Annotated in this window: 111 protein-coding genes (1 of these 111 cut by a window edge); 30 read left to right on the plus strand and 81 right to left on the minus strand. The window is 60.9% G+C overall.

What is annotated here, in order from left to right; genetic code table 11:
- Positions 1–74: 74 nt before the first annotated feature.
- Positions 75–2156, minus strand: a complete 2082-nt coding sequence (locus tag IB264_RS25205) for a ComEC/Rec2 family competence protein (protein WP_375154986.1) — start codon at positions 2154–2156, stop codon at positions 75–77.
- 344 nt (positions 2157–2500) lie between these two features.
- Here IB264_RS25205 and gltA point away from each other — a divergent pair, with 344 nt between their 5' ends.
- Positions 2501–3790 (plus strand): citrate synthase, encoded by a 1290-nt coding sequence (gene gltA / locus IB264_RS25210; RefSeq protein WP_025426831.1) that lies wholly within the window; start codon positions 2501–2503, stop codon positions 3788–3790.
- A gap of 35 nt (positions 3791–3825) precedes the next feature.
- Here the strand turns inward: gltA and lpxB are convergent, their stop codons facing one another.
- The 14 genes from lpxB to IB264_RS25280 all read right to left on the minus strand — a co-directional run bounded on the left by lpxB (position 3826) and on the right by IB264_RS25280 (position 18124).
- The gene (gene lpxB, locus IB264_RS25215) at positions 3826–5010 is read right to left on the minus strand and encodes a lipid-A-disaccharide synthase (RefSeq protein WP_057205058.1); all 1185 of its coding nucleotides are present in this window, start codon (positions 5008–5010) and stop codon (positions 3826–3828) included.
- Entirely contained in the window at positions 5007–5894 is an 888-nt protein-coding gene (locus IB264_RS25220) for an LpxI family protein (RefSeq protein WP_025426829.1), read from the minus strand. The genes lpxB and IB264_RS25220 overlap by 4 nt, the downstream gene beginning before the upstream one ends.
- A 5-nt stretch (positions 5895–5899) precedes the next feature.
- Positions 5900–6709, minus strand: a complete 810-nt coding sequence (lpxA, locus tag IB264_RS25225) for an acyl-ACP--UDP-N-acetylglucosamine O-acyltransferase (RefSeq protein WP_025426828.1) — start codon at positions 6707–6709, stop codon at positions 5900–5902.
- Between the two features lie 2 nt (positions 6710–6711).
- The gene (fabZ, locus tag IB264_RS25230) at positions 6712–7176 is read right to left on the minus strand and encodes a 3-hydroxyacyl-ACP dehydratase FabZ (protein WP_025426827.1); all 465 of its coding nucleotides are present in this window, start codon (positions 7174–7176) and stop codon (positions 6712–6714) included.
- Positions 7169–8233, minus strand: coding sequence for a UDP-3-O-(3-hydroxymyristoyl)glucosamine N-acyltransferase (gene lpxD, locus IB264_RS25235; protein ID WP_025426826.1), 1065 nt, complete (start codon positions 8231–8233; stop codon positions 7169–7171). The genes fabZ and lpxD overlap by 8 nt, the downstream gene beginning before the upstream one ends.
- Positions 8234–8281: 48 nt before the next feature.
- Positions 8282–10615 (minus strand): outer membrane protein assembly factor BamA, encoded by a 2334-nt coding sequence (gene bamA / locus IB264_RS25240; protein WP_025426825.1) that lies wholly within the window; start codon positions 10613–10615, stop codon positions 8282–8284.
- A 250-nt stretch (positions 10616–10865) separates the two neighbouring features.
- Positions 10866–11999 (minus strand): RIP metalloprotease RseP, encoded by a 1134-nt coding sequence (rseP, locus tag IB264_RS25245; RefSeq protein ID WP_025426824.1) that lies wholly within the window; start codon positions 11997–11999, stop codon positions 10866–10868.
- A gap of 27 nt (positions 12000–12026) precedes the next feature.
- Complete coding sequence (locus tag IB264_RS25250; RefSeq protein ID WP_025426823.1) at positions 12027–12860, minus strand: phosphatidate cytidylyltransferase; 834 nt, start codon at positions 12858–12860, stop codon at positions 12027–12029.
- Positions 12861–13604, minus strand: coding sequence for an isoprenyl transferase (locus IB264_RS25255; RefSeq protein ID WP_025426822.1), 744 nt, complete (start codon positions 13602–13604; stop codon positions 12861–12863). It abuts the gene before it with no gap.
- Positions 13605–13641: 37 nt separating this feature from the next.
- The gene (gene frr, locus IB264_RS25260; protein ID WP_025426821.1) at positions 13642–14202 is read right to left on the minus strand and encodes a ribosome recycling factor; all 561 of its coding nucleotides are present in this window, start codon (positions 14200–14202) and stop codon (positions 13642–13644) included.
- Positions 14203–14254: 52 nt separating this feature from the next.
- The gene (gene pyrH / locus IB264_RS25265) at positions 14255–14977 is read right to left on the minus strand and encodes a UMP kinase (RefSeq protein WP_025426820.1); all 723 of its coding nucleotides are present in this window, start codon (positions 14975–14977) and stop codon (positions 14255–14257) included.
- Between the two features lie 191 nt (positions 14978–15168).
- Positions 15169–16092 (minus strand): translation elongation factor Ts, encoded by a 924-nt coding sequence (gene tsf, locus IB264_RS25270; protein WP_025426819.1) that lies wholly within the window; start codon positions 16090–16092, stop codon positions 15169–15171.
- Positions 16093–16348: 256 nt separating this feature from the next.
- A complete protein-coding gene (gene rpsB, locus IB264_RS25275) occupies positions 16349–17116 on the minus strand; it encodes a 30S ribosomal protein S2 (RefSeq protein WP_038576045.1) in 768 nt (255 codons plus the stop codon).
- Between the two features lie 180 nt (positions 17117–17296).
- Positions 17297–18124: a cell envelope integrity EipB family protein gene (locus IB264_RS25280; RefSeq protein WP_025426817.1), complete on the minus strand. Its 828-nt coding sequence runs from the start codon at positions 18122–18124 to the stop codon at positions 17297–17299.
- Between the two features lie 144 nt (positions 18125–18268).
- On the opposite strand from IB264_RS25280, the gene IB264_RS25285 reads away from it, so the two are divergent.
- Genes IB264_RS25285 through IB264_RS25300 form a run of 4 tightly spaced genes read left to right on the plus strand, consistent with a single transcriptional unit; the run spans position 18269 to position 21130 of the window.
- Positions 18269–18736, plus strand: coding sequence for a RidA family protein (locus tag IB264_RS25285; protein ID WP_025426816.1), 468 nt, complete (start codon positions 18269–18271; stop codon positions 18734–18736).
- 13 nt (positions 18737–18749) lie between these two features.
- On the plus strand, positions 18750–19475 hold the full coding sequence (locus IB264_RS25290; RefSeq protein ID WP_057205061.1) for a glycerophosphodiester phosphodiesterase: 726 nt from the start codon (positions 18750–18752) through the stop codon (positions 19473–19475).
- 4 nt (positions 19476–19479) lie between these two features.
- Entirely contained in the window at positions 19480–20667 is a 1188-nt protein-coding gene (locus tag IB264_RS25295) for a GNAT family N-acetyltransferase (RefSeq protein ID WP_025426814.1), read from the plus strand.
- Positions 20668–20710: 43 nt separating this feature from the next.
- Positions 20711–21130 (plus strand): HIT family protein, encoded by a 420-nt coding sequence (locus IB264_RS25300; protein WP_025426813.1) that lies wholly within the window; start codon positions 20711–20713, stop codon positions 21128–21130.
- 156 nt (positions 21131–21286) lie between these two features.
- Here IB264_RS25300 and IB264_RS25305 read toward each other — a convergent pair whose 3' ends face one another.
- From IB264_RS25305 to IB264_RS25345, 9 genes are all read right to left on the minus strand, one after another.
- Positions 21287–21631: an AzlD domain-containing protein gene (locus IB264_RS25305; protein ID WP_038576042.1), complete on the minus strand. Its 345-nt coding sequence runs from the start codon at positions 21629–21631 to the stop codon at positions 21287–21289.
- Entirely contained in the window at positions 21628–22365 is a 738-nt protein-coding gene (locus IB264_RS25310) for an AzlC family ABC transporter permease (RefSeq protein WP_025426811.1), read from the minus strand. Before IB264_RS25310 ends, IB264_RS25305 begins: the two co-directional genes overlap by 4 nt.
- An 83-nt stretch (positions 22366–22448) precedes the next feature.
- Positions 22449–24968, minus strand: coding sequence for an ATP-dependent Clp protease ATP-binding subunit ClpA (gene clpA / locus IB264_RS25315; protein ID WP_025426810.1), 2520 nt, complete (start codon positions 24966–24968; stop codon positions 22449–22451).
- A gap of 9 nt (positions 24969–24977) precedes the next feature.
- Complete coding sequence (clpS, locus tag IB264_RS25320) at positions 24978–25331, minus strand: ATP-dependent Clp protease adapter ClpS (RefSeq protein WP_025426809.1); 354 nt, start codon at positions 25329–25331, stop codon at positions 24978–24980.
- A 241-nt stretch (positions 25332–25572) separates the two neighbouring features.
- A complete protein-coding gene (locus tag IB264_RS25325; RefSeq protein ID WP_025426808.1) occupies positions 25573–25926 on the minus strand; it encodes a phasin family protein in 354 nt (117 codons plus the stop codon).
- The gene (locus tag IB264_RS25330; protein ID WP_128090394.1) at positions 25910–26128 is read right to left on the minus strand and encodes a hypothetical protein; all 219 of its coding nucleotides are present in this window, start codon (positions 26126–26128) and stop codon (positions 25910–25912) included. The genes IB264_RS25325 and IB264_RS25330 overlap by 17 nt, the downstream gene beginning before the upstream one ends.
- A 32-nt stretch (positions 26129–26160) precedes the next feature.
- Positions 26161–26364 (minus strand): DUF3126 family protein, encoded by a 204-nt coding sequence (locus IB264_RS25335; protein ID WP_003535016.1) that lies wholly within the window; start codon positions 26362–26364, stop codon positions 26161–26163.
- 100 nt (positions 26365–26464) lie between these two features.
- Entirely contained in the window at positions 26465–27292 is an 828-nt protein-coding gene (gene cysE / locus IB264_RS25340) for a serine O-acetyltransferase (protein WP_025426807.1), read from the minus strand.
- 100 nt (positions 27293–27392) lie between these two features.
- Positions 27393–28178 (minus strand): alpha/beta fold hydrolase, encoded by a 786-nt coding sequence (locus IB264_RS25345; RefSeq protein WP_025426806.1) that lies wholly within the window; start codon positions 28176–28178, stop codon positions 27393–27395.
- A 179-nt stretch (positions 28179–28357) separates the two neighbouring features.
- Here IB264_RS25345 and IB264_RS25350 point away from each other — a divergent pair, with 179 nt between their 5' ends.
- Together IB264_RS25350 and IB264_RS25355 are read left to right on the plus strand one after the other, a co-directional pair.
- A complete protein-coding gene (locus tag IB264_RS25350) occupies positions 28358–28603 on the plus strand; it encodes a zinc-finger domain-containing protein (protein ID WP_025426805.1) in 246 nt (81 codons plus the stop codon).
- An 11-nt stretch (positions 28604–28614) separates the two neighbouring features.
- Complete coding sequence (locus IB264_RS25355) at positions 28615–29781, plus strand: FAD-dependent monooxygenase (RefSeq protein ID WP_025426804.1); 1167 nt, start codon at positions 28615–28617, stop codon at positions 29779–29781.
- Between the two features lie 6 nt (positions 29782–29787).
- Here IB264_RS25355 and IB264_RS25360 read toward each other — a convergent pair whose 3' ends face one another.
- Positions 29788–30978, minus strand: coding sequence for a cystathionine beta-lyase (locus IB264_RS25360; protein WP_025426803.1), 1191 nt, complete (start codon positions 30976–30978; stop codon positions 29788–29790).
- Positions 30979–31318: 340 nt separating this feature from the next.
- Between IB264_RS25360 and IB264_RS25365 the strand changes: the two genes are divergently transcribed.
- The 4 genes from IB264_RS25365 to IB264_RS25380 all read left to right on the plus strand — a co-directional run bounded on the left by IB264_RS25365 (position 31319) and on the right by IB264_RS25380 (position 35584).
- Positions 31319–32344, plus strand: a complete 1026-nt coding sequence (locus IB264_RS25365; RefSeq protein ID WP_025426802.1) for an amino acid ABC transporter substrate-binding protein — start codon at positions 31319–31321, stop codon at positions 32342–32344.
- Between the two features lie 93 nt (positions 32345–32437).
- Positions 32438–33631, plus strand: coding sequence for an amino acid ABC transporter permease (locus IB264_RS25370; protein ID WP_025426801.1), 1194 nt, complete (start codon positions 32438–32440; stop codon positions 33629–33631).
- A gap of 4 nt (positions 33632–33635) precedes the next feature.
- Positions 33636–34793: an amino acid ABC transporter permease gene (locus IB264_RS25375; RefSeq protein ID WP_025426800.1), complete on the plus strand. Its 1158-nt coding sequence runs from the start codon at positions 33636–33638 to the stop codon at positions 34791–34793.
- 14 nt (positions 34794–34807) lie between these two features.
- Positions 34808–35584 (plus strand): amino acid ABC transporter ATP-binding protein, encoded by a 777-nt coding sequence (locus IB264_RS25380; protein ID WP_025426799.1) that lies wholly within the window; start codon positions 34808–34810, stop codon positions 35582–35584.
- Between the two features lie 77 nt (positions 35585–35661).
- On the opposite strand, the gene IB264_RS25385 is transcribed toward IB264_RS25380, so the two are convergent.
- Genes IB264_RS25385 through IB264_RS25405 form a run of 5 tightly spaced genes read right to left on the minus strand, consistent with a single transcriptional unit; the run spans position 35662 to position 44169 of the window.
- Positions 35662–37182, minus strand: coding sequence for a caspase family protein (locus IB264_RS25385; protein ID WP_025426798.1), 1521 nt, complete (start codon positions 37180–37182; stop codon positions 35662–35664).
- The gene (locus IB264_RS25390) at positions 37179–38732 is read right to left on the minus strand and encodes a caspase family protein (RefSeq protein WP_025426797.1); all 1554 of its coding nucleotides are present in this window, start codon (positions 38730–38732) and stop codon (positions 37179–37181) included. Before IB264_RS25390 ends, IB264_RS25385 begins: the two co-directional genes overlap by 4 nt.
- A 3-nt stretch (positions 38733–38735) precedes the next feature.
- Positions 38736–39626: an OmpA family protein gene (locus tag IB264_RS25395; RefSeq protein ID WP_158407844.1), complete on the minus strand. Its 891-nt coding sequence runs from the start codon at positions 39624–39626 to the stop codon at positions 38736–38738.
- 22 nt (positions 39627–39648) lie between these two features.
- Positions 39649–42876 carry a c-type cytochrome gene (locus IB264_RS25400; protein WP_025426795.1) on the minus strand — a complete coding sequence of 1076 codons (3228 nt, stop codon included), beginning with the start codon at positions 42874–42876 and terminating at the stop codon, positions 39649–39651.
- 39 nt (positions 42877–42915) lie between these two features.
- Positions 42916–44169, minus strand: coding sequence for a ferric reductase-like transmembrane domain-containing protein (locus tag IB264_RS25405; RefSeq protein WP_025426794.1), 1254 nt, complete (start codon positions 44167–44169; stop codon positions 42916–42918).
- Between the two features lie 260 nt (positions 44170–44429).
- On the opposite strand from IB264_RS25405, the gene IB264_RS25410 reads away from it, so the two are divergent.
- On the plus strand, positions 44430–45047 hold the full coding sequence (locus IB264_RS25410) for a GntR family transcriptional regulator (protein WP_025426793.1): 618 nt from the start codon (positions 44430–44432) through the stop codon (positions 45045–45047).
- A gap of 4 nt (positions 45048–45051) precedes the next feature.
- Here IB264_RS25410 and IB264_RS25415 read toward each other — a convergent pair whose 3' ends face one another.
- The 6 genes from IB264_RS25415 to cysG form a co-directional block, all read right to left on the minus strand.
- Positions 45052–46554 (minus strand): acetyl-CoA hydrolase/transferase family protein, encoded by a 1503-nt coding sequence (locus tag IB264_RS25415; protein ID WP_025426792.1) that lies wholly within the window; start codon positions 46552–46554, stop codon positions 45052–45054.
- Positions 46555–46829: 275 nt separating this feature from the next.
- Entirely contained in the window at positions 46830–47642 is an 813-nt protein-coding gene (locus IB264_RS25420) for a ferredoxin--NADP reductase (protein WP_025426791.1), read from the minus strand.
- Between the two features lie 147 nt (positions 47643–47789).
- Positions 47790–48290, minus strand: a complete 501-nt coding sequence (locus IB264_RS25425) for a DUF934 domain-containing protein (protein WP_025426790.1) — start codon at positions 48288–48290, stop codon at positions 47790–47792.
- Positions 48291–48306: 16 nt separating this feature from the next.
- Positions 48307–49980: a nitrite/sulfite reductase gene (locus IB264_RS25430; protein WP_025426789.1), complete on the minus strand. Its 1674-nt coding sequence runs from the start codon at positions 49978–49980 to the stop codon at positions 48307–48309.
- 14 nt (positions 49981–49994) lie between these two features.
- A complete protein-coding gene (locus IB264_RS25435; RefSeq protein ID WP_025426788.1) occupies positions 49995–50309 on the minus strand; it encodes a DUF2849 domain-containing protein in 315 nt (104 codons plus the stop codon).
- Positions 50310–50319: 10 nt separating this feature from the next.
- The gene (gene cysG, locus IB264_RS25440) at positions 50320–51777 is read right to left on the minus strand and encodes a siroheme synthase CysG (RefSeq protein WP_025426787.1); all 1458 of its coding nucleotides are present in this window, start codon (positions 51775–51777) and stop codon (positions 50320–50322) included.
- A 231-nt stretch (positions 51778–52008) separates the two neighbouring features.
- On the opposite strand from cysG, the gene IB264_RS25445 reads away from it, so the two are divergent.
- Complete coding sequence (locus tag IB264_RS25445; RefSeq protein WP_025426786.1) at positions 52009–52596, plus strand: nucleoside deaminase; 588 nt, start codon at positions 52009–52011, stop codon at positions 52594–52596.
- A 4-nt stretch (positions 52597–52600) separates the two neighbouring features.
- The gene (gene mazG / locus IB264_RS25450; RefSeq protein WP_025426785.1) at positions 52601–53434 is read left to right on the plus strand and encodes a nucleoside triphosphate pyrophosphohydrolase; all 834 of its coding nucleotides are present in this window, start codon (positions 52601–52603) and stop codon (positions 53432–53434) included.
- Between the two features lie 26 nt (positions 53435–53460).
- On the opposite strand, the gene hflX is transcribed toward mazG, so the two are convergent.
- The 9 genes from hflX to dusB form a co-directional block, all read right to left on the minus strand.
- Positions 53461–54786 (minus strand): GTPase HflX, encoded by a 1326-nt coding sequence (gene hflX / locus IB264_RS25455; RefSeq protein ID WP_025426784.1) that lies wholly within the window; start codon positions 54784–54786, stop codon positions 53461–53463.
- A 78-nt stretch (positions 54787–54864) separates the two neighbouring features.
- Positions 54865–55107: an RNA chaperone Hfq gene (hfq, locus tag IB264_RS25460; protein ID WP_003535434.1), complete on the minus strand. Its 243-nt coding sequence runs from the start codon at positions 55105–55107 to the stop codon at positions 54865–54867.
- A 110-nt stretch (positions 55108–55217) separates the two neighbouring features.
- Entirely contained in the window at positions 55218–56081 is an 864-nt protein-coding gene (locus IB264_RS25465) for a D-amino-acid transaminase (protein WP_025426783.1), read from the minus strand.
- 15 nt (positions 56082–56096) lie between these two features.
- Positions 56097–57473, minus strand: coding sequence for a Trk system potassium transporter TrkA (gene trkA / locus IB264_RS25470; RefSeq protein WP_025426782.1), 1377 nt, complete (start codon positions 57471–57473; stop codon positions 56097–56099).
- A 52-nt stretch (positions 57474–57525) separates the two neighbouring features.
- Positions 57526–58890 (minus strand): two-component system response regulator NtrX, encoded by a 1365-nt coding sequence (gene ntrX, locus IB264_RS25475; RefSeq protein ID WP_025426781.1) that lies wholly within the window; start codon positions 58888–58890, stop codon positions 57526–57528.
- Positions 58880–61150: a PAS domain-containing sensor histidine kinase gene (locus IB264_RS25480; protein ID WP_025426780.1), complete on the minus strand. Its 2271-nt coding sequence runs from the start codon at positions 61148–61150 to the stop codon at positions 58880–58882. Before IB264_RS25480 ends, ntrX begins: the two co-directional genes overlap by 11 nt.
- A 212-nt stretch (positions 61151–61362) precedes the next feature.
- Positions 61363–62817, minus strand: coding sequence for a nitrogen regulation protein NR(I) (ntrC, locus tag IB264_RS25485; protein ID WP_025426779.1), 1455 nt, complete (start codon positions 62815–62817; stop codon positions 61363–61365).
- The gene (locus IB264_RS25490; RefSeq protein WP_025426778.1) at positions 62814–63968 is read right to left on the minus strand and encodes a nitrogen regulation protein NR(II); all 1155 of its coding nucleotides are present in this window, start codon (positions 63966–63968) and stop codon (positions 62814–62816) included. Before IB264_RS25490 ends, ntrC begins: the two co-directional genes overlap by 4 nt.
- Complete coding sequence (gene dusB / locus IB264_RS25495; RefSeq protein ID WP_025426777.1) at positions 63965–64993, minus strand: tRNA dihydrouridine synthase DusB; 1029 nt, start codon at positions 64991–64993, stop codon at positions 63965–63967. The genes IB264_RS25490 and dusB overlap by 4 nt, the downstream gene beginning before the upstream one ends.
- 149 nt (positions 64994–65142) lie before the next feature.
- Between dusB and IB264_RS25500 the strand changes: the two genes are divergently transcribed.
- Together IB264_RS25500 and IB264_RS25505 are read left to right on the plus strand one after the other, a co-directional pair.
- Positions 65143–66366, plus strand: a complete 1224-nt coding sequence (locus IB264_RS25500) for a bifunctional 2-C-methyl-D-erythritol 4-phosphate cytidylyltransferase/2-C-methyl-D-erythritol 2,4-cyclodiphosphate synthase (protein WP_107027692.1) — start codon at positions 65143–65145, stop codon at positions 66364–66366.
- Positions 66353–66850 carry a CinA family protein gene (locus IB264_RS25505; RefSeq protein WP_025426775.1) on the plus strand — a complete coding sequence of 166 codons (498 nt, stop codon included), beginning with the start codon at positions 66353–66355 and terminating at the stop codon, positions 66848–66850. The genes IB264_RS25500 and IB264_RS25505 overlap by 14 nt, the downstream gene beginning before the upstream one ends.
- On the opposite strand, the gene IB264_RS25510 is transcribed toward IB264_RS25505, so the two are convergent.
- From IB264_RS25510 to IB264_RS25575, 14 genes are all read right to left on the minus strand, one after another.
- Positions 66838–67287 (minus strand): type II toxin-antitoxin system RatA family toxin, encoded by a 450-nt coding sequence (locus IB264_RS25510; RefSeq protein ID WP_025426774.1) that lies wholly within the window; start codon positions 67285–67287, stop codon positions 66838–66840. The two genes, IB264_RS25505 and IB264_RS25510, sit on opposite strands and share 13 nt — an antisense overlap.
- A gap of 9 nt (positions 67288–67296) precedes the next feature.
- Positions 67297–67887 (minus strand): ATPase AAA, encoded by a 591-nt coding sequence (locus tag IB264_RS25515; RefSeq protein WP_025426773.1) that lies wholly within the window; start codon positions 67885–67887, stop codon positions 67297–67299.
- A gap of 316 nt (positions 67888–68203) precedes the next feature.
- Entirely contained in the window at positions 68204–69175 is a 972-nt protein-coding gene (gene lipA, locus IB264_RS25520) for a lipoyl synthase (protein WP_025426772.1), read from the minus strand.
- A gap of 134 nt (positions 69176–69309) precedes the next feature.
- Positions 69310–69561 carry a GlsB/YeaQ/YmgE family stress response membrane protein gene (locus IB264_RS25525; RefSeq protein WP_025426771.1) on the minus strand — a complete coding sequence of 84 codons (252 nt, stop codon included), beginning with the start codon at positions 69559–69561 and terminating at the stop codon, positions 69310–69312.
- A 78-nt stretch (positions 69562–69639) separates the two neighbouring features.
- Positions 69640–71085: a dihydrolipoyl dehydrogenase gene (gene lpdA / locus IB264_RS25530; protein WP_025426770.1), complete on the minus strand. Its 1446-nt coding sequence runs from the start codon at positions 71083–71085 to the stop codon at positions 69640–69642.
- A gap of 18 nt (positions 71086–71103) precedes the next feature.
- Complete coding sequence (locus IB264_RS25535) at positions 71104–71685, minus strand: GNAT family N-acetyltransferase (protein WP_025426769.1); 582 nt, start codon at positions 71683–71685, stop codon at positions 71104–71106.
- A gap of 1 nt (position 71686) precedes the next feature.
- Positions 71687–72328 (minus strand): SGNH/GDSL hydrolase family protein, encoded by a 642-nt coding sequence (locus tag IB264_RS25540; protein WP_025426768.1) that lies wholly within the window; start codon positions 72326–72328, stop codon positions 71687–71689.
- A gap of 67 nt (positions 72329–72395) precedes the next feature.
- The gene (locus IB264_RS25545; protein ID WP_025426767.1) at positions 72396–73736 is read right to left on the minus strand and encodes a pyruvate dehydrogenase complex dihydrolipoamide acetyltransferase; all 1341 of its coding nucleotides are present in this window, start codon (positions 73734–73736) and stop codon (positions 72396–72398) included.
- Between the two features lie 15 nt (positions 73737–73751).
- A complete protein-coding gene (locus IB264_RS25550) occupies positions 73752–75125 on the minus strand; it encodes a pyruvate dehydrogenase complex E1 component subunit beta (RefSeq protein WP_025426766.1) in 1374 nt (457 codons plus the stop codon).
- 17 nt (positions 75126–75142) lie between these two features.
- The gene (gene pdhA, locus IB264_RS25555) at positions 75143–76189 is read right to left on the minus strand and encodes a pyruvate dehydrogenase (acetyl-transferring) E1 component subunit alpha (protein WP_025426765.1); all 1047 of its coding nucleotides are present in this window, start codon (positions 76187–76189) and stop codon (positions 75143–75145) included.
- 136 nt (positions 76190–76325) lie between these two features.
- Positions 76326–76646 carry a septum formation initiator family protein gene (locus tag IB264_RS25560; RefSeq protein WP_025426764.1) on the minus strand — a complete coding sequence of 107 codons (321 nt, stop codon included), beginning with the start codon at positions 76644–76646 and terminating at the stop codon, positions 76326–76328.
- 143 nt (positions 76647–76789) lie between these two features.
- Complete coding sequence (gene eno, locus IB264_RS25565; RefSeq protein WP_025426763.1) at positions 76790–78064, minus strand: phosphopyruvate hydratase; 1275 nt, start codon at positions 78062–78064, stop codon at positions 76790–76792.
- Positions 78065–78193: 129 nt separating this feature from the next.
- A complete protein-coding gene (gene kdsA, locus IB264_RS25570; protein ID WP_025426762.1) occupies positions 78194–79036 on the minus strand; it encodes a 3-deoxy-8-phosphooctulonate synthase in 843 nt (280 codons plus the stop codon).
- On the minus strand, positions 79036–79926 hold the full coding sequence (locus tag IB264_RS25575) for a VOC family protein (RefSeq protein ID WP_025426761.1): 891 nt from the start codon (positions 79924–79926) through the stop codon (positions 79036–79038). Before IB264_RS25575 ends, kdsA begins: the two co-directional genes overlap by 1 nt.
- 990 nt (positions 79927–80916) lie before the next feature.
- Here IB264_RS25575 and IB264_RS25580 point away from each other — a divergent pair.
- The 5 genes from IB264_RS25580 (at position 80917) to IB264_RS25600 (ending at position 85025) form a co-directional block, all read left to right on the plus strand.
- Positions 80917–81564 (plus strand): lysophospholipid acyltransferase family protein, encoded by a 648-nt coding sequence (locus tag IB264_RS25580; RefSeq protein WP_207207487.1) that lies wholly within the window; start codon positions 80917–80919, stop codon positions 81562–81564.
- Positions 81561–82511, plus strand: coding sequence for a phosphatidate cytidylyltransferase (locus tag IB264_RS25585; RefSeq protein ID WP_025426759.1), 951 nt, complete (start codon positions 81561–81563; stop codon positions 82509–82511). Before IB264_RS25580 ends, IB264_RS25585 begins: the two co-directional genes overlap by 4 nt.
- On the plus strand, positions 82508–82894 hold the full coding sequence (locus tag IB264_RS25590; RefSeq protein WP_025426758.1) for a hypothetical protein: 387 nt from the start codon (positions 82508–82510) through the stop codon (positions 82892–82894). The genes IB264_RS25585 and IB264_RS25590 overlap by 4 nt, the downstream gene beginning before the upstream one ends.
- 3 nt (positions 82895–82897) lie before the next feature.
- Positions 82898–83551: a CDP-alcohol phosphatidyltransferase family protein gene (locus tag IB264_RS25595; protein ID WP_025426757.1), complete on the plus strand. Its 654-nt coding sequence runs from the start codon at positions 82898–82900 to the stop codon at positions 83549–83551.
- Positions 83552–83831: 280 nt separating this feature from the next.
- A complete protein-coding gene (locus IB264_RS25600; RefSeq protein WP_063963221.1) occupies positions 83832–85025 on the plus strand; it encodes a DUF418 domain-containing protein in 1194 nt (397 codons plus the stop codon).
- A 141-nt stretch (positions 85026–85166) separates the two neighbouring features.
- Here the strand turns inward: IB264_RS25600 and IB264_RS25605 are convergent, their stop codons facing one another.
- From IB264_RS25605 to IB264_RS25625, 5 genes are all read right to left on the minus strand, one after another.
- Positions 85167–86795, minus strand: a complete 1629-nt coding sequence (locus IB264_RS25605) for a CTP synthase (protein ID WP_025426755.1) — start codon at positions 86793–86795, stop codon at positions 85167–85169.
- A 149-nt stretch (positions 86796–86944) separates the two neighbouring features.
- On the minus strand, positions 86945–87415 hold the full coding sequence (gene secG / locus IB264_RS25610) for a preprotein translocase subunit SecG (RefSeq protein WP_025426754.1): 471 nt from the start codon (positions 87413–87415) through the stop codon (positions 86945–86947).
- Between the two features lie 134 nt (positions 87416–87549).
- Positions 87550–88320: a triose-phosphate isomerase gene (gene tpiA / locus IB264_RS25615; RefSeq protein WP_025426753.1), complete on the minus strand. Its 771-nt coding sequence runs from the start codon at positions 88318–88320 to the stop codon at positions 87550–87552.
- A gap of 225 nt (positions 88321–88545) precedes the next feature.
- Positions 88546–89028, minus strand: a complete 483-nt coding sequence (locus tag IB264_RS25620; protein ID WP_025426752.1) for a GNAT family N-acetyltransferase — start codon at positions 89026–89028, stop codon at positions 88546–88548.
- Between the two features lie 59 nt (positions 89029–89087).
- Positions 89088–89579 (minus strand): N-acetyltransferase, encoded by a 492-nt coding sequence (locus IB264_RS25625; protein WP_025426751.1) that lies wholly within the window; start codon positions 89577–89579, stop codon positions 89088–89090.
- Positions 89580–89734: 155 nt separating this feature from the next.
- On the opposite strand from IB264_RS25625, the gene IB264_RS25630 reads away from it, so the two are divergent.
- The gene (locus IB264_RS25630; protein WP_025426750.1) at positions 89735–90346 is read left to right on the plus strand and encodes a TetR family transcriptional regulator C-terminal domain-containing protein; all 612 of its coding nucleotides are present in this window, start codon (positions 89735–89737) and stop codon (positions 90344–90346) included.
- 271 nt (positions 90347–90617) lie between these two features.
- Here IB264_RS25630 and IB264_RS25635 read toward each other — a convergent pair whose 3' ends face one another.
- Positions 90618–90998: a hypothetical protein gene (locus tag IB264_RS25635; protein WP_025426749.1), complete on the minus strand. Its 381-nt coding sequence runs from the start codon at positions 90996–90998 to the stop codon at positions 90618–90620.
- A gap of 264 nt (positions 90999–91262) precedes the next feature.
- Here IB264_RS25635 and IB264_RS25640 point away from each other — a divergent pair, with 264 nt between their 5' ends.
- Positions 91263–91877 carry a cytochrome b gene (locus tag IB264_RS25640; RefSeq protein WP_025426748.1) on the plus strand — a complete coding sequence of 205 codons (615 nt, stop codon included), beginning with the start codon at positions 91263–91265 and terminating at the stop codon, positions 91875–91877.
- A gap of 3 nt (positions 91878–91880) precedes the next feature.
- Positions 91881–92483, plus strand: a complete 603-nt coding sequence (locus tag IB264_RS25645; protein ID WP_025426747.1) for a YceI family protein — start codon at positions 91881–91883, stop codon at positions 92481–92483.
- Positions 92484–92517: 34 nt separating this feature from the next.
- On the opposite strand, the gene IB264_RS25650 is transcribed toward IB264_RS25645, so the two are convergent.
- The 6 genes from IB264_RS25650 to IB264_RS25675 form a co-directional block, all read right to left on the minus strand.
- Complete coding sequence (locus tag IB264_RS25650; protein WP_373688495.1) at positions 92518–93972, minus strand: aspartate aminotransferase family protein; 1455 nt, start codon at positions 93970–93972, stop codon at positions 92518–92520.
- Between the two features lie 11 nt (positions 93973–93983).
- Positions 93984–94994 carry an NAD(P)-dependent oxidoreductase gene (locus IB264_RS25655; RefSeq protein ID WP_025426745.1) on the minus strand — a complete coding sequence of 337 codons (1011 nt, stop codon included), beginning with the start codon at positions 94992–94994 and terminating at the stop codon, positions 93984–93986.
- Positions 94991–95431, minus strand: a complete 441-nt coding sequence (locus IB264_RS25660; RefSeq protein WP_025426744.1) for a transporter — start codon at positions 95429–95431, stop codon at positions 94991–94993. Before IB264_RS25660 ends, IB264_RS25655 begins: the two co-directional genes overlap by 4 nt.
- A gap of 93 nt (positions 95432–95524) precedes the next feature.
- On the minus strand, positions 95525–96847 hold the full coding sequence (locus IB264_RS25665; RefSeq protein WP_025426743.1) for an FAD-binding oxidoreductase: 1323 nt from the start codon (positions 96845–96847) through the stop codon (positions 95525–95527).
- Complete coding sequence (locus IB264_RS25670) at positions 96844–98286, minus strand: UbiA family prenyltransferase (RefSeq protein ID WP_025426742.1); 1443 nt, start codon at positions 98284–98286, stop codon at positions 96844–96846. Before IB264_RS25670 ends, IB264_RS25665 begins: the two co-directional genes overlap by 4 nt.
- A 129-nt stretch (positions 98287–98415) precedes the next feature.
- Positions 98416–99348, minus strand: a complete 933-nt coding sequence (locus IB264_RS25675) for an alpha/beta hydrolase (protein WP_051509160.1) — start codon at positions 99346–99348, stop codon at positions 98416–98418.
- Positions 99349–99558: 210 nt separating this feature from the next.
- Here IB264_RS25675 and parE point away from each other — a divergent pair, with 210 nt between their 5' ends.
- Positions 99559–101622: a DNA topoisomerase IV subunit B gene (gene parE / locus IB264_RS25680; RefSeq protein ID WP_025426740.1), complete on the plus strand. Its 2064-nt coding sequence runs from the start codon at positions 99559–99561 to the stop codon at positions 101620–101622.
- A gap of 127 nt (positions 101623–101749) precedes the next feature.
- On the opposite strand, the gene IB264_RS25685 is transcribed toward parE, so the two are convergent.
- Positions 101750–102232 (minus strand): GNAT family N-acetyltransferase, encoded by a 483-nt coding sequence (locus IB264_RS25685; RefSeq protein WP_025426739.1) that lies wholly within the window; start codon positions 102230–102232, stop codon positions 101750–101752.
- 227 nt (positions 102233–102459) lie between these two features.
- Here IB264_RS25685 and IB264_RS25690 point away from each other — a divergent pair, with 227 nt between their 5' ends.
- Positions 102460–102876 (plus strand): hypothetical protein, encoded by a 417-nt coding sequence (locus tag IB264_RS25690; RefSeq protein WP_025426738.1) that lies wholly within the window; start codon positions 102460–102462, stop codon positions 102874–102876.
- Positions 102877–102962: 86 nt separating this feature from the next.
- Here the strand turns inward: IB264_RS25690 and IB264_RS25695 are convergent, their stop codons facing one another.
- Positions 102963–104102, minus strand: coding sequence for a DUF2336 domain-containing protein (locus tag IB264_RS25695; RefSeq protein WP_025426737.1), 1140 nt, complete (start codon positions 104100–104102; stop codon positions 102963–102965).
- A 73-nt stretch (positions 104103–104175) separates the two neighbouring features.
- On the opposite strand from IB264_RS25695, the gene IB264_RS25700 reads away from it, so the two are divergent.
- Positions 104176–104880 (plus strand): aldolase/citrate lyase family protein, encoded by a 705-nt coding sequence (locus IB264_RS25700; protein WP_025426736.1) that lies wholly within the window; start codon positions 104176–104178, stop codon positions 104878–104880.
- A gap of 23 nt (positions 104881–104903) precedes the next feature.
- On the opposite strand, the gene IB264_RS25705 is transcribed toward IB264_RS25700, so the two are convergent.
- Both IB264_RS25705 and IB264_RS25710 read right to left on the minus strand, forming a co-directional pair.
- Positions 104904–105506, minus strand: a complete 603-nt coding sequence (locus tag IB264_RS25705; RefSeq protein WP_025426735.1) for a flavin reductase family protein — start codon at positions 105504–105506, stop codon at positions 104904–104906.
- The gene (locus tag IB264_RS25710; RefSeq protein WP_025426734.1) at positions 105506–106090 is read right to left on the minus strand and encodes a nitroreductase; all 585 of its coding nucleotides are present in this window, start codon (positions 106088–106090) and stop codon (positions 105506–105508) included. The genes IB264_RS25705 and IB264_RS25710 overlap by 1 nt, the downstream gene beginning before the upstream one ends.
- Before the next feature lie 99 nt (positions 106091–106189).
- Here IB264_RS25710 and IB264_RS25715 point away from each other — a divergent pair, with 99 nt between their 5' ends.
- Complete coding sequence (locus tag IB264_RS25715) at positions 106190–107194, plus strand: hypothetical protein (protein WP_025426733.1); 1005 nt, start codon at positions 106190–106192, stop codon at positions 107192–107194.
- Positions 107195–107241: 47 nt separating this feature from the next.
- Here IB264_RS25715 and IB264_RS25720 read toward each other — a convergent pair whose 3' ends face one another.
- The 6 genes from IB264_RS25720 to IB264_RS25745 all read right to left on the minus strand — a co-directional run bounded on the left by IB264_RS25720 (position 107242) and on the right by IB264_RS25745 (position 112285).
- Positions 107242–108081, minus strand: coding sequence for a lysophospholipid acyltransferase family protein (locus IB264_RS25720; RefSeq protein WP_025426732.1), 840 nt, complete (start codon positions 108079–108081; stop codon positions 107242–107244).
- A gap of 183 nt (positions 108082–108264) precedes the next feature.
- Positions 108265–110247: a threonine--tRNA ligase gene (gene thrS, locus IB264_RS25725; protein ID WP_025426731.1), complete on the minus strand. Its 1983-nt coding sequence runs from the start codon at positions 110245–110247 to the stop codon at positions 108265–108267.
- Between the two features lie 216 nt (positions 110248–110463).
- On the minus strand, positions 110464–111018 hold the full coding sequence (locus IB264_RS25730) for a DUF1697 domain-containing protein (protein ID WP_025426730.1): 555 nt from the start codon (positions 111016–111018) through the stop codon (positions 110464–110466).
- A gap of 17 nt (positions 111019–111035) precedes the next feature.
- A complete protein-coding gene (locus IB264_RS25735) occupies positions 111036–111464 on the minus strand; it encodes a DUF2267 domain-containing protein (RefSeq protein WP_025426729.1) in 429 nt (142 codons plus the stop codon).
- Positions 111461–111835, minus strand: coding sequence for a membrane protein insertion efficiency factor YidD (gene yidD, locus IB264_RS25740; protein WP_025426728.1), 375 nt, complete (start codon positions 111833–111835; stop codon positions 111461–111463). The genes IB264_RS25735 and yidD overlap by 4 nt, the downstream gene beginning before the upstream one ends.
- A gap of 3 nt (positions 111836–111838) precedes the next feature.
- The gene (locus IB264_RS25745) at positions 111839–112285 is read right to left on the minus strand and encodes an iron-sulfur cluster assembly scaffold protein (RefSeq protein ID WP_025426727.1); all 447 of its coding nucleotides are present in this window, start codon (positions 112283–112285) and stop codon (positions 111839–111841) included.
- 343 nt (positions 112286–112628) lie between these two features.
- Here IB264_RS25745 and folE point away from each other — a divergent pair, with 343 nt between their 5' ends.
- Both folE and hisI read left to right on the plus strand, forming a co-directional pair.
- Positions 112629–113246 carry a GTP cyclohydrolase I FolE gene (gene folE / locus IB264_RS25750; RefSeq protein WP_025426726.1) on the plus strand — a complete coding sequence of 206 codons (618 nt, stop codon included), beginning with the start codon at positions 112629–112631 and terminating at the stop codon, positions 113244–113246.
- Between the two features lie 23 nt (positions 113247–113269).
- A protein-coding gene (gene hisI, locus IB264_RS25755; protein ID WP_025426725.1) for a phosphoribosyl-AMP cyclohydrolase crosses the window boundary here: on the plus strand, positions 113270–113542 show its 5' portion. The gene runs 180 nt beyond the window's last position; only the first 273 of its 453 coding nucleotides appear in the window; it begins with the start codon at positions 113270–113272; its stop codon lies beyond the right edge, outside the window.

Raw genomic sequence — 113542 nt, forward strand, 5'->3', positions numbered from 1 at the left:
CAAAATGAACGCCTTTTGGGCGTCCGAAAAATTAGATGCTTTCATCACTTCCGCTCCTGTTCCCAGCCGGGAATCTAGCGCGGAAAACTCCAATCAAAAACGGTCCAGTTTTTGGGGATCAGAGCACTCGTTTGCGCCTTCGCGGGCCGTAGCTTCGCCTCGGGATAAAGACCATCAGCGACCGCCCCTTGCGCGGGCATCGGAGCGACGTGGGCGTCGACCGCCAATGCCCGCTGCCATTGAGAGAAAAGGAAGTCGGAGGGACGATCCCGGTTCGTCGCAATGGCGGCGTCGGTGACCAATCCGACGAGGCGCCCATCTTCCGATACCACGATCGCCGGCAATTGCCTGTCTTCGAACGCGAGGCACACGAGTCCGGAAAACAGCAGCACGGCTCCGAGCCCTGCCAGCCAAGTTCGCAACACACACAGAATAACGCCGCCGGCAGCGATAAGAACGAATGCCAGCGGCCCGACGCGGCCGGTCAGAAACTCGCCGTCGAGCGACGTGACGAAGCGGGCGATCACCAGCATACCGTCAAGGCCCCAAGCCATGACGGCGAGCGGGTACTGCTCGAGACCGAAAGGCGTCAACACCATGGCGAAGAGGCCGAACGGCATGATCACAATGCTGATCAGTGGCGCTGCGAGAATATTGGCGAGCAACCCATAGGCCGGCAGTCGCTGGAAATAGGCGGCAGAGTAAACCGCGGTTGCAAGTCCGCCGATCAATGAGGTCGCAACCACGCCGATAACGAAACCCGTGACGAGCCGCCTGCCCCACCAACGCCCGGCGACTGCCGGCTCTTCTGCTTCCGCACGCTCGCGCCAGCGCGCATAGCCAGCAACCAACGCCAGCGTGGCGGCGAACGACATCTGGAAGCCCGGCCCCGCAACGGCAGATGGCGTGATCACGATGATGACAATCGCAGCCAGCGCGATATTTCTCAGGCTGATCGACATGCGGTCGAAGAAGACCGCAACCAGCATGTTCGAAATCATGATCCAGGCGCGGACGGCGGATACGGCTCCACCGGAAATCAAGATGTAAAGGAAGACCATTGCCAGAGCGCCCGCAGCGGCAACCTTCTTGATCGCCACGCGCTGCGCCAACCCGGGAACCGCACTCAAGACGGTACGCGCTCCGATTAGAAACGTACCTGCCGCAAGCACCATGTTGAGACCGGAGATCGCCAAAACGTGCGCCAAGCCCGCCTGTCGCAGCATCTCGACGGTGTCGCGACCAATCGCCCTTTCTTCCGCCGTCACCAGGGCTGCAGCGAGCGCACCAGTGTCGCCACCGACTGCCGTGCGGATCCGCTCGCCGACCGTTTCGCGTAGCGCGGCCAGATACTCCGCCATCCGCATCCAAAACGAGCGGTCCGCCACCGTCGCAGCACCGTCGGCTATCGGGCTAAGTGGCGCACCATAGAAGTAACCGACGGCGCCGATCTGCCGGAAAAAAGAATCGAATGCGAAGTCGTTGAGGCCTGGCAACGCAGGGCCGGAAGGCGGCGAAAGACGCGCCCTGCCCTCGATCGCTGCCCCGATCGCCAACGGCGCGTGCGGGCTGCGCGACAGCACCATGGCCTTCAACGGCGCACGGCGCAACGTCGGCTTCGTGGTTTGCTCGATGACAATTCCGTAGCGCCAGTGGTCCCGATCATTCTTCTCGCGCGAAAATACCTTGCCGCGCAGGTTCGTCGTTACCGGTCCATCGAGAACGATCGTGTCGATGCGCGATGCCTCGATCGCCGCAAGCATCATTCCCGCCGTGAACAGCCCCGCTGCGATCCTCGGCGCACGCAGGGCGCGCACACGGAGGTTGCACAGCAAGGCGGCTATTCCGAAAACGCAAAGCAGCAGTGCAAGTTTGATGAGTCCGAGGTCATAGGGCAGCGAGAGCCACGTCAGCACGCCGGCGGCTAACAGGACGGGGACAAGCACCAATCCGTGGCCGAAGGCCGATTCTTCTTCGACCGCTTCGCGCCAGTGTGCGGCAATCGCCTCTGGTCGGAGGCGTGCGTGCGCGAGCGCGGCGCAAGATTTGACAAGGCGAAAAACGAGGTTGCCGCGTGCATTCGCAGGCGTTGCAGACATGCTCCCGATCGAAACCGAAGCGGGTGGTGCCGGAGCGACACGATCTGCGTCCTGCATCAAAGACCGGACTTCGATCTCGCTCATCGTACGGTACCACTCCCCTAAGACGGTAGAGGTCGATCATGCAACCAACATCACCCAACCGCAACCTGAACGTCATCTGCCGAAAAAAGCGGCAAACCTATATGGAATGGTACCGCATCATTATCCTGACAGTTATTGATCCGGTTGGACATATTGCTCTAACGTGCGATTATTGCGTCGCCATATGCACATTTTCGCATCGCACAATTTGCCTTTCGTACAGCTTGGCAGCCGAAAATAAATCATATAGCAAATTCGCAACGTTCATTTTCGTGGCATGGTCTCTGTGCCACGTTGCCATAAGACGGAGGGTCCCCATGACAGAAAAAAGCGCGGTCGTAACATTCGATGGAAAGTCGGCGGAGCTACCAGTGCGATCGGGGTCCATCGGTCCTGATGTGGTCGATATCGGCTCGCTCTACAAGCAGACCAAGATGTTCACCTACGACCCGGGCTTTACGTCGACGGCGTCGTGCGAATCCAAGATCACCTATATCGACGGTGACGAAGGCGTGCTCCTGCACCGCGGCTACCCGATCGAACAGCTCGCAGAACATGGCGACTTCCTCGAAGTCTGCTATCTCCTGCTTTACGGCGAACTGCCGACGAAGGCGCAGAAGGCTGACTTCGACTACCGCGTCACACACCACACCATGGTGCATGAGCAGATGTCGCGCTTCTTCACCGGCTTCCGTCGCGATGCCCACCCGATGGCCGTCATGTGCGGTTGCGTCGGCGCCCTGTCGGCCTTCTATCACGACTCGACCGACATCACCGATCCGCACCAGCGCATGGTCGCTTCGCTGCGCATGATCGCCAAGATGCCGACGATCGCCGCGATGGCCTACAAGTACCATATCGGCCAGCCGTTCGTTTATCCGAAGAACGATCTAGACTACGCCTCGAACTTCCTGCGCATGTGCTTTGCCGTGCCTTGCGAGGAATATGTAGTGAACCCGGTGTTGTCGCGCGCCATGGATCGCATCTTCATCCTGCATGCCGACCACGAGCAGAATGCTTCGACCTCGACCGTGCGCCTTGCCGGTTCGTCAGGTGCCAATCCCTTTGCCTGCATCGCCGCTGGCATCGCCTGCCTCTGGGGCCCGGCCCACGGCGGCGCGAACGAAGCTGCGCTCAACATGCTGGCCGAAATCGGCACGGCTGACCGCATTCCGGAATACATCGCCAAGGCCAAGGACAAGAATGATCCGTTCCGCCTGATGGGCTTCGGCCACCGCGTCTACAAGAACTACGATCCGCGCGCCAAGATCATGCAGAAGACCACGCATGAAGTGCTTGCAGAACTCGGCCACAAGGACGATCCCCTCCTCGAAGTGGCGATGGAACTCGAACGTATCGCGCTCACCGACGAGTACTTCGTCGAGAAGAAGCTCTACCCGAACATCGACTTCTACTCCGGCATCACGCTGAAGGCGCTGGGCTTCCCCACCACCATGTTCACCGTGCTGTTCGCGCTTGCGCGCACCGTCGGCTGGATCGCCCAGTGGAACGAAATGATCGAAGATCCGGAACAGCGCATCGGCCGCCCGCGCCAGCTCTATGTCGGCGCTCCGCAGCGTGACTACGTGCCGGTCTCCAAGCGTTAACGCCAAACGGAAATCAGGAAATGAGAAAAGCCCGGTCAGAGATGACCGGGCTTTCGATTTTGCAGATAGGAGAGGACGATCTCGGCGCCCAATTCGCCCGGCGGTCTGCTTGTCGCCATGCGCTGCTGTACCAGCGCGTAGCCGTCGAGCATCGACGCGCGCTGGGCCGTCGGCCCGGACAGCCGCTCGACCCAGCGGGTCAAGGCGCCCGGACGAATGCTCTGGTTGAAATACTCCGGCACGATCGGGAAATCGGCGATGAGATTGGGAAGCGCCCCGCTCCAGATGCGGATGCGGTTGTGCAGCAACCGCACAAGCCAGTCGGCATCATAGGTAGAAACGACGGGAACGCCGGCTAGCGCAAGCTCTAGGATGACCGTTCCCGACGCGGCGATTGCCGCATCCGCCTTGTCGAAGGCAGCCCATTTCTCGGTGGCTCCCACCAATATTTCCGGCTGAACCGTCCAACCGGCCGTGATCTCGCGCACCAGTTTTTCCTGGCGCGGAACCGTCGGCAACAGCAAGCGGACGCCGGAATGCCGGCGAGCGAGTTCCTCGGTCATCTGCCTGAAGATCGGTAGCAGCCGCTTGATTTCGCTTGAACGCGATCCCGGCAGAAGCAGGCAGGTGGAAACCGCGCTACCATTGACGTCGTTCAGTCTTTCGCGTCGGCTGGCGCGGACGGCAAGCACATTGGCATCCGAGGCAAGCCGATGGCCGATATAGGTCGTCGGCGGCCCCTCAAGCTTGCGCATGGTCTCGGGCTCGAACGGCAGCACCGCCAGAACATGATCGACATAGCTGCGCATGCGCGGCGCGCGTTCCGGCTTCCAGGCCCATACGCTCGGGCAGACATAGTTGATGACAGGCAGATCCGGCAGCGCGTCGCGAACGCGACGCGCGACACGATGGGTGAAATCCGGACTATCGATGATCAGCAAGGCATCGGGGCGCGCAGCAATAATGGCATTCGCCGTCTGGCGGATGCGCAGAATCAACTTTGGCAGACGCGCGAGCACTTGCGAGAAGCCCATGATCGAAAGTTCGGAATAATCGAACAGCGATTCCAGGCCTTCGCCCTCAAGACCGTCGCCGCCAACGCCGACAAGCTCGACATCACGCCCGCATTGTGCACGCAGTGCCCGCACCAGATCTGCGCCAAGAAGATCGCCCGATACCTCGCCGGCAATGACCGCCAGCTTGTAGCCTTGTCCGCTCATGCTTTTCCCCGGTGACCGCTCCGCTCGACACCAATGACAAACAGCCCCGCGCGGTTGGCAGCTTCGATCACCTCCGCGCGCTCGAGCACCAGGGCGCGACCGGCCTCGACAGCAATTCCGGCAAGCCCGGCCGCGACAGCGCCAGCGACGGTCGATGGTCCGATCGATGGCAGATCCGCACGCAAGTCCTGCCCCGGCTTACAAAGCTTGACCAGAACGCCACGCCGACGCGCCGAGACGCGTCCTTCCGTCTTGAGTGTCGCCACCCGCTCGAGCATCGCATCGGTGCCCTCGGCGCCCTCCAGGGCAACCACGCGACCACCGACAGCGATGGCGCCCTGCCCCACGTCGAGTTCGCCAAGCGCGTTGGCGGCAGCGATGCCGGCCTCAACGTCGCGTCTGTCATCGTCCGATGGGGCGATAGCGCCAATCGGCCCTGGATCCGCCAGAAGGTTCGGAACCACCTCATGCACGCCGATCACGTGGGCGCCGCTTGCTTCGATGAGTTGCATCGCCATGCGCAAGACAGCGTCATCGCCGCCAGACACCAGCGTCTTCAAAACGCTCGGTATTCTGGCAAGCGTTTTCAGCGTCGGGCGAATGTCGCGCCATTCCGGTCTACGACGGACCCAGCCCGAAAGCACAACGCGGTCGATGCGTTGTTCTTTGAATGTGCGGCTGATGCCGGAGAAATCGCCGATGGCGAGCACGGAGTGATCGAAACCGACCCAATCGCTCTCTTCCGCTTCGCGCGAGAGCGCGATCACAAATGGATCTTCTCCACGGGCACGAACGGCCTCGGCCACATGATGCGGCAGCGCTCCGCCGCCGGCGATGATCGCGAGCCGGCCGCCAGTTGCTGCGCGGCTCGCCGTGGCCGACATCACGGTCAGGCCTTGCCGCGACTTGGTGAAGACAGTGCCCTGTCGCTTTCGGCTGCGATGAAATCGAGGATTTCGACAACAGGCGCACAGTCGGCATAATCAGCGCGAATGGCGGCGGCATTGGCGCGAACTGATTCTGGGCCCTCGAAGATCTGCTTGTAGGCGCGGCGAACCACGTGGATCGTTGCACGCTCAATGCCCGCCCGGGTCATGCCCACAACGTTCAGCCCGCTCAGGACACCGGGATTGCCGTTGAGCATGCCATAGGGAATGACGTCGTAGCTTACGGCGGAGAGGCCGCCGATGAACGCCTGACGACCGATGCGCGTGAATTGGTGCACGGCACAGCCGCCGCCAAGGATAGCGCGGTCCTCGATCGTCACATGGCCGGCCAACAACACGTTGTTCGACATGATGATGTTGCTGCCGAGGCGGCAATCATGCGCCACATGCGAATAGGCGAGGAACAGATTGTTATTGCCGACGATCGTCGCACCGCCATATTCGACGGTTCCCGCATTCATCGTGACACCTTCGCGGATCGTGCAGTTGTCGCCGATCTGCAAAATGGTGTCGACAGTGCTGTGATGCACGCTTTGCGAATCTCCGCCAATGACGGCATTCGGGAAAATCTTGGTGCCCTTGCCGACCGTCGTGCGGCCGGCGACAACGACGTGGCTCATCAGTTCCATGTCGTCTCCGAGAACGACTTTCGGCCCGATGTAGCAAAACGGGCCGATTTTGACGTTCTCACCGATGACCGCGCCATCTTCGATGATCGAGGACGGGTGGATCTTCGCTGTTGATGCAATCATGTTTAAGCGTCTTCCGTGCTGACTATCATCGCGCCGATATCAGCTTCCGCGACAAGTTGCCCGTCAACTTTTGCGTCACAATGAAACTTCCAGATATTGCCGCGCTGTTTCTGCTTCACGACATGAAACTCAACACGATCACCCGGAACAACCGGCTTGCGGAAGCGCGCATTGTCGATGGTCATGAAGTAGACGAGGTTGGTACCCGAAGCAGTCTTGCGCGCGCAGATCGCGCCCGCCGTCTGCGCCATGCCCTCGATCAGCAGGACGCCCGGCATGATCGGCTTCTCCGGAAAATGGCCGGTAAAGTGCGGCTCATTTGCCGAGACGTTCTTGATGCCGATCGCCGAATTGTCGCCGTCGATCTCGATGATCCGGTCGACGAGCAGGAAGGGATAACGATGCGGAAGAAGCTTCAGGATCTCCTGAATATCAGCCGTACCCAGAACCGTTGCCGCCTCACTCATTCGTGCCATCCTTCTTTTTCTGTCTGTCACTTGCGCGCAAGGCCATTTCGGCGACATCGCGCAGGAAATCGCGCATGGGGCGCGCTGGAATACCGCCATAGCGTTCGCCCGCAGGGACGTCGCTTGCAACGCCGCTCATGGCAGCGATCTGAACGCCGTCACCCACAGTGATGTGGCCGTTGACGCCGCTACCGCCGCCGATCATCACGCCGTCACCAATCCTGGTGCTGCCGGCGATGCCGACCTGACTGACGATGCCGCAATAACGGCCGATGCGGACGTTGTGGCCGATCTGTACAAGGTTGTCGATCTTCGTGCCTTCGCCGATGACGGTGTCGTCCATGGTGCCACGATCGATCGTCGTGTTCGCGCCGATCTCGACATGATCCTGAATGATCACACGTCCGACCTGAACGATCTTGATCATTCCACCCTTGGGGCCCGGCGCGTAGCCGAACCCATCCTGGCCGATCCGGGCACCTGGGTGAATGATGACACTGTTGCCGACAAGAGCGCAGAGAACGCTTGCGCCCGCCGCGATCGTGCAGTCTCGGCCAATGCGAACGCCCGGCCCTATGACGACACCTGCGGCAATTCTCGTTCCGCTACCAATTTCGGCGCCGGCCCCAACGACTGCCATCGGCTCGATCTCCACGCCCTCTTCAAGGCGTGCCGTCGGGTCAACGAAGGCGGCCGGCGACACACCGGCAAGGCTGGTATTGCGCGCCGGGCGCATGGCAGCCTCGTGCAAGAGTGTACCTGCCAGCGCGAAGGCCGTATGCGGCCGCGCAGTCAAGAGAACGGGAATGTGAGACGGTACGAGTGGGGCGATCGTCTTGTCGCAGATAATCGCGGAAGCCTGGCAGCTTTCCAGCTCAGCACGGTACTTGCGCGAAAGCATGTAACAGACGTCACCGGGCTTTGCCCGATTGACAGGTGCTACCGAGTGGATAGCGCGATCTGCCACCGCGCCATCCGTCAGATCCGCCCCAATTTGGTTCGCCAGGTCACCCAGACGAATCCCTTGATGGGGCGGAAAAAACCAATTCTGTTCCATGGACACTCCAGAACGATCTACTTTTGGCAGTTCTGGACTGCTTCTTTATCAGAACGACGAGGAAATACCGAACTTCAGATTCTGAACCCGGTCGAAATCTTCCTTCGCGATCGGCCAAGCGTAGTCGACACGCAGCGGACCGAACGGCGACGCCCAGATCAGGCCGAGACCGACCGATGCACGCAGCGAGGAGTCGTTACCCAGTACCGTTTCACTGGGCAGCGTAGCGACCTTATTGCTGTAGAGCGTACCTGCATCGGCGAAGATTGCGCCGCGGAAGCCGCTGTCACGCGGGATGCCAGGCAGCGGAAACGTTGCTTCGGCCGACGCCGTGAAATAGGTGGTGCCACCAAGCGCATCGCCTGTTGCCTGATCACGCGGGCCGACCCCGTTGCGCTCGAAGCCACGAATATCGTTGCTGCCCAGTTGGAACTGGTCAAAGACCTGAAGATCGCTACCGGTCTCGAAGATATGACCCGCACCGCCGGCAAGCGAAGCAATAATATCCGCCTCATCGTTCACCGTGTAATACCACTTGGCCTTACCGGTGATCTTGTAGAAATCAGAGTCGCCACCGAGGCCGGCGAACTCCTGCGTAAACGTCGCCAGAATGCCATCGTGCGGCAGTTGCGCATCATCGAGCGTGTTGTAAGTGATCGATTGCGATACCGACGAACGGACCCAGTTTCCGCCTTCAACCGCTCGGACGTAAGGCGAAGACAGATCTGCAATATTACCGCTATAGTCAAACGTCGTGAAGTTATACCGCAGCGTGGTCGACAGGTTCTCTGTGATCGGCGCCGCTATGCGCAGGCTGAAACCCTGGTCTTCATAGCTGTAGTCTTCGTCGTCGAAGTCGTTTTCGTTCTTGAAGACGTCGAAGCCGGCAGCCAGACGATAGCCAAGGAAATACGGCTCGGTGAACGAAACGTTGTAGGTCCGACTCTCTTCGCCGCGACCTGCCGCGACGCGAATGTACTGACCGCGACCCAGGAAGTTCTTTTCCTCGATCGAGGCTTCGACGAGGAAGCCGCCACCGCTGCCAGCGGAGTAGCCGGCACCGATACCGAACGAACCGGTCGACTGATCCTGTACGTCAACGATAACCACGACGCGGTCTGCCGCACTGCCAGGTGCCGTCGAGATATTGACGGTCGAGAAGTAACCGAGAGCCTCAAGGCGACGCTTGGCGCGCGCAACCATTTCCTGATTGAAGGCATCGCCTTCACCCATATCGAACTCGCGGCGAATGACGTAGTCGCGAGTTCGGGTGTTGCCGCGAATTTCGATACGCTCGACGTAGGCGCGCTCGCCCTGATCGACGAGATAGTCGACGGCAATCGTATGATTGCTGAGGTCGCGGTTACCGCGCGGCGTCACGCGGGCAAACGGGTAGCCAGCCGAAGCGACGCGCCTCGAGATCTCGCTCATCGTTTCCTGAATGTCCCTGGCCTTGTAGACCGAGCCTTCGCGGCTAAGCACGACGCCCTTCAGCGATTCGGCATCCACACCTTCAACCGTCGATTCGACAGTCACTGCACCAAAGTCGTAGCGCGGACCTTCTTCAACGGTGATCGTCACGGTGTATTCGTTGGTCGCCTCATTAAGAGAAGACTCGGACGAAACGACCTGGAAGTCGGCATAACCGCGGTTGTAGTAGAACTGACGCAGCAACTCTTCGTCAGCGCGCAGCTTGTCCGGGTTGTAGACGTCCTTGCGGGTCAGGAACGAGAAGATACCTGATTCCTTCGTCGCAATGATGGATTGCAGACGACCATCGCTATAGGCTTCGTTGCCGACAAAATTGATCTGCGCAATCTTGGTGCGCTCGCCTTCGTTGATGACGAAAGCAAGATTGACGCGACCTTCAGCGATCGGGACGACCTGGGTCGTCACAGTGACATCACTGCGACCGATCGCAGCATAGGCGTCCTTGATCGACTGGATATCCGTTTCGACCGTCGCCTGGCTGTAGGGTCCGAGCGGCTGCGTGCGGACGGCGAGCTGAAGTTTGTCGTCCTTGATCTTGCGGTTGCCGTTGAAGACGACCTGGTTGACCAGTTGGTTCTCGCTGACGGTGACGACAAGCGTGCCGCCAGCGACATTGATGCTGACATCGGAGAAATAGCCTGTCGCGTAAAGGCGCTTCACGGAAGCATCGATATCGGCGTTGCTGAAGCTCTTGCCAGGGACAATCGTGATGTTCGCACGAACCGTTTCAGCGCTGACGCGCGTGGCTCCGCGGACTTCAACACGACTAATGGTCGCGGCCTCTGCGACGGAAGCGCCTGCGAGCAATCCAACACCAGCGCCAGAAACCACCATACTCGTGGACAGCGCAAACGCCGACACCGCGTTCAAAAACCTTGAACCAGCTTTCATGTTCAAATCTTACCTTTTCCCAACGTCGCGCGGCAATTTCGTGCCGACTCCGGTCACGGTTGCCGTTTTACCCGCTTTTCCCATACAAGCAAGTCAGCTCGTTAATTTCTGTTTACTTCAATTCGAACCGTGGCTTAACGGCCACTACAGATTCGAGTTATCGTAAACAAATCCTTGCTGGACAAGCCATTGAAATCCAATCGTTCACAGTATCGGTCGTCGTCCGCCTCAGATGCTCGCCGGCCGAACGCTAGCCGAAGAACATCGAAATGTCGTTCCAGGTCGCAAAAACCATGAGCATCAGCACCATGGCAAAGCCGATCCGATAAGCGACGTCCTGCGCAGCAGCTCCAACCGGCTTTCCGCGCAAGGCCTCAACCGCATAGAACATCAGGTGGCCGCCATCAAGCACCGGAACCGGCATGAGGTTAAGCAATCCTATGGAAACTGACAGGACGGCTGCAAGCTGCAGCACGGCAGCCACACCCAGTGTCGCCATTTGGCCCGAGGCCTGAGCGACACGGATCGGACCACCAAGCTGATCCGCCTTCATACGTCCCGTAACGAGGTTCGCCAGATAGTCGAACGTGCCGGTGACAATGTGCCAGCTCTGAAGCGCCCCCTGCCCTATGGCTTCGATCGGACCGTAAGTCACCAGTCGGAAATTGCCCGCATCCTGATCGGTGACGATACCGATGATTCCGACCTCCATCTTGTTGCCGAACTGGTCCGATATCTCGGTTCGCTCAGGCACCATCGGAAGATCCAGGAATGAACCGTCCCGCTGGATCCGGATCTTGATTTCCAGTTCAGGTCGCACGCTGACATAGCGGCGAACGTCGTCGAAGGTCGCGACCGGCGTTCCGTCGATGGCGATCAACCTATCGCGCGGAAGAATGCCTGCCTTGGCGGCAGCACTGTTCTCTTTCACCTGGGCAACGACCGGGTCCGCAACCGAACGCCCATAAACGGCGAAGAGAACGGCAAAAATGGCGATGGCAAGGATGAAGTTGGCGATCGGACCGGCCGCAACGGTCGCGGCACGCTTCCACAGCTTGGCGCCCAGGAAGGTTCGTGACCGTTCCTCAGGCGAGATCGCCTCCAGCCGCTTGTAATCGGGCGTACTGGCCGCATCCTCGTCGCCATAGAACTTGACGTAGCCGCCCAGCGGTATTGCACAGAACTTCCACCTCGTGCCGTGTTTATCGGTCCACCCGAGCAGTTCCGGCCCGAAGCCGACCGAAAAAGCCAGGATACGAATGCCCGACCACCGGCCGACGAGGTAGTGTCCCATTTCATGCACGAAGACCAAAAGGGTCAGCACCAACAGGAAGGGTACGATGTAGCCGGTCACGAATTGCAGGCCAACAAGCAGATATGTCATGAACTTTCCTTAAGCCTGCCACCAGCATCACAGGCCGAGCAAGACCGAACCAAAGGCGATCTGACGCCCATCGCTGAGGACATACTGTATCAGCACCAGGACCAGCGTAGCGATGCAGGCAAAGACCAATCCGTCGACCCGATCCATGACCCCGCCATGCCCAGGAATGAGATGGCTCGAATCCTTGACGCCGAATCGGCGCTTTATGAAGGATTCGAAGAGGTCTCCGATCTGGCTCGCGACGGAGAGAACCAGCGCCACAGCCGGGACACGCAGATCTTGCAGCGGAAAATATGCCATAAAAACGGCAATGCCGGCCACAACGCCGGAAATCGTCCCGCCAATGGCGCCCGACCAGGTCTTGCCGGGCGAAATGCGCGGCGCGAGCTTGGGGCCTCCGATCGCCCGACCGACGAAATAGGCAAGAATATCGGTTCCCCAAACGACGGCGAAGACGAACAAGGTCGCGATCAGGCCGGGTTGGTCAACCCCGCGCAGGGCCGCCAGCGAGATGCCGGTCAATCCTGCGTAGACGATGCCGCCGGGCAACCACCAGCTGCCTTTCTTGAGCGATACCCAAAGCACTGCGATAACGACAGCAATGAGCAAGGCCGGCAGACTGTAGCCGATATATCCGAGAAGAATGAGAGCGGCGATTATCGCCAGCGACAGCCAACCGAAGGCATTGCCTTGAAAATCGCGCTCCGGCAGCCCGGTAATCGTCGACCACTCGTAGTAAACGAGCAGTGCGATCAGGACCGAAAGAAGCTGGAAGGCCAAGCCGCCGAACCAGGTCGCACCGAGTGCGACCGCCGCGAGCACCACTCCCGAGGCGATGCGAAGCTTGAGTTCTGTTTGCATTTACGAACCAACCGCTAACGTCGGCTGCGCCAGACCGCCGAAGCGACGCTCGCGGCAGGCGAATTTCTCGAGCGCAGACAGAAACGTCTCACGCGTGAAGTCTGGCCAAAGCTCCGGAACGAACAGCAGTTCGGAATAGGCTCCCTGCCAAAGAAGAAAGTTTGAAAGCCGTTCTTCGCCGCTGGTGCGAATAATGAGATCCGGATCGGGAATGCCGGCCGTATCGAGCGAAGCGGCGATGCGCTCAGGCGTTATGTCCTCTGGCCGCAGACGGCCTTCGGCAACTTCAGTTGCCAGGCGGCGCATGGCGCGCGTCATCTCGTCACGCGCACCATAGTTGAAGGCGATCACCAGCGTAATGCCGGTATTCCCGCTCGTCGTCTCCTCAGCCTCGATCAGCAGGGGCAGGATGTCGCCGCGCAGGTTCGATCGCTCCCCGATGACGCGGATGCGAACGTTCTCGCGGTGCAGGTCGGCAAGGTCGCGACGAATGAAGGCCTTGAGCAAGCCCATCAGATCCGTCACTTCGGCCTGCGGCCTGTTCCAGTTTTCGGACGAGAAGGCAAACAGCGTGAGGTAACGGATCCCCGCTTCAGCCGCCGTCTTCACCGCGTCACGAACCGCTTCAACACCCTTGCGGTGTCCCATCGTGCGCGGCAGACCGCGCGCATTCGCCCAGCGCCCGTTGCCATCCATGATGATGGCAACGTGTTCCGGAACGGTGATCGGGATGAGATTTTGCATAAGGCGTCCGCGAAAGGAGACTCAGATCAAGAGCAGATCAGACCTGCATGATTTCCTTTTCCTTATCGACGAGCAAGCGGTCGATATCGGAAATCGTTTCATCGGTCATCTTTTGCACCCGCTCAGACTGAGCACGGCTAATATCCTGTCCGATGTCGCCATCCTTTTCGGCTTTTTTCAGGTCGTCCATACCATCGCGCCGAACATGGCGGACCGCGACCTTGGCCTTCTCGGCATAGTCGTGCGCCACCTTGACCAGCGACTTGCGGCGCTCCTCGTTGAGTTCAGGCAGCGGGATGCGCAGGTTCTGGCCGTCGATGATCGGGTTCAGGCCGAGGTTCGATTCGCGGATGCCACGGTCGACAGCGCCGACCATCTGCTTGTCCCATACCGAAACGGACAGCATGCGCGGTTCCGGCACGGTGATGTTTGCCACCTGATTGAGCGGAACACGCGAGCCGTAGGCTTCAACGGTTACCGGATCGAGAACATTCGCCGACGCGCGGCCGGTGCGCAGCGACGCGATATCGCTCTTGAATGCGGAGATAGCGCCGTCCATGCGACGCTTCAGTTCCTTCAGGTCTACACCTTCACTCATGGCTGGAAACTCCCGTTCTGTCTTTCATCGGCCGATAGCCGTCTTGCAGCTCTTAATTGTCGGTAACGATGGTGGCGCGGCCGCCACCCGTCAATATTTCAGCGAAGCCACCCTTCTCGTGGATCGAGAAGACGACGATCGGAATGGCGTTCTCGCGTGCGAGCGCCACCGCTGCCACGTCCATGACCGCGAGGCCCTTTTCCAGGACTGCGCTGTGGGTCAGGCGGTCGAAGCGTGTGGCCGTCGGATCCTTCTTCGGATCAGCGGAATAAATGCCGTCGACCTGCGTGCCCTTGAAGATCGCCTGTGCGCCCATTTCGGCGGCGCGCAAGGCAGCGGCAGAATCGGTCGTGAAGAACGGATTGCCCGTGCCGCCTGCAAAGATCACAACGCGTCCGAGCGACAGATGATAAAGCGTTGCGCGCTGCGAGAAGCTCTCGCAGATTTCCGGCATTGCGATTGCCGAGAGCACCACCGTGTCGATGTCGAGCTTGCGCAGAGACGTCGCCAGCGCCAGCGCGTTGATGACGGTCGCCAGCATGCCCATATGGTCGCCAGTTACCCGGTCGCCGCCCTTGGAGGCAACGGCCACGCCGCGGAAGATGTTGCCGCCGCCAACGACGACGCCCACTTCGACGCCCATGGCGCGTGCTTCGGCAATGTCGGCGGCAATGCGGTCGGCAACCGCCACATCGATACCGAAGCCCTGGCTTCCCATCAGGGCTTCACCGGAGGCTTTGAGTAGAACACGCTTGTAGATTGGCTCGGCCGACATCATCGCTCCTGAACAGATCGGTACGCGGGCGCACAAAACGGCGCGCTGCGTATAAGGACATATTGCGCTACCCGGTTTCAACCGCTGCGGAGCTTTTTCCGGCGGGTCCGGCGCATTGACGAAGCCGGATACACGAAGGGCACCGCGTTGTCACGCGATGCCCCAAGGTTTTCCAAACAAGGGTGAAGAAATCAGCCCTTGGCGACAGCCGCAACTTCGGCTGCGAAGTCCGATTCTTCCTTCTCGACGCCTTCGCCGAGCAGAAGGCGCGCCATGCCGGTCACTTCGATCGGTGCGCCAGCGAGCTTTTCAGCGTCCTTGACGGCCTGACCGACGGTGATTTCCGGGTTCATGACGAAGGCCTGCGACAGCAGGGCGACTTCTTCGAAGAACTTGCGCATACGGCCTTCGACCATCTTTTCGATGATGTTGTCCGGCTTGCCCGAAGCGCGCGACTGTTCGATGAACACGTTGCGCTCGCGCTCGGCGACAGCGGCGTCGACTTCGTCGGCGCGGATTGCCAGCGGGTTGGTGGCAGCAATGTGCATGGCGACCTGACGACCGACCGAGAACAGAACTTCCTTGTCGCCAACCGACTTCAGCGCAACGAGAACGCCGAGCTTGCCGATGCCGTCGCCGGCAGCGTTGTGGATGTAGGTGGCAACGACGCCATCTTCGACCTTGAGCAAGGCTGCGCGGCGAAGCGTCATGTTCTCGCCGATCGTGGCAATCGCGTCCTTGATCGTCTCGTCGACCGACTTGCCGGTTGCCGGGTAGTTGGCATTGGCAATGGCTTCGACAGAACCGTCGGTGCCGAGCGCGACGTTGGCAACGCCACGAACGAGTTCCTGGAAGGCTTCGTTGCGGGCAACGAAGTCGGTCTCCGAGTTGACTTCGACGACAACGGCCTTGACGCCGCCGCTGACAATACCGATGAGGCCTTCAGCAGCCGTGCGGCCCGACTTCTTGTCGGCCTTGGCGATGCCCTTGGCACGCAGCCAGTCGATCGCAGCTTCCATGTCGCCGTTGGTTTCGGCGAGCGCCTTCTTGCAATCCATCATGCCTGCGCCGGTCTTTTCGCGCAGTTCCTTCACCATTGCTGCAGTTACACTCATCTTTTTGCCTCTTTGTCTGTTTGGCTGGCGCGCTGCCCGCAAGTGGCGCGGCACCAGGAGGTGTGGCAGGGGAATGGCTTGCGTATGTGACACCGTGATGAACGCGCCCACCGCGATGATATCCGGGGCGCGGATCGCCGGCCCAAGCCGCTTCATCCCTCGCTGAAAAGAACAAGGCCGTTCAGACTTTTCATCACAAACGGCCTCGCCCCGACATTAGATTGGTGCGGCGGTTCATGCCCGCCGCGCCTTCCGATCAGGCTTCGGAGGCTTCGTCGAGCGCCGGCTCGATCATAGCTTCAGCCGATGCGCCGAGATCGCGGCCCGATGCGCCCTGCTGACGGGCAATGCCGTCGATGGCTGCACGAGCGATGAGATCGCAGTAAAGAGCGATCGCACGCGAGGCGTCGTCATTGCCCGGGATCGGGTAGTCGATCTGGTCCGGATCGCAGTTGGAGTCGATAACGGCAACAACCGGGATGCCAAGACGCTTGGCTTCGTCGATTGCAATCGATTCCTTGTTGGTGTCGATGATGAACATCAGGTCCGGCGTGCCGCCCATGTCGCGGATACCGCCGAGAGCGCGGTTGAGCTTTTCGCGTTCGCGCTCGAGGTTCAGGCGCTCCTTCTTCGTGAAGCCCGAAGCTTCCGAAGCGAGGATTTCGTCGAGCTTGCGCAGGCGCTGGATCGAGTTCGAAATCGTCTTCCAGTTGGTCATCATGCCGCCGAGCCAGCGAGCATTGACGTAGTACTGGGCCGAACGCTTGGCGGCGTCAGCAATGATTTCCGAAGCCTGGCGCTTGGTGCCGACGAACAGAACGCGGCCGCCGTTGGCGACGGTGTCGCTTACGATCTGCAGGGCGCGCGACAGCATCGGAACCGTCTGTGCGAGGTCGATGATGTGAACGTTGTTACGATCGCCGAAGATGTAGGGCTTCATCTTCGGGTTCCAGCGATGCGTCTGGTGGCCGAAGTGAACACCAGCTTCAAGCAGCTGGCGCATGCTAAAATCAGGCAATGCCATGCCTTTTCTCCTTTTCCGGTTGAACCTCCGCGAGACGTCGAGCTCATCTTTCGAAAAGCCCACCGGCGGAACGATCCGGATTTCTCCCGGAACATCCCATGCCTCACGTGTGGAATGGGCAGCCCCTTAGCGGCTACTGCCCGACAAATCAAGACTTGAAGTCTGTTTTTGTCATATCGACTACTTGCATTCCTCCGATTTGAAGACTTCGAGGTCGGCAAGCTTGCCGCTCAGCACGAAGTCGCCGTAATCCATCGTCAGGTCGCGGGTGATGCCGTTTTCGTAGAGTTTGAACGACATGCGGTAGATCGGCAGCGCGTCGCTGCTGTTGTCGTCGTTGAAATAGGAAATGGTGACCGGCCAATAATTCTCGGCGCCGAGCTTGCCGGCCTTGCCTGCATCCGGCTCATCGGGCGCCGGTTTACGCGACTTGCCGACGAAGGTCGAGGTGATCAGCGTCTTGTCGCCCGAATCGGAACCATCGAAGATCCGTGCCTCGAAAAAGCTCTCGCCCTTCTTGGCACGATCGATGACTTCGACCATGTGCTGGGTCGGAAACCGGCTTGCAGCCAGCTCGACCTCGCGCTTGTCCGGCGCGGTCAGCTCGACCTTGACGCCGGTCTTGTCGTCATGGGCCGTGCCGCGCACCTCCTTGTCGAGCTTTTCGTCGGTGAAGGAGCGGGTCAGAAAGCGGAAGTTGCCCGACTTCAGATCCTCATAGGTGGTCGTCTGCTGGTCGGTCATGCGCGTTTCTTCGCCGGTATTCACCTGCGTCACGAAACGGAAGCTGACCGTATACCCCTCGCAGGCCGATCCGTTGAACTCGTAGACCATGCGGCCGTACATGCCGGAGATACCCGAGCGGTCGGAAGCGTCTTTGAGTTCGAGATCGTAGACCGCCCGATGTGGCACGAGGACACTGGCGCTTGCCGTACCGACGCCCGAAACCGTCATCACCGCGAAGCAGGCGCTGCCTAAACTGGCGAGACCGAAGCCTTTACGAAACATCCGTTTCCTCCTGTTGGACTCGCCGGCAATGCTATAAACAAGCTTTCGGCAGAAGCGAGGCGTCACCACATTTAAATGCCGCATCCCGCTGCGATCCGGTCTGAATGCCGGATTTTAACACAAAAGACAACAACGGAGCTTTCCATGTCCGCAGAGATCGAAACGCGCCTCAAGGACCTCGGCGTCACCCTTCCCCAGGCTGCAGCCCCGGCGGCGAACTATGTGCCCTACGTCATCAGCGGCTCGATGCTCTACATCTCCGGACAGCTGCCAATGGAAGGCGGAAAGATCGCCGTTACCGGCCATGTGGGCAAGGACGTTGACGTCGCGGGCGCCCAGCGCGCCGCCGAACTCTGCGCGATCAACATTCTGGCACAAGCCAAATCCGCACTTGGCGGCGACCTCGGCCGCATCCGCCGGCTGGTCAAGATCAACGGCTTCGTTGCCTCGACACCAGAGTTCATCGAACAGCATCTCGTCCTCAACGGCGCATCCAACCTGCTTGCAAACGTCCTTGGCGACGCCGGCAAGCACGCGCGCGCTGCCGTCGGCATGGCCGCCCTGCCCTTCAATGCCGCCGTCGAGATCGACGCGGTCATCGAGATCGCGTGATCGGGTGCCGGGCATGACAGATATTTCCTGGCTGAAAGCTCAACCGATCGCCCATCGCGGCTATCACGACATGAACAAGCAAGTCTGGGAAAACACGCTTTCGGCGTTTTCCCGCGCTGTTGATGCCGGCTTTGCGATCGAATGCGACCTGCAATACACCGCCGACAGCGTGCCGGTCGTCTTCCACGACGACGACACCGAGCGGCTGTGCGGCATCAAGGGTGACGTGCGATCGAGGACGGCCGGCGAGCTCGGCCTGATGTCCATCGGCGGAACGAAGGACAGGGTGCCAACGCTGTCGCAAATGCTTCGGCTCGTCAAAGGGCGCGTGCCGCTCATCATCGAGCTCAAGGGACGCAAGGACGACGACGAGGGGTTTGCCGCCGCCGTCCTGGAAACGCTCGAAGGCTACAAAGGCCATGTCGCCCTCATGAGCTTCGACCATTGGTTGCTCAAGGATCTGAAAGCGCTCGATGCACCCTATCCGCTCGGGTTGACCGCCGAGGGGGCAAGGCCGGAGACCTTCTTCGTGCATGAAGAGGCCATGCAACTCGGCCTCGACTTCATCTCCTACCACTACGGCCATCTGCCGAACTCGTTCATCACCAAGGAACGTACGCTCGGCCGAACGATCATCACCTGGACCGTTCGCGACAGGCAGGCTGAAGAATATACCTACGCCAACGCCGATCAGATGACCTTCGAGGGTTTCGACCCGCGGGAGGCATTGATTTCCTGAGCTCATGTCCGACGCCGTCACCATCCGCATAGAGCAATCCTTCTCCGAGATACCGGCGGCGCGCTGGAACATGCTTTCCGGCGCGGCGAAGGGACGAGACGGGGCGGTCTACAACCCGTTCGTCTCGCACGCCTATCTCTCGGCGCTGGAGGAATCGGGCTCGGCCACGGCCAAAAGCGGCTGGCTCGGCCAACACCTGCTGTTGGAGGGCGCTGACGGAGAGCTTCTTGGGGCGCTCGTCTGCTATCTGAAAAACCATAGCCAGGGCGAATATGTCTTCGACCACGGCTGGGCGGATGCGTTCGAGCGCGCCGGCGGTCGTTATTACCCCAAACTTCAAGGCTCCATTCCCTTCACGCCCGCAACCGGACCGAGGCTCCTGACGGTTTCGGGCCAAGACGGCTCGCCCGTACAGGACGGGCTTGCGGCAGGTCTGAAGGAGCTTGCACGGCGGCATGACGCCTCATCGGCGCATGTGACCTTCGTCCCGGATGCCGAGATGCCGGTATTCGAACGGGCAGGTTTCCTGCATCGAACCGACCAGCAGTTCCATTTCCTGAACGAAGGCTATGGCACGCACGGCGAATTCCTGGAAACGCTGGCATCCAGAAAGCGCAAGGCCCTGAAGAAGGAGCGTCGCGCCGCACTCGAAAACGGCATCACGATCGACTGGTTGACCGGCAGCGATCTGACGGAAGCAATCTGGGACCAGTTCTTCACGTTCTACATGGACACCGGCGACCGCAAATGGGGGCGCCCCTATCTCACCCGCGCCTTCTATTCGCTGATCGGCGAGCGCATGGCGGACGACATTGTGCTGGTGATGGCACGGCGCAACGGCCGCTATATCGCAGGCGCGATCAACTTCATCGGCGGCGACGCGCTCTATGGCCGCCACTGGGGCTGCATCGAGGAGCACCCCTTCCTGCATTTCGAAGTCTGCTATCACCAGGCCATCGATTTCGCCATCGCAAAGTGCCTCAAACGCGTGGAAGCCGGCGCGCAGGGCGAGCACAAGCTCGCCCGCGGCTACATGCCGGTCACGACGCATTCAGCGCACTACATCAGCCATCCCGGCCTCGCCCGGGCGGTCTCGGACTATCTCGTTCGCGAACGAAGGGATGTGGAAGAGACGGCTGAGTTTCTTGCCGAACACGGCCCTTTCCGCAAAGGTGAGCGCCAGGACGATTGAACCGCTCTCGGCGCTGGCCGGATCCAATCTACGAGGAAATACAATGAGCGTTTACGACACCAACAACATCTTCGCGAAGATCCTGCGGGGCGAGATCCCGTCGCACCGGGTCTACGAGGACGATGCGACGATCGCCTTCATGGATGTGATGCCGCAGGCTGAAGGCCACATACTGGTCGTCCCCAAAGCCGCTTCCCGCAATCTGCTGGATGCCGACGCTACGAGCCTGCCGGCACTGATCACCGCCGTTCAGAAAATCGCCGTCGCAGCCAAGGAAGCCTTCGACGCCGACGGCGTGACGATCATGCAGTTCAACGAGGCTCCTGCCGGCCAGTCCGTCTTCCACCTGCACTTCCACGTTATCCCGCGGCGCGACGGAATTCCGCTGAAGCCGCATTCCGGCACGATGGAAGATGGCGCGGTATTGGCCGCCAACGCCGAGAAAGTGCGCCAGGCACTTTAAATGCGAATCTGACGGTCGCACCAGCGGCCGTCACCGGCTGCGTATTGAGCCCCTAAAGTATGTCCCGCAAAAGTGTTCAGCGGTTTTGCGATAACGACATACGCAAAAACAAAAGCTTAAAGCGCATCAAGTGAATCTGAAAGATCGCGACGCACTTTAGAAGCCCAGCCACCATAGGCCTGCAGCCAACGTTGCGATCGTTGTTGCTATGCCGATTGCCGGTTTGCGGCCAAGCAGGAAGAATGCCGTTGCCCCTATCGCGACGGCTCCCAGACGCAGCCATAACGGCGATTGCTCAAGAACGCCTGTCGGATAGAGTATGAGCTTGGCAATGACGGCTGCGACGAGCGCAGTCGCCACCGCCCTCACCCAGTTCAATGCCTCGGAATCGTCGCGCAGCCGGTTTCCGGCGATAACACCCAGCCAGCGCCAGATGTCGGTCGCGAGCCAGCCGGCGATCGCGATGAAGGCGTAGGCCCACCAACCGTCCTGCCAGGTCATGCGCCGATCTCCCGGCGACGGCGCCAGAGCCCTTCCACCGCCCAGGCCAGCGTGCCGCCGCCAACGCCTGCGAGCAGGATGTCAAATTCAGGGGCGAGCCAATAGAACAGCGGACTGGCGATAAGACCGAAGAGCAGCGCGATGTAGACCACCGGATGACGTGCCGAATGCCAGATCGAAGCCAGGAAGTAGATCGGCGTCAGGAAGAACAGGCAGCCGGCGACAATCGGCGGAAAATCGGCGACAAAGTGATAGACGATGGCGACCAACACCATGTTGGCGACGACGAGCGTGATGCCAAAGCCGGCGAAGAAGGCAACGCGCTTCTCGCGTGGCACCGCCTGCACCTTTTCCATGGCAAAGACCCAGGCGGTGATCGCGACAAAGTGCGACAAGAACAGCAGTAGCCATGTCGGCGTTTTCGCTGTGCGCAGCTCCGGAATGAGTGCTGCAACCATCGGCATCAACCGGACAGACGAAAGCGACACAGCGAGGAAAGCAGCCGCGAGACTGGCACCGCTCATCATCGAACTGACGAGAATGACCTTGGCCGGCAGTGCCCACACCATGCCGGTCATGAAAACGACCTGCTCCGGCGGAATTCCAGCCTGAGCCGTCAGGGAACAGAAGCCGACGAAGGACAGCATCAGGATAAAGGCCGGAAGGCTGAACAGGCCACGCATCCCAGTCAGAAACCAGACGACCGACGACTGGTCGTTTTCATCACTCTTCATCAGTCATTCCGGGATTGTTTTCATTCAGAGAAACGCTGCCGGATGAGACCATCCGGCAGCGCCAAACATCATGCCCGATCGGGCTACTTCTTGCGTGGCACCTTCGGCACCGTCTTGCCCTTTCGTGGGCTCGCCTCGCCGGCAGCCTTACCGTCGTCGTCCGAAGACGACTTGGTTGCTACCTTCTTCGGCTTGGCCTTCGGTGCCGGTTCAGCGCCGACGGCTTCCTTTTCCTCGGCCTTCTTCGGTTTGGCGCTCTTCATCGCGGGGCGGGTCACTTCCGCCTTCGGCCTGATTGGCGCCGTTTCCGGAACGGCATCAAGCAGCAACCCCTTGGTTCCGTCGGCCTTCGTGCCGATCGTCACGCGCAGTACGCCGCCCTTCTTCAACTTGCCGAACAGAATCTCGTCGGCGAGCGGTTTCTTGATGTGCTCCTGGATGACGCGGGCGAGCGGCCGCGCACCCATCTTCTCGTCGTAGCCCTTCTCGGCAAGCCACGCGATGGCATCGGGCGCCAGATCGAACGTGACGTTGCGTTCGGCCAACTGGGTTTCCAGCTGCATGACGAACTTCTGCACGACCTGATGGATAACCGGCGTCGGCAGCGATGCGAACGGGATGACCGCATCGAGACGGTTGCGGAACTCGGGCGTGAACAGGCGGTTCAACGCTTCTTCGTCCTCGCCGGTGCGCTTGGACGACCCGAAGCCGATAGCGGCCCGTGCCATTTCCGAAGCGCCCGCATTGGTCGTCATGATCAGGATGACGTTACGGAAGTCGATCTTCTTGCCGTTGTGATCCGTGAGCGAGCCATGGTCCATGACCTGCAGCAGGATGTTGAACAGGTCTGGATGCGCCTTCTCGATTTCGTCAAGCAGCAGCACGCAATGCGGATGCTGGTCGACGCCATCGGTCAGAAGGCCGCCCTGGTCGAAGCCGACATAGCCGGGAGGTGCACCGAGCAGACGCGATACGGTGTGCCGCTCCATGTATTCCGACATATCGAAACGTAGGAGCTCGACGCCGAGCGACGTCGCAAGCTGCTTGGCGACTTCGGTCTTGCCGACGCCGGTCGGACCGGAGAAGACGTAGCAGCCGATCGGCTTGTTCGGTTCACGCAGGCCCGCGCGGGCGAGCTTGATCGACGAGGCAAGCGCCTCGATCGCCAGATCCTGGCCGTAGACGACGGAACGCAGTTCCTTCTCGAGGTTGGCCAGCACCGCCTCGTCGTCCTTGGAGACGGTCTTCGGCGGAATGCGGGCCATTGTCGCGACGGTGGCTTCGATCTCCCGCTCGGTGATCAGCTTGCGGCGCTTGCTGACCGGCAGCAACATCTGGGCTGCACCGGATTCGTCGATCACGTCGATCGCCTTGTCCGGCAGCTTGCGGTCGTTGATGTAGCGGGCCGAAAGCTCGACCGCCGCCTTGATCGCCTCGTTCGAGTATTTCAGATGATGATAATCCTCGAAGTAGGGCTTCAGGCCTTTCATGATCTCGATGGTATCGGCGATCGTCGGCTCGTTGACGTCGATCTTCTGGAAGCGGCGCACCAGCGCGCGGTCCTTTTCGAAGAACTGCCGGTATTCCTTGTAGGTGGTCGACCCGATGCAGCGGATCGCGCCCGACGAAAGCGCAGGCTTCAACAGGTTCGACGCATCCATAGCGCCGCCTGAGGTGGCGCCGGCACCGATGACCGTATGGATTTCATCGATGAACAGCACCGCACCCGGGTAGTCCTCGAGTTCCTTGACGACCTGCTTCAGGCGCTCTTCGAAATCGCCGCGATAGCGCGTTCCGGCCAGCAGCGTGCCCATGTCGAGCGAAAAGATCGTCGCGTCCTGGAGCGCCTCCGGCACCTTCTTTTCGATGATGCGCTTGGCAAGGCCCTCGGCGATCGCCGTCTTGCCGACGCCGGGGTCGCCGACATAGAGCGGGTTGTTCTTCGAACGGCGGCAGAGAACCTGGATCGTGCGGTTGACCTCGGCGTGGCGGCCGATCAGAGGATCGATCTTGCCGGACTTCGCCTTTTCGTTGAGATTGACGCAATAGGCCGTCAGGGCATCCTGCTGCTTTTTGGCGCTTGCCTCTTCGTTTTCGCGTGCAGGCTTCTGCTCGGATTCGTGTTCCTCAGCTCCGCGCACCGGACGTGCCTCGGAGCTTCCCGGCCGTTTGCCGATACCGTGCGAGATGAAGTTGACCGCGTCGTAGCGCGTCATCTCCTGCTCCTGCAGGAAATAGGCGGCATGGCTCTCGCGCTCGGCGAAGATGGCAACGAGAACGTTCGCCCCCGTCACTTCCTCGCGTCCGGACGATTGGACATGAATGACGGCGCGCTGGATGACGCGCTGGAAACCGGCGGTCGGCTTCGAATCCTCGTCATAGCCGGTGATCAGGTTCGACAATTCGTTGTCGACATAATCTGTCACGGTCTTGCGCAGCGTCTCGAGATTGACGTTGCACGCGCCCATCACGGCCGCTGCGTCGGCATCGTCGATCAATGCCAGAAGCAGATGCTCAAGCGTCGCATATTCGTGGTGGCGCTCGTTGGCAAAAGTCAGTGCCTGGTGCAGCGCCTTTTCGAGGCTGGGCGAAAATGTTGGCACGTTAGTTCCTCATTTCTTTTCCATGACGCATTGCAACGGATGCTGATGCTGGCGGGCGAAATCCATCACCTGCGTCACCTTCGTTTCGGCGACTTCGTACGTAAAGACGCCGCACTCCCCCACACCGTGATTGTGGACGTGGAGCATAATGCGAGTCGCCTCTTCCGGGTTCTTCTGAAAAAAACGTTCCAGAATGTGGATGACAAACTCCATTGGCGTGTAATCGTCATTCAAAAGCAGAACGCGATACAAACTCGGCTTCTTGGTCTTCGGCTTGGTGCGCGTGATGACGGAGGTGCTGCGATTGCTTCCGCCTCCTTCGTCGTCGCTTCCTTGCTGCATCCGGACCGGCATGGCGATCATTCGTGTCTTTTCCTTAGTACAAGCCGCGGATCCATCTGATGTGGCCGCAGCGTGCTTGCCCTTTATCTAATGGTTCGTTTCTAGATTTTAAGACCGAACCAACGCACTGCAATCATAATCGCACGGAGAGGCAGAAGATTGATCAACTTTCTTCGATCCACCGCGAAGTGCGCGAAACAGCAAAAAGGCCGGTCGCTGTATCGGCGACCGGCCTTCCAAATGACGGCAATGATCCGTTGCGTTACGCGGCAGCAGCAGCCTTGACCGCTGCGGTTGCCTTGGCAACCGGCGCTTCGTACGGCTTGTAGGCGTCCTTGGCGAGGTCGGCATACATCTCGCCGATCTTGGTTGCCTCGGCAAAGAAGCCTTCATAGCTCGACTTCAGGAAATTGGTCTGCAGTTCGAAGGCCGTCTCGACGCTCTTGACGCTGGAGAGCTTCTCCACATGGGCAACGCTGTCTTCGAAGGACTTCTTGGAAAAATCGGCAGCCTCGGTCGCAATGGCCTGAAGGCCCTTGGTCCAGGCGGAATAGCTTTTCACAGCCACGTCAATGGCTTCTTTGCTTTTCTTGTTTGCATCATCGAAGTTGAACATCGGGTGTCTCCTTAGTGACGGCCTGATCTGAAGGCTTTAGTTTATGTGCACTGCACAAAAAGTCAAGTCCAGCGTGCAGTGCAATAAAACACAATACTTGCAACAGCTTGATGAAAAAACGCAGCCGACGTTCAAAATTCTTCGACTTTACGCCCTGAAAAAACATGAAAGCATTGAAAAACCCGGCGCGATCGCTCGCCACCGGGTCATTTCCTGAAACCATCGATCAGCGACTTAGAGGTCGATGTCAAGGATCGCCATGGAGAAGTTGTAGGACAGTTCGCCATCTTCTTCGTCGCGGAAGACGACGCCGAGGAATTCGTCACCGAGATAGACTTCAGCCGACTCGTCCTTCTTCGGGCGAGCCTTGACGACCATCGACTGGTTGAACGTGCGCTTGAGGTAGGCTTCAAGCTTGCGGATTTCTTCGGGCTTCAAATGTCTTCTCCGTAGCCGTTTTTGATGTGCGGCGCTTCTCGCACGCTGCATTGGCGGGTGTAAACCCCTCGAAAGCAGCTACGCACCGGTTCCCGATGGTTCAAATTTCGAAGCTGCTCAGGATCTGGTCCATCTGGCGCGACGGTTCGGAACACCCGGCTTCGCCGACGACCTTGGCGGGAACGCCCGCAACCGTCGTTTTCGGCGGCACCGGTTTGAGGACGACCGAGCCGGCAGCAATGCGCGAGCAGTGGCCGATGTGGATATTGCCGAGGATCTTGGCGCCTGCACCGATCAGCACGCCGTCGGCGATCTTCGGATGACGGTCGCTGCCTTCCTTGCCGGTGCCGCCAAGCGTGACCCCATGCAGGATTGAAACGTTGTCGCCGATGACAGCGGTTTCGCCGACCACCAGCCCGGTGGCGTGATCGAGGAAGATACCGCGGCCGATCCGGGCAGCCGGATTGATGTCGGTCTGGTAGACGCTGGATGCCCTGCTCTGCAGATAGAACGCGAAATCCCGGCGCCCGCGCTTCAGGAGCCAATGGGCGAGACGGTGCGTCTGGATCGCGTGAAAGCCTTTGAAGTAAAGCACGGGCTCAAGGAAGCGGGTGCAGGCCGGGTCTCGATCGTAGACGGCCTGGATGTCGACGCGCAGGATCGCGCCCCATTCCGGCCAATCCTCCAGCATTTCGGCAAATGTCTGCCGCAGCAGGTTCGCCTGCAGATCGGGATGATCGAGGCGCTCGCAGATACGGTAGATGACGCTTTCTTCCAGCGAATGCTGGTTGACGACCGTCGAATAGAGGAACGCTGCCAGCATCGGATCCTGCTCGGCGGCAAGACGGGCCTCCTCGCGCAGGCTGCTCCAGATCGGGTCCATCAACTTGAGGGATTCCGTCTGACGAAGTTCGGTCGTCGCGACCATCGTCGCACTCCTTCTTAATCGGTCGATGCCTTCAATATAGGGGAAATCCGGCAGGACATAAATGGCCGGGCCACAGTTCGACCAGAGGTCGTAGACACACCTAAGCTCGCCCCACCTCTTCGAGAAATTCGAGTACCGCCTTCTTGAACACCCGATCACCGACCGCAAGCATATGGTCCCTGCCCGGAATATCAAGCGCACAGGCATTCGGCATCAGGTCTGCAAGTTCCTGCGGCGAGCCGGCGATATCGTCCGTTGTGCCGACGCCGATCAAGGTCGGAGCGTCGATGCGGCCCATATCCTCGGCGGTCAGAAGGTCACGCGACGTCGATATGCAGGCGGCCAGTGCCTGACGATCGCTCTTGGTCTGGTCGGCAAACGCGCGGAACATGCGGCCGCGTGCATGCGTCACCACATCGAGCGACGGCGCAACCAGCGCGTCGGCGATCGGGTCCCAATCGCCGACCCCGGTGACCATGCCCATACCGAGGCCACCGAACACCAGAGAGCGCACGCGGTCGGGATGGGCAAGCGCCAGGAATGCGGAGATGCGCGCGCCCATCGAATAGCCCATCACATGCGCCTCTGCGATGCCGAGATGCCCGAGCAGTGCGACCGCATCGCCGGCCATCTGCTGGGGATGGTAGAGGGCTGGATCGTATGGCTTGCTACTTTTGCCATGGCCACGGTTGTCGAACGCGATTACCCGGTAACCGGCATCGCCAAGCGTCTTCAGCCAGCCGGGAAAAACCCAGTTGACGTTGGCGCTCGAAGCAAAGCCGTGAACGAGCAGGATCGGCGCACCGGAAGGATCGCCCTCGTCGAAGAAGGCGATATCCAGCCCTTCATGCGTGAAGTGCGAAAATGGCGGCGGATTGAGATCCATCATTCTGGTCCTTGAGGCGGCATCGGTTTGGCGCAACCTAATTTGTCGTCCCGTAGAGGGGAACCCCGGCCCGGCAAAAACCACAGGTGCGGCGTGTTTGCCGCTACACTTTTGCAACAAAGCTCACTATGGTGCCGGCAAATTCGACCCTCAAAGACTTGCATACATCGGAGCATGACATGGCCGGCCACAGCATCCCCCATTTCCAGAATGACGGCGGACATCAGGCAATCGAGATCGGCGTCAAGGAATTCATGTGCACCGGCGCGTCCGTTCCCTACGACCACCCGCACATCTTCATCGACATGGGCGACGACAATGAAAAGGTCTGCTCCTACTGCTCGACGCTCTATCGCTACAATCCGAAGCTGAAGGCGACCGAAACCAACCCGCCGGGCTGTCTCTTCACCTTCCAGGCGACCTGATACCCGCGCGGATGTCAACCGCGGTCGCGATCGTCGGTGCCGGCATCGGCGGGCTCACGGCGGCCCTGTGCCTCGCGCATCGCGGCTTCGACGTCGACATTATCGAACAGGCGGCCGTTCTGACCGAAGTCGGCGCCGGGCTTCAGCTTTCCCCGAATGCATCGCGCATCCTCAGCGAACTCGGCTTGCTCGACGCGCTCGAATCCGTCTGGACCGAGCCGGATGCGATCACGCTCGTCGATGGAAAGTCGCTTCGCGCGCTTGCACGCGTTCCCTCGGGGCGTTTTGCCCGTGACCGCTGGAGCGCGCCCTACGGCGTGTTACACCGGGCAAGCCTTCAACGAATCCTGATTGCCGCCGTGACGGCCGAGCCGCGCTGCCGTCTCCACCTGGGACACCGCATCGAAGGCGATGCCGAACAGGCGATTGCCTCCACTACCGGGCGGACGCCGGCGCTGATCATCGGTGCCGATGGCATCTGGTCGCGCCTGCGCAATGCGATTGCGGGTGCTGGCACCGTCCAGTTTTCGGGCAATGTCGCCTGGCGCTTGACGGTCACGCGCGCTGCCGCCGACAACCTTCTGCAGCCGGATCGCGTTACCGCCTTTCTTGGCGCACGGGCGCATCTTGTCGCCTATCCCCTGCGAGAAATTGGCGGCTTCAACCTGGTTGCGATCATCGAAGGCAAGGAAACCGACGGCGTCTGGGTCGGCAAGGATTCCGAAGTCAGGCGTCGCGACTACCTTGACGCCTTCTCAACCTGGAACAACGGCCTGCAAACATTGCTGAAAAACGCCGACGCGCCGACCTATTGGCCACTTTGCACAGTGACTGACGGCGCTTGGCAGGATGGGCGAAAGATCGTTCTGATCGGGGACGCTGCCCATGCGATGACGCCGTTTGCGGCGCAAGGCGCTGCCATGGCGATCGAAGATGCAGACGCACTTGCAGCCTGCCTCAGCAGCGCAAACGACATCAGCGAAGCGCTGAGGGCCTTCGAGGCCACACGCCGGCCACGCATCGCCCAAGTGCGCCGCCGCGCCGCTTTCAACCGCTTCGCCTACCACGCCCGCGGCCCGTTCCGGCTCGGGCGAGATATCGTCCTGTCGATGAAGGGTCCGGAAGCGCTCGCAGCCGATTTCGATTGGCTCTACGGCTACGGCGCTCCCGAACGCTAAAAACGGTCAGACTGCCCTTGCTGCGGCAAGTCCCGCCTCGATATCCCGGCGAATATCGGCAACATCCTCAAGACCGATCTGCAGGCGAAGGACCGGCCCCTCGGTCGGCGCCAACGCCACCTTTCGATCCGACAGGCCAACGTGAAGCGCCAGACTTTCGAAGCCGCCCCAGGAATATCCAAGGCCGAACAGCGACAGCGCATCGAGGAACGCGTGCGCCTTCGCCTTGAAGCGCTCGGGGCTTTCAGCTTTCAGCACGAAGGAAAAGATGCCGCTCGCCCCGGTAAAATCGCGCTTCCAGAGGTCGTGGCCGGGGAAGCTCGGAAGCGCCGGATGCAGAACGCGGGCAACCTCATCACGGCCTTCCAGCCACGTGGCGAGCGACAGCGCGCTTTCCTGGTGCCGCTCGAGGCGGATGCCCATGGTGCGCAGCCCGCGCAGGATCTGGTAGCTGTCATCCGGAGACACGCAGACGCCGAGCGTGACCATGGCTTCCGTCAGCGCCGGCCAATGGGCGGCGTTGGCGGAGACCGTGCCGAGCAGCACGTCGGAATGGCCTGAGGGATATTTGGTGGAAGCATGGATCGACACGTCGACGCCATGGTCGAGCGGTTTGAAATAGACCGGTGTCGCCCAGGTGTTGTCCATGGTGACAACGCAGCCGTGGCGGTGCGCGACGTCGGCTATCGCCCGGATATCCTGCATCTCGAACGTATTGGAGCCTGGCGCCTCCGTATGAACCAGGCGCGTGTTCGGGCGAACCAGGCTTTCGATCGCAGCGCCAATCATCGGGTCGTAATATTCGACGGTAACGCCGAGACGCTTCAGCATCGTGTCGCAGAAATGCCGGGTCGGGAAATAGACCGAATCGACGATGAGCGCATGGTCGCCGGACGAGAGATAGGCGAGGAACGGCACGGTGACGGCAGCAAGGCCCGAGGGAACGAGGATCGTGCCTGCAGCTCCCTCGAGCTCGTTGATCGCGTCACAGAGCGCATCCGTCGTCGGTGTGCCACGGGTGCCGTAGGTGTATTTCTGCTCGCGCGTCTCCATCGCCCTGGCGTTCGGGAACAGCACCGTGGACGCGTGAACGACCGGTGGATTGACGAAACCGAAATAGTCGGAAGGTTTGTTTCCGGTATGGGCCAGTCGGGTGTTGATACCCATCTTGCCATTCACATTGCCGCTGTCTGCCATTGAATATTCCGATGTTGAAAAACCGATCCGGAACTCTTCGAACGCCCTACAACCGCGGTCAAGTGGCAAAATCCGACAAAGGCGCTTTGCGACCGAAAGCAGCAGCCATTGACGAATTTTCGCCCAGCAATTGCCCGTTCTCTGCAAAACCTGCCTAAACTTCTGGCTTATTTCAGGTTTTTTACTCGCAAGTTCAGAAAATCGGCGACGTCTCTTGACCCTCATTGATTTTGAGCATGAGATAGATTGCACTCGCGCCATGAGGGTGGCGGAGGCTGCACGCGCAGGGAGACGCGCTGGTGCAGACGGGAACGAACGACAACAGAAAAAGGTTCTAAAAATGGCAAGAAGAATTCTGACAGCCCTCGTTGGCGCTGCTGTCATGGGGATTGGCGCACATGCGGCTTCGGCTGCGACACTCGATGACGTGAAGGCCAAGGGCTTTGTCCAATGCGGCGTGAATACCGGCCTCGCCGGCTTCGCTGCCCCGGACGCTTCGGGCAACTGGAGCGGATTCGACATTGATTATTGCAAGGCGATCGCTGCCGCGATCTTCGCGGATGGCTCCAAGGTAAAATACACACCCACTTCGGCCAAGGAACGTTTCCCGGCCCTGCAGTCCGGTGAAGTCGACGTGCTTGCCCGTAACACCACGTGGACGATCAACCGCGACACCGCTCTCGGCTTCAACTTCCGCCCGGTCAACTATTACGACGGCCAGGGCTTCATGGTCCGCAAGGGCCTGAACGTTAAGTCGGCCCTCGAACTCTCCGGCGCCGCCGTCTGCGTACAGACCGGCACCACCACCGAGCTCAACCTTGCCGACTATTTCAAGTCCAACAACCTGCAGTACAACCCGGTCGTCTTCGAAAAGCTCGACGAAGTGAACGCGGCCTATGACGCCGGTCGTTGCGACGTCTACACCACCGACCAGTCGGGCCTCTATTCGCTGCGCCTGACGCTTTCCAAGCCCGACGATCACATGATCCTGCCGGAAATCATCTCGAAGGAGCCGCTTGGTCCGGCCGTCCGCCAGGGTGACGACCAGTGGTTCGATATCGTCAGCTGGGTTCACTACGCGCTGATCCAGGCCGAAGAGTTCGGCGTCACGCAGGCAAACGTCGAAGAAATGAAGAAGTCCACCAACCCGGACGTTCAGCGCTTCCTCGGCGTCGAAGCTGACAGCAAGATCGGCACCGACCTCGGCCTCACCAACGAATGGGCCGTCAACGTCATCAAGGCAGTCGGCAACTACGGCGAAGTCTTCGACCGTAACATTGGCGCCGGCAGCCCGCTGAAGATCGAACGCGGCCTCAACGCGCTGTGGAGCAAGGGCGGAATTCAGTACGCTCCTCCGGTCCGTTAAGACGGCCCGACACGAAAGGGGGAAGCGGCACGCCGCTTCCCCATCCCAACGATAAAAACACCCAAAAGGGTGACAAGGGGAAAGAGGCATTGCATGGCGATTGGCGTCACAACTACGCCTGAGAAGAGCAAACCTTCGGGCTCGTTCATCAACGACCCGCAAGTGCGCGGGATATTTTACCAGGTCATAACCGTCGTTATCCTCGTTGCCGTCGTCTATTGGATAGCGGACAACACGATCGAAAACCTCAAGCGTGCGAACATCGCGTCCGGCTACGGCTTCCTCAAGGGGCGTGCCGGTTTCGACGTCGGACAGTCCTTGATCGCCTATACCAGCGATTCCACCTACGGGCGCGCGCTCGTCGTCGGTTTCGTCAATACGCTGCTGGTTGCCGTGACCGGCATCATCACCGCAACGATCATCGGCTTCATTGTCGGCATCGGGCGGCTCTCGCACAATTGGCTGATCGCGAAACTGTCACTCGCCTATGTCGAAGTGTTCCGCAACATCCCGCCGCTGCTGGTCATCTTCTTCTGGTACAGCGGCGTTCTGGCCGTGCTTCCGCAACCGCGGGAATCGGCAGCGCTGCCGCTCAACATCTTCCTCAACAACCGCGGCATTGCCTTTCCGAAGCCGGTCTTCGGCGACGGCTCGCAGTATGTCTTCTACGCGTTCGTGATCGCCGTCATCGCCAGCTTCTTCGTGGCCCGCTATGCGCGCATCAAGCAGGAAGCAACCGGACAGCGCCTCCCGGTTCTGTGGATAGTGCTAGGCCTCGTCGTCGGCCTCCCGCTCCTTGTCTTCCTTGCAACGGGTTCGCCGATCACCTTCGACGTGCCGGTCGCCGGCAAGTTCAACCTCACCGGCGGCTCGGTCATCGGACCGGAGTTCCTGTCGCTGTTCCTGGCGCTTTCCTTCTATACCGCAGCCTTTATCGCCGAAATCGTTCGGGCAGGTATCCGTGGCGTGTCAACGGGACAGACCGAGGCAGCCCACGCGCTGGGCGTCCGGCCCGGTCTCACGACCCGCCTCGTCGTCGTGCCGCAGGCGATGCGGATCATCATTCCGCCACTCACCAGCCAGTATCTCAACCTGACCAAGAACTCGTCGCTGGCGATCGCCATCGGCTACGCAGACTTGGTTGCCGTCGGCGGAACGATCCTCAACCAGACTGGTCAAGCGGTCGAGATCGTGTCGATCTGGATCATCGTCTACCTGTCGTTGAGCCTGTCGACGTCCTTGCTGATGAACTGGTTCAATGCCCGCATGGCCCTGGTGGAAAGGTAAGATCATGAACACGCACCAGGGAAATTTCGTCCGCACTTCGATGATCGAGGCTGCACCCGCTCCCATACTGACGGGCGGCCTTGCCTACTGGCTTCGCAAGAACCTCTTTGCGACGCCGAAGGATTCGATTCTTACGATCATAAGCCTGCTCGTGCTCGCCTGGCTCGTACCGCCGGCAGTGCAATGGCTCTTCATCGATGCCGCCTGGACGGGCGGCGGGCGTGGGGTCTGCGCCACCGTCGCACAGGGCGGCTCGCAGCCGGACGGCTGGAGCGGCGCGTGCTGGGCCTTCGTCAATGCCAAGTTCGACCAATTCCTCTTCGGGCGTTACCCGATCGAGGAGCGCTGGCGGCCGGCCCTCATCGGCATCCTGTTCATCCTGTTCCTGACGCCGATGCTGATCCCGAAGGTCCCCTACAAGAACATTAATGCGATCCTGCTTCTCGTCGTGCTACCGATCCTGTCGCTTATCCTTTTGCCAGGCGGTTGGTTTGGTCTGACCTTCGTCGAAACCCCACTGTGGGGCGGCCTGATGGTGACGCTGGTGCTGTCGTTCGTCGGCATCGCGGTATCGCTGCCCCTAGGCATCCTGCTTGCGCTTGGCCGAAAATCGACCATGCCGGTGATCAAGATGCTGTGCACGTTCTTCATCGAAGTTGTGCGCGGCATCCCGCTCATCACCGTTCTGTTCATGGCCAGTGTCATGCTGCCGCTGTTCCTGCCGCAGGGTGTGACCTTCGACAAGTTCCTGCGCGCGCTGATCGGCGTGTCGTTCTTCGCCTCCGCCTATATGGCCGAGGTGGTGCGCGGCGGTCTGCAGGCGATCGGCAAGGGGCAGTATGAGGGTGCCGATTCGCTCGGCCTCAGCTACTGGCAGAAGATGAACCTCATCGTGCTGCCGCAGGCGCTGAAGCTGGTGATCCCCGGCATCGTCAACACCTTCATCGGACTGTTCAAGGATACGTCGCTGGTTTCGATCATCGGCATGTTCGATCTGCTCGGCATCGTCCGGCTGAACTTCTCGGATGCCAACTGGGCCTCGGCGGTCACGCCGATCTCCGGGCTAATTTTCGCAGGCTTCATATTCTGGCTTTTCTGCTTTGGTATGTCGCGCTATTCAGGCTTCATGGAACGTGTGCTCGACACGGCCCATAAACGATAAAAGGGGGGAACCGCATGGCAAATACAGCCACTGCTTCCAAGATGACCGTATCCGCGACCGACGTTGCGGTCGAAATCAACGGAATGAACAAATGGTACGGGGACTTCCACGTTCTCCGTGACATCAACCTGAAGGTCATGAAGGGCGAGCGTATCGTCATCGCCGGCCCGTCGGGCTCCGGCAAATCGACGATGATCCGCTGCATCAACCGACTGGAAGAGCACCAGAAGGGCAAGATCGTCGTCGACGGCATCGAGCTCACCAACGACCTGAAGAAGATCGATGAAGTGCGCCGCGAAGTCGGCATGGTGTTCCAGCACTTCAACCTGTTCCCGCACCTGACTATCCTGGAAAACTGCACGCTTGCACCGATCTGGGTTCGCAAGATGCCGAAGAAGCAGGCCGAAGAAATCGCGATGCACTTCCTGAAGCGCGTCAAGATCCCAGAGCAGGCCCTCAAATATCCAGGCCAGCTTTCGGGCGGTCAGCAGCAGCGCGTGGCGATCGCCCGCTCGCTGTGCATGAAGCCAAAAATCCTGCTGTTTGATGAGCCCACTTCGGCGCTCGACCCGGAAATGGTCAAGGAAGTGCTCGATACGATGGTCGGCCTTGCTGAAGAAGGCATGACCATGCTGTGCGTGACCCACGAAATGGGCTTTGCCCGCCAGGTCGCCAACCGCGTGATCTTCATGGACCAGGGCCAGATCGTCGAACAGAACTCGCCTGCCGAGTTCTTCGACAATCCGCAGCATGAGCGCACCAAGCTCTTCCTCAGCCAGATCCTGCACTAGGCATCCGAGCTAGACTTCAAACAGAAAGCCCGCCTTTCCGGCGGGCTTTTTTGCTATCTGGCCGTCGTGAAATGCGGTCACTCGACGTGATAGCGCAGCATACCGACCGACCAGCGGATGCCGCGCTTATCCAGGTCCTCGGTCCAGGTCTTCTGCAACCGCGAGACTATTTCGCTCAAGGTCTCGCGCGCGCGGAGCTCGACCTTGAGTCCCCGTGCCTTCGGCGCGACCGCCGCCAGATCAACGGGATCGTTGACCACCAGGGCAACGAACGCACTCTCACCTTCGCCCGATGCTTCGAAGTCGAAGCCGTAATATTCGTCCGGCAGTGTCAAAGGCACGTTGGCGCTGAGTGGGGTAATCTTCTGCGCGAACTCGTTGGGAAAGATCTGGGTTGCTGCGCCCTCTGCATTGACGTCGAGCAGGATGAGGCTCCCGGCAATCTTGCTTGCGACCGTCAGCTTGAACACGTCACCGGCCTTCATCGACGTTGGCCTGTCGATGCCGAGGGTCACGTCACCAGCGTCGGCCTTGCCGACGATATCGCCGACCGCATCGATTGCATTCGCATCCTGATAGCTTACCTGGCCGGTACTGCTGCCGGTAACGGGCTGATACCGAGCCTTCGCATCCGCACGCGCCTGTACCGGCACTATGGCACTGGCACCGAGGTTCTGCGCCTTCGTCTCCAGTTGCGGGTCGAGGGTCTCGCATTTTTTCTGCGAGGCGCAGTAAGCGGCAGATTGCACCGTGACATATTCGAAAAGCTCGGCGTTGCTGGTCAGGCCATTGGCGTTCGCGTCCGCCGCCGCCCCCATCTGCCCGGCGACATAGGCCGCGGTGAAGACACCGTGACGGCTTTCGACGGGCAGCCGCACATCGTCCCAGGCCACCTGATAGGGCGCGCTTGCGCTCCAGGCAACGGTACCGCTTTCGTTGACGTGGGCCGGCTTGTCGACGACGCCGAGATCGATCCGCAGCCCGCGCGTCAGTGCCTGCTCCACCGGTTTCGCCACGGGGCGCGGTAGGAAACGCGCGCCGTCGATGCCTGCGGACACATCGTTGGAGAGCGACCGCGAGATCGTGCCAGAGTGACAGGCGTCGATCACCAGGGTCACCGCCCTGCCCTTCAAGCGTTCGAGGATGGCATCGAGCTCGTCATCAGTGATGGCGCCATCCCAATCCTTGTTCTTGGCGACCAGATCGAATGGCGCCAGCGCCTCATCCATGCCGTCGTCCTCGTCGTCATCGAGATCCGTCACCTGAAGACCGTGACCCGAATAATAGAGATAGGCCCGGTCACCGGGCTGCGTGCCCGCGACCAGCCATTCTTCGATCGACGACAGGATGGCCGCGCCCGTCGCCTGCTCATCCTTCAGTACTCGGATCGCGGAACGATCGAAGCCGAGTGTGCCTGTCAGCAATCCTTCCATGGCAACGAGGTCGTTTTTCGGGCCGTGCAGGAACAGCTTCGGCGGCAGGTTCTGATAGTTTCCTATCCCGATGAGCAAGGCCCGGTCCGCAGCCAAGACAGGCGAACAGGTCCCCAGCGCCATGAGCGGCAGCAGGAAACGCCAGACACCGATGTCCGCGGTCATTGCCCGCGCTCCCGCGTGTAGAGCGGTTGGATAGCGACGGCACTGTCGGTGCCGTCCAGCCGCTCTTCCAGAAGGCGCAGAAACTCGGATGCCTCGACGCCTGGGCTGGATAAAGCAGCAACCACCGCATCGATCGGGGCGTTTGTCGAGACGACCACAAGATGATCGGCGCCAAAAGGTTTGACCACCTCCAGGTCCCTGAGCTTGAACACATGGCTGCCGGAGCCCGAGACCTGGGCATCGAGAAGCTGGACTTCCCCGGTATTAGCCAGATTGAACACCAGCATGTTCGCGTATCCGGACTGCGGAGCGTCGAAGTTCAGGCGGTCGCCTGATGAATAGATGTCCTTGACCGGCGTCAGCGAGACTTTGCCCGGGTTCTGCGCGGCAAGCACCTTCAGGAAATCAAGAAGGATGAATTTATCGACCACACCCTGCACCATGTCGGCAGCGACATGTTCGCCGGCAACGTCGCCGTTCGGCGTGTAGAATGTGCCGCTCGTGGCATCCCATCGATAGGGAACACCGCTGCCACCGACATTTTCAAGCGTCGGCGCTGTGCCGTTGACGCTGAGCGCCAGCGTTCCTGTCCAACCCATGTCTCGGGCGGGCTTCAGCTTTGACGACCGGCCTGTTGCTGCTGCACCATTGCCGTCTGCCAGCGCCGCACTTCTCGGCAGCGACAGGACGATCTCCCTGTCCGATCGCGGCACCTGTGGTGTGAAGTTCGGCACCTGCAGCGCCTCGGACTGGAGCTTGACGTTGGAGAAGACGTAATCCTCGAGTTCGACCCGCGAAATCAGCCCGTCGCCATCGCGATCGGCGGCCCCCTCAAGCGCGCGGGCGAAACTCCAACTGAGCGCGCCGCGCGGCTCGCCTTCAATCACCACCTCCGGTGTCAGCTGGCTCTCAAGCGATGCGGCAAGGATAGTCACCTGCGACAGGTCCGCATCCTTCACCGCCGCGCCGGAAACCGCCTCTTGCGACGGCGGCGGCAACTGCGCCCGCACCGTCGGTGCGAGCCGCGTCTTGCCGGAGATCGATCGGTTCATGCCGCCGGAATAACAGCTGTCGGAGACAAACAGCACCTGGACACCCTTGGCCTCAGCTTCCGCGAACCAGGCATTGAGTTCATTGTCGACGATGATCTCCTTTGCCGTCTCCTCGGCCCGGCTACGATCGAATCCCGGCAACTCCAGAAACTCATCAAGCCCATCCGGCTCGCTGCCGGCGACAAGTTCCGGCATCTGGGCGCCGTGACCGGCATAAGTGAAGATGATCATGTCGCCTTTTGTCGCGGCACCGACAAGTTCCAGCCAGCCGGCGCGGATCGCGTCCTTCGTCGCCTTTTCGTTGATGAATTCGCGGATGGTGCCGACGTCCGCCGTCTTCAGTGCCTGGGCAACGTCGCGCGCATCCTTGACCGCGCCATCGAGGCTGACCTCATGCGGATAGACGTCGACGCCGACGACAAGCGCCGACGTGGCCGCCAGCGCCGGCAGACCCGCTAGACTAAAGAAAGCGCACGAAATCAGAGCCTTGCGCAGCACAGCCTATTTCTCCACATCAACTTCGACGCGGCGATCCAACTGATGTAGCATCGCTTCGTCGTAGGCACCCGGATCATCCGGTTTGAACGGCTCCTCCTCGCCCTTGCCAATCGTCGTCCAGGTGCCCTTGTAGCCAGCACCGACAAGATAGTTGGCAAGCGCCTCGGCCCTTGCCAACGACAGTTTCAGGTTCGCCTCAGCGCTGCCGATCGGATCAGTATGGCCGATCAAGGTAATTGCATCCGCCTTTGCCGATTTCAGGCACTCGAACAAATCCTTTGCCGACTGCAACCCTTCAGGCGTGAACTCGGCTGTTCCGAAGACATAGCGAACGGGCGTCGCCTTCTTTCTGATCGAGACACCGCGATAGGAGAACTTGCAGGCGCCGCGCATCGCAAGCTTCACCGGCTTGATTGCTGCAAGCCGCATCTCGGAGGCGAGCCGATCGAGGCGCAGAATGTAAGCCTTGTCCGGCGCCATCCACTCGGGCGTCAGTTCCTCGTTGGCCGCATCCTCAAGTGCCTGCTGGTAATAGGTTGCCGCACGTTCATAGTTCTTTCGCTCCCGGTCGATGTCGCCGAGCGCGTCGAGGATCTGCCAAGGCCCACCGACGTCGCTCAGCACAGCTTCAAGCTCACCCTCGAAAGTATCGAGCCTGGCACCGGCCCCGACTGCGTTGGCGATGCGATTGAACGTTGCTAGCGCCGCTACACGCCGGGTAAGCGCTGCCTCGGTACTCGAACATGCATTCGTGCGCTCCGGCGCGGCCGCTGCCCGCGCCCCGACCTCGTCGCCCCTGTTGAGAGCCTCCGAGGTTTTCACTAACGCGTCGCAGGCGCGCGCCGGGTAAGCGGGCGGCAAAAGCATTGCGGATGCGACGATCAACCCTTTCATCAATTCATCCATCGCGCATCCGCTATTCTCTAATCTCGAAAGTTACCATCTGCACGCTGCTGGCGCCGTTGTCGGCCTGCGCCTTCTTCGCGAGATTGACCGCCAATCCGCGCGTCGGCGGCAACTTCGATTGGGCGACGAATGCGCGCGCTTTCTCCACCGTGAGCCTTTGATCGGCCAGACCGCCAACCCGGCAGAAGGCCAGCATGGTTTCGGCGGGCGCTGCCATATCGAAGGTCAGCGTGCCGGTTCCCGGCTGCGGGATCAGCCTGCTTTCGCCGGGCTGCAGCGTCGTGTGGCCGATCATCTCATCTGGGATGATTTCGACATTGCCGTTTTCCTCGACATAGAGGATCTGCAGTTCGCAGGCCTGATTGACGCTGAGTTCGAACGACAGCTGGTCACCGACCTTGGCCGTCGTCGTCGGCACCTTCAAGGCAAGCTCAAGCTTGGTGCCGCCAGCCTTCTCCTGCTTGCGATAGTCAGGCGCGGCTGCGGCTACGGATTGCGGTTTTTCCTCCGACTGCTGCTCGGTGCCGGCAACGACGATCGTGCTGGTATCGAGCGGGCGCCGCTGGGCGAGCGGCTCCAGCAACAGGGCATATTGCTGTTCGACCTCGTTGCGCGGAACAGTCCCGCCAGCTTCGAGCGTCGTGACCCAATCAAGCCCGAGACGCAGGACATCCACTTCCGCTACTCGCTTGATCGCCTCAGAAAACTGCTGCGGCGTCATGTCGAACTCCGCCGCCAGAGCATCGAAGTCGAGCTCATCTTCATACTTGTCGGCAAAGTAGGTGACGATCTCGGCGTCGCCGGGTGCGTGCTTGCTCTGAAGCCCGCCATCCGGCGTCGGTTCGGTTACGTCGAGTTTTTGCAGAGCCTCGACGAAGCGTTCGCGGTCCTTGCGGTAGGCCTCGTCCAGCTCCTCCTGCTTCACGTACATGGCCAACAGCACGCCCTGCTGGTCCTTGCTGAACAGCGTCGACGTGGCGATATGCTCGCGCAACTGATCACGTTTCGACAGAATGCCATCGGCGTGGCAATCGAAGCAGGAGCGGGCATTGACGATCTCCACGCCCTTGCCGATCGGCCGGTCACGGAACGAAACGATGGTCGTCGGCCCGACATCGAGCTGTTTTCCTGCCGCGGTCGACAGATAATAACCCTGCATGCCGTTGGGCAGTGAAAAGATCATCTCGCCACCGTCGTGCTCGAACGGCACAAGGCCGGCATCGAGCGCACCCAACTCCTTGGGTCCATGCGGAAAACGCTTGAGCACCTGTTTGCCGACATCGCCGGCGAAATCGTAGGATTTCCAATAGTAGCCGCCAAACGGCATGTCGTGACGCTCGAGCATGCGATTGTGGTCCGATACGCCGGACGAACCGTCAGCAAAGCCGGCACGCAGAACGTTACGCCGCCTTATGTTGTCGTCGACATCGATCTTGAAGCGCGTTTCCAGCTCGCGAATATGCGTCGGCAGCTTCATCAGTCTGTTATAGACCTCCGGCCGGGCGCCATTGCTCATGAACCAGTCGATCCGCATGATCGGCAGTTGCGTATGCGTCTCGGTGGAAAGCGCCTGAAGCGACGCATCGCTCGTCGGATCAACGCCGTAGAAATAGCGCTTGATCAGGAAATCGTAATCAGCGTTATCCCACTGCAGCTCGCGCAGATCGACCCGGACGAGCAGACCATTGGTGCCGTCCACCTCCGCCGGCACCACCAGCTTCGGGCCATAGGACAAGGAATTCAGCAGCTTCTTGAAGCCACCGGCCAGCACGTCCATGCGCTTCATGAACGTGGCGTCGTCTTCGCAACCCATCATGCCGTTATACTGGTCACGGTAGGAGAAATAGCGCATGTGCTGACGATCAAGCGCACTGACCTTGGAAATGTCCTTGAGCGCCGCCTCGACGAACTGGTCATGGGACAGCATCGGGCGCGATCGGGCGGGTTTGGTGGCTGCCGTCTGCGGCAGGTTCTTTTCGCTGAGCGAATTGATCCAGTCCTCGAGCACCTTGACCTCTTCGTCCGTCGGGCGCTTGCCAAGCGGCATGCGGCCGCTGGTGACCGAGGTGAAGAGGCGCGATTTCGCAGCATTGCCCGGCGTGACGAAATTGGCATCGGCGGCGATCGACGTCAGCTCACCGGCGGGGTAGCTGCCTTGAGAGCTTTCACCCGGCCCATGGCAGTTGCGGCAATACTTGCCGATGAAGGCATCGGCCTGTTGGGCGAGTTCGGCATTGTCGCCGGTCAGCGCCGTCGAGGCCGTGGTCTCCTTGCACACTGCCGTCACAGACTGCGCCACCGGCGCCGGTGCTTTCACCTCGCGATCGGACAGGAACGCGTAGATCGCGCGACGATCGTCGTCGCTGAGTATCGAAAGTCCCTTGGCGATCCGTCGCATGACCGGGTCGCTGATCGGTGCGCCCGAAAGCTTCTTGCCTTCGTCTATAAGGCCCGTGGTAAACACTTCCGGCGCAGTGAGCCCCGCCATCTTCGCCTTGCCGATATCCGGTGCGACCGCACCGGTCAGCCCCTTCTCGCCGTGAAAAGCTCTTTCCAGGTCGAGCCCATAAGTCGTCGTGCGCGGCGTGTGACAGTCGCCACAGCCACCGACATTTTCGACCAGGTAACGGCCACGCTCCATCTGCGACGCTTCGCGCGGCTGGTAGGCTTGAACTGTGAAATTGCTGCGTTTCCAGAGAGTTATGGTCGTTTGCCGACTAAAAGGAAAAGCGATCTCATGTTCCTTCGAGACGGCGTCTGATTGCGGCAAGGTCTCGACGTAAGCCTTGATATCGAGCACGTCCTCCGGCTTCATACCGCCATAGGATGTGTAGGGCATGACCGGGTAGAGATTGTTGCCGTCACGATCAAGCCCGACCATGACAGCGTTGAGGAACTGGGCGTTGCTCCAGCCACCGATGCCGTTGGCATGGGGCGAAATGTTCGGCGCGTAGAAAGTGCCGATCGCCGTGTTCATCTCCATGCCGCCGGACAGCAGTCCAGTTTCGTCGCCCGACCCGTGGCAGGCGCCACAACCAGCGGCGTTGAACATGTACTTGCCGTTCTCGACATTCGCCTTGTAGGTCGAGAAGGCGTCCTCGGCGAAAGCGTCGCGCACCGATGCGACGCCGGGACAGAGCATGGCGGCCAGCAGACCGGCGGCCAGAGCCAGTGCGTGCCTATTGCGGATGCCGGCACCTGACGAGACGTTCGCTCGCATTTCACGCAGACTGCGCATGGCCGTACTCCCTTAATCCAAAAATCTTCAATAAAACTGCTATCGAAACTGAAACTGTTCGAACTCTACGCGACGCGGCTTCTTTCCAAGCTCTTTCAACCCTTTGACGATCGCCTCCCGCAGCGGCGCAGGACCGCAGAACCAAAGATCGGCCTCGCCCGGATCGATGACGCTGCCCGCCGCCAGTTTGGCCGCGTCCAGCCGCCCGTCTGTGGCCGAATCGTGCAGCACGAAGCTGAAGTTGCCGAGCTTTTCCGCCTGCGCCTCGAAGGTTTCAAGGCCGATGGCTTCCTTTCGGTCGCGCACGCAATAGACCATGTGGATGTCCTGGTCCTCATCGCCCTTCAAATGGCTGGCCATGGCGAGAAACGGCGTGACCCCGATACCTCCGGCAAGCCAGATCTGCTTCTTCGCCCCGCGTCGGTGATTGAACTGGCCGTATCCGCCTTCGAGCTTCAACCGGTCGCCGACAGCAATCTGATCGCGCAACGCCTGCGTATAGTCGCCGAGCGGCTTGATGGCGAAGCGCACCGTGCCGTTGCCATCGATGTCGGCGATTGTGAAGGGGTGCGGCTCGCGCAGACCAGCCTTCAGGACACGCAGGAAACCGAACTGCCCCGGTTTGGCCCTCAGCGCGCGCCCCTTTGAACGCGCCGAAATGATCGTCGCACCATCGTGCTTTTCGACCTCGGAAACCTCGTAGCATCGCGTCCTCAGCCACGGCAGAAGCTGCGTATAGGCGTAGCTGAGGATCCCGAGTGCTGCGAACGCATTGAGATAGACCGCCAGCAGCGCCGTGCTGTCATAGGGGCGCTTGATGAACATCTGGTGGAACGCGACAAGCGCGAACAAGAGCCCGATGAACCGATGGGTATAACGCCACAGGTGATAGGGTATCTCGATTCTGGTCTTCGGGATGATCTTGACGATGCTGAGAACAAGCAGCGCCGTCAGCCCGTAGAAGCCATACTTGCCGGCGGAGGCAGCAAGCTGGTTCAAACCGCTGGTGAACGACAGCCCCTTGAAATCAGGCGTCAGGAAATAATGGACGAGAATGAGCATCAGCACGGAGATGCCGATCCGGCGATGAAGGTGATAGATGCGGTCGAGCCCGCCGAACAGCGGTTCGATGACGGGCGGACGTGCCGCCATGAACTGCGCAATCGCCATTCCGACGAAAGCCATCGAGGACGCCATCAGCGAGAACGTCGTCTGCGCGTTCGTATGGCTGACCGCCGGGACGGCAAGCAGCCCCGCAAACACAATCAGCGACCAGACCAGAAACGCACCCACCTTCAGCCCAAGCCCCTCAACGTCGATGTCCGACGTTCTTTTTAGAGAAGACTGACAAGCAGTTTCCTCTTCGTCAACACCATTCAAGGCTGGAACGGCCGAACGAGCACTTTTATTCAGGCCATTGAAATCTGAAGCTTTTACCGACTCATAATGATTACTTCGACCAGCATAATCCTTCCTGATTAGTGGTCATCAGTTCGTTTGCCATCGAAACGAAACTGTGCCACGTTCTGATATATCAGAACTGTGGGATGCGTATGTCGGTTCACTCCCAGGCCCACCTCGCCTATCTCGCCCTCGAGCGACTGATCGTCACGCTCAAGCTTGTGCCCGGCATGCTGCTGACGGAAAAGCAGCTGATCGAGCTTGCCGGTCATGGCCGTACGCCCGTGCGTGAAGCCATTCAGAAACTCGCCTGGCAGGAACTGATGGAGGTTCGCCCGCGTGTCGGCCTGCAGATAACGACAATCGGGCCGGACGATCGAGCGCATGTGATGCAAACCCGTCAAAAGCTGGAACCGCTGGCGGCAAGCCTGGTGGCGGAGCATGCCGACGCGGATGCACGACGAGCCATGAAGGGATGCGCCGCAGAGATGAGCCGATGCGCGGATGCCGGCGATCTCGAAGGCTTCCTCGTGGCCGACAAGGTCTTCGATGAACTGATGGAGGAGGCCTGCCCCAATACGTTCCTGACGGCCGCCCTCGCCCCGCTGCAGACGCACGCTCGACGCATCTGGTTTGCCGACGCAACCGTTGAGCGAATGCGCGGATCGGTCGACCGCCACATCGAGGCGATCGACGCCATCGTGCTTGCCGACGCCGAGGGTGCCGCGGCGGCGATGTCAGCCTTGATGGACTACCTGGCTCGGGATTGAGGCATCAGGCGCCCGGCAACATGCTGCCCGTCTTCAGCCGACGTACATGCCAGTCGAAGGCTTCCTCGAGGATATGCGGCGTCTGCCCCGCACGCGCTGCAACAGCCCGCTTGAAGTAATCCCCCAGCAACTCGCGGTAAGCGGGATGGCAACAGTTGCGGATGATGATCGGCGCGCGCTCGCGCGGCGCCAGCCCGCGGAGATCCGCAAGCCCGTGCTCGGTGACCAGAATATCGACGTCATGCTCCGTGTGGTCCACATGGGAAACCATCGGCACCACGGACGAGATCGCCCCACCCTTGGCCACCGATTTGGCGACGAAGATCGACAGGAAGGCGTTGCGGGCAAAATCGCCGGAACCGCCGATGCCGTTCATCATGTCGGTGCCGCCGACATGGGTCGAATTGACGTTGCCGTAGATATCGAACTCGAGCGCGGTGTTGATGCCGATGACGCCCAGGCGCCGGATGATTTCCGGGTGGTTGCTGACCTCCTGCGGCCGCAGGATCACCCTGTCCTTGTAGGCGCGGATGTTGCGAAAGACGCGATCGGCCCAGGCGCTGCTCAGCGTCATCGATGCCGCCGAGGCGAAGCTGAGCTTGCCGGCCTCAAAGAGCTCGAAGGTGCTGTCCTGCAGCACTTCGCTGTACATGCGCAGATCATGAAAGGGGCTGTCGACGAGGCCGCTCAGAACCGAATTCGCAATAACGCCAATACCCGCCTGCAACGGGTTCAACGTCATGTCGAGCCTACCCTTGCGCACCTCGTCCTGAAGAAAGCCGATCAGGTGGCCCGCGATCGAATTGGTCTCGGCATCGGGCGGCGAAATGCGCGCGGCACTGTCCTGCTTTTCGGTGATGACGATCGCGGCAATCTTGTCCGGATCAACAGGGATATAGGGCGAGCCGACGCGAATGTCGCAGGCAACGACCGGGATCGGCGTGCGCGATGGGCGTTTCGCCGGGATGTAGATGTCGTGCAGCCCCTCAAGCTCCGGGCTGTGGCTGAGATTGAGCTCGACAATCACTTTCTTGGCGAGGATCGCAAAACTTGCGGAGTTGCCGACCGATGTCGAAGGAACGATGCCGCCATCCTCGGTGATCGCCACGGCCTCGACGACGGCATAGTCGATCGGGCTGATCTGGCCGGAGCGGAGTTGCTCGACGGTCTCAGACAGATGCTGGTCGATGAACATGACCTCGCCGCGGTTGATCGCCGCGCGAAGGGCCGGATCGGACTGGAAGGGAAGCCGGCGTGCGAGAACACCCGCTTCCGTCAGGATCTTGTCGATGTCGTGCCCAAGCGAGGCCCCGGTCATCAAGGTGATGCGAAACTTCTCCTGCGCCGCACGCTGCGCCATGGCCAACGGCACCGCCTTGGCGTCGCCTGCCTTGGTAAAGCCGCTCATGCCGATCGTCATGCCATCCTCGATGAGCGCCGCCGCCGCCTCCGGCGTGACGATCCGGTCATGCAACGATTTGCGGCGAATTCTGGTCTCAAGGCTCATGGGCCACTCCCTGCAAGATCCGCTGTCGCCGGCGATCTCCGGCGGGGACTCCTTCTTGGCCGTTCGTTCCGCATGGACGCGGTCGAGCGACATATGAAAATGCTGGGGAACGATAGTGTCTGCGAAAGGCTGCCGGTACGCTGATTGCTCAGATCGGGGCTGCCGGAAACGCATAGCTCATGCTCCGGTTGCGACTGTCGCACAGATGCGAAAAAGGGCGCACCCGATGATGCGCCCTCCAAATGCTGCGACGATGTTTCGTATCTTGTCGTCAGTTAGCCGACAAAGGCGCGCTCGATGACGAACTCGGCCGGCTTGTTGTTGGACCCCTCGGTCAGGCCTGCGGCCTCGAGGATTTCCTTGGTGTCCTTCAACATTGCCGTCGAGCCGCAGATCATTCCGCGATCGATGGCTGGGTCGAGCGGCGGCAGACCGAGATCGGCAAAGAATTTGCCGTTGACCATCAGGTCGGTCACACGGCCCTTGAAGGGATAGTCCTCGCGGGTCACCGTCGCATAATGGCGAAGCTTGTCGCCGACGATCTCGTTCAGGAATTCGTGATTGCGAATTTCCTCGACGAGGTCGAAACCGTATTTCAGCTCGGCCACATCGCGGCAGGTGTGCGTGAGGATGACTTCCTCAAACTTCTCGTAGGTCTCGGGGTCGCGGATCAGGCTGGCGAAAGGCGCAATGCCGGTGCCGGTCGAGAACATGTAGAGCCTGCGGCCGGGAACCAGCGCGTCGAGCACCAGCGTGCCGGTCGGCTTCTTGCGCATCAGCACCTTGTCGCCTGGCTTGATCGCCTGCAGGTGAGATGTCAGCGGGCCATCAGGAACCTTGATCGAGAAGAATTCGAGTTCCTCGTCCCAGGCCGGGCTTGCGATCGAGTAGGCGCGGTAGACGGGTTTGTCGCCGACCATCAAACCAATCATCGCAAACTCGCCGGAGCGGAAGCGGAACTCCGCAGGACGGGTCATGCGGAAGCGGAAGAGCCGATCCGTATAGTGGGTGACGCTCGTCACCGTTTCAACGAAGACACCGGCGGGTGCCTGGATCGCGAAATCTTCCGTTTTTGCCGGAGCATTCATCGTGGCTACAGTCCTGTAAATGATGACCCTGTCTATCAACAATACGCGGATATTCCAAGCCGCACTCAACGGGAAGGAATTCCCTTCTAAATATAGTCGCTTTCGCGCATTTCGGCGTGCTTCACACTGTCGCGGTCAGCACTGCCTTCAAGAAACGCGCCGCCAGCTATAGGACCTGGCGTCAGCAGAGGGTCTCGCGGTCGGCTGATAGTGGTTGGCGATACCGGGCAACCGGCCTTCCGTCAGACGCTTCAGGGCCGTGGCATTGGTTACCGCGAAACTGTCGACGCCGCAACGCAGCATCAACGGGATCTGATCGATCAGAACGTCGCCGACAGCCCTCACCTCACCGGCAAAACCAAGCCGCGCGCGCAGCAGCGACGCATGGCTGAAAGCCCGCCCGTCATTGAAGGCCGGGAACGCGACCGCGACCAGCGCAATACGATCGAGATAGGGTTGTAGCTTGGCAACGTCATCTGCAGGAGCGACGACTACGCCTAAACCCACCTCGTCCGTCTCAGCCACCTTGGCGAGAAACGTCTCGAAGCCGAGTATCGCCTTCTCGTTGGAACCCGCTTTGGTCTCGTCGTTTTCGATGATCCAGGGATCGTCGCTCACAAAGCCGGTTTCTTTCCAGATTTTTGTCATGTCCGTTCCTTGCGCCTCAAGCGGCTTCCTGTGCGCTGCCGCCGTAGAGCGCGTCCTTGAAGGGTTGCGGGCCGACGCGACGGTACGCTTCGAGGAACGTCTCCGACTTGTCATTGCGCAGCCCGAGATAGGTATCGACGATCGTTTCGATCGCGTCGGTCACCTTTTCCGGTTCGAAACCGCGACCGATGATCTCGCCGATCGACGTGTTCTCGTCGCCGGAGCCGCCGAGCGTGATCTGATAGAGTTCCGCCCCCTTCTTCTCTACGCCGAGCAGGCCGATATGGCCAACGTGGTGATGGCCGCAGGCATTGATGCAGCCGGAGATCTTGATCTTCAGTTCGCCGATCTCAGCCTGACGTTCAGGCGCGCCGAAGCGCGTCGAGATCTCCTGCGCCACCGGGATGGAGCGCGCATTTGCAAGCGCGCAGTAGTCGAGCCCGGGACAGGCAATGATATCGGTGATCAGTCCGGCATTGGCTGTCGCCAGGCCGGCAACGACGAGCGCCCGGTAGATCGGCTCCAGATCAGCCAGAGCCACATGCGGCAGGATCAGGTTCTGCTCGTGGCTGACACGGATCTCGTCGAAGGCATACTCCTCGGCGATGTCTGCAACAGCCTCCATCTGCGCGTCGGTCGCGTCCCCCGGAATGCCGCCGATCGGCTTCAGCGAGATCGTCACCATGCCGTAGTCCGGATGCTTGTGCGGCTGCACGTTCTGGTGAACCCAGCGTGAGAATTCCGGATCGGTCTTCTTCCAGCGCGCCAGACTTTCCCAGCCCTCGGCACGCGGCTCCAGCGCTGGCGGCGCGAAATAGGTGGAGATGGCCTGAATATCAGCTTCTGGAAGCTTCAGCTCCGTATCCTTCAGCGCCGCGAACTCGACCTCGACCTGACGGGAAAGCTCTTCGGCACCGGTTTCGTGGACGAGGATCTTGATGCGCGCCTTGTACTTGTTGTCGCGACGGCCATGCAGGTTGTACACGCGCATGATCGCCGTCGTGTAGGACAGCAGGTCCTCTTCCGGCAGGAAGTCCCGGATCTTCTTGGCAATCATCGGCGTGCGGCCCTGTCCGCCACCGACATAAACGGCAAAGCCGATGCGGCCGTCCTCATCCTTTTTCAGGTGCAGGCCGATGTCGTGCACCTGGATCGCGGCGCGGTCGCGCTCAGCACCTGTGACAGCAATCTTGAACTTGCGCGGCAGGAACGAGAATTCCGGGTGAACGCTCGACCATTGTCTGAGGATTTCGGCATAAGGCCTTGGATCAGCGACTTCATCGGCAGCAGCGCCGGCGAAATGATCGGCCGTCACATTGCGAATGCAATTGCCCGACGTCTGCAACGCGTGCATCTCGACGCTTGCCAGCTCATCCAGGATATCCGGCGTGTCGGAAAGGCGCGGCCAGTTGTACTGGATGTTCTGACGGGTGGTGAAGTGGCCATAGCCGCGGTCATACTTGCGGGCGATGTGGGCGAGCATACGCATCTGGCGGCTGGACAGAGTGCCATAGGGGATCGCAACGCGCAGCATGTAGGCGTGCAACTGCAGGTATACGCCATTCATCAGGCGCAGCGGCTTGAATGCGTCTTCGGCCAACTCGCCACTCAGGCGGCGCTCGACCTGATCGCGGAACTGGTCGACGCGCGAGGAGACGAAGGCATGATCGAATTCATCGTAACGGTACATGTTGTATCGGTTCCTCAGGCAGCAAAGTTCGGGCCGGCAAGGCCATTGTATCCGGCGGCATAGGGGATCGAAGGGCCTTCGGCCCGGATACGCTCGCGCATGCGCAAGGGCCGCAGGGTGCCGTTGACTTCCTCGACGTCGACGACATTGGCATCGACCACCTTGTTGTCGTCGAAGGCAACCTTGCCTGTCGCTTCCAGTGCGGTGACCGCCTCGGCATGGCGGGCGATGAAGGCCTGCTGGAGCGATTCGACCCAGTTGCCCGAGGCATCCAGCCAGACGGATATGCCATCCGAAAGCCGATTTGCCGTCAAAACCTTGTTCACCATGACGTTTCCCTTAGTTCAGAATCTGTTCGCTGCGCTCCGCAGCTTCGATCTTCGTTTGCTTGTTGGTGCGTTTGCCCGCCACCAGAGGCTCGGAACGCTCGAAATTCGCGCCGGCGACAGCGTCACCGATAATGACCATCACCGGGCCGGAAAGTTCCGTGCGGCCCTCTAGGTCCGGCAAGTCCTTCAGCGTGCCATGCATCAGCCGGCGATCGGCACGGCTGGCGTTCTCGATCACAGCCACGGTGGTTTCTGCGGGCAAGCCCGCCTGCATCAAGCGACCGGCAACCGACGCAGCGACAGTGCGGCCCATATAGACGGCGATCGTGGCGCCGGAGACGGCAAGCCGCGCCCAGTCGGGCAGCACTTCACCGGTCAGATCATGGCCGGTTGTAAAGACCAGTGACGACGCGACGCCGCGCAGGGTCAGCGGCAGTTCGAAATCGGCAGCAGCGGCAAAGGCGGAAGTGATGCCCGGCACGATCTCATAGGTAATGCCCGCATCGCGCAATGCTGCCATCTCTTCGCCAGCACGGCCGTAGACAAGCGGATCGCCGGATTTCAGGCGAACGACGCGCTTGCCCTCACCCGCGAGCTCCACCAGCAGCTGGTTGATCTCGTCCTGCGACTTCGTGTGGCAACCCTTGCGCTTGCCGACGGAGAGCCTTTCCGCATCGCGGCGACCCATATCGACGATCGCCTGCGGCACCAGCGCATCATAGACGATCGCATCGGCTTCCATCATCACGCGCTGCGCCCTGAGCGTCAGCAGGTCTTCGGCGCCCGGACCGGCGCCGACGAGCCAGACGTGGCCCGCGGTGGCATGCGCGGCATCAAGCAGGCGAGAAGCCTCGCGGCGCGCGGCGGCGACATCACCCAGCGCAACCTTGTCCGCAACCGGCCCCTGGAAGAAACGGCGCCAGTACAGGCGGCGCGCAACGCCGCGCGGCACCAGTCGATCGACGGCATCACGATAGCTGGCTGCGAGCGACGCAACGAGCCCCAGCGACGGCGACAGCAGCTGGTCGATCTGTGCCCGGATCATCTGGGCAAGCACCGGGCCGGCGCCTTCGGTGCCGATCGCAACGGCAACTGGTGCGCGATTGACGAGCGCCGGCGTGAAGAAATCGCAGTAGTCGGGCTGGTCGACGGCATTTGCCGGGATTTTCTGTTCGCGTGCAGCAATGACGATCTGGCGATCCTTGGCCGCATTGCCAGTCGCGGCAAACACAAGGATGACGCCTTCAAGCTGGTGCGGAGCGAAGGTATCGCGCACGGTTTCAATCACGCGCTCGCCGAGGTATGCCGCGAAGTCTGCCTCGGGCGCGTCCGCGTAGACGACGATCGAAGCTTCGGTGTTGAGCAGCAACCGCACCTTTGCAAAGGCCTCGTCGCCATTGCCGAACACCGCCACGCGCTTTTGCGCGACGCGAAAGAATGCGGGAAAGACGGAGAGCTGCTGCACCATGTTCTTGCAATCGGTTCCTACTACAGGCTCCGCTGAATATCCCGCATAGCCCACGGCAATTGAAGAAACAGAAATTTCAATGGCTTTCGGGTCACGTATTGTTTTGCTCGGCCATGCAGCATTTTGAGCAAATATCTCCGGAAGGGCCGGCCGGTGGCGCTGTCGGTGGCCATTGCGCCAAAGGGGCAACCTCCGTTAAATGCCGCAACACATCTGCCGGAGACTGAAGACATGACACAATCCGAACTGGCCGAACGGCTGCTCAACGTGATCGAGCAGGACATCCTGCCCCTGACGGAAAAGGGTGTCGCCGCAGGCAACAAGGTGTTCGGCGCCGCGATCCTGCGCAAAACAGACCTTTCTCTCGTTCTCGCCGAGACCAACAACGAGACCGAAAACCCGCTCTGGCACGGTGAAGTGCACACGCTCAAGCGCTTCTACGAGATGGCAGAAAAGCCTGACACGCGCGATCTGATCTTCCTTTCCACGCACGAGCCTTGCTCGATGTGCCTGTCGGCGATCACCTGGGCGGGCTTTGACAATTTCTACTATTTCTTCAGCCACGAAGATTCGCGCGACAGCTTCTCCATTCCGCACGACCTGAAGATCCTGAAGGAAGTGTTCCTGCTTGAACCCGGCGGCTACGCGCAGAACAACGCCTTCTGGACGTCGTCGTCGATCGCAGCGGTCGCAAAGGACGCCGACCAGTCAACGCGAGAGAAGCTTGCGGCCCAGGACGCGCGCATCCGCGAGCGCTATCAGCACCTGTCCGACAGCTACCAGTCGGGCAAAAACGACAACGCCATTCCGTTGAACTGATCCCATGGAACCATCACGCGACATCAAGGGCCTTCTCGACATCATGCAGGCGCTCAGGCAGCCGGAGACCGGCTGCCCCTGGGACGTCGTCCAGACGTTCGAAACGATCAAGCCCTATACGATCGAGGAAGCCTACGAAGTTGCCGACGCAATCGAGCGCGGCGACATGCATGACCTTTGCGACGAGCTGGGCGACCTGCTGCTGCAGGTGGTTTTTCACGCCCGCATGGCCGAAGAGGCCGGCGAATTCGCCTTCGGCGATGTCGTCGAGGCCGTTACGCGCAAGATGATCCGCCGCCACCCGCATGTTTTCGCCCGTTCGGACGCCGACACGCCGGAAACGGTCAAGACCCAGTGGGACAAGATCAAGCAGGCTGAAAAGGCCGAGCGCCAGGCGCGGCGCGCCACACGCGGCCTGCCATCCGACGGCGCTGCCAGTCATCTGGGCTCGATCCAGCGCAGCTTCCCGGCCCTTATCGAGGCGCTGAAGCTTCAGGAGCGCGCCGCCAAAGTCGGTTTCGACTGGTCGGAGCCGGAACCGATCCTCGACAAGATCGAGGAAGAGATCGGCGAGCTGCGCCAAGCGCTGCGGGAAAAGGACCGTGCGAAGGTAGCCGATGAACTCGGCGACCTGATCTTTGCGGTGGTGAATATCGGCCGGCATGTCGGCGCCGACCCTGAAATGGCGCTGCGCGGCACCAACACCAAGTTCCGCCGCCGTTTTGCCCATATCGAGCATGAGCTTGAAGCTCACGGAGAAACGCTCGAGGCGGCAACGCTGGAACGGATGGAAGAACTCTGGCAAGCGGCCAAGGCGATCGAACGGCAATTGGCCTGAGGCGATAGCGCCTCAGGCAGAAGATCTTACCAGTCTTCGGCGACCGGCTTCGGCCCGTTGCCGAGACGCCGCTCCAGGTCCACAGCCTCGTTTTCGGTCAGGCGCAGATCGAGGCTGACCGTGCCGTCCTCGAGATCTTCGCGACCATCGACGATCGCGTGTTCGTAGACCCAGGGCAGAAGCTGCAACTGATCGACGCCGAGAACGACGGTGCACTCTGTCAAGACGCCGGACAGACGACGACCGATCTCGGCAAGCAGCACGTCGACGCCCTCGCCTGTAATCGCCGAGACCGCCACGGTGTTATCAGTGCTTGCAGCCTTGTTCGTCAGGGCTTCGCGCGCTTCCGGCTCAAGCCGGTCGATCTTGTTCCAGACTTCGACAAGCCTCGCTGCCGCTTCCTTCTCGTCGATACCGAGATCAGCAAGGATGCGCAGAACGTCACTTGCCTGCGCCTGATTGTCCGGATCGGAAAGATCGCGCACATGCAGGATCAGGTCGGCTTCGAGCACCTCTTCGAGCGTCGCACGGAAGGCGGCGACAAGATGCGTCGGCAGGTCGGAGATGAAGCCGACTGTGTCGGACAGGATCACCATGCGGCCATGCGGCAGTTTCAACCGCCGCAGCGTCGGGTCGAGCGTTGCAAACAGCATGTCCTCGGCCAGCACGCCGGCTCCGGTCATTCTGTTGAACAGCGTCGATTTGCCGGCGTTGGTGTAGCCGACAAGCGCCACGATCGGGTGCGGAACCTTCCTGCGCTTGGAGCGATGCAATTGCCGGGTGCGGCGAACCTGCTCCAGCTCGCGCTCGAGCTTGACGATGCGGTCCTGCAGCAGGCGCCGGTCGGCCTCGATCTGAGTTTCGCCGGGGCCGCCCATGAAGCCGCCACCACCGCGCTGACGCTCAAGGTGGGTCCAGCTGCGCACGAGCCGGCCCTTCTGATAATTGAGATGCGCCAGATCGACCTGCAGCGTGCCTTCCTTGGTGGAAGCGCGTCGCCCGAAGATTTCAAGGATCAGGCCCGTCCGGTCGATGACCTTGGCGTTCCATTCCTTTTCCAGGTTGCGCTGCTGCACGGGCGTCAGCGGATGGTCAACGATGACGAGGCCGGCATCCTGTTCGACGAGGATGTGGCCAATCTCTTCGATCTTGCCGGTGCCCAACAGCGTCCCCGGCTTTGGCTGAGCCACTGAAACGATGGCGCCATGAACGACGTTCAGGTCGATCGCCCGAGCCAGGCCAGTCGCCTCCTCCAGCCGACTTTCGTCGGTGCGGGTGCTGGTTGCAGAGAGAGTTTCAGCCGCCTGCCTGCCGGTCTTTTTCAGAACCGGCACGATCACGACCGCGCGCATGTCGTCGCGGAGCGTTTCAAGCTCCGGAATGATCGACGACGACTTTGAATCCCGTTTGGTAATGTGCCTAACGTCCCGTCAGGATGCGGCTTCTTCGTTCTCGAACATCTGCAGCGGCTGGCCCGGCATGATGGTCGAGATCGCGTGCTTGTAGACGAGCTGCGAATGACCATCGCGGCGCAACAACACACAGAAATTGTCAAAAGACGTGACGACGCCCGTCAATTTGACGCCATTGATAAGAAAAATTGTCAGAGAAATCTTCTGTTTGCGGACCGTATTGAGAAAAAGATCCTGCAAGTTCTGAGAACGTTCCGCCATCGCGCCGATTCTTTCTTATTTGCCGACGTCTCGCGCCGGTGCATTTTGTCTATTTTTTCAATCAGAGGCGTCACAAGTACGCTTCCCCCGACACCTCTGTCAGTTTGGTATCAAATCAATGTCTTTTCCGCAACGCCGAAAAAGGCTTCACGAATATTCTGTGCTATGCTTCCCGGATGACCGTTGCCGATCGGTTTGCCGTCGATGGAAACGACCGGAAAACAGATGCTCGTGGCGGCAGTGATGAAGACTTCGCGGGCTGCGAGCATGTCGTCGACGGTGAATGCTCTTTCCTCGATCCTGATGCCAAGAGGTGCTGCGACGTCCATCAGGGTCGTGCGGGTGATGCCTCTCAGGATACCGTGATCGGCCGGGCGCGTGCGCAGCACGCCGTCGCGATCGACGATCCAGACGTTGGTGGCGGCGCCCTCTTTCACCGTACCATCGGGGTCGACGAAGATCGCCTCGTGGGCGCCCTCCTCCTTGGCCCTCTGGCGGGCAAGCACGTTCGGCAACAAGCCGACCGACTTGATGTCGACGCGATCCCAGCGGTTCTCCGGAACCGTGATCGCGGAGATGCCTTCGGCATTTTTCCTGGCGATCACTGCGGCATCGGTGCGTTTCGCCGTCACCACGATGGTCGGCACAGTACCCTTTGCCGGAAACACGTGATCGCGGCGCGCGGTACCACGCGTCACCTGCATGTAGAACAGGCCGTTTCGCACCCGGTTGCGGCGCAGCACCTCGCGGATAACGTGGATCAGCGCGGCTCGGCTCATCGGCCAATCGATGCGAAGTTCGCTTAAGGATCTGCTGAGGCGGTCGAGATGCCGGGTCAGATCGACGATGAAGCCATGACGGATCTCGCAGACTTCGTAGACCCCGTCGGCGAACTGGTAGCCGCGGTCTTCGATGTGGATGGCAGCATCGGCGTGCGGCACGTAGGCGCCGTTGACATAGGCAATTCTCGGCATGGCTTTTGTTTGACCTCAGAAGAACTGGATGCTGACGCGGAAAAGCTGCTCGACATGGCGCACCGAATCGGCAGACGCAAAGAGCACCACGCGGTCCTTGGCCTTGATCTTGGTGTCACCGTGCGGGCGAATGAATGTCTGGTCCCGGTAGAGGGCGCCGATGCGGATGCCGTCGGGCAGATCCAGCTCGCGTAGCGCCTTGCCGACCAGCGGCGACGTCTCCAGCGCTTCTGCTTCGATCACTTCCGCCATCCCCTTCTGGACGGCATAGACCGAGCGGATGCGCCCCTTGCGCACATGCTGGAGAACGCGCGAGATCGTGACCGCACGCGGGTTGATATAGGCATCAACGCCGGCGGTTCCCGCGAAGTCCTGGTAGGACGGCTCGTTGATCAGGACGAGTGTCGATTTGGCACCGAGGCGTTTTGCCATCATGCTGCCGAGGATATTGATCTGGTCGTTGTTGGTCAGCGCCACGACCAGGTCTGCGTCCTGCACGTCGGCCTGCATCAGGATGCGCTGATCCATCGCCGAACCGTTGAGGACGACCGTGTTGCTGAGCTTGTCAGCCATCATCACGGCTCGGTCGCGGTCGCTTTCGATCAGCTTGACGCGGGTTCTCGGCTGGTTTTCCTCGATCGCCTTGGCGACGAAATAGCCGATATTGCCGCCGCCGAGGATGACGATACGACGCGCTTCCTGTTCTTCGTGGCCGAACAGAGACAGTGTCCGGCGCGCATGATCCCGGTCGCAGACAACATAGGCAAGGTCGCCGGTCTGCAATTGATCCGTCGAATGCGGCACGATCAGCTTGCCGTTGCGGAAGATGCCGGTCACGGTTGCCTGCAGATCGGGAAACAGCTCGCTCAGCTGCTGCAGCGGCGTGTCGACGACCGGGCAGTCTTCCATGCACTCGATCGCCACCATGGCAATACGGTCGTCGGCAAAGCGCACAACATCCGTAGCGCCGGGGAACGAAATGCGCCGAAGCACCAATCGCCCGACTTCGACCTCGGGCGAAATGGTCACATCGATCGGGACGTTCTCGCGGGAGAACAGGTTGGCGTATTCCGGCGCCAGATAATTCTGCGCTCTGATACGGGCGACCTTGGTCGGCACGCTGAAGATCGCATGCGCCACTTCGCAGGCGACGATGTTGACTTCGTCGAACAGCGTGACCGCAATCAGCATGTCGGCCTGGTCGGCACCGGCTTTTGCCAGCACATCCGGATGGGCGCCGTGTCCAACATAGCCGCGCACATCGAGGCTTTCGGTAATGTTGGCAATCAACGCCGCCGAGGTGTCGATCACCGAGACGTCATTGTCTTCCTGAGCAAGCCGTTCGGCGATGCCGTAGCCGACCTGCCCCGCACCACAAATGATCACCTTCATGTCGTTCTTTCACCCAGGAACAGGCGGCCACCAGCCGGAAGAAGTTTACCGCTCAAACGCCCAGCGACTTTAGCTTGCGATGAAGCGCCGACCGCTCCATTCCAACGAATTCGGCGGTGCGGGAAATATTGCCGCCGAATCGGTTGATCTGAGCGATCAGATAATCGCGCTCGAACATTTCGCGAGCCTCGCGCAGCGGCAGCGTCATGATGTGCTGGTCGCCCTGCGCGGAGATCTTCGGCAAGGTATCGCCAACCTCGGTCGGCAGCATGTCGGCCGAGATCGGCGTGTCAGGACCGTCGCTGCGGGCAAGGATCATCAGGCGCTCGATATTGTTGCGCAGCTGGCGAATGTTGCCCGGCCAGTCGTGGGCCTGCAGCACGGCAAGCGCATCGTCGCCGATCTTGCGCGGGCGAATGCCCGCCTGCTCGCTGACCTGGCGCATGAACATATCGACGAGAAACGGAATGTCCTCACGGCGCTCGGCCAGCGCCGGCACCCGCACGGGGATGACCGCGAGCCGGTGGAAGAGATCTTCGCGGAAAAGACCTTCGGAGATCATATTTTCGAGGTTGTAGGCTGTCGAGGAGATGATGCGGACATCGACCTTGACGCGCTTGGTGCCGCCGACCCGTTCGAACTGCTGATCGACGAGAACACGCAGGATCTTGTTTTGCGTTTCACGCGGCATTTCGCCGACCTCGTCGAGATAGAGGATGCCGCCATGTGCCTCTTCGAGCGCACCCGTTCTGCGCGGCTGCCCCGGCGTTCCCTCGGTTCCGAAAAGCGCGATCTCCATCCTGTCGGGTGTGATCGCCGCAGCGTTCAACGCCACGAACGGCCCGGTCGAGCGTGTCGACTTGCGGTGGATCATGCGCGCCACCAGCTCCTTGCCGGAGCCGGACGGTCCCTGGATCATGATGCGGCTGTTGGTCGGCGCGACCTTTTCGACGGTCTGCCGGAGTTGCGAAACGGCAACGGAGGTACCGATCAGCTCGACCGGGTCGCCCGACTTCTTCTTCAGCTCCGAGACTTCGCGCTTCAGCTTGGAGTTCTCGAGCGCGCGCTCGGCGATCAGGATCAGACGGTCGGCCTTGAACGGCTTCTCGATGAAATCATAGGCGCCGCGCTTGATGGCGTTGACGGCCGTCTCGATGTTGCCGTGACCCGAGATCATGACAACAGGCAAATCGGGATGGCGTCCCTTGATCTCGTCGAGCAAAGCGAGGCCGTCGAGGCGGCTGCCCTGCATCCAGATATCGAGAAAGACGAGCCGCGGCACGCGGTCGCTGATCGCTGCGAGCGCACTGTCGCTGTCGAAAGCCGTTCGGGTCTCGTGCCCCTCGTCGGACAAGATGCCGGATACGATCTCGCGAATGTCTTCCTCATCGTCCACAACCAGAATGTCAGCGGCCATCGCTCGTACCCTTACCCTTCAAAGTGTCTTCGCCCCCGGCTTCTCCGGCGGGCGGCAGGATCACGCGGATCATTGCTCCGACGCCGCCATCGAAATCGGCCGGTGCGTCGTGCAATTCCAGTTGTCCGCCATGGTCCTCAATGATCTTCTTGACGATGGCGAGGCCAAGGCCCGTGCCCTTCTCGCGCATCGTCATATACGGTTCTAAAATTCTATGCCGGTTCTCGGTCGGCAGGCCTTTGCCATTGTCGATGACATCGACGACAAACCGGCCGCTGGTTCCGTCCCGTTGGCTCCGTACGTGCACTTTCGGCTCGCCACGGACAGCGTCCGTCGGCACCGCTTCGATCGACTCCACGGCATTCTTGACGATATTGCCGAAAGCCTGGCCGAGCATGCGGCCATCGAACATGCCCTCAAGCGGCTCGTTGCCAAAATCGCGAATGAAGCTGATGTGGTTGTTGCCCATTTCGCGCAGGAAGACCGCGTCCTTCAGGATGGCGCGCAGATCCACCTTCTCCTTCGTCGGCTTCGGCATGCGGGCAAAGGCAGAAAACTCGTCGACCATTCGGCCGATATCCTCGACCTGCCTGACAATCGTGTCGGTGCATTGATCGAAGACGACCCTGTCTTCCTGGTCGATCTGCTTGCCGTAGCGACGCTTCAGACGTTCGGCAGAAAGCTGGATCGGCGTCAGCGGGTTCTTGATTTCATGTGCGATGCGGCGCGCGACATCGGCCCAGGCGGTCGAGCGCTGTGCGATTACGAGATCTGTGATGTCGTCGATGGTGATGACGTAGGATTCGTTTGCCTCGCCGCCCTCTTCACGCGTCACCTGGACGTTCAGCGTGCGCTCGGTTCCGCCGCGCATGATGTTGATCTGCTTGCGGAAGTTGTTGCGGTACCGGCTTTCAGCTTCGACCAGCACTTCCTCGATCTCAGGCGCAACCGCGCGCAGATCGGCACCGAGCAGATCCGGCGCTGTCTTTTTCAGAAACTCTTCTGAAGAAGAGTTGGCAATGGTGATCTGCCGATCGCGGCCGACGCCGATGACAGCTGCCGTCACGCCTGAAAGCACGGCCTCGATGAACCGCCGCCGATGATCGACCTCATCCTTGGCCTCCAGAATCTGCTCCTGCTGGGTGCGGATTTCGGAGACCATCTTGTTGAACGTGCGCGAAAGATTGCCGACGTCGCCGTCGACGGCACGCACCGGCACCACGACGTCGAGATTGCCCGAGGCAACGCTGTCGGCGGCGCCGATCAGTTGCCGGATCGGCCGAACGATACGGTCGGCAACCGCGATTGCCGTCCAGATCGCCGCCAGCAGCACGATCAGCGCAAAGCCGATGTAGAGAACGCCGAAGGCGATCTGCGTGAAGGCGCGGCCCGCCTCTAGGGTCTTATATTCGGCGGTGTTTTCTTCCATCAGCCGCAGCGAACGCATCACTTCCGGATCGACGTTACGAACGGTGTAGAGATAGGTGCCGGGAATGTCGTCAAGCGGGATCACCGCCCCCACCAGGTTGGTAATCCCTGGTGGTATCAATGTCGGCTGGCCGGAAACCGAGCTTTTCAGCGCGTCCGGCGGGATGGCCGGCAAGGGCTTCTCCGTCGAGATATTGGCCTGGAGAATGGCGCTACCATCGGCACGGACGAGGAAGGCGCCAAGCATGCCGCGGCCCCTCGCCTGGCGCGTCACCAGCTCGGTAAAGCCGGTTCGGTCGAGGCTGTAGAGTTGCCGATTGCGCTCCAGATCGTTCGCCATCGACACGGTCTGGCCCTGCAGATAGCTGGCATTTTCCAGCACATAGGCTTGGGCGACGCTGATCGACGAGCGAACGATCGCTTGCGTCCGCAGCGAGAACCAGCGGTCAAGGCCGACATCCAGCGTTATGCTGGCGAAGATCGCGACCAGAATGGCAGGCGTGATGGCGACGATCGAAAACAGCGCGACGATGCGCACGTGAAGCCGTGCGGCAGCGCGGCCCTTGCGACGCGCGCGAAGCAATCTGAGGATCTCGCGAACGATGAGGTAGATCAGGCCGATCACGAACAGGCCGTTGATCGCCGCGCAGGCGATGAAGACGTTGCGCTCCAGTCTGATCGGCGTCAGCCCAAGCAAAACGAGCAGCGACAGGGTTGCGCAGACCAGGGCACCGATCGCCAGCATGAGGCCCGGCAGGGCAAAGGACGCGCGGCGGTCCTGCGCCGCGACTCCGTCATCTGTCCCCAGCGGCAAGGCCATTGCGTCCACCATATAAAGACATTCCCCCAACCGACGCCCGTGGGCACCGGCAATTCTCACTCACATTCCGGGTCAAGGTATTGACCGGACCGTCAATCGGGGCTGTTGCGCATGAGCCACAGCTCCAACGGCCAGGCAAAGCAGCGCAACACCGCTCGACTCGGCGGTCATAACACGTTCAAGCAACGTATTGTGGCGAAAATGCAACGGTGGCTGTGACCAAGTCAAGCCGTGCGTGAACTGCGATAGACTGACACGCCGAGTTCGCGGATCTTCTTGCGCAGCGTGTTGCGGTTGAGCCCGAGCAGATCGGCCGCCTTGATCTGGTTTCCGCGCGTCGCCGTCAAAGCCGCAAGAATCAGCGGATACTCCATCTCGGCAAGCACACGCTCGTAAAGACCGCTCGGTGGAAGCGCGTCACCGAAGCCGGCGAAATATTGCCGCATGTTCTCCTCGACCGCCTGCGAGATCGAAAGGGAACCGCTGCGCGCCTGTGTTTTTCCAATCGGACTGTCGGGGATCTCCGAGCGCAACTCGTTTTCGATGATTTCCCGCGTGATGACGTCCTGCGGGTAAAGCGCAGTCAGTCGGCGCACGAGGTTTTCGAGCTCGCGCACGTTGCCCGGCCACGGATGCGCCTTCATCAGTTCGAGCGCTTCCTGATCGAAACGCTTGACGTCCAGACCTTCCTTCTCGGCCTGCTGCACGAAGTGGCGCACAAGATCGGGAATGTCTTCCGCGCGGTCGCGCAGCGGCGGCAGGCGCAGCGGCACCACATTCAACCGATAGTACAGGTCCTCGCGGAAGAGACCTTGGTTGATCGACTGCTTCAGGTCCTTGTTGGTTGCCGCGACGATGCGCACATCGGAGCGGATCGGCGTGCGACCGCCAACCGTCGTGTACTCGCCCTGTTGCAGCACACGCAGCAACCGCGTCTGTGCGTCCATCGGCATGTCACCGATTTCGTCGAGGAACAGCGTGCCGCCTTCGGCCTGCTCGAAACGACCGGTCGAACGCGTCTGGGCGCCGGTGAAGGCGCCCTTTTCGTGACCGAACAATTCCGATTCGATCAGATCGCGCGGGATTGCCGCCATATTGATCGCAACGAAGGGGCCGTTGCGGCGCTTGCCGTAGTCATGCAGTGCGCGTGCCACCAGTTCCTTGCCCGTGCCGGATTCGCCGGTGATCATCAGCGTCAGATCGGTCTGCATCAGGCGGGCGAGAACCCGGTAGATTTCCTGCATCGCTGCCGAGCGACCGACGAGCGGCATGCCATCCTGCGAATCGTCGTCGACCTTGGACGGGCGGCGCTTCGGTTCGGCCAGCGCCCGACCGATGATGCCGATCAGCTCGGTCAGGTCAAAGGGCTTCGGCAGATAATCATAGGCGCCTTTTTCGGAGGCCTTGATCGCCGTCATGAACGTGTTCTGCGCGCTCATGACAAGAACCGGCAGATCGGGACGCGCCTTCTTGATGCGCGGCAGCAGATCGAATGCATTCTCGTCGGGCATGACAACGTCGGTGACGACAAGATCACCATCGCCGGCGGAAATCCAGCGCCAGAGCGTGGCCGCATTCGACGTGATCCGGACATCGTAGCCGGCGCGGCTCAGCGCCTGATTGAGCACGGTGCGAATGGCTGCGTCGTCATCCGCGACGAGGATGGTGGCACCCGTCATGCAATGTTTCCTTTTGTCATAGGCAGTTCGTCTTCGTCCGCCGCCTGCCCCTTGGAGGCCGGCATCAGGACGCGGAAAGTCGTGCGGTTCTGCTGGCTGTCGCATTCGACGATGCCGCCATGGCCGCCGATGATTTTGGCGACGAGCGCCAGTCCGAGGCCCGAACCATTGGTCTTGGTCGTAATGAACGGATCGAACAGATGCGGCAGCAAGTCAGAAGGAACGCCGGGACCATTGTCATGCACGCAGAATTCGAGCGGCAGCGAGATTTTTTCTCGGGTGCCCGCGACCGAAAGCCGGATACCGGGCCTGTAGGCGGTCGTCAGCATGATCTCGCCTTCGTGGCGATCACCGATCGCTTCCGCTGCGTTCTTGACGAGATTGAGAAACACCTGCACGAGCTGGTCGCGGTTGGCAAAGACCGACGGAAGCGATGGATCGTAATTCTCCGTCACCTTGATCCGGCGCGCAAAGCCCGCCTTGGCGATCGCCTTCACATGATCGAGCACCGAGTGAATGTTGAGCGGCACGCGATCGACGGGTCTCTCGTCGGAAAACACTTCCATCCGATCGACCAGCGAGACGATCCGGTCGGTCTCGTCGCAGATCAACCGCGTCAGCGCCCGATCCTCGTCGTTGACGGAAGTCTCAAGCAATTGCGCGGCCCCTCGAATGCCGGAAAGCGGGTTCTTGATCTCGTGCGCCAACATCGAGGCAAGGCCGGTGACCGACCGCGCCGCCGTCCGATGTGTCAGCTGGCGATCGATCTTGTCGGCCATCGACCGCTCCTGGAAGACGACCACGACGGAGCCGGGCTCCGAAATGACTGGCGCCACATAGAGATCAACCAGCTTGTCGGCGCCCAGCCGCGGCGAACTGAGATCGACGCGATACTCGTTGACCGGGGCCCTGCGCTCGCGCACCTGCTCGATCAACGTCAGAAGTGGGCTGCCAAACGGAATGAAGGCGCTGATATCGTGCCGGGCCAGATGATTGGCGCTGGCACCGAAAAAGGACTCCGCTTCCCAGTTGGCGAAGGCGACGAGACCGTTCTCATCGACAAGGATCACCGGATTTTGAATGGCATTCAGCACCGCCATCGACAGCCCGTTGGCAGCAGCCAAGGCTTCCGGATTGGGTTTTTCGGTCATGCGGCGATCCCTTCGCCAGAGAAGGTCGCAAGCGAACTTTGAATTGCATCGGATGCGCGCGCGGCGACTGATCTGGCATCGGTCGATGTCAGGATCGCCCCCTTCTCTGCCCCGGCAAGATCAGGTGCGAAACGGTCGAGATACCAGCCGACATGCTTGCGTGCATGCCTCAGGCCCGTGTCGGCACCGTAAAATTCGAGCATCATCTCATAGTGCTCCACGAAAATGTCGGCGATCTCAGCCTGGTCGGGATGGCTTGACGCGCCAGCGAGAACGCCGACATGCCAAGGACGGCCCTGCGAAGACCGCCCGGCCATGACGGCGTCGGCGCCGGAGCGCCTGAGGATCTCTTCGGCATCCGCCACCGTATCGACGTCGCCATTGGCAACCAGCGGCACGGAAATGACCTCGCGCACGGCGCGGATCGCATCCCAATCGGCCCTGCCGGTGTAGAACTGCATCCGGGTGCGGCCGTGCACGGTAATCGCCTGGACACCGGCCTCCTGCGCCCTTCTTGCAATCAGCGGCGCATTGATCGAGTTTTCGTCCCAGCCAAGCCGCATCTTCAGCGTGACCGGTACATCCACGGCGTTGACCGTTGCCTCGACCAGGGACAGAGCATGGTCAGGATCGCGCATCAGCGCCGAGCCGGAATAGCCACCCGTCACCTTCTTTGCCGGGCAGCCCATGTTGATATCGATGACGTCGGCGCCATTAGCGGCAGCGATTTTTGCCGCCTCGGCCATCCAATGGGCCTCACGTCCGGCAAGCTGAACAATATGCGGCTTGATGCCGGAGTTCTTCAGCCTGGCCCAGGATTCCGACGCGTTGCCGACCAGTTCGCGGCTCGCCACCATTTCCGTCACGACGAACCCTGCGCCGAAGCGCCAGGCAAAGGTGCGGAATGGCAGGTCCGTGACGCCAGACATCGGGGCGAGCGCCACCCGGTTGCGGATTTCGATATTCCCGATCCGAAGCGGTGTTGACAGAGCCGGAGCTGGCAAATGCATATCTTTCAGGCACATGTTGTTCTTGCACTATTTTTAGACATTGTTCTTTGGCTTGCCAAGCGATTTCGATGCGTCGGGCAAATTTCCCTGCTCGGCTGGCAAAGCACGGACCTTCGCGGTACATCACGGCGAAGATTGGCGAAATCCGGGACCACATACAGAAGATGCAGCCTGAAGAACAGCTTTCCTGCGGCGTCGTGATTGTTGCAGCAGGGCGCGGCGAGCGCGCGGGACAGTCGGCCGAAGGGCCGAAGCAGTACCGCACCATCGGCGACAAGCCCGTTATCGCCCATACGCTTGACACTTTCGCGACATGGCCGGGGACCGGCCCGATCGTGGTTGTCATCCACCCCGATGACGAGGATCTGCTGGCAGCGGCACGCAGGCGATCGCTGGCGCGCGAGTTGATCGTGGTCCACGGCGGCGCAACGCGACAGCAATCGGTTCTCGCAGGCCTTGAAGCCGTAGCGGCAACCGGCTCACGCAACGTGATGATTCACGACGCCGTGCGCCCCTTTGCCGACCACGCCCTGCTGTCGCGCTGTGCCGATGCGCTGACAAGGGGAGCGCGTGCCGTGCTGCCGGCGCTTGCCGTTTCCGATACGCTCAAGCGCGCCGATGCCGCCGGCATGGTGACCGAAACCGTTCCGCGCAATCACCTTCATGCGGCGCAGACACCGCAGACCTTCGACCTCAAGACCATCCTCGACGCCCACCGAGCCGCAGCGACAAGCGGCCGCACAGATTTCACCGACGACGCGTCAATCGCCGAATGGGCGGGGATCCCTGTTACCCTCGTCGAAGGCACGGTCGACAACGTCAAGCTCACACTGAAAAGGGACATCGCCATGGCCGACGAAAAACTCAAGCGACATCTGATTCCGGACGTTCGCACCGGCAATGGCTATGACGTACACCAGCTGGTCGAAGGTGATGGCGTTACGCTTTGTGGCGTCCTTATTCCGCACACCAAGAAGCTCTCCGGCCATTCCGATGCCGACGTTGCCTTGCACGCGCTCACAGATGCGCTGCTTGCTACCTGCGGTGCCGGTGATATCGGCGATCACTTCCCGCCGTCCGACCCGCAGTGGAAGGGTGCCGCATCGCGCATCTTCCTCGAACATGCGGCAAACATTGTGCGTCAGCGCGGCGGCACGATCACCAATGCCGATATTTCGCTGATTGCCGAGGCCCCGAAAGTCGGGCCGCATCGCCAGGCGATGCGGGAGAACCTTGCCGACATGCTCGGCATCGATCTTGACCGCTGCTCGGTCAAGGCGACGACGAACGAGCGGCTCGGTTTCATCGGCCGCGACGAGGGTATCGCCGCAATCGCGACCGCAACCGTTGTCTACACCGGAGGGGGAGCCCATGATGTGGCCGAATGACATTCAGGCGACGGCCGGCAAAATCATTGCCGATTTCACCGCGCGCGGTCTCAAGGTGGCAACCGCCGAATCCTGCACGGGAGGCCTGATTGCCGGGGCACTGACGGAAATTTCCGGATCATCCGCCGTCGTCGACCGCGGTTTCGTCACCTACTCCAACGACGCCAAGATCCAGATGCTCGGTGTCGATCCGGCAACGCTCGCAGCGCACGGCGCAGTTTCAAGGCAGACCGCCATCGAAATGGCGCGCGGCGCGGTTGCGCGCTCCGAGGCAGACTTTGCCGTTGCCGTGACCGGCATTGCCGGCCCGGGCGGCGGATCGATGGAAAAGCCTGTTGGCCTGGTCCATCTGTCAGCAACCGGCCGCAACGGCGCAGCCCTCCACCGCGAGATGCGCTACGGCGATATCGGCCGCGACGCCGTGCGGTTGGCAACCATCCGAACGGCGCTCGAGATGCTGACCGAGGTCGCTCAGACGGCGTAGATCTTGTCGGCGCGCTTCTCGAAGGCGTCGGAGAACATGCGGAAGGCACGGTCGAACATCGAGCCCATCAAGGCGCCGAGAATGCGGCTCTTGAACTCATAGTCGATGTAGAAATGCACGATCGACTGCCCCTCACCCGCTGGCTCGAAGCGCCAGCGATTGTCGAGATATTTGAACGGACCGTCGATATATTTGACCTCGATCTGGCGCTCGGCCTTGTTGAGCAGCACCTGCGTCGTAAAGGTCTCGCGGATCGCCTTGTAGCCGACGGTCATGTCAGCCAGCAGCAGGATTTTGCCATCCCTTTCCTTGCGTGAGCGCACGGTCAGCGCCTCACAGAGCGGCAGGAATTCCGGATAGTGTTCGACATCAGCGACGAGATCGAACATCTGGTCGGCCGTGTGCTTGACGACATGGTTTGTTTCAAAGTGCGGCATAGAAGGGAGTTAAGCGGGCACGCCGAGAAGATCAAGGAGCCTCTGCATCTGGCGCCGCGATTTCAACTGCAGAACCGGCACATGCGGGCCGTGCTGGGCAAGGCCTGCGACGATACGCGGCGAGAATTTGTCCTCGAAGGTCCAGATGAATTCGAGGAACTGCCAATCGACCTTCTCGATGCAGCCCGGCGCCATTTCCGGGCGGGCGCGGCCGAGATATTTCAGCCAGCGGGTGACGACGCCCCAGACACAGAGAAGCCGCGGCATCCGCACCCAGACCACGATATCGCTTCTCGGCACGCGGACATCGAAGGTCGAAGGATTGGTGCCATCCATGATCCAGCGATCGTCGGCGATCCTCTCGACGATGCGTCGGCGCTGTTCGGCCCGATCGCGTTGGACCCAGCCAGGCAACCACAGAATATCGCGATCAATGGAGATGTAGGTAAGGTCGAAATGCCGAGCCAGCTTCTGCGAAAGCGTCGACTTGCCACCACCGGAGCATCCGACCACGAGGATACGCCTGGCATTGCGGATATGACCGGCAGCAACGGCATCGTCGACGTCGTTCACGTTCCCAGGCGCTACTGGCTGATCCATCGACAAACTCCGCCAAACAATCCCGGTCTAGGGTCGGTTGGAAAATCATCGTTGTCACGATCGAAACCTGACGATCGATCAGATGATCGGCACCCGGCATAGGCTCTTCAAAAGAAAAGCGGCGTCTTGGTTCGACAAATATCGAACCATCAGCATTCCAATCAAGGAAGAGAGAACAGCCGATACGCGATCGGCCAAAAATTCGCAAGTTTCGCGCGCAATCGGGAAATTATGCACATCGCCCGAGATGAGTAACCGTCAAACGAAAACTCCGGCACTGGGGCCGGAGTTCCTGTTGTTTCGAAGTGCCTCGGTTCTACCCGGCAGCAGCCGCCAACTTCTTTTCGCGCGCTGCCCGCAGGCGGGCGAAGTCGTCGCCGGCATGGTGCGACGAGCGGGTCAGCGGGCTCGAGGCGACCATGAGGAAGCCCTTGGTATAGGCGACCGTCTCGTAGGACTTGAATTCCTCCGGGGTGACGAACTTCTCGACCTTGTGGTGCTTGCGGGTCGGCTGCAGGTATTGGCCGATGGTCATGAAATCGACGTCGGCGGTGCGCAGGTCGTCCATCAGCTGCAGCACTTCGTTGCGCTCTTCGCCGAGGCCGACCATGATGCCGGACTTGGTGAACATCGTTGGATCGAGCTCCTTGACGCGCTGAAGCAAGCGGATGGAGTGGAAGTATCGGGCGCCCGGACGGACGGTGAGATAGTTGCCCGGTACGGTTTCCATGTTGTGGTTGAACACATCAGGCTTGGCGGCGACGACGCGCTCCAGTGCGCCAGGCTTCTTCAGGAAGTCGGGCGTCAGGATTTCGATGGTGGTCTGCGGCGAAGCGGCGCGGATCGCCCAGATCACCTTCTCGAAATGTTCGGCGCCACCGTCGGCCAGGTCGTCGCGGTCGACGGAGGTAATGACGACGTGGGAGAGGCCCATCTGCTTGACGGCCTTGGCGACGTTCTCGGGTTCGGCCATGTCGAGCGCATTCGGCTTGCCGGTCGAGACATTGCAGAAAGCGCAGGCGCGGGTACAGATCTCGCCCATGATCATGAAGGTGGCGTGCTTCTTGTCCCAGCACTCGCCGATGTTGGGGCAGCCGGCTTCTTCACAGACCGTGACGAGATTGTGCGAACGCACCAGCTCGCGCGTCTCCTGATAGCCCTTGGAGGTCGGCGCCTTGACGCGGATCCATTCCGGCTTGCGCAGCATTTCGGTATCGGGCTTGTGGGCCTTTTCCGGATGGCGGACGCGTTGCGCCCCTTCAGAGACGGCATCGAATACCGTTACCATACTGTCTTCCTCGTCGCGGCGGCTGCGGCTTGGTGCCGGCAGACCCTTTTTCGATCTATATAGATGGCTCGACGAGAAATGTCAGGCCACCTTTTTCTGGATAGCCCGATCGCTGACGCAGGAAGCGTCGCAGGCTATCGTTTGACAGCGCGGCCGACGGCAATCAGCAGGCAGGCGCCGATAAAGCCGAAGACCAGATAGGCAAGCCAGCCGGAAAAAGCCATGCCGAAGGCTGCCAGAATGATATTCGACACCACCGCGCCGATGATGCCGAGCGCTATGTTCATGAACAGCCCGACATCGCTGTTCATGAACTTCTCCGCAAGCCATCCGGCAAAACCGCCGATGATGATCGCAGCCAGGATGCCGACGCCGTTTACAGCCATGGTGATCTCCGTGCATTGAGGACAAGGTCGCGTCATCAATGCGGGATCGCGCCAAAAGTTCCGGCGACGGCCGGTCCATCAGGCGTTCAGCGCACGCCCATAGGCATCGAGCACGCTTTCCTTCATCGTCTCCGAAATCGTCGGATGCGGGAAGATCGTGTGCATCAGGTCTTCTTCTGTCGTCTCCAGGTTCATCGCGACGACGAAACCCTGGATGAGTTCGGTCACCTCGGCGCCGACCATGTGCGCGCCCAGCAACTCGCCGGTCTTCTTGTCAAAGATGGTCTTGACCATGCCCTGATCTTCGCCAAGGGCAATCGCCTTGCCGTTGGCGACGAAGGGAAAGCGACCGACGCGGATATCGCGGCCCTCGGCCTTTGCCTTGGCTTCGGTGAGACCGACCGAGGCGACCTGCGGGTGGCAATAGGTGCAGCCCGGGATCTTCAGCTTGTCCATCGGGTGGACATTCGGCAAGCCTGCGATCTTCTCCACGCAGATGACGGCCTCGTGCTCGGCCTTGTGGGCGAGCATCGGCGGGCCGGCAACGTCGCCGATCGCGTAGACGCCGGGAACATTGGTCCTGCCGTAGCCATCGATGACGATGCAGCTGCGGTCGGTCTTGATACCAAGCGTTTCGAGACCAAGGTTCTCGATATTGCCCTGAACGCCGACGGCGGAGATCATCCGGTCGGCGGTGATCTTTTCGACCTTGCCGTCCTTCATCTCGACATGGGCGGTGACCGAGTTCGCGCCCTTATCGACCTTCGTCACCTTGGCCTCAAGGTGGATCTTCATGCCCTGCTTTTCGAACTGCTTCTTGGCGATGGCGGAGATCTCGGCGTCTTCGACCGGCATCACGGTCGGCATGACCTCGACCACGGTCACGTCGACACCCATGGTGCGGTAGAACGAAGCGAATTCGATGCCGATCGCGCCCGAGCCCATGACAAGCAGCGACTTCGGCATTTCCTCCGGCTTCATCGCCTCGAAATAGGTCCAGACCAGCTTACCATCGGGCTCGATGCCCGGCAGGGCCCGCGGGCGGGCGCCGGTGGCGATGATGATGTGCTTGGCAGTATAGGTGCCCTCGCCCTTGGTGTTCTTCGGCAGCGGCGCCTGCGGCTGAACGATCGCCTTCGTCGTCTTGCCGACGACGATCTCGCCGGGCTTGGTCAGCTTGGCCTCGCCCCAGATGACGTCAACCTTGTTCTTCTTCATGAGGAAGCCGACGCCGCCGTTCATGCGCTCGGCAATGCCGCGCGAGCGGGCAACGATCGCCTTCAGATCGGGCGTCACCGCACCTTCGATCTTGATGCCGTAGCTGCCCGGATGCTGGGCATAGTGCAGCACTTCGGCCGAGCGAAGCAGCGCCTTGGTCGGAATGCAGCCCCAGTTGGAGCAGATGCCAGCCAAATGCTCGCGCTCGACGACCGCAGTCTTGAGGCCCAACTGCGCCGCACGAATAGCGGCGATATAGCCTCCCGGACCCGAACCGATGACGATGACGTCGTAATTCTCAGCCATGTGTTTCCTGCCTTTGTCTCAAGCGACCTTGCGGGTGAAGAGCACCCAGTCGTGTTTTCTGCTACCTTCGAAGAGCGGCACGGCCTCGGTCCGAGCCGCCTCCTCGAAGCCGTTTGCCCTGTAGAGTGCCTGCGCCCTGTCATTGTGGCTTTCGGTGATCAGGCTCACCGGCGCCGAGCCGGCGCGTGCAATTTCATGTGCAAGCAGTCTGCGTCCGATGCCGCGGCCGCGCCGATGGCGGTAAACGCCGAGGCTATCGATGAACCAGTGGCCGACCACAGGCCGCTGCAGCGCCAGCAGGGGTTCGAGCACAGCATGCTTCGCTTCGATTTCCGCCACCGAAGCGTCGATACCGTAGCCGATCGATACCCCCGCGATTTCATCATCGAGGTCGGCAACGACCGCATCCCGCCAGTTTCCAGGGCCGACATCCTCGCGCAGCTTGTTGCGCCCGCGCTCGAAAGCCGTATCGGTCGCCCCGCCAAGAACCGCGCCAGACCAGAGCCAGGCGGCAAAGCCTTGCGAGGCGATGTCGACGAGAACGGCGAGTTCTGCCGCCTCGTTTCGTTCCGCCGGTCTGATGGTGACGTCGTCCGTCATCTCAGACACCGAGCATCATCCGGACGACCGGCTCGAGGCCCCGGCCGATCGCGTGGGTGTTTTCAGCGTCCAGATGCACGCCATCGAGCGGCGTTGTCCTTGCAACCGATCCCGCATCGAAGAACCCGCAATCGAGTTCGTCTGCAAGGTCGCGGTAGAGCGGTGCCAGCATCGCCGACTGCTCGATGCCGTCGGCGAACATCGCCGCGAACGCACTGTTTGCCGTCTCGCAAAGCTGCGGCGGCGAAACGATCAGGATTTCGGGGCCTTCCGCCGTTTCGACCGGCCAATCGTGACGACGCACGAGATTGACCAGGCGCTCGATACCCTTGACCGCGCCGAAAGCCGTGCCGTGAATGATCGGCTTCATATCGTTGGAGCCGAGCAGAATGACCATCAGATCGAGCGGCGCATGACTGTGAAGGACGGTAGGCAGCATCCGCGCGCCGTTGCGGTCGCAATCGGCGAGGTGATCGTCATAGGCGGTCGTGCGTCCATTCAACCCTTCGGCAACAACATGAACGTCCGGCCCGAGCGCCTTCTGCAGCACGTTCGGCCAACGGTCTGCGAGTGCATGACGGCCCGGGCCGGACGCGTCATAGCCCCATGTCAGACTGTCACCGTAGCAGAGAAGTGTTTTCATCGTCCGGGCCCGCCTTCGGCGTTGCGATCAAGGAACGGACCGGCCCGAGGGCCGGTCCTTGTCCACATCAGACCAGCATGCCCATCGGGTTTTCGATGTAGCGCTTGAAGGCTCCGAGCAGTTCGGCGCCGAGCGCGCCATCGACGCAACGATGGTCGGTCGAAAGCGTGACCGTCATCACAGTGGCGATGACCATCTGCTTGTTCTTGACGACGACGCGTTCCTCGCCCGCACCGACCGCAAGGATCGTGGCGTGCGGCGGGTTGACGACGGCGGCGAAGTCCTTGACGCCCATCATGCCCATGTTGGAGACCGCCGTCGTGCCGCCCTGATATTCCTCGGGCTTCAGCTTGCGGTCCTTGGCGCGCTTGCCGAGGTCCTTCATCTCGTTGGAGATGGCAGACAGGCTCTTCAGCTCCGCCTGGCGAACGATCGGCGTGATCAGGCCGCCCGGGATGGACACGGCGACGCCGACGTCGGCATGCTTGTGCTTGACCATGTTGCTGTCGGTCCAGGACACGTTGGCATCCGGAACGTCACGCAGAGCCAGCGCCAGCGCCTTGATCACCATGTCGTTGACCGAGAGCTTGTAGACCGGCTTGCCGTCCTTTTCCGGAGCGGCAGCATTGAGCTGGGCCCTGAGCGCCAGAAGCGTATCCAGTTCGCAATCGAGCGAGACGTAGAAGTGCGGGATCGTCTGCTTGGATTCGACGAGCCGCTTGGCGATCGTCTTGCGCATGCCGTCATGTGGCACGAGCTCGTAGGAGCCGGGCTCGAACAGTTTGAGTACGGCGTCTTCCGACATGCCCTTGGCAAGCGGCGCGGCAGCGGGAGCTGCAGCACCTGCTGCTGGTGCAGCGGCCGGCTTCGCGCCGCCACCGGCAACAGCAGTCTCGACGTCCTTCTTGATCACGCGGCCATGCGGGCCGGAGCCGGCGATCGCCGAGAGATCGATGCCGGCATCCTTGGCAAGACGACGCGCTAGCGGCGACGAGAACACGCGACTGCCGGATTCCGTCTTGGCCGCCTGCGGCGCTGCCGCCACCGGCTGAGTTGCAGCGGGCGCCGGAGCGCTGGCCGCTGCCGGCGCGGGCGCTTCCTTCGTTTCGGCCGCGACCGGTGCCGCTGCACCGTTGCCGCCCTTGGCGGCCGCGGCGACATCTTCGCCGTCGGCTGCAAGGACCGCAATCAGCGCATTGACCTTGACGCCTTCGGTGCCGGCGGGAACGACGATCTTGGCAACGGTGCCTTCATCGACGGCCTCGACTTCCATCGTCGCCTTGTCCGTCTCGATCTCGGCGATCACGTCGCCGGACTTGACCTTATCGCCTTCCTTGACCAGCCACTTGGCCAGATTGCCTTCTTCCATCGTCGGAGAGAGGGCAGGCATTGTGATGTTGATAGGCATCGAAGGGCCCTCCCCTTATTTGTAGCAAACGGCTTTCACCGCATCGACGACCTCTGCGACGTTCGGAAGCGCGAGCTTCTCGAGGTTCGCGGCGTAAGGCATCGGCACATCCTTGCCGGCGATCGTCAGGATCGGGGCATCGAGATAGTCGAAGGCCTGCTGCATGACGCGGGTCGCAATCTCGGTACCGACGGAAGACTGCGGATAGCCTTCTTCGACTGTCACCAGACGACCGGTCTTCCTGACGGATTCGATCACCGTCGGCAGATCCATCGGACGGATGGTGCGAAGGTCGATCAGCTCGACGTCGATGCCCTGCGCTTCCAGTTCGGCGACCGCCTTGATCGCATAGGTCATGCCGATACCGAAGGAAACGATGGTTGCGTCCTTGCCGACCTTGTGGATACGGGCCTTGCCGATCGGCAGCACGAAATCGTCGAGCTTCGGCACTTCGAAGGACTGACCGTAGAGGATTTCGTTTTCGAGGAAGATGACCGGGTTCGGATCGCGGATGGCCGCCTTCAGCAGGCCCTTCGCATCAGCTGCCGTATAGGGCATGACAACCTTGAGACCTGGAATGTGGCTGTACCAGGCGGCATAGCACTGCGAGTGCTGCGCCGCTACGCGGGCCGCAGCACCGCTCGGGCCACGGAACACGATCGGCGCGCCCATCTGGCCGCCGGACATGTAGAGCGTCTTGGCGGCGGAGTTGATGATCTGGTCAATCGCCTGCATGGCGAAGTTGAAGGTCATGAACTCGACGATCGGGCGCAGGCCGGTCATGGCAGCGCCAACGCCGACGCCGGCAAAGCCGTGTTCGGTGATCGGCGTGTCGATGACACGACGGGCGCCGAATTCCTGAAGCAGGCCTTGCGTGATCTTGTAGGCGCCCTGGTATTCGGCGACTTCTTCGCCCATGACGAAGACGTCGTCGCTGGCGCGCATTTCCTCGGCCATGGCGTCGCGCAGAGCTTCACGCACGGTCATCGTCACCATTTCGGTGCCGGCCGGGATTGCCGGATCGGCGGCAACTTCGACCTTCGGCTGGGCCGCAACCGGTGCCGGCGCCGAAGCTGCGGGTGCTTCGCTGGCGGTGGCAGCCTTGGGCGCATCCACCTTCGGTGCGGCGATATCGCCAGCGCCTTCGCCATCCTGCAGCAGGACTGCGATCGGCGTATTGACCTTGACGCCTTCGGTGCCGGCGGCGATCAGCAGCTTGCCGATCGTGCCTTCATCGACGGCTTCCACTTCCATGGTGGCCTTGTCAGTCTCGATCTCGGCGATGACGTCGCCGGAGGAGACCTTGTCGCCTTCGTTCTTCAGCCATTTCGAGAGCGTGCCTTCCTCCATCGTCGGGGAAAGGGCGGGCATGAGAATTTCTACTGGCATATTTGAGCCTCCCCGGATCAAAGCAGGATATCGGTGTAGAGCTCGGATACATCCGGCTCCGGATCAGCCTGGGCAAAATCGGCGCTGTCGGCGACGATGTCGCGGACGTCCTTGTCGATCTGCTTCAGCTCGTCCTCGCTCGCCCATCCCTTTTCGGTCAGACGTGCCTTCACCTGTTCGATCGGATCGTGTTCCGACCGCATCTTCTGCACTTCATCCTTCGAGCGGTACTTCGCCGGGTCGGACATGGAGTGGCCGCGGTAGCGATAGGTCTGCATTTCGAGAATGATCGGGCCCTTGCCCGAACGGCAATACTCGACAGCCTCGTCGCCCGCCGCCTTGACCGCACGAACATCCATGGCATCGACCTGGAAGCCCGGGATGCCGAAGGAGACACCGCGCTTCGAAAAATCGGTCTGCGCCGATGCGCGGGTGACCGACGTGCCCATGGCGTAGCGGTTGTTCTCGATCACGTAGATCACCGGAAGCTTCCACAGCTGCGCCATGTTGAAGCTTTCATAGACCTGGCCCTGGTTGGCCGCGCCATCCCCAAAATAGGCGACGCTGACATTGTCGTTGCCGCGATAGCGGTTGGCAAAGGCAAGGCCGGTGCCGAGCGACACCTGGGCACCGACGATGCCGTGACCGCCGTAAAAATGCTTTTCCTTGGAGAACATGTGCATCGAGCCGCCCTTCCCCTTGGAAAGACCGCTGCGACGACCCGTGAGTTCGGCCATGACGCCGCGGGCGCTCATGCCGCAGGCCAGCATGTGGCCGTGGTCACGGTAGGCGGTGATGACCTGGTCACCGTCTTTCAGCGCCATCTGCATGCCGACGACGACAGCTTCCTGGCCGATGTAGAGATGACAGAAGCCGCCGATGAAACCCATGCCATAGAGCTGGCCGGCCTTTTCCTCGAAACGCCGGATCAGCAGCATTTCGCGGTAGGCTTTCAGTTCGTCTTCTTTGGTGAATTCGGCGATATTACCGCCGCTCAGGTCCTTCTTGGCCGGCTTTGCTGCGGTCTTACGGCTGGAGACGGACGCGTTTTTTCGCGGAGCCATTCATTCCTCCCAATGGTTAGCCTTTGAGGGTTACCATAGGGAAAGAAAAGCGCCACAGCAATGCCATATTTGCATGGCTCGCATTCCGCGCAAGTTATTGAATTTAAATATGAAATGCCAATTAACCGAATTTCGGTTAATTCGTCATGCGGTGGAAAATAACAATTTCATCGCTGCGCGACATATTGAGCGCGAGGCGAGCCTTCTCATCCAGCATGTCACGCTCCAGCGAACCGTCGCTCATCAGCTGAACCTCCTTTTCGAGGGTCGTTCGCCGCTTTGTGAGCTCGTCCAGCCGTGCCTGCCGCTCAACGATCTGGCGATCGAATTGCTCCGTCGCCTTCAAGCCGTAGCCGCCGTGAATGGAATGATAGCCGAAATAAGACAGAAAGGCGACCGCGATCAGCGGCAGCACCAGTCGGCCCAGTTTCCGTTTCTTATGATGCCTTGTCCACATCCCGTTCACACCCTGATACGCAATACAGGGTGAGACTAACCGGCATTGATTAACCGACCGTTGACCATGAATGGCCGGATAAAGCAAAACCCGCCCACGGCAACCGTGAGCGGGTCAATTTTTTCAGCGATCGATCGAGGCTATCAGCCACGCAGGATCGAGCGGCCGGCGTAGTTGGCCTGCAGGCCGAGCTGCTCTTCGATGCGGATCAACTGGTTGTACTTTGCGAGCCGGTCGGACCGGGCCAGCGAGCCGGTCTTGATCTGGCCGCAGTTGGTGGCAACGGCGAGGTCGGCGATCGTCGCGTCCTCGGTCTCGCCCGAACGGTGGGACATGACGGCGGTGTAGCGTGCCTTGTGTGCCGTTTCGACAGCGTCAAGTGTTTCCGACAGCGAGCCGATCTGGTTGACCTTAACGAGGATCGAGTTGGCAACACCCATCTTGATGCCATCGCGCAGGCGGGCGGAGTTGGTGACGAACAGGTCGTCGCCGACGAGCTGGCACTTGTTGCCGATGAGGTCAGTCACAGCCTTCCAGCCGTCCCAATCGTCTTCCGCCATACCATCTTCGATCGAGAAGATCGGGTACTTGGCAGCAAGTTCCGCCAGGTATTCGGCCATTGCACCCGGCTCAAGCGTGCGGCCTTCGCCTTCGAGGACGTACTTGCCGTCCTTGAAGAATTCGGTCGCGGCGCAATCGAGTGCGATGAACATGTCTTCGCCCGGCTTGTAGCCAGCCTTCTCGATCGACTTCATGATGAAGTCGAGTGCTGCCGGAGCGGACGCCAGACCCGGCGCGAAGCCGCCTTCGTCGCCGACATTGGTGTTGTGGCCGTCGGCGGAAAGCTGCTTCTTCAGCGTGTGGAACACTTCCGAACCCATGCGGACCGCGTCACGCATCGTATCGGCACCGACCGGAACGATCATGAACTCCTGGAAGTCGATCGGGTTGTCGGCATGAGCACCACCGTTGATGATGTTCATCATCGGAACCGGAAGCACGTGGGCGTTCGGGCCGCCGACGTAACGGTAGAGCGGCAGGCCGGAAGCTTCGGCGGCAGCCTTGGCGACGGCCAGCGACACGCCGAGGATGGCATTGGCACCGAGGCGCGACTTGTTGGCCGTGCCGTCAAGCTCGATCATCGTCTTGTCGATCTGGATTTGGTTTTCCGCATCGAGGCCACCGATCGCCTCGAAGATCTCGCCGTTGACGGCGTCGACGGCGCGCTCGACGCCCTTGCCGAGGTAACGCGTTCCACCATCGCGCAGTTCGACCGCTTCATGCGCACCGGTCGAGGCACCCGACGGCACGGCCGCGCGGCCGAAGCTTCCGTCTTCCAGATAGACGTCGACCTCGACGGTCGGGTTGCCGCGGCTGTCCAGAATTTCTCGGCCGATGATGTCGATGATTGCTGTCATGATCTCTTCCCTGCTTGAGGACGGTGGTGGGTCGGGCCTGTCATAAGCGAAGGCCCGGGATTTTCAATGGCGCGCAAGATGTAAAAACAACCGCGCCACCGGGGTTCATGAAAATTTCACGAGCCTGTCTCAGCCCTTTGCGACGGCGTCGAAGGCCAGCAGCTTTTCGAGCAGCCGCGGCATGTCCTTCAGATGCACCATGTTGGGGCCATCGGAAGGAGCGTTGTCCGGTTCCTCGTGGGTTTCGACGAACAGGCCGGCGATGCCGACAGCGACGGCTGCACGCGACAGCGTTTCAACGAACTCGCGTTGACCGCCGGTCGAACCGCCCTGCCCGCCCGGCTGCTGCACCGAGTGGGTGGCGTCAAAGACGACGGGCGCGCCGAGCGAGGCCATGATCGGCAGCGAGCGCATATCGGAAACCAGCGTGTTGTAGCCGAAGGACGCGCCACGCTCGCACAGAAGAATGTTGGGATTGCCGCTTTCGGTGAATTTGGCGAGCACGTTCTTCATGTCCCAAGGCGCCAGGAACTGGCCCTTCTTGACGTTGATGGTGCGGCCAGTCTTGGCAGCTGCCACCAGAAGGTCGGTCTGGCGCGACAGGAAGGCCGGGATCTGCAGGATGTCGACGGTCTCGGCGACGACGGCGCACTGCTCCTCGGTGTGCACATCGGTCAGGACCGGGAAACCGAACTCCTTCTTGAGATCGGCAAAGATTTCCATCGCCGTGTCGAGGCCGATGCCGCGCTTGCCAGAAAGCGATGTACGGTTGGCCTTGTCGAAGGACGATTTGTAGACCAGGCCGATATCCAGCGACTTGCATAGTTCGGCAAGCTTTCCCGCCATCATGAAGGCGTGCTCGCGGCTTTCCATCTGGCAGGGGCCGGCGATCAGCGACAGGCGCTCCCTCTGCGAGAAGGCGACCTGCTTGGCACCTTCACCGACGACTACTCTGGCATTCGTTTCCATCATCAAGCTCCAAACGCGAAGATCACCCCTTGCCCCGGCATTTCGGGGACAATGAGGCGTCCGCCCATTTCTGAAAATTCGATATCGTTGCGCGCGAAGAGCGCACGCGTCACTTCGAGGTCCGCGACGCGGAAGATCACGGCCCGGCCGCGCAAGCCGCGCTCGGCGCTGCGGACCGAACGGCCGAAGAAAGCCTCCATGCCGGCGGCGCTCAGCACAGAGATCTTGGCGTTCGTCGTCTCGATATCCATGCCGAAGGAGTGAGCCGCGACTTCGCGCTCATCGACCGCCTCTTGCAGCAGGTACTGGAAATCGGTCGGGTTCGTCTCCGAAAGCACGACCTCGGAAATGCCGAGCACGCTGTTGTCGTGCCGCTCGAGCGCGCCACGATCGATTGGAAGCGCGCGCACCCGCTGACAGCTGAACAGGAAGAAATCCGGCGAGCGCAGGTCGGCGGCAAAGGCCAGCCGGAAGGAGCCAAGCCCTTCCCGGCCATCCGGCAGCCGCATGGGCCGCGAGAACTCCAACATCTCGCCGCCCGAGATGCCACGGGCGCGAAACCGCATATGATCCGTCGCAGCGTCTTCAGTGCCGAGCACGATCGCTGACAGACCTTCCGGCCCCTGACGGAATCGGAAAGCCTGGTCGCGGGCGACGAAGGCGTTGCCGTCCAGGGCTGCCATTTCGCATTCTTCGCGCGAAGCGACGGCAAGCGGCTCAAGATAAGTGTTGTCGGAGAAGAAGACGCAGGCGTTTTCGGTGCCGAAGGGATGGCGAGCATCCTCGGCCACCGTGAAACCGAGATCATTGAGGCGACGCCGTGCCTGTTCAAGTGCGTCCACCGGTAGCACGAGATGATCGAGCGGGCGGGTGGTGCGCTTGGAGAGGCTCATGGCGGTTTCCCTGATGGTTTGCCGCTGTTTGCAACTTTTGTCCGGCGATTGCAAGCCGACTGGCGGCCATGGCACCGATTGCCCGTCTGGACCCAAACATCTGCAGAGAACAGAATCCATCCGCGCCGGGCACCGCCCGCCGCAGATTTATGGTTGCCACCAGGTGCCGAACTGCCCGAGCGTCAATAGTATCCCGGCGCCGCGGTGGCGTTGCCCGTATTCGAAGCCCCGAGACCGGGGGCGAATGTTTGCGGCTGCGCGTAGGTCGTATTGCTCGAGGACGTCGTGGCACAGCCCGAAAGCCCTAGCAGGGCGATCGTCAAAGGCACGAACAACAAAGTTATGAAGCGCATAGGTACTGACCCTTTCTTTAGCTGAAGAACAGAAAAGGCTGAAACCGGTGTTTTGGGGAGTACGTAACAGTAACACGACGTAACACGGCGACACGAGGGACTGGGAACCGCAGCGTCGCGTCGGCCGCTGCGGTTGTTCTCGTTACACCTGCGTTCAGCGCCCGAACAACGAGGTCGGGCCATTCGCGTCAAACACTAAGATCGCGTTTGATGGCGCAGGTCGCGATAAAGGTCGGCACAAACCTGTCGATCAGGAAACTGGCGCATTGAACGACGCTCCTCTTACAACACTCGAAAATTGGCGGCTGCGCTGCAAGCGGTCAACGTTCAGTAGAAGCCGCCTTTCGGTAAAAGACTGCGGTGTGACGTCGCATCGTTTTCAGCGTGTCAGCTAAAAACGTGCAGAGATCGAAGAATTTGCGGCGCCCACACGTCATCATCCCAGGAGCGACTTCGGCCGCTTGTGAAGCGGACGCAATCGCGTAAAGTCGGCCGATGCAGCCTGAGGTTACGATGGGCCTGCGCGTTTTTAGGGGCAACATTTGATCATTTCATTGCACGGCGGGGGACACATCCGGATACGCGGAGCAAGGCAACCTTCGATACCTGGATGCCTTCAACATGGAGTTGAGGCGGCATGATTCGCGATTTGATTGCCAAGCTCGCTTCGGTCGCCATCATGATGTTTGCCCGCGCACTGACAGCTGCCCGGGCACTCTGGCACGAAACCGGCCTGCCGCCGAGACAGAGCATCTATTTCGCCAACCACTCCAGCCATGGCGATTTCATCCTGATCTGGGCCGTGCTGCCGCCTTGGCTGCGCGACCGCGCCCGCCCGGTTGCCAGCGCCGAATACTGGCTGAAGTCGAAGCTGACATCGTTCATCGGCCGCGACGTCTTCAATGCGGTGCTGATCGAACGCGACCCCGCCGCGCGCACAAGCGACCCGGTCGAACAGATGGCGACGGCTCTGGACGAAGGTGCCTCGCTGATCGTGTTTCCCGAAGGCACGCGCAACCAGACCGAGGCCAAGCTGCTGCCATTCAAGAGCGGGCTCTATCACCTCGCACGCAAGCGGCCGGACGTGGCGCTTGTCCCTGTCTGGATCAACAATCTCAACCGCGTGATGCCGAAGGGCGAGTTCGTTCCGATCCCGCTGATCTGCACGATCAACTTCGGCGAGCCGTTGAAGGTTGGACCAGACGAGAGCAAGGAAGACTTCATCGCCAGGGCGCAAGCAGCACTGCTTTCCCTCGCCCCGGCACAGACGGATAACGACGCATGAGTACCACGACTTCCGATATGGTCACCCTGCTGCTCGGCGTCGGCGGCATCCTGCTGTTCGCCTCTTCGGTCGGTTACGTACTGCAGCGCAGGCTTTCGCCCGACGGCTCCAATGGAGCGATCGAGAACCTCAACGCCCGCATCAAGGCCTGGTGGGCAATGGTGTTCCTCATTGCCATCGCCTTCATCGCCGGACGTGTCGGGGTGCTGCTGCTTTTCGCCTTCTGCTCATTTGCGGCGCTACGTGAATTCATCACGCTGATCAATACGCGCCGCGCCGACCATTGGGCGATCGCTGCTGCCTTTTTCCTGGCCTTACCGATCAACTATTATCTGCTCTGGGCCGAAGAATACGGCATCTACGCGATCTTCATTCCTGTCTATGCCTTCCTGCTGATGCCGATCATTGCGGTCCTGCGGGGCGATACGCAAAACTTCCTGCTGCGGATTTCCGAAGTCCAATGGGCGTTGATGATCTGCGTGTTTTGCGCCTCGCACGTACCGGCCTTGCTGACGCTGCAGATACCCGGCTACGGGGGGCGCAACGTGTTGTTGATCGCCTTCCTGGTGATCGTCGTGCAATCGAGCGATGTGCTGCAATATGTCTGGGGCAAGCTCTTCGGGCGCACCAAGATCGCGCCGAAGCTCTCGCCGTCGAAGACAGTGGAGGGGTTCGTCGGCGGCGTTGCCAGCGCGACGCTGCTCGGCGCCTCGCTCTGGTGGATCACGCCGTTTACCCCGATCCAGGCCGGGGTGATGTCGTTCATCATCACGATGATGGGCTTCTTCGGCGGGCTGGTGATGTCGGCGATCAAGCGGGATCGCGGCGTCAAGGACTGGGGCCACCTGATCGAAGGCCATGGCGGCTTGATCGACCGGCTGGATTCGGTCGTATTCTCGGCACCGATCTTCTTTCATCTGACGCGATACTGGTGGTCGTTGACATGAGCGGCCACCTGCGCGCTTTTGCCCGCAGCAGCATCGTCCACGTGCTTTTTGCTTTCATAGCAATGGGCGGATGGGCGCTGTTTGCCAACAGGCACCACCCAATGCCGCGACCACTCGTAGCCGGCCTGGTGCAGGGCGCCCTTTCAGCCGCGCTGACACTGTGCCTGAAATCGGCCATCGACGCGCTGTCTCTTCGTTTCCGCGGCACTTCGCAGCTTTGGATGCCGCCGCTCCTCGCCTGCCTTGCTTCGACAAGCATCCTCGTCGCCGTGCACGCGGCAACCGGAACACCGGAAATTCTCAAAACCATTGCCGTGCCGCTGCTGGTATCGGGCAGTTATGCAGTGCTCTACAACTATTCGATCAGCCGCGGGGGAGCTTGACCAATGACAGAAACCGGCGACCGCAGGCCGTTGGCCAGCCGAAACACCCGCTGGGCGCAGGCAATCGCCCGACGCCTCGCCGCGATGTCGATCACGCCCAACCAGATATCGCAGGCAAGCATGGCGGCCGCGGCTCTGGCAGGCGTTGCTTTCTGGCTGACCAGCGAGACCCAGGACGGACTTCGCGCCCTGCTTTTCATCGCGGCGGCCCTGTTCTGCCAGATGCGTCTGCTCTGCAATCTATTTGACGGTATGGTTGCCGTCGAGGGCGGCAAGGGTGAACCGGACGGTCCGTTCTGGAATGAATTTCCCGATCGGGTCGCCGACCTCTTCATTTTCGCCGGCGCCGGCTATGGCGTCGGCCTGCCTGCGCTCGGCTTTGCCGCAGGCGCCTTCGCCGTGCTCACCGCCTATGTCCGCGAACTCGGCCGTGCCAATGGCGCACCGAGCGACTTTTCCGGCCCGTTGGCAAAACAGCACCGCATGGCGGTGATCACGTTGGCGGCCGTCGTTTCGGCTTTTGAAGGGTTGTGGCTCGGCGATGGCGAAGTACTGCTCGTCGCCCTTGTTGTCGTCTCGGTCGGGGCAGCCGTTACGGCATTGCGCCGCGCGCGACGCCAGACCGCCTGGCTGAAGGCCAAAGCCGCAGCAAACTAGCCTCCGCGGACCGCACCCCCCAACCTCAATCCGTTGAACGCCGTCGCCTGCATCGGCTCGGCGAACCCCTTGACGTCCTCGAAACTTATTATTAGATAGATTACTCTATTTATTATAACGCCACTGAGCCGCCCTTGAACGTTTTGCGCCACCCACTGCCGACCCCCCGGTTGGCGGAGCTACGTCGACCGTTCGCCCAACCATGCCCGTTCGGCGATAGGCGTTTTGAATCAGATGGATCCGGCCGGCCGCCACATCGCCTGCCGTTACGGAGATGACCATGACCACCCAAGACCGCATAGACGGGGTCGATGCGCTGCGCGGCTTCGCGCTGCTCGGCATTCTGCTCGTCAACATCATGGCCTTCGCTTCGGCATTTTACGGCCTCGAATTGCCTGACCCATCGTTCGATACCGGCCTAGACCGCGCGGTGCACTTCGCTGTCGCACTGTTCTTCGAAATGAAGTTCTACCTGCTCTTTTCCTTTCTCTTCGGCTACAGCTTCACCTTGCAGATGCGCTCCGCCGAAAAGGCAGGCGACGCCTTCGTGCCGCGACTCTTGCGGCGGCAGGCGGGGCTCTGGCTGATTGGCCTGACGCATGCGGTGCTTTTGTTTCATGGCGACATCCTGACGACCTACGCCGTCCTTGGCATCGCCCTGATGATGTTGCGCACGCGAAGCGATGCCAGCCTCTGGCGTCTCGCTCGCCTGCTGGTGATCAGTACGGCGCTTGCCTGGTTCGCCCTTGGCGTCGCCGCCGTCCTGGAGCCTCCAGTCCTTGAGCGGTACGCCATCATCGCCGCGGCTGCAGCGACGGAAGCGGCCTTTCGGGGCGATTGGCAATCCATCATCGGCCAGCACCTGACGGAACTGTCATCGGTCTGGGTCATCCTCGGCCTGTTGCAGGCGCCATCGGCGCTGGCCATGTTTCTTGTCGGCCTGATTGCCGGACGTCGGCAGATCCTGTCTCGGCCGCAGGAGAACCGCGCCCTGTTCCGTTGGCTTGTTCGCCTCGGCCTTTTCGTCGGCCTGCCTGGCGCCGTCATCTATGCCTATACCAGCGTCCAAATGGCCGATTCGCCTCAGGCGATCACCGGACTTGCCGTCGGGCTGTTGACCGCGCCGTTTCTGACGGGAGCCTATGTCGGCGCGATGATGCTGTTCCTCGATAGTGCCGCTGGACGGTGGCTGCGCAACCTGTTGGCGCCGGCCGGCCGGACCGCGCTTTCCAACTACCTGCTACAGTCGCTCATCTGCGCGCTTATCTTTCATGGCTACGGTTTCGGCTTGATCGGCCATATCTCGCCGCTCGAAACCGTATCGATGGCCCTTGTCGTCTACGCCGCCCAGCTTGTTCTTAGCCGCTGGTGGCTGCAACGCTTCGCCTATGGACCGCTGGAATGGCTGCTGCGCCTCATCACCATTTGGCGCGTGCCGCAATGGCGCAACCTTGCAAGCGCCGATCGGCGGTAGACCATTCTTTTCGGCGAGATCGAGATCGCACCCGGCGACCCTGCTCGCCGGGCGCTTCGGTGTCGATGCGGCATATGAAGCCAAAACGAAAACGGCCGGTCACGTAGGACCGGCCGCAATTTTCAGAACCGTGCTGACGGATCAAACGAAGCGCGACTGTTCCAGCGCCGCTTCGACGAAGCTCGCAAACAGCGGGTGCGGATCAAGGGGGCGCGATTTCAGCTCCGGGTGATACTGCACGCCGATGAACCACGGATGGTCAGGGTACTCGACGGTCTCAGGCAGAATGCCATCAGGCGACATGCCCGAGAAGACCAGGCCGCAGGATTCAAGCTGCGGCTTGTAATCGACGTTGACCTCGTAGCGGTGGCGATGACGCTCCGAAATATCGGCCGTGCCGTAGATGTCGGCAATCTTCGTGCCGGTCTTCAGCGACGCACGATAGGCGCCAAGGCGCATGGTTCCGCCGAGATCGCCGGAAGCCGAGCGCTTCTGAAGTTCGTTGCCCTTAACCCATTCGGTCATGAGGCCGACGACCGGCTCCTTGGTCGGGCCGAACTCGGTCGAGGATGCCTTGTCGATGCCGGCAAGGTTGCGCGCCGCTTCGACGACTGCCATCTGCATGCCGAAGCAGATGCCGAAATACGGCACCTTGCGTTCGCGGGCGAAACGCGCCGCGTTGATCTTGCCCTCGGAGCCACGCTCGCCGAAGCCGCCGGGAACCAGGATGCCGTGTACCTTTTCGAGATACGGCGCCGGATCTTCCTTTTCGAAGACCTCCGACTCGATCCACTCGAGCTTGACCTTGACCCGGTTGGCGATGCCGCCGTGATAGAGCGCTTCGGTCAGCGACTTGTAGGCGTCCTTGAGGCCGGTGTACTTGCCGACGATCGCAATGGTGACTTCGCCTTCCGGCGTACGGATGCGATCGGCAACTTCTTCCCACGCTTCCATGCGCGGCTTCGGTGCCGGCTCGATGCCGAAGGCGGCAAGCACTTCGTTGTCGAGGCCTTCCTTGTGGTAGGCGATCGGCACGTCGTAGATCGAAGCGACATCGAGCGCCTGGATAACCGCCGACTGGCGGACGTTGCAGAACAGCGAAAGCTTGCGACGTTCGGCCTCGGGAATTTCGCGATCGGCACGGACGAGCAGGATGTCGGGATGAATGCCGAGCGCCTGCAGTTCCTTGACCGAATGCTGGGTCGGCTTGGTCTTCAGTTCACCAGCCGCCGGAATGTAGGGCATCAGCGTCAGGTGGACATAAACGGCGGTGCCGCGCGGCAGATCGTTGCCGAGCTGGCGGATCGCCTCCATGAACGGCATCGCTTCGATGTCGCCGACGGTGCCGCCGATCTCGCACAGCACGAAATCATAGTCATCGTTGCCTTCGGTAACGAAGTTCTTGATCTCGTTAGTAACGTGCGGGATCACCTGAACGGTTGCGCCGAGATAGTCGCCGCGACGTTCCTTGTCGATGATGTTCTTGTAGATCCGGCCGGTGGTGATGTTGTCGGTCTTCGTCGCCGAACGCCCCGTGAAGCGTTCATAGTGGCCGAGATCCAGATCGGTCTCGGCGCCGTCGTCGGTGACGAACACCTCGCCGTGCTGGGTCGGGCTCATGGTGCCCGGATCAACGTTGAGGTAGGGGTCGAGCTTGCGCAGTCTCACCCGGTAGCCACGCGCCTGCAGCAACGCTCCAAGAGCAGCCGCAGCTATGCCTTTTCCGAGGGAGGAAACCACGCCGCCAGTGATGAATACATATCGCGCCATGGGAGTCACCGGTTACCTTTTAACAAACGATTCCGCCACCGAAAAATTCGCCTATCCGAATTTTTCCGTCTTCGAAGGGAATCAGATTTCACACAAAATAAAACCGGCGGATGGTGCCATCCGCCGGTGGGTTCATTTAAATTGCGACCTTATTGGCCGCTGGGAACTTGCGATCCCGTGTTGCCGTTGGCGCCGCCTGCAGGCGTTTGCGTTGTCGTGGCACCGCTAGCCGGAGCCTCGCCTGTGGTCGCCGGAGCCGGTGCTGTTGCACCGTTGCCGGTCGCAGGCTGCTGGGTCGCGCCGCCGGCCGGAGCCTGAGTGTTGCCACCGCCAAGCGAATCGAGGACGCCGCCGCCCGAGCTGGTGCCCGGAATACGGTCGAGGATGTCGGTCGCCTGCGGCTGGTAACGGGCGAGGATACCCATCGCCAGGGCCAGAACGAAGAACAGTGCCGCGAGGATCGCCGTCGTGCGGGTCAGCGCATTGGCAGTGCCGCGTGCGGACATGAAGCCCGAGCCACCGCCGATGCCGAGGCCACCACCTTCGGAGCGCTGAATGAGAACGACGCCGATCAGGGCAACGACGACCATGAGATAGATGACGAGTAGTACGGTCTGCATCAGCTTCCAGTCCTGCCCTTTGGGCAAACGAATCAAATCTTGCGCGGACTCGGGGCTTCCCGGGCGCAATTTTCGCGCTTCTTTATACCAAGCCGTCCGCTATTCCAACCCCCTGCCCGGCCTGTGCCGGACAATCAGGCCGTCAAATCTTCATAAGCCCGGTAGATGGCGAGAAAGTCTTCGGCTTTCAAGCTCGCACCACCGATCAGCGCGCCATCGACGTTGGCAACGCCCATCAATTCGCGGGCATTGGACGGCTTGACCGAACCGCCGTAGAGAATGCGCATCTTGCCGCCGGCACCACCGAACCGCGACACCAGTTCCTGGCGCATGAAGGCATGCGCCTCTTCGACGTCGGCAGTCGTCGGCGTCAGACCCGTACCGATCGCCCAGACCGGCTCATAGGCAATGACAGTGTTTTCCGCCGTGGCGCTGTCGGGCAGGCTTTCGGCAAGCTGACGCTTGAGCACGTCGAGCGTCTTGCCCACCTGTCGCTCGTCACCGGTTTCGCCAATGCAGACGATGGCGACCAGTTCGGCGGCGTGGGCGGCGTCCGTCTTGGCGCGCACCAACCCGTCATGCTCGGCATGGTCGGTGCGTCGCTCGGAATGGCCGACGATCACATGGGTGCCGAAGCAATCGGCGATCATTTCGGCAGAAACTTCGCCGGTATGTGCGCCGGACTGCTTCTGATGGCAATCCTGGGCGCCGATCATCAGCGGGCTATCGTCGCAAAGCGCGGTCGCAACATAGAGTAACGTCGCGGGCGGGCAGATCAGCGTCTCGACCTTGCTCGACAGATCGCCCTTGACCCCTTCGGCCATCGCCTTGATCTGATCGAACGATGCGCGCGTTCCGTTCATCTTCCAGTTTCCGGCGACGAGCGGGCGGATGTCAGGCGTCATGAAATTTCCTCCGGGTCAGGTCATTTTCTCGGCAAGCGGCCTAGCAAATGCAGCCGGCAAAGGAAAGCATCCGTCGCTGAATATTCCGGCAGGACCAAAACGATCGGCCCGGCCGGTGGTCTCTCGCATTGCAGCGCCGCGCGTTAAGTATGACGCGCAAAGGATGCTGTAACGCTTTCAACCTGCTGAATAATATCGTCCTTGGATCGATTCCGAATTAAGGATCTATATGCGGGCGACGGTGCGAGCCATGTGGATCACCGCAAAAGGCAATCCTTCATCATCCCTCTCCTGTCGGCCCGTGACGACAAAGCCGCGACGGTGATAGAATTCGACCGCGCTCGCGTTGTCGGCGTAGACGCTGACGTCGAGATGACCGAGCCGCGTCGCGGCGTGTTCGATCAGTCCGCGGCCGATGCCGGCGCCATGGACTTCGGGATCGACGAACAACCCGCCGACAAAATTGTCGATCAGCCCGATGAAGCCCGCCGGATGCCCACCGACCTCTGCGACCCAATTGTCGGCCATCGGCAGGTACGTGTCGCGGACGATCTGCAGCTGGGTGACCAGCCGCTCTTCGCCGAGAAAGGGATGCCCGATGCGCGAGGCGGACAGCCAGATGGCCACCAGCCGGTCACGATCTTCCGCGCGGTAAGGCCGGATCACCGTTTCTGAGAGCCGATTGGCCTCGTGTTGGTCGTTTTGCATGTCTCTCTTATAAGATATTCTGAGCGGCAACCCGCCGAGCGCCGCCAGTGATGCCTCTTTCAGGCCGCAAACTTGAGCACGGCCTCCGGCTCTTCGCCGTAGCTATCGCCTGTCAGAACAAAGCCCAACCCCTTGTAGAAACCTTCTGGGCTCGCCTCACCCAGTCCGTAGCTGGTGTAGAGCTCGCGGATGCCACGCGCCTTGAGGTCGCGCACGACGAGTTCGATCGCCTTCTTGCCGATGCCCTTGCCCTGAAATGGACGGGCTATCATGAAGCGCCAGAGGTAGACGCCCGGGCAATCGATGCCGTCGTCCCAATCCGATCCCTGGTGCAGCATGATGAAACCGACGAGCGTCTCCTCGGCGTAGATCGCGCGGAACCAGGCATTCTCGGAGAAATGCGCTTCCGCAATCGAGGTGCCGTTGTCGGCGACCATATTGCGCTGTCCTTCGCTCAGCGTTTCGCTGAGCTCGCAGACCTCGCAAACGGTAAGCGCGGAGATACGGCGGAAGGTAATTTCTGCATCAGACGGCAATGCATGTTCGCTCATAAGCGACTCCTGAAAATCAAATGGATGAAAACGAGGACCAAGCCAAAAAGGCCGGCCGCGGTTTTAGATCGTCCGCCAACGATTTGAGCCAACGCTCAAATTGGACATATGATCAAATCTGCGCTATGTCAATCGCATACAACCGGAGACTGAATATGGTGTACATGACCCGCCTCGCCCGGCGCGAGGCGATCATTGCGGCGGCCATCGCCGTCATGCTGAAGGACGGCTTCGACGGGATGACGACACGTCGGGTTGCAGCCGAAATGGGAGCGGCCAACGGCATCATCCACCATCACTTCAAAACGGCAAGCGACCTCAAGTGTGCGGCCTTCCTGCATTACGAGGCTGCGGCCCGTGCCGAGTTCGTGGAGATGCGCCCTGCACTCAGTGCGACGGCAGCGCTCAAGCTCTTCGTCAGTGACCACACGGACGATACACGGGAAAGCGGTATGCGGTTCTGGGCGGAGGCATGGCGGGCAGCCCAGGCCGACCCAGAATTGGCCGGCGCTTACGCCCGGGCCGTTTCCGGCTGGCATCGTCTGCTTTGCGGCATCATTGCGGACGGTGTCGCGGCGGATGAATTCCGTGCAGGCGTGCTCGCAGAAACGATCTCCTGGCGGATCCTCGGTCTCGGAATTGGCCTTTCCAGCATGGCAGTGCTGCCTATGCCGCTGCTATCGCCGACAACCGTGCGCCGCCTGATGATGCAGGCCGTCGCGGACGATCTCGGCATCTCGTTTCAGGAGATAACCGGGGCATCCTGACCTATACCAAACCTGCGCTGATATTGACCTATTGCGTGGGACCGTGTGCGGTCATCCGGCGAGGAGCGGACCTGAGAGCGATGCCTTGGCATCGGTCGAGGATTGCGACGCTGCCAGTGGGCGACAGACGGCCCGCCCGAAGGGCCGGGCACTTTTGCCCCTTGATGGCGTTGACAATCCTCACCGGACCACGCGGTCCGGCTGCGGTTATCTCCTTGCCGGAAACCAAAATCGCTCCGGCGCAATCGGTCAATATCAGCGCAGGTTGGTATTACGCCTTTGCCGCAAGTGCCTTGCGGATATCAGCCACGTGCTGTCGGTCGAACAGGTCGAACACCTCGTCCCCCGTCAGCCGTTGGACGTCCTGGATATGGGGATAGGCATGCTCAGCCTCACCGAGCGCCAGATAGGAGCGGGCGATGGTCATCGACCCGAGCGGCTGGCGCAGTGAAAGCGTCCATTCGCGAACGAGTTTCGAAACAGCGATGCTCTCGCGGTGAAGCCTGACATCGTGGAGCGCGGCACCGTAACCGCCTTTGACCCAATAATAGAGGTCTTCCCCCTCGAAGTTCGCGTCCGCCAGTTGCGCCGCATTGCTCGAGCGATTCTGCGAACCGATGCTCCGCCCCCAGCGCGATGCCGGCGTTGGCATGTTTCAACACCACGTTTTCAAGTGGGATCATCTCGGTCGTCGCGCTATTCTGCGTCATGTCTCATGTTCCGCAATACGTTGGATCTGCAACCATCAGACCAGCCCGTCGACTGCCCTGCGCGGAGCAGATGAGATATCTTTCGACTGTATCAACAGGATCGGCCTGCGAATTTACGGTATCGTCGGAGAATAAAAGATGGGGCCAACGGGTCTTATCCGGGTGACGAAGGCGAATATTTCGTCCGAATGCCGCAGGAGCGTGCCATGCTGCAAAACAGCAAGTCTACATTCGGCTGGGTGACGATCATCCTCCATTGGCTGATCGCCATGTCGATCCTTGGCCTACTGGCACTCGGCTTTGTCATGCGCAGGCTATCCCTGGATCCAGCCCTGCAGTTCTCGCTCTACCAATGGCACAAATCCTTCGGCTTCACCGTGCTTGCCCTCGCCGCGCTACGCGCCGTCTGGCATGTGCTCGATAGGCAACCACAGGCGCCTTCAGGCCTTTCCGTGCTCGAACGACGCGCGGCCCGGACCACGCATGCAATCCTGATCGGCCTGACCATAGCCGTGCCCCTTGCCGGTTGGGCGGTTGCGTCGACCTCGACGCTGAACATTCCAAGCTTCTATTTCGACTGGTTCGTCATCTCGCATCTGCCGATGGCGAAATCGGAAGCAGCCGAGAGCTTCTGGACGTCGACCCACGCAATCCTCGCCTACGCGACGCTGGCTCTTGTCGCGCTCCACGCGATGGCCGCGCTCTACCATCACATGGTGCGCCGCGACGAAGTTCTGGTTCGCATGCTGCCGACGCGACTGCTGCGGCGCGGCGAGGTCGAAAAGACCAAGGGCAGTCAGGTCATTGCCAAGAGGAAGTGAACCATGATCAAGCAGCAATCGAAGGCAACGCCAACAGCATTGGCACTTGGCGTCGTGCTTGCCACGACGTTCGGACCAAGCGCCACAAGTGCCAGTGCGCCGCAACTCTCGGACGCTGCCGGCAGCTACGGCATCACCGGTGCGTCACGTGTGCATTTCTCCGTTGCGCAAGTCGGTGGCGGCGGCATCATCGGCGACTTCGGCAAGTTCTCCGGCAATTTCCGTATCGATGGCAATAACATCGCCCGTTCGTCGGTCGAGTTCACCCTCTACCCGGAAAGTGTCGAGACGGGAGAAAGCCGCGTCGAAGATTTCCTGAAGTCGAGTGCGGTCTTCGACAGCGCGACCTATCGCACCGTCACCTTCCGCTCGACCAGCGTCAAGCAGACCGGCCCGGACACGGCCGCCGTCGAAGGCACGTTGACGGCGCGCGGCAAAGCGCGGAAGGAACGGTTCTCCGTCAAGCTGATGGACTGGAACAGCCGGTCGATCTCCTTCATAATCCGCGGCAGCATCTTTCGCTCACCCTACGGCATGGACGTCGGCACGCCGATCTATTCCAATGTCGTCGAATTCGACATGAACATAAAAGGGCAGAAGCACTAAGCTCCTGCCCTTCGAGGTATTTTTGGGTTTCCGCTCAGCCGCCGATCTGGCTACCGAGGAAATCCTTGACGATATGCACGATGCCGCGGCCAAGAAGCTCATCCAGTGCCGCGATGAACTGGTCGACGTGCGCGCGCTCGCAGATCAGCGGCGGCTCGAGCCGGATGACATTGCGATTGTATTCGGTAAAGGCAACCAGCACGTCGTAGTCGCGCAGAAGCAACGCACCGATGAAGCCAGAGAGCGAGCCCTTCAGCTTGTCATCCAACACGGAAACGACCGGACGCAGAACCATCGGCAACGTCTGGCTGAAATCCTGGAACTCCAGGCCAACCATCAGTCCCTTGCCGCGTACGTCCTTGATGATCTTCGGATATTTTTCCTTCAGCGCCTGCAGGCGTTCAAGCAGATAGTCGCCGCTGTCAGCGGCGCGATCGATCAGATGATCGTCGTAGAGCACATTGATGCCCTCGATCGCGGTGACGCAGGCTTCGCCCATGCCACCGAAGGTCGCCATGGCGTGGATCATCGCCGTCTTCGATGTGCCATAAGCCTTCATGTAGACGTCGCGGCGGGCGATCATTGCGCCAACCGCCGCCTTGCCGGCACCGAGCGACTTGGCGAGCGCGGTGACGTCAGGAATGACGCCATAATGCTCGAAAGCATAGAAGCGACCCGAACGGCCATAACCGCACTGCACTTCATCAGCGACCCACAGGACGCCATAGCGATCGCAGAGCGCACGCAGCTGCTGCCAGTACTCGGCCGGCGCCTGGATGATGCCACCGCCGCCCTGGATCGTCTCGAGCACGATCACGCCGATTTCGGGATCGGACTTGAAGGCGTTCTCGACGGCTTGGATATCGGCGAAGGGAACGCGGACCGTGTTGTCGGCAACCCTAAACTCGGCGCGGTAAAGCTGGCCGTCGGTAATGGCAAGCACGCCCTTGGTTTTCCCATGGAAGGAATTTTCCGCGTAGACGACCTTCGGACGCTTCGGGCCGGCGGCGCGCTCGGCGAGCTTGACGGCTGCCTCCATCGCCTCGGAACCGGAGGAACCGAGGAAGACCATGTCGAGATCAGCAGGCGAGCAGGCGGCAATGTTCTTGGCGAGCGCCGATGCATATTGCGACATGAAGGCGATCGCAATTTCGTGGCGCTTCTCGTCCTGGAACTTCTGGCGTGCTTCGAGAATACGCGGATGGTTGTGGCCGAAGGCCAGCGAACCGAAGCCGCCGAAGAAGTCGAGAATCTTCCGACCGTTCTGATCGGTGTAGTACATGCCCTCGGCGCTTTCGATCTTCACCTTGTGAAAGCCGAGCAGCTTCATGAAGTGAAGCTGACCAGGGTTGAGATGGTCCTTGAAGGCGGTCGTGATGTCCCCGATCGACATGGCTTTCGCCTGCTCGACCGTGATCAGATTTGGCCTTGCGACCCCGCCTTCGATCGACGGCGCCGAGACGCCTGTGCGGTTCGGTCTATCCAGCATTGTCATTCCCCTCACTCGGCCGGTACGGCTGCGGCGTTTTGCATGGCAGCGCCGGATTTCTTGGCCCGATACTCGTCATAGGCGGCAATCAGCATGTCGCCATCGTTGAACTCCGGCCGCCAGCCGAGCTGATGCTTCAGCTTGCCCGTTTCACGGACGCAAAGTTCGTCGGCAATCAGGTACTGCTCCGGATCCATGATCGGCTTGTTGATCAGATCGAACAGCGCCAGTGTCTGCTTCACTGCGAAGCCAGGCGTCGGCAGCAGGAAGGACTTTGAATCGGCGTGCTTGATCAGGTTGCCGAGAAGCTCACGCACCGAAGGAGGACTATCCGAGCCGAGGTTGTAGGCCTCGTTGGGCACGCCACCCTTCCAGGCGAGCCGCGCCGCTTCGGCGCAGTCGAACACCGAGATGAACTGGTACGGTACCCTGCCCGAACCGATCATCGGCACCGGCAGGTTCATGTCGATCAGCTTGAACAGTTTTTCGAGGATACCGAGGCGGCCGGGTCCGATGATCAGGCGTGGGCGGAAGATCGAGATGTTCATGCCCTGCTTGCGCCATTGAGCGGCAAGTTGCTCCGTTGCCCACTTCGATTTTCCGTATTCGCCGAGCGGCTTTGCCGGATGGTCCTCGGTCTGCGGCGACTGCACCGTGTGGCCGTAGATCATGTCCGTGGTGAACTGAACGAGACGCGACGCATTGGCTGCGCCCATGGCCTTCATGATGTTCTCGGCACCGTAGTAGTTGACCGGCCAGAAGAAATCCCAGCGCTTCGAACGGATCTGCAACGGTGACAGCATCTTGGCCGCCATGTTGTAGACCATGTCGTCAGGGCCGATACCGACCTTCAGCACATCGCTCATCTGCGTCACATCGCAATGGACGAAGCGGGCACGGTTGTAGTGCGGCAGATCGGACTTGACGATATCGGCGACCACGACCTCCTCGCCATCTTGAACGAGGCGCTGCGCCAGATGCCGGCCGACGAAACCGTCGCCACCAAAGATAATATGCTTCATGACTTGCTCCCGAAATCTGCTGTTCTTGCACCAGCCGTATCGATCGACTTTTCGTCGCCATGGGATGACATGCCCGACTGGGCGATCAGAACCGTTCCAACGCAGATGAGCGCGATGCCGGCGATGCGCCAGGCATTGAGGTCCTCGCGGAAGACGAAGTAGGCGAAGATCGCAACCGCCACATAGGCCAGGCTCAGGAACGGATAGGCGAAGGAAAGCTCTACCTTCGACAGCACATAGAGATGCGATGCCATCGAGATGACAAAGGTCGCGAGACCCGCGAAGACCCATGGATTGAAAACGATCTGGAACAGGCGAACAATCGCCGTCTCTGCCGTCATCGAGATCGGCCCGAGTGACATCATGCCCTGTTTCAGCATCAACTGTGCCGCCGCATTGGTCAGCACAGTGAAGAGAATGAATGGAATATATTTCATAGTTTTACCCCCAGTCCCGGGGAAGTACCTACACGCGAGAGACGCATATTCAGTGAAGTTCGCGTGTTTAATTTAATAAAATTGTCGGCATTCTCACTTTGGCAAAGCCAGCGCCGTGCGGCGCCAGAAGTTCGACGTCAGCGCTGGATCGCGCAAAGCCTCAAGCTCCCTCCAGGAAGTGAAAGATTTTTCAAAGACTTGCGGGCTCATACGCGCATCCTTGTAAGGATTGATCGCGCCCCCGGCTTCGACAACGATTGCATCCAGCCTGTCCAGCAGCTTAACCGTCCGTTCACCTTGATTGGCGAAGTCGAGCGTCAAAGTAAAACCAGGCCGCGGAAACGATAGGAGCCCGCGGGAGGCGACGTCCCCGAAGCGCTTCAAGACGGTCAGGAACGATGCGTGTCCGGCACGGCGCGCGGTCTCCATCAGCGTCGCGGTGATCTCCCGCGCATTCTCGGCGGGATAGACGCTCTGGTGCTGATACAGACCTTTGGGGCCGTACAGCCTGTTCCACGCGCCGATGGCGTCGAGCGGATAGAAATAGGAAGTCCACGGCACCGTCGACACGGCCTCGCCCGGTTTCTGCTTGCGGAAATAGTATTCGTTGAAGGCCTTGAGCGTCGCTGAATTGAGCAGGTTGAACGGTGGCGAAAACGGCACCGAGAGCTTCATGCCTTTCGGCATATCGGGAAGCTCGCAAGAGCCATCGGCATGGTCGCCGGCCAGCAGAACCCCACGGCCCATACGCCGTCCCGTTGCAAGCTGGTCGATCCAGGCGACTGAGTATTCGTGTTCTTCGTCGACGCGATCGACGAGACCAAAGTATTCGTCGAGATTATCGAAGCGGATCGCGTGCTGCTGCACATGCGGCGACGGCACCTTGGTGAGGCGAAGACTGACGGTCAGGATCAAGCCGGTGAGCCCCATTCCGCCGATCGTGGCGGAAAACAGCTCCTGGTTCTCCGCCGGAGTGCAGGCCAGGTGCTCGCCATTGGAACGCAGGAGCGTAAAGCCAGTCACATGATTGCCGAAGGTACCGCGGGCATGGTGGTTCTTGCCGTGGACATCGTTGGCAAGCGCGCCGCCAACGGTGACAAAAGCCGTACCTGGTGTCACGGGAAGAAAGAAGCGGTGCGGAATGGCGCGGGCCAAAACGTCGCCAAGGGTAACGCCGGCTTCGCAGGTCATCATCCCTGTGCCCGGATCGAAGGCGATTATGCGCGCGTGTCGACGGTTGTCGATCAGCATGCCGCGATCGTTATGGCAGCTGTCGCCGTAGCTGCGGCCGTTGCCGAACGGCAGGAAGGCATCGGGCTCGATATTGCCGATGCGATCTTCGTAGTCGTCGGGTGAAATGCCCTGTCGTGGCCGACGGTCGAGCCGGCCCCAACTTTCGTAGTCTTGTGTGTTCATTGCGGCCCGACGGCTCCGAAAAGAATAAGTAACGCCCCGATCAGCATGGTCAGCTGGCTGCGCCAATCGCGCATGATGAAGACCACCGGATCCTCGTGCAGCATGCCACGGCGCGCCAGCATCCAGATCCGAAGGAGCATATAAAGCACCAGCGGGCAAAGCGGCCACAATGCCCACGGCGTCGTGTACATTTCCTGCAGTTCCTTGCTGTGCACGTAAAGCGCAAGCACCAGAGCGGAAGTGAAGGCTGAGGCCACGCCTGCCTGCCCGACCATCTCGAAATCGACCGCGAGATAGCCGCGCCCGGGAACGGCACCGCCGTCCTTGTTGTCGAATTCATGCAGTTCGACGTAGCGCTTCACCAGAGCCAGGCTGAGGAAAAAGAAGATCGCGAACGACACCAGCCAGAAGGAAAGTTCCGTTCCGGTCGCCGCCGCACCGGCAACGATACGGGTCGTGTAGAGGCCGGCAAGCGTGAACACGTCGACGAGAAGCTTGCGCTTGAGCACAAAGGTGTAGGCCGTCGTAGCACAGGCATAAAACGCCAGCACGCCAGCAAACTTCCACGGAAGGAGAAAGGTCAGCGAAACCGAGGCCAGGGTCAGGCAGACGACCAGCACCAATGCCGTCGGCACCGACATCTGGCCGCTGGCAAGCGGCCGGTTGCGCTTCTTCGCGTGGCGCCGGTCGTTCGCCAGATCGGAGAGGTCGTTGATGACGTAGACGGCGGAGGCCAGGAAGCTGAACGCAAAGAATGCGATGGCAACACTCACCAGCGCATCCAGATGCAGCACCTCATGATTGAGGATCATCGGCACGCCGATCAGCACGTTCTTCGCCCACTGATGGACGCGGATCGACTTCAGCGGCGCAAGCATGCTCACTTTGCCGGTGTCGAGTTTCTCGGCATCGTGACTACGACGCCATTTCTCAGCCGCCGCATCGGGTGCCACGACGATTGCCCGGCGCGACGCCTCGAAGACCGCGATGTCGTCGCGGCTGTTGCCCATATAGTCGAAGCCACCTTCGCCGAACCGTTCCACCAACGCATCACGCTTTCGGCTGCTGGTCAGATTGAGTGCCTCCGACGAATGCATGATCGAAGAAAAGAGCCCGATATGCGCTTCGACCTCTCGCGCGACGGAAGGTGCAGCACCGGTAACCAGCACGATGTCGCGTCCTTGGGCCTTTTCGGCGGCCAATCGAGCAAGGACGGCCTGGCGATACGGCCAGTCCGCCGCCATTCGTCCGGAGCGCAAGGCAACCTCATGTTTCAGACGCGCCTTGCCCTGCGATAGCCACATGAGCATCGGGAAGAGCATCAGCGGATTGCGCAAAACGATGATCGCAGCACCTTCCCACAGTGTGTCGGCAGCCAGTAAGGTGCCATCCAAGTCGACACACAACGGAATTTGCCGTGTTTCGATATGCGCATTCATGAAATCTACCCCAGCAATATCTGCCGGGGATAATCGCGCCGATCACTTTCAAAGGTGGAAATAAGCAGCGCGCCTACACCCGGAAATTGCCGTTCTGGTTAACAAATGCCGAGCCGCGAGCGATGTCCGTCAGCGGCTGCCGATCCAGTTCAAGGCGTCGCGCCAATCGGTCATACGGACCGGCGTTCCATGCGATCCGGTCTCAAAGAGCACGAAGCGGGCCGGATAGCCCTGCCCTTTCAACGCGCTGTACAGCGCCTTCTGGCTCGCTGCCGGATAGACACTATCTCGGCTGCCATGGCTGAAGAACATCGGCAATTTCGCCTTGTAGGCGGCGCTCTTGGTAAAATCAGGATCGGCAGCGCCGCCCATGATCATCATGCCGCCAAGCGCTGCCACAGCGCCCGCGTCACGAGACACACCCCAGCAAATGAAACTGCCCATGGAGGCACAGGCCAGCACGACAGGTCTCCCGCCGGAGCGCTCGGCGGCAAGTTTGACCAGGCCTGCAACGTCCGCGGCCCCGGCCGCATCGAAGGACCGCACGCTCGGCGCGTAATAAACGCCCCCATTGGCGACAGCGAGGTTCTTCAGGCGATTGAAGTTGCCGCCGAAGGAGAAATCATTGGCGCCGAGGCGCCGGTCTCCCCCGCGTCCATGGATGAAAATCACGGTGAATGCTGCGCCGCGCTCCCGACCGACGCGCGTCACGTCGAGCGAGCGCCCGCCAACATCGAGCGTCTCGTTGACCTGCTCGCCTTTGACACCCAACGAGACGAAGGCGCGTTTGACGCGCCGCTCCGGAATTTCGTCGCGTTCATTGATATCGCGCAGTTCCTGATAGTCGACGACGCGGTAGTCACCGCCCTCGCTCTCCTCCAGCACCTTGCCGTATGAAAACAGATCGTCCTTGTAGGGCTTAAGCACCTGCGCCTCGGCGCAAACGATCGAGCTTGCAAAAAGGCCGACGGACAGAAAAATGGCGGCAAGCCGGCGAAAGCAAAAATCAGCTGTGGACACGGACAACGAAGGGCTCCCTGGTTCGCGGCAAAGCCTTGCCATCGGCCCGACAGCAAAGCAACAGTTGGTAACAAACGCCGACGCAGAGGCTTTATTTTGCAGGCATCCGGCGCGGCCATTCTCCTTTTGTTCGCACAATCGGCAAGAGTCTGGCAGAATTCGGGTGATTCGAATGACTGGGGATGGCGACAAGACCGAGGTCTTGCTATGGCCTTCAGCACCTCCGCACGACAGGAATGATCTAGACGCCCCATGGACGACAACAGCGACCTCTTCTCCGCAATACCCGAACAACCGAAGCCCGTCGTGGCAGACGCCGCGCCTGTTGCGCGAACGGCGCCGGCTCCGCGTGAAGAACCGCGCCCTGCTCCCAAAGGCAGCGACAGCGGCGACTATGATGCTTCGGCGATCGAGGTGCTGGAGGGGCTGGAGCCTGTCCGTCGGCGTCCGGGCATGTATATCGGCGGCACCGATGAAAAGGCGTTGCACCATCTCTTCGCCGAAGTCATCGACAACTCGATGGACGAAGCGGTGGCGGGGCACGCCAACTTCATCGAAGTCCATCTCGACGCCGACGGCTATCTGTCGGTAACCGACAACGGCCGCGGCATTCCGGTCGAAAACCATCCCAAATTCCCGGGCAAATCGACGCTCGAAGTCGTCATGACGGTTCTGCATGCCGGCGGCAAGTTCGACGGCAAGGCCTATGAAACTTCCGGCGGTCTGCACGGCGTCGGCGTCTCCGTCGTCAACGCGCTGTCGGACGATCTCGAAGTCGAGGTTGCCAGAAATCGCAAGCTCTATCGCCAGCGCTTTTCGCGCGGCGTGCCGCAGGGTGGCCTGGAGGAGCTAGGTGACGTCCACAACCGACGCGGAACGCGGGTTCGGTTTCATCCCGATCCGCAGATTTTCGGACCGCATGCCCGCTTCGAGCCGGCGCGCCTGTTCCGCATGGCACGCTCGAAGGCCTATCTCTTCGGCGGCGTCGAAATCCGCTGGTCGTGTGATCCGTCGCTGCTGCCGGAAGGCTCCGAGATACCGGACCGGGCGGTGTTCCACTTCCCCGGCGGCCTGAAGGACTATCTTGCCGCAACGCTCGGAAAGGAGTTCACGGTTACCCGCGAGATCTTTGCCGGCAAGTCCGAGAAGTCGAACGGCCACGGATCGCTCGAATGGGCCGTCACCTGGTATGGTGGCGACCAGCAAGTCCATTCCTATTGCAACACCATTCCGACGCCTGAAGGCGGGACGCACGAGGCAGGTTTCCGCATCGCGCTCACAAAGGGTCTGAAGAATTACGCCGAGCTGACGCAGAACAAGCGCGCCGCCATTATCACCACCGATGACGTGATGATTTCAGCCGCTGGCATGCTCTCGGTCTTCATTCGCGAGCCGGAATTCGTCGGCCAGACGAAGGACAAGCTGGCAACCGTCGAAGCACAGCGCATCGTCGAAAACGCCCTGCGCGATCCTTTCGATCATTATCTTGCCGACAACCCGGCCGAGGCGGCAAAACTGCTTGAATGGGTGATCGAGCGCGCCGACGAGCGCGTCCGCCGCCGCAAGGAAAAGGAAGTCAACCGCAAGACCGCGGTGCGCAAGCTGCGCCTGCCCGGCAAGCTTGCCGACTGCTCGCAGAACACAGCCGAAGGTGCGGAACTTTTCATCGTCGAAGGGGATTCGGCTGGCGGCTCGGCCAAGCAGGCGCGTAACCGCGCGAACCAGGCCATCCTGCCGCTTCGCGGCAAGATCCTCAACGTCGCCAGCGCCGGTCGGGAAAAGCAGGGCGCCAACCAGCAGATCGGCGACCTGATCCAGGCGCTCGGCTGCGGTACTCGCAGCAAATACCGGGAAGAGGACCTGCGCTACGAACGCATCGTCGTCATGACCGACGCCGACGTCGACGGCGCGCACATCGCCTCGCTGCTGATCACCTTCTTCTACCAGGAGATGCCGGAGCTCATCCGCGGCGGCCACCTCTATCTCGCCGTACCCCCGCTCTACCGCCTGAGCCAGGGCTCGAAGACGCTCTATGCCCGCGACGACGCCCATCGCGAAGAGCTGATGCGCACCGAATTCAACGGCCGCGGCAAGGTCGAAGTCGGCCGGTTCAAAGGTCTCGGCGAGATGCTGCCGGCGCAGCTCAAGGAAACGACAATGGATCCGAAGTTCCGCACGCTGCTCAAGGTCCAAATCGACGACGTCGATTTCGAAGGCACGCGCGAAGCCGTCGACAGCCTGATGGGCACCAAGGCCGACGCACGCTTCCGGTTCATCCAGGAACGCGCCGTGTTCGCGGATAATCTCGATATCTGATCGACCGAGACGTCGCGGTGCCTATGTGTTTACAAGCAGATAGGCACCGTGGGTGAAGCCGATAATGGCACGCCCGAAACGACGGGCGTTGCCCATTTGCGAGGCGCCTTCAAAGACGCCGCTCCGACTATCGATCGAGATCTGCAGGTGTGCGCAGCGCCTTCTCCATGAACAGGCTCAGCGGATCCGGCTGGTAGTTGCCGAAAGGCGGGCGCTCGACATATCCGGCGCTCCTGTAGAGCCCGATTGCTTCCGGCTGGTGAATACCGGTTTCAAGCCGGATGATATCAAGACCGCAGTTCTCGCCGTGCCGCTCGACTGTCTGCAACAAACGCTTTCCGACCTTCAGTCCCCGCGCCTGCGGGTCGACGAACATGCGGTTGATCTCCGCCGAACCATCGCCGGCTTCGACCAGCGCGCAGCAACCGACGACAACTCCATCAAAACGCGCGACGAAGAAGGATACGCTTGGCTTCTCCAGCGTCGGCACATCGACAAGGTGGTTGCTTTCCGCAGGATAGAGCAATGCGGCATAGGCGTCCGACATTTCCAGAAGGCGCAGGATTTCCGGCTGGCGTGGTAACTCTTCGGCGATCGTGACGTCAGGCAATTTTTATCCTCGGCAATGGCTTGGTTCGTTTGCGGTTCTGAAGCGAAACTAACGGCCTGTAGGTCGGCACCCAATACGTCAAATTGCGCAAGGACCAGACCTGCCCATCAATCCGAATGACGCGGCGAAACAAATTGTTTCTGCGCGTTCAGGCCATTGCCCTAATTCCGGAAGAATCACACAGGCAGAAGTCGTGCAACCGGCGCCCAGATGGATACAGCCAGACCATGAAAGCCACCCTGATCGTTATGACCATCCTTGGCTGTGACCACGACGTCAGCCAGTGCCAATATATCTCGACGGTCGACGGGACATGGCCCTCGATCGCCCAATGCGATACGGATTCGCAGAAACAGTTGCCGCGCTTTTCCAATGCCAACTATCCCGTGGTCGTCGCCGTCTGCGAGAGTTCCGGCCCCGGCTTCGCCACCAATGATCCGCAGCCGGAGGTCGTCGCTCCGCTTCCGCAGCCCGAGACGCCGGCGCCGCAGGCAGCAGAGGTGCAACCGACCCTGCCAAAGCGCGCCCTTGCGTTTCTCTCCGGCGCCGTTCCCGACCGTGAGAAGCTGAAGACCCTGGTCAGCAAGCCGGTTCACTACATCGAGGACGGTTATTCCTGGGTGGCGCGGCGGTTCACCGACTGACGCAATCAGGCGGGGTCATTCATCAGGCTTTCGGCGCTCGTGGTTTGGCGGCCAGCACGGCTGGCTGACCTTTCGGCGAATTGACGTCAGGCGGCCTGGCGCGCGGCCAATTGGGCATAGTCGCGGGCAGACTGCCGTTGCTCGGCAAAGGCCAGACGCTCGAGAATTTCCGCCATTGCATTGCAGGCCGGCGAAGGCGCCCTTTGACCGTGCAAGCTTGCGAGCAGCGCGGCACAGACGGAGGCGCGACAATCGTCCGTGCCGGTCGTGCCGTCCTTGCGCCAGAGCAGGACCGCCTCAGCGAACGCTTCGCTGACGTCACGCCCAAGGCCGGCGCTCTCGAACAGGGCGCGAATGGAATGGATGCGGCCGCTCGAGAGGATCGAGCGAACGCGCTTTTCCGTGACGCCAGAGAGATCGACGATGGCTGCCGAGAAAAACTCCGCCCGACCGGTGACAAGTGCATGCAACAGGAACGCCGGCGTCAGGCGACCGGTCCCGCGCAGATGAGCGACGAAGTCAGGCAATTCATCCACAGCCAAAGCGCCGGCCATGCCGACCGCTGCGACGTCGCAGGCCTCGCGCGTGATCCGCTCTACCCGCGTCTTTCCGATCGCCATCTGAACCAGACCGAAGGCGGCGAGAGCTGCCCCCACCTCTTCGACGAGCGCGTGCCGGGCATCGCTTGGCAAGTCGGCGCGGTCCAGCAGCAGATCGCGGATGGCAGCGGAATAGCCGAGACGCTCAGCGATCCGCTTCAACGACCGGCGCGGCAGCTGGGCACCGCCATTTTCAAGCAGGATCAGCATTTCTTCTTCGCCGCCGATTTCAGCGATAGCGGCTGAGACGGAACGTGACACGAATGCGCGGGCCGCAATCAGCGCCCGTGTCTCGACCGAGCCCCGGGCTGCAAGATCGACAAGGTCCTCGTCGGTCAGAACAGGCGAGCGGGAAATGACGATGTAGGCGATTTCCGGCTGGTCTTCGGCAAGCCCGAGAATGATGGCACGAGGAATATCGGAGGATGGCGCGAGCACTTCGGCCAGAGCCGAACGTACCTTCGGAGAGGGATCGTCGAGCAGAAAGGTCATTGCCATTTCGGCAGCCTGACGATCAATACCGTTCATCTGCGCGTCGACATAGGCGCGACCGAGGGCCCGGGCAGCGCGGGCACGATCGCCCGTTCTCGCCGTCTCCACCCAGCGAAGAAATGCTTGTATGATCACCGACGCCCCACTAGACACCCAAAGCCACCTGATGTTGGAAGCCTAGCCGGCAAAGGTTTAAGATTGGTTCACCATGTCCGTTAACCGCTTCAAAACCATGAAACCACTGCTGTTTCAGAGCGCCGGCGCGCCGCTACCGACGTCCGTCGATCTCAACGCTTTCGATGGCATTATTGTCGATCTCGGTTTTGGTGACGATGCACTAGCTCAGCTGGTGGCAGTCGCGCGCGGTGCCTGCCGTGTCTTCGCACGGATCGCTCCAATCAACCGCCTGGCAGCGGAGGACATGGCCTCGCTTCTTCGCAACGACATTAGCGGCGTCCTGCTTTCCGGATGCCGGAGCCGCGCAGATGTGCAGAGGCTCGATGTCATGCTGCGCGTCGCGGAGGCGAACGTAGGCAATCGCCTGCAGCAGGTCGCTATCCTTGCCGAATATGGCTCGGTCCCCGAAAGCGTACTTTCGCCCTACTCCCTTGGCGAAAGCTCGCCGCGTCTCGAAGGAATTATTTTCGATGCCTCTGCGCTGGCGGCGGCTATCGGCTGCAGACCATCGAAGGAGCCGCAGGATGAGGTTCTGGTCGCACCAATCGCCGCCGGGCGCGCCGCTGCTGCTCTTCGCGCCCATGAAGCGGGTCTTGGCTGTTACGAAATGCTGCCGCAAACGGCAGTGACTGAAAAGGCCGTCCGGCGCGCCTTCGCTGCCAGCCGCGCCAATGGCTTTTCTTCCGTGGTCTGCCGCTCGCCGGAGCAAGCGGCATGGCTGGATACAGGCGGCTGACGCTTCCTCCGACTACCCACGCCTCAGCGCGTGGGACGCACCATCTGGAAGACGTCGCCGCCGTCGCAGTAATCCATGTAGCCGAGGCGGGCGAGCGGGCGGACCGTCGCCATGTCGAAACGACCGTCGCGGATCGCCTCGTCGCGAATGTGGATGCCGACCACCTGGCCGATAACGACGTAATTGTCCGAGGGCTCGCCATCGAGCCCCTTTGGCTGGAACATCTCGGTCATCCGGCACTCCAGCGCCGCATAGGCCTCGCCCACGAACGGCGCCTTGACCAACGTCCCGTCAACCGGCGTCAACCCGGCTATCGTAAACTCGCTCTCGCCATGGGGAGCTGCAATCGAGGTCTTGTTGACCGCCTCGCTCAGATTCCGGCTGGCGAAGCTGGCGGTGAATTCGCCGGTGGCCTCGATGTTGCGCACCGAATCCTTGTAGCCGCTCGACGAAAACATCACGAGTTTCGGCCGGTCGCTGATCGCATTGAAAAAGGAATAGGGCGCGATATTCAGCGAGCCGTCCGTGGCGCGCGTGCCGATCCAGCCGATCGGCCGCGGCGAGACGATGGCCTTGAACGGATCATGCGGCAGGCCATGCCTGTTTGCGGCCGTGTCGTAGAACATCAGGCGTCTTCTCCGACCCAGGTGACGATCTCGGCCAGTTCCGGGCGTGGACGCTCCGTTGGCGGGACCGTAGCGGTGCCGATGTGGATAAAGCCGGCGATCTTCTCGCCCGGCTCAACGCCGAGCAACGGATAGGCAGCTTCGTCGAAGGCGTACCATTCGGTCAGCCAATTGGAGGCATAGCCGAGCGCATTGGCCGCCATAAGCAGGTTGAGGCAAACGGCACCGGCCGACATCTGCTGCTCCCATTCCGGGATCTTGAAATGCGGGGCTGCCTTGCTGACGACCGCAACGACGACCGGAGCCCGCGTCATCCGCGTCTCCTCGACCTTGATCATCTCGTCAGACAGATCGGGCTTCTTGGCGAGTGCCATTGTCTTCAGTTCGGCGCTGATGCGCGCCCGCTCTTCGCCGCGGTAAACGATGAACCGCCACGGAGCGAGCTTGCCGTGATCCGGCACACGCGAGGCGAGCTTCAGCATTTCCTCGACTTCAGCTCTACCGGGTCCTGGTTCACCCATCTGAAAAGCGGGAATGGACCGGCGGGACGCGAGATAGTCAACGAGCTTTATTTCGGTTTTCATATTGGGTGAATTCCACTATTTTGCCGCCGACCGGCAGCCACGAAAATGCCATACCGGCGTCTCAAGTGGAGTCACCCAGTCAGGAAGTCAACTGCTCTCATGCGCACCTGCCCTCGTATTTTCATCAGAACCGGTTTGGCGGTCGCACTCGCAAGCATCACCGCCGGCAGCGTCCTGGCGCAGGACGCCACGGAGGCCTTCGAGAGCTTTCCCTCCATTTCCACCACCGGCAAGACGCAGAAGCTGACCGGCTTCAGTCCGCTGACCAGCGACCCGACACAGGGCGGCACACTGAAGGACGTGAAACTCGAGGCGCTTCTGACCGGCAAGGGTCAGCCCGTCGAGGCCGGCCTGGCCTGGCGCGTGTTCAGCCCGATCCCCGGAAGCGACGGCAAGCTGCCGCTGCTGGCGACGTCCGAAGGCGGATCGACGGCCTTCAGCCTGGTGCCGGGCGAGTATTTCGTCAACGTCGCATTTGGCCGTGCGGCCGCGACGCGCAAGATCCGCATCCCGGAAGACGGCGTGCTCGACAAGCAGGTACTGGTCCTTGATGCTGGCGGCATGACGTTGAATGCGGTCTCAGGCAGCGATGTGCGCATCCCGCCGGGCGAACTCAGCTTCTCCATCTATTCGTCCGAAACGCAGAGCGATGGCGAACGGGCCTTGATTGCCGCCGACGTGAAGCCCAGCACCGTCCTTCGCCTCGGCGCCGGCACCTATCATGTCAGCTCCAACTACGGCACGACAAATGCGGTGATCACGGCCGACATCCAGGTGGAAGCCGGCAAGCTGACCGAAGCGACGATCCAGCACAAGGCTGCGAAGCTGACGCTGAAGCTGGTCTCCGAGCCGGGCGGCGAAGCCATCGCCGACACCGGCTGGTCGATCCTGACTTCGGCCGGCGACATCGTCGACCAGGAGGAAGGGGCGTTCCCGACGCTGGTTCTTCTCGAGGGCAACTATACGGCTGTCGCAAGAAACAAGAACAAGATCTACCAGCGCGATTTCACGGTGAAGGCCGGCGTCAACACCGATATCGAAGTGCTGCTGACCAATGGCGGCGCGGCCGCAAGCCCGGAAGCAGCCGCGGAAGCACAGGATTGATCTGACGCCGCCAGGCTGACCGTGCGGCAGGCACGCCTGACGCTACGTCAGCCGGCACGCTTGAGGAAACGGCGACGCGGCGGTGCCATCGAAAAGACCGCCTCGTAGATGCGACCGAGCAGATCCTTGCGGTCAGCATGCAAGCAAAGCTCTTCCCAGGTGAGGATATGCCCGATGCGGGCCGCGATCGTCGTGCCCGACAGCCTTCGGAATTCGCGGATCAGGAGAGAGATCCTGAGCGTCAGCGAGACCTTGCTGGCGAGATGGAAGATGCGGCCGTTCTGCCCCTCGAAATAGATCGGTATGACGTTCGCGCGCGCGGCCTGTATCAACTTGGCCGGAAAGATCTTCCACGGCAGATCCTCGGCCCTGCCCCAGCCCGAGCGCGCCGTTGCTACGCCGCCGGCCGGGAAGATCACGATCGTCACGCCGTCCTTCAGCAATCGCACCGCTTCGTGGCGCGTCGCCATGTTCAGCGCCAAGGCCTCCTTCGTCTCCTCGAAGGACACCGGCAGCGAATAGGGCGCCATCTCCGGCACCTTCAACAGCTCGTTGTTGATCAGCACCCGAAACGGCCTGCCGAGTTGCTCGGCAAGCGCCAGAACGGCAATGCCATCGCCGATGCCGAAGGGATGATTGGCAACGATAACCAGGGGGGTGTCCGGCAGGTGCCGAGGCGGCCATTCGCCCTGAAGCCGCAGGCGGACATCGATCAGCTTCAGCATCTCGCCGAAGATCCGGTCGCTCTTGCCGACGACGTCGGATTGCCAACGCGCGTAAAGCTTGACGTATCGGTTGCGACCCGCCAGGCCCTCCATGGAGCGGATGAACCAGCGCTTCAGGCGCCGGTCATTTTCATTTGCGTAAGACAGCTCTTTGAACTGCACGGAAGTCTCCGATGGATGGCCTCCTGCATGCTTCCTTAAATCGTACCCGGTTTAAGGATAGGAACATGCAGCAACTCGAAGTACGACGGCGACCTTTGCGCGTCTGATAAGACGCGCGGCGCTGTAGCATCCGGATATTCCGCTAATATGACAGTTTGCTGACAGAGCGAAGGTCCCGGGGTGTTAACCCCGGGCTTTCTTTTCAGCCTTGCGCTTGAGATCAGGCGCCGTGGCCTCAGCCGAGAGCGAAGCGATCGCCTCGTCGAGCGACATCGCCGTCTGGGCCTGCGAGCCGAGACGCCGGATGTTGACCGAACGCTCTTCCGCCTCGCGCTTGCCGCAAACGACGATGACCGGAACCTTGGTCACCGAATGCTCACGGACCTTGTAGTTGATCTTCTCGTTGCGGAAGTCGGTCTCGACCGTAAGTCCGGCATCACGCAGAAGCTCCGCGACCTCGCGACCATAGTCGTCTGCCTCGGAAGTAATTGTCGCGACGACGACCTGCAGCGGCGAGATCCACAGCGGCATGTGGCCGGCGAAGTTTTCGATCAGAATACCGAGGAAGCGTTCCATCGAACCGCAGATCGCCCGGTGGATCATCACCGGCTGACGCTTCTCGGAATCCTTGTCGATATAGAAGGCGCCAAAGCGCTCCGGCAGGTTGAAGTCGACCTGTGTCGTGCCGCACTGCCATTCGCGGCCGATCGCGTCCTTCAGTGTATATTCGAACTTCGGACCGTAGAAGGCGCCCTCGCCCGGCAGGATGCCGGTCCTGATGCGGCCTTCGGACTGCGCCTCGATCGTCTTCAGCACGTCGGTCATGACGCTTTCGGCGCGATCCCAGAGCTCGTCGGAACCGACGCGCTTATCCGGACGGGTCGACAGCTTGACGACGACTTCCTTGAAGCCGAAGTCCTCGTAGACCGAAAGGATCAGATCGTTGATGCGCAGGCACTCGGCCGCCATCTGCTCGTCGGTGCAGAAGACGTGGGCATCATCCTGGGTGAACCCGCGCACGCGCATCAGCCCGTGCAGCGCACCGGATGGCTCGTAACGATGGACGTTGCCGAATTCGGCCAACCGCACCGGCAGTTCGCGGTATGACTTCAGGCCATGCTTGAAGATCTGGATATGACCCGGGCAGTTCATCGGCTTCAGCGCGAAGACCCGCTCGTCATCGGTGTCGTCGCCGGCGACCGTCACCTTGAACATGTTGTCGCGGTACCAACCCCAGTGACCGGACGTTTCCCACAGCGACTTGTCGAGCACCTGCGGCGCGTTGACTTCCTGATAGGTGTTGGCGAGCCGGCGGCGCATATAGGCCGTCAGCGTCTGGAACAGACGCCAACCCTTGCCGTGCCAGAAGACGACGCCCGGACCCTCTTCCTGGAAATGGAAGAGATCCATCTCGCGTCCGAGGCGGCGATGGTCGCGCTTTTCCGCTTCGGCCAGGATATGCAGGTACTGGTCAAGCTCTTCCTGGGTATGCCAGGCCGTGCCGTAGATGCGGGTCAGCATCGGGTTGTTGCTGTCGCCGCGCCAATAGGCTCCGGCAACCTTCATCAGCTTGAATGCCGTACCGATCTGGCCGGTCGAGGCCATGTGCGGGCCGCGGCAAAGGTCGAACCAGTCGCCCTGATAGTAGATCTTGAGATCCTGGCCCTCCGGGATCGCATCGACCAGCTCTACCTTGTAGGCCTCGCCCTTGTCGGCGAAGACCTGGCGTGCCTTTTCGCGCGGCCAGACTTCCCTGGTGAACGGCTTGTTGCGAGCGATGATCTCCTTCATGCGCTTCTCGATGACCGGCAGGTCGTCGGGCGTGAAGGGCTCGTTCTTGGCAAAGTCGTAGTAGAAGCCGTTGTCGATCACCGGTCCGATGGTCACCTGCGTGCCCGGCCACAGCTCCTGCACGGCTTCCGCCATCACGTGCGCCGCATCGTGGCGGATCAGCTCAAGCGAACGCTTGTCGTCGCGGGTGACGATTTCGATGCGGCCATCGGCGATGGTATCGGACAAGTCGCGCAGCTCGCCATCGAGCGCGATGGCGACGGCCTTCTTGGCCAGCGACTTCGAAATCGACTCGGCGACATCGCGCCCGGTCGTGCCCGGGGCGTATTCGCGGACGGAGCCATCAGGAAATGTAAGGGAAACGGGATTCGACATCATGATCTCCTATCCAGTCCCGCCAACGAATGCGGGTGGTATGGTGTGGTATGACTGACCGGCTTCCGCCGGCTATTTGACGCAGGCCTGATAGAGGTTTTTCGAAACGGAGTAAAGGCAAGGACAGCCTACAGCGCCGCGCGTCTTATCAGACGCGCAAAGGTCGCTGTAGCACTTTGAATGGCTGCATGTTTTTATCCTTAAATCGAATAGGATTTAAGGAAACATGCAGGATGCACGAAGCATCGCGGCGAGGCCCTTAACCGTGTTCCAGTTGCGGAACGTGCCGATGCCGAGACGTTTTTTGGTCAAGGCGCCGAGCAGTTTCGATTCGCTTGCCTGGCCGGTGAAATGAACCCAAAGGTCGCCATCGACGACCGCCAGACGCTCGCCGGCAGTGCAATAGCGTTCGAAATCCGAAGGCACGGCGCCGGAAAGCGGCTCGCGCATCACGCGAACATGGACGCGGGTGCCGTTCTCCTCGCCTTCAACGCGAAACGGATTGGCTGCGGCAAGCCTCAGCCAATCGGAACCAGGACGAACGATGATGTCGACCTGCCGGCCGAACGTCTCGGCGAATGCCGTCTCGAGCGCCGCCTCCAGCTCTCCGACGGCAACCCTGTCCGTTTCGAACAACAGGTTGCCCGTGGCGGCGAGTGTGCGCGGTGACCGGTGACCGAGCCGCTCGGCCATGGCTTTCAGATCACCCATCACAACGCGCCGCCCTTCGCTGAGCACGATACTATAGAGCAGCGCGACGTAGCTGTTCACGCAGGGAACTCCTTGGCTCATGCACGCCAGTAGTCGGCGGCACCGGCCGGCAAATGGGCCAATACGCGATCGAGCTTCGCTTCGTCGACGTTCTTCCGCAAGGCTGCCGCCACATCGGCAATTGCCGTATCCGGCGAAATATTGTGGTCTCCACGCAGCGCTTGCACTTCGAGCGTCATAGCCGTCCTTCCCGAAAACGGGCTCGTGGGTTCTTCGAGATCCCACTCGGCGATAAAGATCGCTCTTAGAACCGGCGGCAGCACGTCGGCAAACAGGATCGCATCCTCGACATCCAGGCGACGACGAAAGGTCTGCAGCACGGCCTGAACCATCGTATAGGCCTGGTTCGTCGTCTGGAGCCCTGAGATATCGCGGGCATCGGTGATGAAGCGGTCGAAATCGACCGAAGCCTGCCGATATTCCATCGGGATCGTCATCGCGTTCATCCGCCCTTTGGCCGCGGCTGCCAGTAGCGCCACGGCGCATACCAATGATGCCTGCCCTTCAGGCGCTCCGGCACCGGGTCGAACCCATGGGTTCCGCCCGGGCCACAACGCGCGACGCGAAAAAGCGTCATCCAACCACCGGCCCACAGGCCGTGGCGTGCGACTGCCTCATAGCCATATTCCGAACAGGTCGGCAGATGCCGGCAGGCATTGCCGATGAAACTGGAAAGGGTCAACTGATAGGCACGGATGAAGGCCATGCCAAGCAGGCGCCCCGGCGTCCTGCGGAAAGGACCGGACCAGTTGCGCCCGCCGCCCGCAGACTCAGAGCCAGCCATGGGCGGATGTTCGCAATGCGGATCCCGGCACATGGCTCAGACGGCCGTCGCCAGACGCCTGGCCTCGATCTGGCCGATCGCATCGACGACAGCATCGAAAGTGAGCATGGTCGAGGCGTGCCGGGCCTTGTAGTCCTTCACCGGCTTCAGGAACCGCATGTCCTCGAAACGGCCAGAGGGACCTTCCCCGTCGGCCTTCAGCATCGCCAGCATCTCGTCGCGGGCCTTTCGGATTTCGCTCGCCTGCGCGCCGACGACATGACGAGCCATGATCGACGACGATGCCTGCCCGAGCGCGCAAGCCTTGACGTCATGGGCAAAATCCGTGACCACGTCGCCGTCCATCTTCAGCCAGATCCGGACCTTCGAGCCGCAAAGCTTCGAATGCGCAACCGCTTCGGCATCGGCATTTTCCAGAACCCCGATACGCGGGATATTGCCGGCGAAGTCGAGAATACGATTGTTGTAAATGTCATCCATCATTTGACGCGATCCGGCTGATTTTTCGCGGTTTTGGGTGATCGGCGCATGATTTTCTCCTATAGGCAGGAAAAAAGCACGACGCAGTCCCCTCGGCCTCTTTCATCTCTGTGGCACCATACTATATGCTATGTCGTGTTGGGGCGACAGTTCCGCAAGAGGATCAAAATGTCGCCTGTTGTTTGGGAAACCGTGCCGGACGGTCCATTGCACTGCTAAGCAAGGACCAGAAAGCCCCGGAGCCCGCCGACGGAACCCAAGCCTGCAGGGTTAGGCGAATGGCCAGTGGCGAGTTGTCCGAAAGATAAAACGTCAAGCAATCCCCGTATTGCGCAAAGAGGCCATTATGGATGCCATAGTGAAGAATTTCCCCGTGCTCGACAATGCGAGCGACCGGCCGACGCAAAAAGAGGCCGAGGACGCCGTGCGCGTTCTGCTGCGCTGGGCAGGTGATGATCCGAGTCGCGAGGGCCTGTTGGATACGCCGGCACGCGTAGCCAAGTCCTACCGCGAGCTTTTCAGTGGTTACGATCTCGCAGCCGAAGACGTGCTCGGCCGGACCTTCGAAGAGGTTGCCGGCTACGACGACATGGTGCTGGTCAAGGACATTCCGTTCTATTCCCATTGCGAACACCACATGGTGCCAATCATCGGAAGGGCGCACGTCGCCTATCTGCCGAATGGAAGGGTTCTTGGGCTTTCGAAGATCGCCCGCGTGGTCGATATCTATGGTCGCCGGCTGCAGACGCAGGAATCGATGACGGCCCAGATCGCCAAGGCGATCGACGAGTCGCTGGCGCCCCGCGGGGTCGCGGTGATGATCGAGGCTGAACATATGTGCATGGCGATGCGCGGCGTTCAGAAGCAAGGCTCGACAACGCTGACCACCACATTTACGGGTACTTTCCAGACCGAACCGGCCGAACAGGCCCGTTTCATGACGATGCTGCGGGGCTTCAAGTAAGGCTCCTACCAACGGAGCCTTTCATGACGCTCACATTCGAGACCCCCTCCTCCAACAATGCCGAACTGGAAAACGGTCCGGCCTTCACGCCCCGCTTCGATGAAAAGGGGCTGATCACCGCCGTCGTCACCGACGCACGCGACGGCGAGTTGCTGATGGTCGCGCACATGAACGCCGAAGCGCTGGCGCTGACGATCGAGACCGGCGTCGCCCACTATTACAGCCGCTCCCGAAAGAGCCTCTGGAAGAAGGGCGAGAGCTCCGGCAATCTTCAGACGGTGAAAGAGATTCGCACC

The sequence above is a fragment of the Ensifer sp. ENS11 genome (assembly GCF_014851895.1).
Classification (GTDB): Bacteria; Pseudomonadota; Alphaproteobacteria; order Rhizobiales; family Rhizobiaceae; genus Ensifer; species Ensifer canadensis.

What these genes read in the sequence shown, in the direction of transcription:
- IB264_RS25205 (WP_375154986.1), bottom strand. Translation starts at nt 2,156, where the DNA reads ATGCAGGACGCAGATCGTGTCGCTCCGGCACCACCCGCTTCGGTTTCG.
- gltA (WP_025426831.1), top strand. Translation starts at nt 2,501, where the DNA reads ATGACAGAAAAAAGCGCGGTCGTAACATTCGATGGAAAGTCGGCGGAG.
- lpxB (WP_057205058.1), bottom strand. Translation starts at nt 5,010, where the DNA reads ATGAGCGGACAAGGCTACAAGCTGGCGGTCATTGCCGGCGAGGTATCG.
- IB264_RS25220 (WP_025426829.1), bottom strand. Translation starts at nt 5,894, where the DNA reads ATGTCGGCCACGGCGAGCCGCGCAGCAACTGGCGGCCGGCTCGCGATC.
- lpxA (WP_025426828.1), bottom strand. Translation starts at nt 6,709, where the DNA reads ATGATTGCATCAACAGCGAAGATCCACCCGTCCTCGATCATCGAAGAT.
- fabZ (WP_025426827.1), bottom strand. Translation starts at nt 7,176, where the DNA reads ATGAGTGAGGCGGCAACGGTTCTGGGTACGGCTGATATTCAGGAGATC.
- lpxD (WP_025426826.1), bottom strand. Translation starts at nt 8,233, where the DNA reads ATGGAACAGAATTGGTTTTTTCCGCCCCATCAAGGGATTCGTCTGGGT.
- bamA (WP_025426825.1), bottom strand. Translation starts at nt 10,615, where the DNA reads ATGAAAGCTGGTTCAAGGTTTTTGAACGCGGTGTCGGCGTTTGCGCTG.
- rseP (WP_025426824.1), bottom strand. Translation starts at nt 11,999, where the DNA reads ATGACATATCTGCTTGTTGGCCTGCAATTCGTGACCGGCTACATCGTA.
- IB264_RS25250 (WP_025426823.1), bottom strand. Translation starts at nt 12,860, where the DNA reads ATGCAAACAGAACTCAAGCTTCGCATCGCCTCGGGAGTGGTGCTCGCG.
- IB264_RS25255 (WP_025426822.1), bottom strand. Translation starts at nt 13,604, where the DNA reads ATGCAAAATCTCATCCCGATCACCGTTCCGGAACACGTTGCCATCATC.
- frr (WP_025426821.1), bottom strand. Translation starts at nt 14,202, where the DNA reads ATGAGTGAAGGTGTAGACCTGAAGGAACTGAAGCGTCGCATGGACGGC.
- pyrH (WP_025426820.1), bottom strand. Translation starts at nt 14,977, where the DNA reads ATGTCGGCCGAGCCAATCTACAAGCGTGTTCTACTCAAAGCCTCCGGT.
- tsf (WP_025426819.1), bottom strand. Translation starts at nt 16,092, where the DNA reads ATGAGTGTAACTGCAGCAATGGTGAAGGAACTGCGCGAAAAGACCGGC.
- rpsB (WP_038576045.1), bottom strand. Translation starts at nt 17,116, where the DNA reads ATGGCATTGCCTGATTTTAGCATGCGCCAGCTGCTTGAAGCTGGTGTT.
- IB264_RS25280 (WP_025426817.1), bottom strand. Translation starts at nt 18,124, where the DNA reads ATGTTTCGTAAAGGCTTCGGTCTCGCCAGTTTAGGCAGCGCCTGCTTC.
- IB264_RS25285 (WP_025426816.1), top strand. Translation starts at nt 18,269, where the DNA reads ATGTCCGCAGAGATCGAAACGCGCCTCAAGGACCTCGGCGTCACCCTT.
- IB264_RS25290 (WP_057205061.1), top strand. Translation starts at nt 18,750, where the DNA reads ATGACAGATATTTCCTGGCTGAAAGCTCAACCGATCGCCCATCGCGGC.
- IB264_RS25295 (WP_025426814.1), top strand. Translation starts at nt 19,480, where the DNA reads ATGTCCGACGCCGTCACCATCCGCATAGAGCAATCCTTCTCCGAGATA.
- IB264_RS25300 (WP_025426813.1), top strand. Translation starts at nt 20,711, where the DNA reads ATGAGCGTTTACGACACCAACAACATCTTCGCGAAGATCCTGCGGGGC.
- IB264_RS25305 (WP_038576042.1), bottom strand. Translation starts at nt 21,631, where the DNA reads ATGACCTGGCAGGACGGTTGGTGGGCCTACGCCTTCATCGCGATCGCC.
- IB264_RS25310 (WP_025426811.1), bottom strand. Translation starts at nt 22,365, where the DNA reads ATGAAGAGTGATGAAAACGACCAGTCGTCGGTCGTCTGGTTTCTGACT.
- clpS (WP_025426809.1), bottom strand. Translation starts at nt 25,331, where the DNA reads ATGATCGCCATGCCGGTCCGGATGCAGCAAGGAAGCGACGACGAAGGA.
- IB264_RS25325 (WP_025426808.1), bottom strand. Translation starts at nt 25,926, where the DNA reads ATGTTCAACTTCGATGATGCAAACAAGAAAAGCAAAGAAGCCATTGAC.
- cysE (WP_025426807.1), bottom strand. Translation starts at nt 27,292, where the DNA reads ATGGTCGCGACGACCGAACTTCGTCAGACGGAATCCCTCAAGTTGATG.
- IB264_RS25345 (WP_025426806.1), bottom strand. Translation starts at nt 28,178, where the DNA reads ATGGATCTCAATCCGCCGCCATTTTCGCACTTCACGCATGAAGGGCTG.
- IB264_RS25350 (WP_025426805.1), top strand. Translation starts at nt 28,358, where the DNA reads ATGGCCGGCCACAGCATCCCCCATTTCCAGAATGACGGCGGACATCAG.
- IB264_RS25355 (WP_025426804.1), top strand. Translation starts at nt 28,615, where the DNA reads ATGTCAACCGCGGTCGCGATCGTCGGTGCCGGCATCGGCGGGCTCACG.
- IB264_RS25360 (WP_025426803.1), bottom strand. Translation starts at nt 30,978, where the DNA reads ATGGCAGACAGCGGCAATGTGAATGGCAAGATGGGTATCAACACCCGA.
- IB264_RS25365 (WP_025426802.1), top strand. Translation starts at nt 31,319, where the DNA reads ATGGCAAGAAGAATTCTGACAGCCCTCGTTGGCGCTGCTGTCATGGGG.
- IB264_RS25370 (WP_025426801.1), top strand. Translation starts at nt 32,438, where the DNA reads ATGGCGATTGGCGTCACAACTACGCCTGAGAAGAGCAAACCTTCGGGC.
- IB264_RS25375 (WP_025426800.1), top strand. Translation starts at nt 33,636, where the DNA reads ATGAACACGCACCAGGGAAATTTCGTCCGCACTTCGATGATCGAGGCT.
- IB264_RS25380 (WP_025426799.1), top strand. Translation starts at nt 34,808, where the DNA reads ATGGCAAATACAGCCACTGCTTCCAAGATGACCGTATCCGCGACCGAC.
- IB264_RS25385 (WP_025426798.1), bottom strand. Translation starts at nt 37,182, where the DNA reads ATGACCGCGGACATCGGTGTCTGGCGTTTCCTGCTGCCGCTCATGGCG.
- IB264_RS25395 (WP_158407844.1), bottom strand. Translation starts at nt 39,626, where the DNA reads ATGAAAGGGTTGATCGTCGCATCCGCAATGCTTTTGCCGCCCGCTTAC.
- IB264_RS25400 (WP_025426795.1), bottom strand. Translation starts at nt 42,876, where the DNA reads ATGCGCAGTCTGCGTGAAATGCGAGCGAACGTCTCGTCAGGTGCCGGC.
- IB264_RS25410 (WP_025426793.1), top strand. Translation starts at nt 44,430, where the DNA reads ATGTCGGTTCACTCCCAGGCCCACCTCGCCTATCTCGCCCTCGAGCGA.
- IB264_RS25415 (WP_025426792.1), bottom strand. Translation starts at nt 46,554, where the DNA reads ATGAGCCTTGAGACCAGAATTCGCCGCAAATCGTTGCATGACCGGATC.
- IB264_RS25420 (WP_025426791.1), bottom strand. Translation starts at nt 47,642, where the DNA reads ATGAATGCTCCGGCAAAAACGGAAGATTTCGCGATCCAGGCACCCGCC.
- IB264_RS25425 (WP_025426790.1), bottom strand. Translation starts at nt 48,290, where the DNA reads ATGACAAAAATCTGGAAAGAAACCGGCTTTGTGAGCGACGATCCCTGG.
- IB264_RS25430 (WP_025426789.1), bottom strand. Translation starts at nt 49,980, where the DNA reads ATGTACCGTTACGATGAATTCGATCATGCCTTCGTCTCCTCGCGCGTC.
- IB264_RS25435 (WP_025426788.1), bottom strand. Translation starts at nt 50,309, where the DNA reads ATGGTGAACAAGGTTTTGACGGCAAATCGGCTTTCGGATGGCATATCC.
- cysG (WP_025426787.1), bottom strand. Translation starts at nt 51,777, where the DNA reads ATGGTGCAGCAGCTCTCCGTCTTTCCCGCATTCTTTCGCGTCGCGCAA.
- IB264_RS25445 (WP_025426786.1), top strand. Translation starts at nt 52,009, where the DNA reads ATGACACAATCCGAACTGGCCGAACGGCTGCTCAACGTGATCGAGCAG.
- mazG (WP_025426785.1), top strand. Translation starts at nt 52,601, where the DNA reads ATGGAACCATCACGCGACATCAAGGGCCTTCTCGACATCATGCAGGCG.
- hflX (WP_025426784.1), bottom strand. Translation starts at nt 54,786, where the DNA reads ATGCGCGCGGTCGTGATCGTGCCGGTTCTGAAAAAGACCGGCAGGCAG.
- hfq (WP_003535434.1), bottom strand. Translation starts at nt 55,107, where the DNA reads ATGGCGGAACGTTCTCAGAACTTGCAGGATCTTTTTCTCAATACGGTC.
- IB264_RS25465 (WP_025426783.1), bottom strand. Translation starts at nt 56,081, where the DNA reads ATGCCGAGAATTGCCTATGTCAACGGCGCCTACGTGCCGCACGCCGAT.
- trkA (WP_025426782.1), bottom strand. Translation starts at nt 57,473, where the DNA reads ATGAAGGTGATCATTTGTGGTGCGGGGCAGGTCGGCTACGGCATCGCC.
- ntrX (WP_025426781.1), bottom strand. Translation starts at nt 58,890, where the DNA reads ATGGCCGCTGACATTCTGGTTGTGGACGATGAGGAAGACATTCGCGAG.
- IB264_RS25480 (WP_025426780.1), bottom strand. Translation starts at nt 61,150, where the DNA reads ATGGTGGACGCAATGGCCTTGCCGCTGGGGACAGATGACGGAGTCGCG.
- ntrC (WP_025426779.1), bottom strand. Translation starts at nt 62,817, where the DNA reads ATGACGGGTGCCACCATCCTCGTCGCGGATGACGACGCAGCCATTCGC.
- IB264_RS25490 (WP_025426778.1), bottom strand. Translation starts at nt 63,968, where the DNA reads ATGACCGAAAAACCCAATCCGGAAGCCTTGGCTGCTGCCAACGGGCTG.
- dusB (WP_025426777.1), bottom strand. Translation starts at nt 64,993, where the DNA reads ATGTGCCTGAAAGATATGCATTTGCCAGCTCCGGCTCTGTCAACACCG.
- IB264_RS25500 (WP_107027692.1), top strand. Translation starts at nt 65,143, where the DNA reads ATGCAGCCTGAAGAACAGCTTTCCTGCGGCGTCGTGATTGTTGCAGCA.
- IB264_RS25505 (WP_025426775.1), top strand. Translation starts at nt 66,353, where the DNA reads ATGTGGCCGAATGACATTCAGGCGACGGCCGGCAAAATCATTGCCGAT.
- IB264_RS25510 (WP_025426774.1), bottom strand. Translation starts at nt 67,287, where the DNA reads ATGCCGCACTTTGAAACAAACCATGTCGTCAAGCACACGGCCGACCAG.
- IB264_RS25515 (WP_025426773.1), bottom strand. Translation starts at nt 67,887, where the DNA reads ATGGATCAGCCAGTAGCGCCTGGGAACGTGAACGACGTCGACGATGCC.
- lipA (WP_025426772.1), bottom strand. Translation starts at nt 69,175, where the DNA reads ATGGTAACGGTATTCGATGCCGTCTCTGAAGGGGCGCAACGCGTCCGC.
- IB264_RS25525 (WP_025426771.1), bottom strand. Translation starts at nt 69,561, where the DNA reads ATGGCTGTAAACGGCGTCGGCATCCTGGCTGCGATCATCATCGGCGGT.
- lpdA (WP_025426770.1), bottom strand. Translation starts at nt 71,085, where the DNA reads ATGGCTGAGAATTACGACGTCATCGTCATCGGTTCGGGTCCGGGAGGC.
- IB264_RS25535 (WP_025426769.1), bottom strand. Translation starts at nt 71,685, where the DNA reads ATGACGGACGACGTCACCATCAGACCGGCGGAACGAAACGAGGCGGCA.
- IB264_RS25540 (WP_025426768.1), bottom strand. Translation starts at nt 72,328, where the DNA reads ATGAAAACACTTCTCTGCTACGGTGACAGTCTGACATGGGGCTATGAC.
- IB264_RS25545 (WP_025426767.1), bottom strand. Translation starts at nt 73,736, where the DNA reads ATGCCTATCAACATCACAATGCCTGCCCTCTCTCCGACGATGGAAGAA.
- IB264_RS25550 (WP_025426766.1), bottom strand. Translation starts at nt 75,125, where the DNA reads ATGCCAGTAGAAATTCTCATGCCCGCCCTTTCCCCGACGATGGAGGAA.
- pdhA (WP_025426765.1), bottom strand. Translation starts at nt 76,189, where the DNA reads ATGGCTCCGCGAAAAAACGCGTCCGTCTCCAGCCGTAAGACCGCAGCA.
- IB264_RS25560 (WP_025426764.1), bottom strand. Translation starts at nt 76,646, where the DNA reads ATGTGGACAAGGCATCATAAGAAACGGAAACTGGGCCGACTGGTGCTG.
- eno (WP_025426763.1), bottom strand. Translation starts at nt 78,064, where the DNA reads ATGACAGCAATCATCGACATCATCGGCCGAGAAATTCTGGACAGCCGC.
- kdsA (WP_025426762.1), bottom strand. Translation starts at nt 79,036, where the DNA reads ATGATGGAAACGAATGCCAGAGTAGTCGTCGGTGAAGGTGCCAAGCAG.
- IB264_RS25575 (WP_025426761.1), bottom strand. Translation starts at nt 79,926, where the DNA reads ATGAGCCTCTCCAAGCGCACCACCCGCCCGCTCGATCATCTCGTGCTA.
- IB264_RS25580 (WP_207207487.1), top strand. Translation starts at nt 80,917, where the DNA reads ATGATTCGCGATTTGATTGCCAAGCTCGCTTCGGTCGCCATCATGATG.
- IB264_RS25585 (WP_025426759.1), top strand. Translation starts at nt 81,561, where the DNA reads ATGAGTACCACGACTTCCGATATGGTCACCCTGCTGCTCGGCGTCGGC.
- IB264_RS25590 (WP_025426758.1), top strand. Translation starts at nt 82,508, where the DNA reads ATGAGCGGCCACCTGCGCGCTTTTGCCCGCAGCAGCATCGTCCACGTG.
- IB264_RS25595 (WP_025426757.1), top strand. Translation starts at nt 82,898, where the DNA reads ATGACAGAAACCGGCGACCGCAGGCCGTTGGCCAGCCGAAACACCCGC.
- IB264_RS25600 (WP_063963221.1), top strand. Translation starts at nt 83,832, where the DNA reads ATGACCACCCAAGACCGCATAGACGGGGTCGATGCGCTGCGCGGCTTC.
- IB264_RS25605 (WP_025426755.1), bottom strand. Translation starts at nt 86,795, where the DNA reads ATGGCGCGATATGTATTCATCACTGGCGGCGTGGTTTCCTCCCTCGGA.
- secG (WP_025426754.1), bottom strand. Translation starts at nt 87,415, where the DNA reads ATGCAGACCGTACTACTCGTCATCTATCTCATGGTCGTCGTTGCCCTG.
- tpiA (WP_025426753.1), bottom strand. Translation starts at nt 88,320, where the DNA reads ATGACGCCTGACATCCGCCCGCTCGTCGCCGGAAACTGGAAGATGAAC.
- IB264_RS25620 (WP_025426752.1), bottom strand. Translation starts at nt 89,028, where the DNA reads ATGCAAAACGACCAACACGAGGCCAATCGGCTCTCAGAAACGGTGATC.
- IB264_RS25625 (WP_025426751.1), bottom strand. Translation starts at nt 89,579, where the DNA reads ATGAGCGAACATGCATTGCCGTCTGATGCAGAAATTACCTTCCGCCGT.
- IB264_RS25630 (WP_025426750.1), top strand. Translation starts at nt 89,735, where the DNA reads ATGGTGTACATGACCCGCCTCGCCCGGCGCGAGGCGATCATTGCGGCG.
- IB264_RS25635 (WP_025426749.1), bottom strand. Translation starts at nt 90,998, where the DNA reads ATGCCAACGCCGGCATCGCGCTGGGGGCGGAGCATCGGTTCGCAGAAT.
- IB264_RS25640 (WP_025426748.1), top strand. Translation starts at nt 91,263, where the DNA reads ATGCTGCAAAACAGCAAGTCTACATTCGGCTGGGTGACGATCATCCTC.
- IB264_RS25645 (WP_025426747.1), top strand. Translation starts at nt 91,881, where the DNA reads ATGATCAAGCAGCAATCGAAGGCAACGCCAACAGCATTGGCACTTGGC.
- IB264_RS25650 (WP_373688495.1), bottom strand. Translation starts at nt 93,972, where the DNA reads ATGCTGGATAGACCGAACCGCACAGGCGTCTCGGCGCCGTCGATCGAA.
- IB264_RS25655 (WP_025426745.1), bottom strand. Translation starts at nt 94,994, where the DNA reads ATGAAGCATATTATCTTTGGTGGCGACGGTTTCGTCGGCCGGCATCTG.
- IB264_RS25660 (WP_025426744.1), bottom strand. Translation starts at nt 95,431, where the DNA reads ATGAAATATATTCCATTCATTCTCTTCACTGTGCTGACCAATGCGGCG.
- IB264_RS25665 (WP_025426743.1), bottom strand. Translation starts at nt 96,847, where the DNA reads ATGAACACACAAGACTACGAAAGTTGGGGCCGGCTCGACCGTCGGCCA.
- IB264_RS25670 (WP_025426742.1), bottom strand. Translation starts at nt 98,286, where the DNA reads ATGAATGCGCATATCGAAACACGGCAAATTCCGTTGTGTGTCGACTTG.
- IB264_RS25675 (WP_051509160.1), bottom strand. Translation starts at nt 99,348, where the DNA reads ATGGCAAGGCTTTGCCGCGAACCAGGGAGCCCTTCGTTGTCCGTGTCC.
- parE (WP_025426740.1), top strand. Translation starts at nt 99,559, where the DNA reads ATGGACGACAACAGCGACCTCTTCTCCGCAATACCCGAACAACCGAAG.
- IB264_RS25690 (WP_025426738.1), top strand. Translation starts at nt 102,460, where the DNA reads ATGAAAGCCACCCTGATCGTTATGACCATCCTTGGCTGTGACCACGAC.
- IB264_RS25700 (WP_025426736.1), top strand. Translation starts at nt 104,176, where the DNA reads ATGTCCGTTAACCGCTTCAAAACCATGAAACCACTGCTGTTTCAGAGC.
- IB264_RS25705 (WP_025426735.1), bottom strand. Translation starts at nt 105,506, where the DNA reads ATGTTCTACGACACGGCCGCAAACAGGCATGGCCTGCCGCATGATCCG.
- IB264_RS25710 (WP_025426734.1), bottom strand. Translation starts at nt 106,090, where the DNA reads ATGAAAACCGAAATAAAGCTCGTTGACTATCTCGCGTCCCGCCGGTCC.
- IB264_RS25715 (WP_025426733.1), top strand. Translation starts at nt 106,190, where the DNA reads ATGCGCACCTGCCCTCGTATTTTCATCAGAACCGGTTTGGCGGTCGCA.
- thrS (WP_025426731.1), bottom strand. Translation starts at nt 110,247, where the DNA reads ATGTCGAATCCCGTTTCCCTTACATTTCCTGATGGCTCCGTCCGCGAA.
- IB264_RS25735 (WP_025426729.1), bottom strand. Translation starts at nt 111,464, where the DNA reads ATGAACGCGATGACGATCCCGATGGAATATCGGCAGGCTTCGGTCGAT.
- yidD (WP_025426728.1), bottom strand. Translation starts at nt 111,835, where the DNA reads ATGTGCCGGGATCCGCATTGCGAACATCCGCCCATGGCTGGCTCTGAG.
- IB264_RS25745 (WP_025426727.1), bottom strand. Translation starts at nt 112,285, where the DNA reads ATGATGGATGACATTTACAACAATCGTATTCTCGACTTCGCCGGCAAT.
- folE (WP_025426726.1), top strand. Translation starts at nt 112,629, where the DNA reads ATGGATGCCATAGTGAAGAATTTCCCCGTGCTCGACAATGCGAGCGAC.